Raw genomic sequence first — 113,018 nt, forward strand, 5'->3', positions numbered from 1 at the left:
GAGGTTTTTCCACGCTTTCCCCAGCACCTATTACGGCTGTATAGGTAGTTTTTCTAGAAATCAAAAACAGCCCGTAGACAGTCGGACAGCCAGGCAGGCATCAGGGCCATTGCGCTTCGTCCAAGCCTGTGAAACCGTGGAGGCCTTGAAGCGCTCCAGCGAACAGCCTCGCCATGAAACTGGTTTGCTCCCAGTCGGAACTCAACGCAGCGCTCCAATTGGTCAGCCGTGCCGTTGCGTCGCGTCCAACCCATCCAGTGCTGGCGAACGTGCTGCTGACTGCCGATGCCGGCACCGACAGGCTCAGCCTCACGGGATTTGATCTCAACCTCGGCATCCAGACATCGTTGGCTGCATCCGTGGAGACCAGCGGTGCCGTGACGCTTCCAGCTCGACTATTCGTTGAGATCGTTTCCCGTTTGTCGAGTGACTCCCCGATCACTCTCTCCACGGATGAGTCGGGTGAGCAGGTGGAACTCACCAGCCTCAGCGGCAGCTATCAAATGCGCGGCATGCCTGCCGACGATTTTCCCGATCTGCCTTTGGTGGAAAACGGCACCGCCCTCAAATTGGATCCTGCAGCGTTGGTGAAAGCGCTGCGCGGCACACTGTTCGCCAGCAGCTCTGACGAGGCCAAGCAGCTCTTGACCGGGGTACACCTGCGGTTCGATCGCACCAGCCTCGAAGCGGCCTCCACCGATGGTCACCGGTTGGCCGTGCTCAGCGTCAATGACGCCCTACAGGCTCCGCTTGAAGTGGCTGATCCAGACGCGTCTGATGACGCTGCTTTGGCCGTCACTCTTCCAGCCCGCTCCCTGCGGGAAGTGGAGCGGCTCATGGCGGGGTGGAAAGGCACCGATGCGGTGAGCCTGTTCTGTGAACGTGGCCAGGTTGTGGTCCTGGCCGCTGATCAGATGGTGACCAGCCGAACCCTGGAAGGCACCTATCCCAATTACCGACAGCTCATTCCTGAGTCGTTCACGCGCACCCTTCAGCTCGATCGTCGTGCGTTTGTGGCGTCGCTCGAGCGCATTGCTGTGCTGGCTGATCAGCACAACAACGTGGTGCGCATCGGCACTGATCCCGCCAAGGGTCTTGTGCAGATCAGTGCCGATGCGCAGGATGTCGGCAGTGGTTCTGAATCGCTTCCGGCCGACATTGATGGTGAACCGGTGCAGATCGCGTTCAACGTGCGCTATGTGCTGGACGGGCTGAAGGCCATGGATGCCGATCGCATTTGCCTGCAGTGCAATGCACCCACCACACCGGCCATTCTCTCACCTGCGGATGATGGTTCCGGACTCACCTATCTGGTGATGCCTGTTCAGATCCGGACCTGATCTTGGCGCTGCCTGATCCACTGCTGCTCAGTGATCTGCTGCGCCATCGCGTGCGCTGTGATCAGGGTCTGGACTATGGCCTCGGTGTCATGGCCTGGATGCACCCACCTGTGCATCGATTGCTGGGTTGGGTGAGTCGACCTTCGGCCCTCCGTAATTCACGGGCTGTCTGGCGTCTTGATCAGTGTCGAGGACTGGATGATCAGCAGGTGTTCGTGAAGGGATCACCGGCCGAAGCCGATCAGCTCACCCTGGAGCGGTTGCCGACCCTCTTGGATGCCGATCTTCTTGATGTCGAGGGTCAACGCATCGGCCAGGTGGCGGATTTGGCCTTTGTGCCCTCCACGGGAGAAATCCTTCATTACCTAGTGTCCCGCAGCGATCCTCGATTGCCCGGCAGCAGTCGCTGGCGGCTGACGCCTGATCGCATCGTTGATCAGCAACCCGGACTGGTGTCCACAGGCATTCGTGATCTCGACGATCTCCCCCAGGCCCGGGCCAGCGTTCGTCAAGATCTGGTGAGGCGTTCCCGTCATTGGCGGGATCAGCTTCAGCAATTGGGTGATCGTGCTGGCGCACGATTAGAGGGTTGGCTCGAGGAACCACCCTGGGATGACGAGCCAGTTCCGGCACAGGTGTTTCGCGATGACGATCCTGACCCCATGGCGAGTCCCGATCTCCCAGATCCCTTGGAAGACTGGGACGATTCCGATTGGCCTTCGCAGCAGGAACGGGTGAGAGATCGCCGCAGTGATCGCGACGAAGATCCCTGGATCTGAGCTGAGGGGTGTCAAGCCGGCCGTCGGCAACACTGGGAAGAGATGACCTGTTGACTGTGACCCAGTCTTCTTCTGTGGCAGAGACCTTCGATGTCGCCGCTGTCCTCCGTCAGGAAGGGCTCACGCAGCAGGATTACGCCGAAATTCAACATCGCTTGGGACGCGATCCCAACCGCGCTGAGTTGGGCATGTTCGGCGTGATGTGGTCAGAGCATTGCTGCTATCGCAATTCCAGGCCTCTTCTCAGCGGCTTCCCTACGGAAGGGCCTCGCATCCTGGTCGGTCCCGGTGAAAACGCCGGTGTGGTTGATCTCGGCGGCGGCCATCGCCTGGCATTCAAGATCGAGAGCCACAACCACCCCTCAGCGGTTGAACCCTTCCAAGGGGCTGCAACAGGGGTCGGCGGCATCCTGCGGGACATCTTCACCATGGGTGCTCGGCCGATTGCGCTGCTGAATGCGTTGCGCTTCGGCCCGCTGGAGGATCCCGCCAATGTGGGCCTGATGCAGGGCGTGGTGGCAGGCATTGCCCACTACGGCAATTGCGTCGGTGTTCCCACTGTGGGAGGTGAGGTGGCCTTTGACCCCTCCTACAGCGGCAACCCTCTGGTCAATGCCATGGCCCTGGGTCTGATGGAGACCGAGGACATCGTCAAATCAGGGGCTTCCGGCATTGGCAATCCCGTCGTCTATGTCGGCAGCACCACAGGCCGCGACGGCATGGGGGGAGCCAGTTTTGCCAGTGCTGAGCTCAGTTCTGCTTCACTCGACGATCGACCGGCTGTGCAGGTGGGTGATCCTTTTCTGGAAAAGGGCCTGATTGAGGCCTGTTTGGAGGCGTTTCAGAGCGGTGATGTGGTGGCTGCTCAGGACATGGGGGCAGCTGGCCTCACCTGCAGCTGTTCCGAGATGGCGGCAAAGGGTGATGTCGGGGTGGAGCTCGATCTCGACAAGGTGCCGGCGCGCGAAGAGGGGATGACGGCTTACGAGTATCTGCTCTCTGAATCCCAGGAGCGGATGCTGTTCGTGGTTCGCGCCGGCCGTGAGGAGCCTTTGATGGAGCGCTTCCGTCGCTGGGGACTTCAAGCGGCAGTGGTGGGTCGTGTGCTGGCGGAGCCTGTGGTTCGTGTGCTGCAGCACGGTGAAGTGGCGGCGGAGGTGCCGTCCCGTGCTCTGGCCGAAGACACGCCGATCAATCACCACGACCTCCTGCAGGAACCACCTGCTGACATTCAGGAGCTCTGGCGCTGGACTGAAGCGGATCTTCCCTGCCCTGCTCAGCACCACGACTGGGGTCAGGAGTTGCTGCTTCTTCTGGATGACCCCACCATTGCGAGCAAGCGCTGGGTGCATCGGCAGTACGACCAGCAGGTGTTGGCGAACACTGTCGTGTCTTCAGGTGCTGCCGATGCTGCCGTAGTGCGGCTCCGCCCTCAGCAGGGTGAAGGTTCGCTTGAGGCCTCCCAACGGGGTGTGGCGGCCACGGTTGACTGTCCCAACCGCTGGGTTGCACTTGACCCCGAGCGAGGTGCTCAGGCGGCCGTGGCTGAAGCGGCGCGCAATCTCAGCTGTGTTGGTGCCGAACCGCTGGCGGTCACCGACAACCTCAATTTCCCTTCTCCTGAAACACCCAAGGGCTATTGGCAGCTGGCCAAAGCCTGTCGGGGCATTTCCGATGCCTGCCGAGCGTTGAACACCCCCGTCACTGGTGGCAATGTCTCCCTCTACAACGAGACCAAACAGGATGACGGCAGCCTGAAGCCCATTCACCCCACCCCCGTGATCGGCATGGTGGGAGGCGTGGATGACATCACCACTGTGACCGGTTTGGGCTGGCGCAGGGCAGGAGATCCTGTGTATCTGCTGGGTGTGCCCGTGGCCGATGCTGATGCCGGCTCGCTCGGTTTGGCAGGCAGTGCCTATCAACAGCTGGCCATCGGTCGCCTCGCCGGTCGTCCGCCTGAGACGGATTTCGCTTTGGAAGCGCGCGTGGGTGCGTTGGTGCGCGATGGCATTGCGCGAGGACTGCTCGCTTCAGCCCACGACTGCAGCGACGGTGGCTTGAGCGTCGCCTTGGCTGAATCTTCGATGGCCTCCGACCATGGGATCAGCGTCGACCTTGCCGCCGGTGGTGTTCGCACGGATCGTCTTCTGTTTGCTGAAGGCGGCAGCCGCATCGTGGTGTCTGTGAAGGCGGAATGTGTCCAAGCCTGGGAGTCCCTGGTCGGTGCAGCGATGGAGCTACCAATCACGCCGATTGGTGTGGTGACCGATCAACCCAGCCTGGTCATCAAGGTGGACCAGAGACCCTGCTTGGATCTGTCCGTTCAGCAATGCCGTGATGCCCACGCTATGGCGCTTCCGCGTCGCATCGAAGCCGATGTTGAGGTCACAAAATGACCACCACTCGTTTTGCTAATCTTCCTTGCTCAGTTTCCACCGTTTCAATCATTCCCAGCGAGTCAATCAATGCTGTTGTGTTGAACTCTTCAGGGGTGTTGAGTCCGCTTAATTTTTTTAGTTAGAGGTTGTCGTTATGTGTGGAATTATCGGAATGTTCTGTTCTGATTCTGTGAATCAGCAGATCTACGACAACCTTCTATTGCTTCAGCACCGCGGGCAGGATTCTGCGGGGATTGTCACGATGGATAATCACACCTTCCATGTGCACAAGCAACGGGGAAGGGTTCGAGAAGCGTTTCGAACAAGAGATATGCGCAAGCTTCTCGGCAATGTCGGAATTGGCCACGTGCGTTATGCCACACGAGGAGCTGCAGCATCAGAAGATGAGGTGCAGCCGTTTTATGTGAATGCTCCCTATGGAATCACCTTTGTTCACAACGGCAATCTGACCAACACGTCTCAGCTTGAAGAGGATCTGTTCAAGGTGGATCGTCGCCACACCAATTCCTCCAGCGATACCGAGATGTTGGTCAATGTGCTGGCAACAGAGATTCAGTCTCGCCTCACAGGTCCTGATGTCTCGCCGGATCAGCTGTTTGATGCAGTGGCGTCGCTGCACCAGAGAGTCAAGGGTTCCTATGCATCCATCGCTCTGATTGCTGGCCGCGGCATGCTTGCCTTCCGCGACCCCTACGGAATTCGTCCGCTGATCCTGGGGCGACGCACGTCGGATCAGGGTCGCAATGAATGGATTGTTGCCAGTGAATCACTGGTGATTGAAAACAGTGGATACGAGATTGTTCGTGATGTAGAACCCGGTGAAGCCATCTTCATTGATTTTGATGCCAACTTGCATCATCGCCAGTGTGCTCTGTCGGCTCGCTTGGTTCCCTGTGCATTCGAATACGTCTATCTCGCCAGGCCTGATTCCGTCATGAATGGAATCTCCGTTTATGAAACCCGATTGCGGATGGGAGATCTTCTGGCCAAGACCATTGCTGAAGAGTTGCCTGCCGGTGACATCGATGTGGTGATGCCGATTCCTGATTCTGCCCGTCCTTCGGCCATGCAGGTGGCAAAGCAACTTGGAATTGAGTATCGCGAAGGATTCTATAAAAACCGCTATGTGGGCAGAACCTTCATCATGCCGGGGCAGGCAGAGCGTAAAAAATCAGTTCGCCAGAAACTGAATGCTTTGGGGACTGAATTTGCTGGAAAAAATGTTTTGATTGTGGATGATTCAATCGTGCGCGGTACCACGTCCAAGGAAATCGTGCAGATGGCGCGTGATGCAGGAGCGAATCAGGTGACCTTTACCTCTGCCGCACCGCCAGTTCGTTTTCCGAATGTGTATGGCATCAACATGCCTACACGAGCAGAATTGCTTGCGCACGGACGAACAACGGAAGAAATTTCTGACGTTCTTTCAGCAGACCATGTTGTTTATCAGAGCGTGGACAACCTGAAGCAGAGCATTGTTCAGGGGACAGATCTTGATCAGCTTGAAATGTCTTGTTTTGATGGGAATTACGTGACTGGTGATATTGATGAAAATTACTTGAAGTGGTTGGAAGGGAATTGCCGTTCCTGATGGATTTCAACCGTTGAAGTTGAAGAACCAACAATTGTTTAGCTGATCAGTGGCACCAAGCGGGTCAACTGCTCATCCGCTTTCAATGAAAGGTCAGTCGGTGCTTCGGTGTCAGGACTGATTGATTCGCTCAAGATGCGTCCATGACGGCTTTTGCTGGTGATCACTCCTGCAAGATCACTTGTTGCACATACCGTGATCACAGGATCCAGTTCTTTTCCATTGGCGCATAGTTGAAGGGCAATCTCGCCGAGATCTCCCCGTTTGCAGCGACGCAGCGACGCCAAGGACAATCGTGTGAGCCAACCCTTAGCTGTTCCTACAAGAATTTCGCCGCTGTTTCCGGCGGCTGTGGAATCTGCCGGCTGACTCACGGCTCCCACTAGCGTCTCTCCGGGCAACATGCGCATCGCCATCGGACCCTGCGCCAGTTTTCCCATCACGGGCAGACACTGTTCTTCCACGGGTAGGCACAGCACTCGACCGATGTCACTGATCAAGGCCACGGTGCCACCGTCTTCACAGATCACGGCCGACAGCAGTGAGACTCCATCTTTGAGTTTGACAATGGTTGCCGCACGACCGGAGAGCTCCTGCATGTCGTCCAGTGGCAGTCGCTTGAAGCGGCCGTCAGTGCTCAGCAGGCCGAGGGACAGACGCTGATTGGCTTCATCATCGTCCGCAGGTGGGAGTTGCAGGAGGCTGATTACCGAGTCGCCTTCCAGAGCAGTGGGCAGGAATCGTTCCAGCGAACCGGGCTGCTGACCGGCGAATTCCCAGCGCACCAATGCCACTCGTCCCGTGGCGGTGAGCGCCAACAAACGAGGGGCGGGGTGGATCGGCAGGATCAGCTGTGCTGGTGAGGGTTCATAACCCAGATTCACCGGCTCATTTAGATGCAGGCGGCCGAGCAGTTGTGGGCTGACGACCTTCACCTGACCATCGTTTTGAATCAGAAGTTTCGATTCAGGTGGTAGGGCATCCAAAGCCTGCTGACGCTGCAGTTCAGCATTGGGACGCTGGCTGGCGGCCCGTTCAGCGAGGAGATGGTCGCCGCCTTCCACCAGTCGCGTCCGTCGCGGCGTGGCAAAACGCTTTTTGAGCTGGCGCAGCTCCTGCACGAGGGCATCCAGCAGTTGATCGCGGTTGTCGAGGAGCAATTTCAAGCGCTGCCGTTCGGCCCGTAGATCGTCGGCCTCCTGACGCAGACTTTCCTGTTCCAGGCCTGTGAGTCGGCGCAAAGGCATGGACAGAACGGCATCAGCCTGCCGCTCACTCAGATCCAGCTGCACCATCAGGCTCGCCCGGGCGCTGGATGCATCGCGTGCTTCCTGGATCATCGCGATCACTTTCTGCAGCGATGCCAGGGCTGTGGTCAGACCCTCCACCACTTCAAGGCGATCTTCCGTTTTGCGCAGCGCGTGACTGGTGCGCCGGATCATCGTCAGTTCCCGGTAGTCCAGGAAGGTCTGGAGCATGCGCCGCAAGGACAGCTGCTTGGGCTGTCCGTCCACAAGGGCCAGCAGGATCGCGCCGAAATTGCTCTGCAGTGAGGTGCGTCGTTGCAGATCCTTCAGCACCGTGTCTGGATCGGCGTCACGCCGCAATTCGACCACGACACGCATGCCTTCACGGTCGCTTTCATCGCGGATGTCCGCGATGCCGCCGATCTTTCCGTCGTTGACCTGTTCCGCCAGTTTTTCGATCCAGCCGGCCTTGCTGAGTTGGTAAGGCAGTTCCGTGACGATCACCGCCTTGCGTTTGTGACGTCCCTTGCCTGGCTGGACTTCCTCGATGTGTGCCACACCCCGCATCGGGATGCTGCCGCGGCCTTTCAGGTAGGTGTCGCGCACACCACTGCCCAGCAGCACTTCACCACCTGTGGGGAAGTCAGGTCCGGGGATCAGGCTGAGCAGCTTCTCATCGGTGAGGTCCGGCTTGCGTACCAGGGCGATTAAGCCATCCACCACTTCGCCAAGGTTGTGGGGAGGAATGCTGGTGGCCATCCCGACGGCAATGCCTGCGCAACCGTTCAGCAGCAGAAACGGAAGCTGAGCCGGCAGGACGGTGGGTTCCTGTTGAGAACCGTCGAAGTTGGGTGCGAAATCAACGGTGTCGTTGCCGATTTCGTCCAGAAGCCCTTCGTGGGCGATCGGGGCTAGTCGCGTCTCCGTGTATCGCATCGCGGCCGGCGGATCGTCGTCCACGGAGCCGAAGTTGCCGTGACCATCGAGCAGTGGATGCCGACTGGAGAAGGTCTGCACCAGCCGCACCAGGGCGTCGTACACGGCTTGATCACCGTGGGGGTGATATTTGCCGAGCACGTCGCCGACGACTCGGGCACATTTGCGGTAGGGCCGATCTGGCGTCAGCCCCAGCTCATGCATCGCGTAGAGGATGCGCCGTTGAACCGGTTTGAGCCCATCACGGACATCCGGTAGAGCTCGACCCACGATCACGCTCATCGCGTACTCGAGGTAGGAGCGCTGCATCTCCTGATGCAGGGCGATCGGTTGAACGCGCTCCTCGGCCATCCGCTCCGGAATCAAGAAGGCAGAAGGCGCTCAGCCTACAGATCTTCTTCCTGAATCACTCAGCCGATTTGGGATCGGCATTGGCTTCAGCCCGTTCGACGGCCCCCTTCAGGTTGGGTTCCGCCAGCAGAACACCAGTGGCTAGGCGCAGTTTTTTGCCCCAGAGCTGGTTTTCCTGATGCCCCGGCAGCACGTAATTCGGGTCTTCGGCCAGGGCCTGGCGGGCCAGGTCGATCGATTCCTCATCACCGGGGGATTGTTTGTTCAATGCTGCAGCGAGAGCCAGCATCGGCTCGGCGTTGCGCTTGATCTCCAGCACGGATCTCCAGCGTCGGATCGCTTCCCCTGTGTTTCCCATCTCGAACAACACCAGCGCTTGGTTGTTCAGCGCTTCCCAGAAGCTGGGCTTGATGGTTGTGGCTTGTTCAAAGGCTTGGAGGGCCTGACGCAGCTCCGATTGCATTACACGGGCGTTACCGAGATCGAAGTAGGCGCCGGCATTTTTGGGGTCAAGACGCAAGCCCTGATCGAGCAGCGGCACGGCATCATCCGGGCGTTGATCGCGCAAGGCCAGGGAGGCCTCGGCAAACCAGAGTCCTGCGTTCTGTGGATCCAACGACTTGGCCTTGGCCAATGAGCCCGCCGCTGCCTGGAGCTGATCACTGCGAAGCTGTGCTTCCGCCAGCACGGACCAGAGGCGTTCGTCGTTGGGTTGGAGCCGAACGGCCAGTGCGGCCAGACGTGCTGCCTCCTGTGGTTGACCCAGACGTAGCAACTGAGCCGCGGTGCGGCCGATGCCAATGCCTGCACTCTCCAGCTCCTCGGTGCTGGGTGTGTACACGTACGGGACCAGGGCCCGGGCAGGAGCTGAACTCAGGGAGCCCACGGAACCGATCAGCAGTGTGATGGCCAAGTTTTGACACCAACGCTTCCCCGAACGCCCCCAAACTCCCATGGTTGTTTCACAGATCAATCAACACTAGGCGGGCTGTCTGGTTTCGCTGCTGCCGCATTGCGTCGCCACATCCAGGGTTTGATGCGACGCAGTGCAGAACCGCGCAGACGTTCATCCCAATCGTCATCCGTCCATGCCTGGATCGCTTCGGCTTGGAGATCCAGCAGCCAGGGGCGTGGTTGCACATCCGGATCGTCGCTGGAGGGGATTCCGGCTTGATTGAACGGGCAGACGTCCTGGCAGATGTCGCAGCCGGCCACCCATGGCCCTAAAGCTGTTGCCATCGTCTCGGGCAGTTCCGGCTCCCGGTTTTCGATGGTGTGAAAGGCGATGCAGCGCCGTGCATCCACCACAAAGGGTTCGGTGATGGCCTCTGTTGGGCATGCATCAATGCAGGTGCGGCAGCGACCGCAGCGCGCTGCCGCAGGTTGATCGGCCTCCAGTGCTTCCGTGGTGATCAGATGACCGATCACCATCCAGGAGCCACGATCGGCATGGATCAGGTTGCTGTGTTTCCCGATCCATCCCAGGCCCGCTTCTTCTGCCCAGGCTTTGTCCAGGAGCGGTTCTGCATCCACGCAGACACGCCAGCGGCAATCCGGACGTTGCTCCTGCAGCCAGCGCCCCACACGCCGGAGTCGCTGGTTCACCACCCGGTGGTAGTCGCGACCCCATGCGTAGCGGGCCACCGCCAGGCGATCCATGCGTCGTTCGATGGCTACGTGATAGTTCAGACCCACTGCCAGAAGGCTGTTGGCTCCATCGAGCAGCGTCTGGGCTGAGCGACGACGGGGAGCGGCCATCCAGCCCATGGCGCCTTGATGACCGGCGTCCAGCCAGCGCTGCAGAGCTTCGGTGCGCAGTTGCAATCGCGCGCTCCCCGGCAGGCGAGCGATGCCGACCGGGTCGAATCCCTCCTCTCGGGCCCGTTGTTTCAGGGCTCGGCTCAGTGCTTCACGCTCGGATGGAACATCCAAAATCTGACCCTAGAGTTGGGCGCCTTTAGGCATCGTGCCGTGTCCGCTTCCTCAACAGATTCCTCGCTGCGTCTGTCACTTCTGTTGCGCTGGTTGGGAATCACGTTGGTGCTTCTGCTGGGATTGCAGATCGGCGTGGTGCTCAGTGCAGCGGATTGGAGCGACGTCATCTACCAGCAGCTGCTGATTGAGCGGCTGGTGAGTCAGACCCCGATGGGCTTTGTCGGTCTGTTGCTGATGCTGATCAGCTCACGGTTAGACAACCCTCAAACCGCTCGGACGCCGATTCGTTGGGTGGTCTGCGCGCTGTCGGCAGTGCTGGCCCTGATGATGCTCTCCGTGATCTTCATGGGCTTGAGCGGGGGTCAGGAATTGGTGGGTGAGGCAGACCAGACCCTGGATCAGCGCCGTAGCCAGCTGGAGATGGCGCGCCAGCAGTCCGCCAATCCCGACAACGTAAAGGTGTTGGGTGAGCAACTTGCGCAGGCCGGTCAGCTCCCCGCTGATGCCACTGAAGAAGAAAAAACCGAGGCTGCGCAGGCGTTCATCGACAAGCAGCTCGCTCAGATGAGTGACCAGATCAAGCAGGCGGAGCGCCAGCGCAACCTGGCCGTGAATCAGCGACTGTTCGGTGGAACCATCAGCGCCGTGGTGTTGGCCGTGGCCCTGGTGCTGCTGGCGTTGGCCGCAGTTCTCTGACCGCTAATTGGGGACCGCTAGTTAGGTTGGTGAAACACGTTGGCTTCAGGCCCCAGGCGTTCCTTGGTTCAGTCCAACCCGAGACCTGACCTGCCGCTCAGCGCCAGGCTTCAACAAGATCTCAAGAATGATCTGATTGCGGGTCTCCTCGTGGTGATTCCGCTGGCCACCACGATCTGGCTCGCCACGATCGTCAGCAAATTTGTGCTGGCGTTCCTCACCTCGATCCCCAAGCAGTTCAATCCGTTCATCAACCTGAACCCCTGGCTTCAGGATCTGATCAATTTGGCGCTGGGGCTCACGGTTCCACTGATGGGAATTCTTCTCATCGGTCTGATGGCTCGCAACATCGTGGGCCGCTGGTTGTTGGAGTTCGGTGAGGGAACGCTCCAGCGCATCCCCCTTGCCGGTTCTGTTTACAAGACCCTCAAACAGCTGCTGGAAACTTTTCTGCGCGACAACTCGCGCCGCTTCCGGCGGGTGGTTCTGGTCGAATACCCAAGAGAGGGTCTTTACAGCGTCGGTTTCGTTACGGGTGAAGCGGGTCCATCCCTGCGCTCCGATCTGGGCGACACGTTGTTGAGTGTGTTCATTCCCACGGCCCCCAACCCGACCACAGGCTGGTACACCCTCGTTCCCGAAGGTTCGGTGCGAGAGCTCGATATCTCCGTTGAAGATGCCTTCAGAACGATCATTTCGGCAGGCATCGTCAATCCCGATGAACGCGAAGCACCGGTGAACCGCAGTTTTTCCAGCTTGATCGCCCAGTTGCGCGCCTCCGTGGCACCCTCATCGTCCTGAGTCGTCCGTTCGATACGCCTTAACCCATGCAGACCCGCACCCTCTCCCGTGAGCTCGCCTTGCTGGTGCTTGGCCAGTGCGCTGAGCGCGATCGCTCCGCTGCGGTCAACGACACCTTGGATGTGTTGTTGCAAAAGGCCCTTGACAGCCTGATGCAGCACTGGCGAGAGGTGCTCGACCACTGTGCTGGGGATCTGGAGAAAGCTCAGCAGTCCCTGCTTGACAGCGAACTTCAGGACTCTCCGAATGCGGGTGATGCTGCCCCTGTGCGCGAGCACCTGCGCGATTCACTCACCAGTGCGGAACAGGTTCTGAACGGCCTTTCCGCCAGTCTTGAGCTGCCGCGGCTGCTGGCACTGGCTGATCAGGACCGTGTGCGCGAGGAAGCCATGCGCCGCATTCATTTGGTGCTTGATTCTCGCGACACCATTGATCAGCAGTTGGATGGTGTGATGGAAGGCTGGCGTCTGAGCCGATTGCCGCGCATCGATCGCGACATTCTTCGTCTTGCGGTGGTGGATCTCGGTGCCATGAAGACTCCGGCTTCCGTGGCCTGCAGCGAGGCCGTCGAACTGGCCAATCGCTATAGCGATGAGCAAGGCCGTCGCATGATCAACGGAGTTCTGCGTCGGCTGCAGAACGCCACCGTTTAGGCGTCTCCCTGATTTCGCATGGTTTTCGACTGGTTCAACCGACGCCCCGAGGCGGCACAGCCCGCTCAGCCGGCATCCAGCCCTGAGGACACGGCACCTTCAGCGCCTGATGCTGAGTCGGTCGAGTCATCGGTCGCGGACGTGCCGAGTGCAGCTTCAGAAGGTCCTTCAGCCGAATTGGTGGAGTCGTTCGCTGCACCTGCGGCGCCTGAGTCTGTTCCAGATCCAGATCCGGAGCCGGAGCCGCCTCAGCCCTCTGGAGAGCCATCCACCGAGCCTGCCAACCCTGACGATGATCCCCTGGAGTGGGCGCGCCAGGCCTATGCGCGTCTGAAAGCTCAGAAGGAGCAAGAGCAGGCCCAGCAAGAGAGCTCGGCTTCGGTGGCGCAATCACTTTCAGCTGAACCACCTTCAGCCGAACCAGTTTCAGCGGAGCAGGTGTCAGCCCAACAGCCCAGCGTTGACACGGTTCCTGCTGAACAGCCTTCTGTTGAACCGTCTGCTGTCGAGCAGCCTTCCGTTGAACAGGCTTCCGTCGAGCAGCCTGCTGCTGAACCACCCTCTCCGGGACCGTCTCTGCTCGAGCAGGCTGCAGCCCAGCGTCAGGAACGTCAGCAGCAGCTGGAGCAGGCTCCGGCACCTGAGGTTGTTGAGCCTGCTGCCGCGGTTCCTGCACAACCTCAGACGCCGGTCGATTCATCCGATGAGCCCAGCCTGGGTGAATTCGATGACACCTTCACTTGGTCGGCTGAAGTCCTGGCGGCTCAGGGACGATCTGCGGATCAGGTCACGCTTGAAGAGATCGACTGGCTCGGTCGTCTGCGCCAGGGGCTGGAAAAAACCCGTCAGGGATTTGTCACCGGCCTCCTTGAAAACCTCGGTGATGACCCACTCACTCCTGAGGTTCTGGATGACCTGGAGTCATTGCTGCTGCGGGCTGACGCTGGTGTGAAGGCCACTGATCAGGTGCTGGAAGCCCTGCGCCGCCGCATGAATGAACAGGTGGTTGATCCCACCGAGGGCATTCGCTTCCTGAAGGAGCAGTTGCGCGATCTGCTGGATAAGCCCATCAAGGACAGCGGTGTTGAATTGCTTGCTCCGCAGCGTGAGCAGCTGAACGTCTGGCTGATGGTTGGTGTGAACGGTGTCGGCAAGACCACCACGCTTGGCAAACTCGCCAATCTTGCGGTCCGCAGTGGTTACTCCGCCATGATCGCGGCGGCTGACACCTTCCGGGCGGCAGCGGTTCAGCAGGTTCAGGTCTGGGGTGATCGCAGTGATGTGCCGGTGGTGGCGAATCCCTCCTCCAACGCTGACCCTGCAGCTGTGGTGTTTGACGCCATCGGTGCGGCCCGTTCCAAAGGGACGGATCTGGTGCTCGTTGACACGGCCGGTCGCTTGCAGACCAAGCACAACCTCATGGAGGAGCTTGAGAAGATCCGGCGTGTGGTCGACCGTCTGGCCCCCGATGCCCATGTGGAGTCCCTGCTGGTGCTGGATGCCAGCCAGGGTCAGAACGGACTCAAACAGGCGATGGCATTTGCCAAGGCGGCGGGACTCACTGGCGTTGTGATCACGAAACTGGACGGAACGGCCCGAGGCGGTGTCGCGCTGGCGGTGGCCTCGGAAGCCGGGCTGCCAATTCGTTTCATTGGTGCTGGTGAGGGAATCCGCGATTTGCGGCCCTTCAACAGCTTTGAGTTCGTGGAAGCGCTGTTGGCTGGCCGCTAAGCGCATCGGTTTTCTCAGGACAGGCTTGCTACCTTGCGGGTCCTGCCAGGGGTTGCCGTGAGCAGCAATCCATCAAGGCGCCATCCGGCTTCTCCAACTCGTCAGGGTCTGCCGTCCACCTCGGCAACCGCTTCGTTGCGTCAGTTGCTCGACAGCTTGTCGAAAGAGCAACGGTCCAATCAGGAACTGCTCGTGTCGTTGGGCTTCGCTCTGCGCAGTTTCACCAATCTCAACCGTTTTCTGGAGCTCGTTCCAGTGGTGGCAGCCCGTCTGGTGGGTGTTGAGGGGGCCCTGCTCGTACCGTTCCATGCCGATGGACGCCTTTGGAACGAACAGCTGCAGATCCTCACGACTGCCCGTTCGGAACCTGTGCTCCAGGCTTTGAACAAGCACGAACCTGGACGATCATCCGGCTTTGGTTCTGACGATGCCCTGGTGCTGGGCATGGATCGCTTGGTCCAGCGTCAGCTCGGATCGGCCGGTGTATTCGCCACGTCGCTGGTGGCCCGCGGTCGTCAGCGCGGACGTCTCTATGTGTTCAATCCCTCCGGATCATTGATCTGGACGGATGTGCATCGCCGCCATGTGCAGCTTGTGGCGGATCTTGCCGGTGTGGCGATCGAGAACGACCTGATGCTTCAGGAAGCCCGCCTGCATGAGCGTGTCGACCGGCAGCTGAGCATTGGTGCTGAGATCCAGGCTCAGCTGCTGCCGGATCACTGTCCGGTGATCGAGGGTGTGGAACTGGCGGCCCGCTGCCGTCCTGCCTTTCAGGTGGGTGGTGACTACTACGACTTCATTCCCACACGTCCCGAGTTGATCGGCCGACGTCGTGAGCGGGGGCGTTGGGCCCTGGTGATGGGCGATGTGATGGGGAAAGGGGTTCCCGCCGGTCTTTTGATGACCATGCTGCGTGGAATGTTGCGCGCTGAGGTGCTGAGTGGCTTGCCACCGGATCGGATCCTGCATGACCTCAATCAGCTGGCCCTTGAGGATCTGTCGCAGTCCCACCGTTTCGTGACGCTGTTTTATTCGGATTTCGATCCGCGCACGCGTCGATTGCGTTTCGCCAATGCTGCCCACAACCCACCGTTGATCTGGAGGTCTCAGCAACGCTCCGTGAGCCGACTCGATGCACCCGGTCTGCTGATCGGTCTTCAGCCGGAGGCGGAGTATGGCGTCGGTTCCACGGTGCTGGAACCTGGCGATGTCCTGCTCTATTACACCGATGGGGTCACCGAGGCTCCCGGCATCACAGGTGATCGTTTCGACGAGGACCGTCTGATTCGCAGCCTGGAGTCAGCATGTCGGTCTGGAACGGGATCGCAGGGGATTCTCGATCAGTTGTTCCGTCGCTTGGATCGTTTTGTCGGCCCGGATCGTCAGTTGGAGGACGACGCTTCGATGGTCGTGCTCAAGGTGCGGGAGGAGGTGATGCTGCCGTCTGTTCCCAGGACTTCGGCCTGACAAGCTGAGGGGATCTCTGTTGAGGATCGGCGATGGCGGGTGGAGTGACGGGCGGAGGCTCCGCCACCTGGAGTGATCGTTTCGAACAGGGCCTGCATCCGGCGATCGAACGATTCAATGCCTCGATCGGCTTCGACATCACCCTGCTTCAGGAGGACCTCGACGGATCGATCGCCCATGCCCGCATGCTGGCCAACTGCGGCGTGATTTCCTCGGCTGAGGCTGATCAGCTTTGCAGTGGTCTGGAGCAGATCCGTGCTGAAGCAGCAGCTGGACATTTTCAGCCAGGGCTTGAGGATGAAGACGTCCACTTTGCGGTGGAGCGCAGGCTGATCGCTCTGTTGGGTCCAGTGGGCAAGAAACTGCACACGGGTCGCAGCCGCAACGATCAGGTCGGCACCGATCTGCGCCTGTGGCTGCGCCGTCGGCTTGATGAATTGGATCCCCAGGTGCAGGCCTTTCAGACCGCCTTGCTGAAGCAGGCCAGTGACCACCGCACCACCTTGATTCCCGGTTATACCCATCTGCAACGGGCTCAGCCCGTGTGTTTGGCCCATCACCTTCTCGCTTATGTGGAGATGCTCGAGCGTGATCGCCAGCGGCTTCAGGACGTCCGCAAACGCGTCAACTGGTCACCGCTCGGAGCGGCGGCTTTGGCCGGAACGCCGGTGCCGATCGACCGGCGCAGCACGGCCGCGGCGCTTGGATTCGATGGCATCTACGCCAACAGCCTGGATGCGGTGAGTGATCGCGACTTCACGGTGGAGTTTTCTGCGGCTGCATCGCTGCTGATGGTGCATCTCAGCCGTCTGGCCGAAGAAGTGATCTTCTGGGCTTCAGAGGAATGCGGGTTCGTGCGGTTGACGGACCGCTGTGCCACCGGCAGCAGCCTGATGCCTCAGAAGAAAAACCCGGATGTGCCCGAACTGGTGCGCGGTAAATGCGGTCGTGTGTTCGGGCATCTGCAGGGGTTGCTCACGATGATCAAGGGCCTGCCTCTGGCCTACAACAAGGATTTTCAGGAAGACAAGGAGGCCCTGTTCGATGTGGTCTCCACCACCAAGCAGTGTCTGGAAGCGATGACGATCCTGATCGAGGAAGGTTTGAGCTTCCGCCCGGATCGGCTTGAGGCTGCGGTGGGCGCTGATTTCTCTAATGCCACGGATGTGGCCGACTACCTGGTGGCGCGTCAGGTGCCGTTCCGGGAGGCGTATCAGATTGTCGGTGCAGTGGTGAAGCAGTGCCTGAGTGAAGGTCTGCTTCTGCGCGACCTGACCCTTGAGCGATGGCAGCAGTTCCACCCTGCGATCGAGGCCGATCTCTATGAGGCGCTTGCCCCACGTCAGGTGGTGGCCGCTCGCACCAGTGAAGGTGGAACAGGCTTCAAGCGGGTCGAGGAACAGCTGGCTCTGTGGAGCGAACGTCTCGGCTTTGTCGCTCAGTGATCATTTCGTGATAACGGGACTACGCTTAAAAGGCCAGAGGACCAATGCTCCCTCACCGGACCTTGAACCGATGGCTTGTCTGATCCCTTGGGTCCCTTTCTCGTTAGGTCCAGCAGTCAAGTGAGCATTTTTGTCGGCAATCTGCCCTTCCGCGCCGAGCAGGAGGACGTCATCGAACTGTTCGCCGCTCACGGAGAGGTCACGAACTGTGCCCTCCCTTTGGAGCGCGACACCGGTCGCAAGCGCGGCTTTGCTTTTGTGGAAATGGTTGATGAAGCGGCTGAGGCCGCGGCTATCGACGCTCTTCAAGGGGTTGAGCTGATGGGCCGACCCTTGCGCATCAATAAGGCTGAACCCCGTGGCAGTGCACCGCGTCGTGGCGGCGGCGGCTACGGCGGTGGCGGCGGTGGTGGCGGTGGTGGCGGTGGTGACCGTCGCTCCGGAGCTCGCGGTTGGGAGGATCGCAGCTATGGCGGTGGTTCCAGTGGTGGCGGCTATGGAGGTGGCGGAGATCAGTCCGGCTCCCCCTATGGCGGCGGCGGTGGTTACAGCGCTGGAGACGATGGCCGCAGCCGTCGTCGTCGTGGCGGTGCCTCCCAGCCGGATGGCGGTGGCGGTGACTATGGCGGTTACGGCGGCGCTGAAGGCTGAGCTCGCTAGAGCTGAGCTTCAGAGCCCGGCATCGATCAGTTGCTGGGCAGCCTGTTCCAGCACGCTGAGATTGGCGCCTGGGCGCTGAGCCTTCTGGCCCAGGTCCCGACGCCAGTGACGCGCACCCGGGACACCTTCCACCAGTTGCACCAGATGGCGGCAGAGGTCCCAGAGGCGACCGCCGCGATCCAGGTGTCGTTCGGCGTGGGGCATCAGTCCCACCAGCACCTGCGATGCCTTCATGGGCCGGGGCGCCTCCCCGAAGATCAGGGCATCGATGCCCGCCCAACGCAGGGGATGGGCATAGGCCGCTCGGCCCACCATCACGCCATCACAGTGGTCGAGAGCGTTCAGACACTGTTCGGGGGTGTCGAGGCCGCCATTCAGTTCGATCAACAGCTGGGGTCGGCGTTGCTTGAGGGCGATTACCCGATCGTGCTGAAGCGGAGGGATGGTGCGGTTCTGTTTTGGATCTAGTCCTTCTAACCACGCTTTTCTGGCGTGCACGCTGAACCGTGTCGCGCCTGCCGCTGCCACTTGATCCACAAAGGCGGTCAACAGGCTGTCGCTGTCGAGATCATCAATCCCCACCCGGTGTTTCACCGTGACCGGGAGGTTGCTGGCGGTCACCATCGCTTCCACGCAGCGGGCCACCCGATCCGGTTCGGCCATCAGGCATGCGCCGAAGTTGCCGGCCTGCACCCGCGGGCTCGGGCAACCCACGTTGAGGTTGATTTCGTCGTAGCCCCAGTCCGCTGCCATACGGGTGGCTTCTGCCAACAGCACCGGATCGTCACCGCCCACCTGCAGCGCGATCGGATGTTCCTCCGCATCGAACCCCAGCAGCCGCTCGCGGCGGTTGCTGTGATGCAGGGCCTGAGCCACCACCATCTCGCTGTAAAGCAAGGCCCTGCGGCTGATCTGCCGCATGATCTGGCGGAAATGCCGGTCTGTGCAGTCCAGCATCGGCGCGACGCTGAAACGCCAGGGAGGTTCCCGATCGGCTCTGGTGAGGGAATCCATCCCTCCATGCTGCCTGGCCCTGGGACCTGATTTGTTTAGAACAGTTCCACGAACGGAACGCTTCAGGCCATGACACCCACCTTTGATCACTGGCTGCTGAGCAGACGATCGCTGCTGATGGCATCAGCGGCAGGGGTGTTCGGTGTGTTCCGCGCACCCGAGCAGGTGCTGGCAGCGTCGAAGGCTTCGGATTCAGCCTGGGACCTCTCGGATGCGCAATGGAAGCAGCGCCTGTCTCCGGAGTCGTATTCCGTGCTTCGCCGGGAAGGCACAGAGGCACCCTTCACCAGCCCCCTCAACAACGAGAAGCGCGATGGCACCTACCACTGCGCCGGTTGTGATCAGCCTTTGTTTTCGTCCAAGGCGAAATTCGACAGTGGCACCGGTTGGCCCAGCTTCTTTGAACCGCTGCCCGGGGCGATCGCCACGAAAGTAGATTTCAAACTGATCATTCCGCGCACGGAATACCACTGCAGCCGCTGCGGCGGTCACCAGGGTCATGTGTTCAATGACGGCCCCAGGCCCACAGGCAAGCGCTACTGCAACAACGGCGTCGCCCTGCGCTTCCAGCCCGTTTGATCTGATCGTCGTGGGTGGTGGTCCTGCCGGCTACATGGCAGCGATCACCGCCGCAGAGCAGGGGCTGCCTCGGGTGTTGGTTCTGGAAGGAACGCCTGAGCCGCTTCAGAAGGTGCGCATCAGTGGTGGGGGCCGCTGCAACGTCACTCACGCTTGCTGGGATCCACGCGAGCTGGCCACCCACTATCCGCGTGGCAGCCGTCCGCTGCGCGGCCCCTTCAGCCGCTTCGCCTGTGGTGATGCCATCTCCTGGTTTGAGGAGCACGGTCTCACCCTTGTGGAAGAGCCCGACGGCCGGATGTTTCCGCAGCAGAACCGTTCCGAAGCGGTGATTCAGTGCCTCCAGAACGCTGCCAGGGCAGCCGGTGTGCAGCTGCGCACGCGCGTCATGGTTCAGCAGGTGCAGTCCCAATCCGATGGAGGATTCGCGCTGGTGGGCCGCGGCCTGGAGAGCCCCTTGCGGGCGCGCCAGTTGATGCTGGCCACCGGCGGCCATCCCAGCGGTCGCAGGATCGCTGAGGCCCTGGGGCATCAGGTGGTTCCCCCGGTGCCGTCGTTGTTCAGCCTGTCGCTGCAGGCGAAACCCCTCGTGGCCTGCAGCGGCATTGCCATCGATGACGTGAGCCTCGACCTCAAGCTCGGCGATCAGCGTTTCCGCCAGACCGGGAGGGTGTTGATCACCCATCGTGGATTGAGTGGTCCCGCCACCTTGCGGCTGTCTGCTTTTGCGGCGCGGGCGCTGCATGCGAGCCACTACCAGGGTGAGCTCAAAGTGGATTGGAGTGCAGGTCTGGGCCGTCAGGGGGTGGAGCAGCGGCTGCAACAGTGGCGCCAGGAGCAGGCCAGGCGCACACTCGCGGCTGCCAAGCCCATGGAGCATCTGCCGCGTCGGTTGTGGCAGGCGTTTCTGTCGATGGCCGGTGTGGAGGCAGACCGACGTTGGGCTGATCTCCCTTTGAAAGCGGAGCGTCAGCTGCTGGAGATCCTTTGCGCCCAGCGTCTTCCCATCAAGGGCAGGGGACCGTTCGGAGAGGAGTTCGTCACTGCGGGTGGCGTGGACCTGGGTGAGGTGAACTTGGCCACGATGGAAAGCCGGCGTTGTCCCGGTCTTTATCTGGCCGGTGAACTCCTGGATGTGGATGGTGTGACCGGCGGATTCAACTTCCAGGCTTGCTGGAGCGGTGGCTGGCTGGCGGGTCAGGCCATTGCGGCCACTGTGGCGTGATGGTTCCTTACTGAATCTGATCAAACACGGTGAACATCGGCAGATACATCGCCAGAAGGATGGAGCCCACGATGCCGCCCACCACGACGATCATCGCCGGCTCGAGCATGGAAGTAAGTGCTTTCACCGATGCGGAGACTTCGTCTTCGTAGAAGTCGGCCACCTTGCTGAGCATCTGGTCCATCTCGCCGGTTTCCTCGCCGATCGAGAGCATGCTCAAAGCCATATCGGGCAGCACTTTCTGGCGTGTCAGTGCGGTGCTCAGCAGCACCCCCTCCTGGACCAGGCTGCGGGAGTCGAGAATCGCGTCGGAGATGATCGAGTTTCCGGCGGTTTCACTGGAGATCTCCAGTGACATCAGGATCGGCACCCCGGCGCGGGTCAGCGAGCTGAAGATCCGACAGAACTGAGCCGTCGCCGTTTTCATGATCAGATCCCCGAACAGGGGGACCTTCAGCATCAGCCGGTCCACAACCCTGCGGCCCTTGTGGGTGGCGTAATAGCGGCTGAACATCCACATCATCACCATCAGGGCTCCGGCAAACACCAGCGCTGCTGAGGAGCGCAGCAGCTCGCTCAGGTCGACCATCAGCTGGGTGAACAGGGGCAGCTCGGCGCCCAGGTCTTCGAAGATGCCCGCGAAGGTGGGAATCAGGAAGATCGTCATTCCCAGGAACACCAGGATGGCGATCACCAGTACCGCTACGGGATAGCCCAGAGCCCCCTTGATCTGGTTCTGCAAACGGGCGTTGTCCTCCAGCAACTTGGCCAGTCGCTTGAGCGATTCGTCGAGCACACCTCCGGCTTCCCCGGCTTCCACCATCGCCACCGTGAGCTGGTCGAACACCTTGGGCCATTGGCGCATGGCTGCGCCCATGGCGATGCCCTGGTTCACCTCAAGCCCCACAGCCGTCAGTGCCTTCTTGAACATCGGCAGCTTCTGCTGCGTGGCCATCAGATCCAGGCTGCGCACGATCGGCACGCCTGCATCCACCAGCGCCGCAAGCTTGCTGGCCCACACTGCTTTGTCCTTCACTCCTGGCGGTTTCTGGAGCGCTTCTTCCAGTGATTGCAGCAGGTTGCTTTTGGTCTGCGGCGCCTTCCCCTTGTCGTCGGGGTCACCGCCGTTGGTGTCGGTGACCAGTTGGATCTCCTGAACACGCAGACCGCTCTTGCGTAGTTGCCGGCGCGCGTCGTCAGCTGAGGCGGCGTTCAGGGTGACTGTGCGCGTTCTGCCACGGGTGGTCAGACAGCGGGCTTCGAATCGTCGGGTGCGCTGCCCTGGTGCGTCAGGTTGTTGGTGGCAGGATTCGACCTGAATTGGTTTGAACCCCCGCTTGCGCAGCTGCTGACGGATGCTGGCGCTGTCCTCCGCTTTCAGCGTGATGCTGAGGCGTTCGCCCTTTCGGTTCAGGTAAGTCGCCCGAAACTGACCCATGGTCAGAGCTCTTGGATCAGTCGTTCCAGCTCCCCGGGTTTCGAGGCCTTGGCCATGGCTTCCGCCTTGGAGATCTGCTTGCGTTTCAACAGATCCGCCAGCGCTTTCTCAAGGGTCTGCATGCCCAGTTCTCCTCCGGTCTGGATCTGGGAATACAGCTGTGCGGTCTTGCCTTCGCGGATCAGGTTGGCTGTGGCGGCGGTGTTGATCAGGATTTCCTGGGCCATCACCCGCCCGAACTGGCCCGGGGCTGGGTTGCTGCGGCGACAGAGGGTCTGCGAGAACACAGCCACCAGGCTTCCGGAGAGTTGCACGCGGATCTGGGTCTGCTGCTCGGGGGGAAACACATCCACCATGCGGTCCACGGTCTGCGCGGCCGAACTGGTGTGCAGGGTGCCGAACACCAGGTGGCCGGTTTCCGCTGCGCTGATCGCCAGTTGAATCGTTTCCAGATCCCGCATTTCACCCACCAGGATCACGTCCGGGTCCTCGCGCAACGCCGCACGGAGGGCGTTGGCGAAGCTGCGCGTGTCTTCATTCAGCTGCCGCTGATGCACCAGGCTGCGGTCGCTCTTGTACACGAACTCGATCGGATCCTCGATGGTGAGGATGTGTTCGGCGCGGCTGTGATTGATGTGATCGAGCAGCGCCGCCAGGGTGGTGGTCTTTCCCGAGCCGGTCGGTCCTGTGACCAGCACAAGGCCCCGTGGTCGTTCGCAGGTCTGCACCACCACCGGCGGCAGATTCAGCCGATCGATGCTGGGAATGCTGCTGCCGAGGGCCCGCAGACAGGCGGCATAGCTTCCCTTCTGCCGGTACACATTCACCCGGAAGCGGGCCACGCCCTTCAGTCCGTAGGCGCAGTCAAGTTCCCACGTTTGTTCGAGTGTCTTGCGCTGACTGTTGTTGAGCATGGAGAAGATCAGCCGGTTGCAGCTCTCCTCCAGCAGAGGTTCGTCCCGCATCGGACGCAGTTCGCCGCTGAAGCGGCCGTAGGGGGGCTGCCCACTGGCGATGTGCAGGTCGCTGCCGCCGGCCTCGACAAGCTCCTGCATCAGGTCTTCGATCATCAGCTCCATCGCTCCGTCCTCAATGACGTGGTGTCAGGCAGTAAGGGCATTCCAGCCAACCTTCCTGGAGTCCGCCACCACATCCACTGCAGGTGAGTGAGCTCAGGGCCCGGGCGCGCCGTTCCGATTCCAGGCCTGCGTCGGTGAGCACCATGCGCCCCACCTCCTCCAGGGTGGTGTGGCCTTCCCGCACCAGATCGAGGCTGTACCCCAGCAGGGTCTTCATGCCGCCTTCGAGAGCCAGTTGCCGCACCATGTCGGTGGTGGCGCCTTTGGCCACGGCTGCCGCAAGTTCCTCGTTCATGCGCAGCACCTCATACACCCCAACCCGGCCCTTGTATCCGCTGCCCTGGCAGTGAGGGCAGTTGTTGAACTCCCCGTCTTGGTGATTGGCCTTGAAAAAGCTCACATCGGCTTCATGGCTGGCCATCAATCCGAACCGCGCCAGTTCCTCAGGGTCCGGGCGGTAGGCGACGCGGCAGTGGGGGCAGACCCGCCGCAGCAGTCGCTGGGAGACGATCCCGATCAGGGAGGCGCTGACCATGAACGGTTCCACCCCCATCTCATCCAGACGGGCGATGGCGCTGGGGGCGTCGTTGCAATGCAGGGTGGTCAATACCAGGTGACCGGTCAGGGCTGCCTCAATGGCTGTTTTCGCTGTTTCCAGATCGCGGGTCTCTCCCACCAGCAGCACGTCCGGGTCCTGACGCATGAAGGCCCGCAGGGCCTGACTGAAATCGAACCCTTTGTCGCGATTCACCTGGCATTGGGTGATCCCGGGCAAGGTGTATTCGATCGGATCTTCAACCGTGGAGATGTTGATTCCCGGCTCGTTGCGTTCCGCCAGCAATGAATAGAGGGTGGTCGATTTACCGGATCCCGTCGGACCAGTCACCAGGATCATTCCGAACGGTTTGGACCCGAGGGCTCGCACCAGTTCCAGCGCCTCCGGGTTGCTGATCAGCTTGTCGAGACCCAGCTGGGTCGCGGAGCTGTCGAGCAGTCGCAGCACGATCTTTTCGCCGTAGCGGCTGGGCAGGCTGTTCACCCGGAAGTCCACCGTGCGGTTCTGGAAACGACGGCGGATCCGACCGTCCTGGGCGATGCGGCGTTCGGCGATGTCCAGGTCCGCCATGATTTTGAAGCGGGAGGTCACGGCCGGGATCAGCCGGCTGGGCAGGGGTTCAATGTGGCTTTGCAGCACACCGTCCTGACGGAAGCGCAGTTGCAGACCTGCTTGCTGGGGCTCCACGTGAATGTCACTGGCTCCCAGTTGAAGGGCCTGCATCAGGATTCGGTCCACCAGGTTGATTACCGGCGAACGGTCCGCATCGTTGAGGCTCGACTCCAGATCCTCCGGTCCGGCTGATTCCGCTGCTGCCTCCTCCGGGTCCTGCTCCAGAACGCCATCCACGGAGAACTCCTCCAGGTAGGAGGTGGCGGTCTCCGCCACGGTGTTCGCCGCAAGGGTGGTCTCTTCGGTGTTTGGGTCGGCTGAACGCTCGATCGGTTCGGTTGCGTCGACGGCATGCATCGGTGCAGGGGTGGCCTGGCTCGACGCGCTGTCTGGATGCGGGGAGGACTGCTGATCCAGCAATGCAGTGAGCTGTTCGCCCAGCGCGGCATGCCGTGCTGGATCGAAGCCCATCGTTTTCAGCTTCTGCAGCAGGGATGGCGCATCGGCACGGCCGAGAGTTCCCGGGATCGACTGCTGCAACAGCAATTCAAGTTCGAGACGCCGGCGATCGTCGATCACGGATCCAATTCATGGGAGGTGCGGGCTTCCCCCGCTTGTGTGAGGCCTACCTCACCTATCAACATGTCTAGACGTGAATTCGCAACCGGTCAGCATGAGTGGCGATGCTTCCACCCCCGCGCAGGATCTGTCCACGGAAGTTTCTGACGGCCAGCAACCTGGCGTGATGGCTTCTGAGTCCACGGAGGCCGCATCCGTTGATGCGGTTCCGACTCCGGAGGCTGCCGCGTCGGAGCCAGCCGCTCCCGCCGGCGACAACGAGGCCCGTCTCGAACAGCTCGAGCGCGAACATTCCACCCTGCGTGAGGAGCACGAGGTGCTGCGAGGCCAGTACGTACGCATCGCGGCGGACTTCGACAACTTCCGCAAGCGTCAGAGCCGTGACCAGGACGATCTCAAGGTGCAGCTCACCTGCAGCACCCTGAGTGAAATTCTGCCGGTTGTGGACAACTTCGAGCGTGCCCGTCAGCAGCTGAATCCCGAGGGAGAGGAAGCTCAGGCGCTGCATCGCAGCTATCAAGGTCTCTACAAACAGCTGGTAGACGTGCTCAAGCAGCTCGGGGTGGCTCCCATGCGTGTGGTGGGGCAGGACTTCGATCCAACACTCCACGAGGCGGTGCTGCGCGAACCGAGCGAGGAGCATGGCGAGGACGTGGTGATGGAAGAGCTGCAGCGTGGCTATCACCTCAACGGTCGCGTGCTGCGTCACGCCATGGTCAAAGTGTCGATGGGTCCCGGTCCCCAGTCAGGTTCAGCCACTGAAGCCCCAGCCGAGGATGCTGCCGCTGGTGAGGAGGTCGCGGGTGATGCCAACGGTTGATCCCACTCCTGCTTTTACTGTGACCTTCGGGATGACCAGCTGATGGCTGACTACTACGAGCTGCTCGGCGTCAGCAGGGATGCCGATGCTGACACCCTCAAACGCGCCTATCGGCGACTGGCCCGCCAGTACCACCCCGACATCAACAAGGAGCCCGGCGCGGAAGACCGCTTCAAGGAGATCGGTCGCGCCTACGAGGTGCTCAGTGATCCCCAGACCCGCGGTCGATATGACCAATTCGGTGAGGCGGGTCTCGGCGGTGCGGCCGGCATGCCCGACATGGGCGACATGGGTGGCTTCGCCGACATCTTTGAAACCTTCTTCAGTGGGTTCGGCGGTGCAGCAGGGGGTGGCCGCCAGCAGCGGCGCCGCGGTCCTCAGCAGGGCGACGACCTGCGCTACGACCTCACGATCGATTTCGAGCAGGCGGTGTTCGGACAGGAGCGGGAGATCCGTGTTCCTCACCTGGAAACCTGCACCACCTGCGGTGGCAGTGGTGCCAAGAGCGGCAGCGGTCCCACCACCTGCTCCACCTGTGGCGGTGTCGGTCAGGTCCGTCGTGCGACGCGCACGCCTTTCGGCAGTTTCACGCAGGTCGCCGAATGTCCCACCTGCAATGGCACTGGTCAGGTGATTGCTGATCCGTGCAATGCCTGTGGCGGTCAGGGCGTGACCCAGGTGCGCAAGAAGCTGCGCATCAATATTCCTGCCGGTGTCGACACCGGCACCCGGCTACGGGTGGCAGGCGAGGGCAATGCCGGTCTCCGGGGAGGTCCTTCCGGTGATCTCTACGTCTTCATCACGGTGAAACCGCATCCTTCGCTCAAGCGGGATGGCCTCACGGTCAACTCCGAGGTGAAGGTCAGCTATCTGCAGGCGATCCTGGGCGACACCATTGAGGTGGACACGGTGGATGGACCCACCAGCCTTGAGATTCCTGCCGGTACGCAGCCCAATGCCGTGCTCACCCTGGAAAACAAGGGCATTCCCAAGCTGGGTAATCCTGTGGCCCGGGGCAATCAGCGCATCACCGTCAATGTGAAGCTGCCCACACGGCTGAACGATGAAGAGCGCGGTCTGCTCGAGGAGCTGGCTGGTCATCACTCCGCTCGCGGTGAGCAACATCACCATCACAAGAGTGGCCTGTTCGCACGCCTGTTCGGACAGCGTTGACCATGACGGAGCGTCTCCCGGACCAACAGCTCGATCTGTGTGGGACGCCCTGTCCGCTCAATTTCATTCGCTGTCGACTCACCCTGGAGACCATGACTGCTGGCCAGGTCCTGCAGGTGGATCTGGATCCGGGTGAGCCTGAGGAGATGGTGGTTCCCGGTCTGCGCCGCGATGGTCATCAGGTGGAGGTGCAGCCCATCTCGGAGGCGAGGGTGCGGCTGATGGTGATCTGTTCTTGTGAGTGATCGCCAGCTTCAGTCGGGCATGGTGGTGGCGCTTCAGGCCAACTACCTAGAGGTGGAGCTGGATGCAGCACCTCAGGGGGTTCCCTCCCGTCTGTTGTGCACGCGCCGCACGCGGCTGAACCATCGAGGCGCAGCCGTGCACGTGGGAGATCGCGTGCGGGTGGAGGCTATCGATCGGGATCACGCCCGAGCGGTGGTGGCGGCCGTGGAGCCCCGCAGCAGCTTTCTGACCCGTCCGCCTGTGGCCAACGCAACCTGTGTGTTGGTGGCGGTGGCGGTGGAACAACCCGCCTTCGATCCTGATCAGGTCAGCCGGTTTCTGCTGACGGCCGAACAGACCGGCTTGCAGGTGCTGCTGGTGCTCACCAAGTGCGATCTGCTGGAGCCGGAGGAGCTGGATCAGCTGAAACGGCGGCTGCAGGGCTGGGGGTATGAGCCTCTGTTGGTGTCCACCCAATCGGGCATGGGCCTGGAGGCCTTGCGGGTGCAGCTGGCCTCGGCACCGATATCCGTGCTTTGCGGACCTTCCGGGGTGGGCAAGAGTTCACTACTCAATGGCCTGTTGCCTGGTCTGACCCTGAGGGTGGGTGCTGTGTCCGGCCGGCTGCAGCGCGGTCGCCACACCACTCGACATGTGGAGCTGCATGCGTTTGCCCCAGGGGCTCGGGTGGCGGATACGCCCGGGTTCAATCGTCCGGAACTGCCGGACGATGTGCGCAACCTTGAAGTGCTGTTTCCTGAGCTGAGGGCTCAGCTCGAGCAGCATCCCTGTCGCTTCCGCGACTGCCTGCACCGGGATGAACCCGGGTGCGGCGTCACACGCGACTGGGAGCGCTATCCGATGTACCGACGCGCGGTGGAGGAGTTGCTTGGACTCAGCCGCCCATCCCGGGGAGGTTGAGGTCGAGCCCACCGGTGAGCTCCTGCATCCGTTCCTTCATGGTGCCGGTGGAGCTTTCGTACGCCGCCTGAAGGGCTTCGAGAGTCGCGGCTTCCGCGGCTTCCTGGCCCTCACTCAGCAGGCTGGGGTCCAGTTTTACGCGTAGGGGCTGCTGGTTGCCGGAGAGCCAGATGCTGGCCCGACCGTCAGCGCTGCTGCCCTCGATCTCCATGGCATCCAGCTCTTCCTGCAGTTTCTGGGCGTCCTGCTGGATCTGCTGCGCCTTGCGGAAGGCTTCGGTGAGCTGTCCGAAATTGGGAAGTCCGAAACCGGCCATGGAATCGCTGAAGGAATCGGAAGGTTAGGCCGCCGACTCGAATCCCAGCCGTTTCACTTCCGGATGCAGTTCGATGCCATGGGCATCGGCAACTTCCTGCTGCACCAAGTGGATCAAACGACGGATGTCGTCAGCCTGTGCGTCACCGGTGTTCACGATGAAGTTGGCATGCACTTCCGACACCTGGGCGCCACCGATGCTTCGTCCTTTCAATCCAAGCCCTTCGATCAGTCGGCCCGCTTTCTCCGGTTCGGGGTTGCGAAACACACTGCCGCAGCTGGGCTGTTTGTAAGGCTGTGTGCTGGTGCGGTGGCTGAGGTTGCCGCTCGTGCGCCGTTGCAGTTCTGCAGGATCATGCCCCGGCTCTAGCTGGAAGTCAGCCGCAACCACCAAGCTGGTCTGCTGCTGCAGGGCGCTGTGGCGATAGGCGTAATCGAGGGCATCCCGTTCGATGCGTCGGATCGCCATGTCCTCGGCCATGAGGTCAATGACATCCACGCTGAGCAGATGCTCAGCGATGCAACCACCCTGGGCTCCGGCATTCATCACGGCTGCACCACCCACGGTGCCGGGAATGCCTACAGCCCATTCGAGGCCCTGCAGGCCCTGCTTGGCGGCGTGGCGCGCCAGTGTTGGAATCGCTTCTCCGCTCAAGGCCCGAACCTGGCCGGTTTTGGCATTCAGTTCGGAGCCCTGCAGTCGACGCAGACAGAGCGTCAGCCCTGGCAGGCCTGCATCGGCAATCAGCAGATTGGAGCCGGCTCCAATCACACGCACGGGCAAGCCAGCATCCGCTGCCCAGCGCAGCAGCGCAGAAATCTGATCCGGGTCGTTGGGTTCGGCCAACCATTGGGCCGGTCCGCCCACACGCCAGGTGGTGTAGCCCGCCAGCGGGACCTGCTCCTGCAGGACTCTGCTGCTCTGGAGTGCTTTTAGCTCGCGACTGCTGACTGACATGACGCTTGCCCTTGCGCTGAGTTGGCAGACAGCCGCGACCAGAGGCTGTTCACATCGCCGGCCCCCATGGCCAGCACCAGATCATCGGCTCGGCTGTGTTCACACACGAGCTCTGTGACCTGGTCCATCGTGCTGGCCACATAAATGATCTGGTCGGATCGGAGCTGCTGCATGCAGCGGGCCAAAGCCTCGCTGGTCACACCGTCAATCGCTGACTCGCCAGCTGAAAACACTGGGGCCAACACCACGAGGTCTGCGGTGCTGAGGGCCTGGGCGAACTCCTGCTGAAATTCCTGCGTCCGACTGAACCGGTGTGGTTGGAACACGGCCATGAGTCGTTGTGGAGCCCGTGGCAGGGGGCTGCGGCCGCTCGACACCATCAGATCCGCCATGGTGAGGGTTGCAGCTACTTCACTGGGGTGATGCGCGTAGTCGTCAACGATCAACCGCCCTTCCCAGTCGCCTCTGAAATCGAAGCGACGCCCTGGTGATTTGAGCTGGCCAAGGTGCTGAATCAGTTGCTCAAGCGGTACGCCTTCCATGCGGCAGGCAGCGATGGCTCCGACGGCATTGCTGAGGTTGTGAAGACCGGGAAGGGGGAGGGTGATCCGCCCTACCCGAACACCCTGTTCATAGAGGTCGGCAGTAGTGCGATCGCCTTCCAGGCTGATGGGTAGGGCGGCGAAGTCCACGTTGTCGCTGCGTTGCACGGACCACCAGGCGTCGGCCTGAAAGTGCTCGCTCAGGATCGGATCGTCCTGGTTGGCGAGCAGGCGGCTGCATCCGGATCCGAAGCGCCGCATGGTAACGATCAGGTCATCCAGATCCCGGTAGTGATCGGTGTGATCCAGCTCAAGATTGGTGATCACGCCCAGAGCGGCGTTGAATTTGACCAGGGATCCGTCCGATTCATCGGCTTCCGCCACCAGCAGTCGTCCTGACCCGGCATGGCCATTGGTGCCGTAGCAGGGAACGATCCCGCCGATCACAGCTGTCGGATCTTCGCCGGCGCTGTGGAGAAGGGAGGTGACCACCGTGCTTGTGGTGGTTTTGCCGTGGCTCCCGGCCACAGCAATGGAGGGTTGCTGATCGATCAGGGCAGCCAGCAGATCGGATCGGTGCCAGATCGTCAGCTTGCGTTCGCGGGCTTCGATCAGCTCAGGATTGCTGTCCGGGATGGCGCTGCTGATCACCACAAGCGGTGCTGTGATGCCGCGCTGATCCAGTTCGCGAAAATTCTCGGGAACCTGGGAACCGAAGGCCACCATGCCCAGGGCTTGCAGACCTTCCATGGCGGGGGACATTCGCCGATCGGATCCACTCACCTGATGACCGCGATCGATCAGAATCCGGGCCAGAGCAGACATGCCGATTCCGCCGGCACCCAGGAAATGCACCGACGACGGTCTGTCGAGAGGTCTGCTCAAGGAAGAAAATCGTGAAAACGCAGGATAAATCAGCTTTTCGGAGTGACCACTAAATGGCGCAGATTGTCGCGAGGGCTCGGTCGCAAGGCTCAGAAGAACTGATGAGCAGAAGAAAAACAGCGATTTCTGTATGATCGGCGGCCAAACCTTGTTGCGGTTCTGCCGCTTTTACGATGACCCTGCGCGTTGCGATCAATGGATTCGGCCGAATCGGTCGCAATGTGATGCGGGGTTGGATCAGCCGTGGCGCTGATACCGGTATCGAGATTGTTGGTGTTAACGCTACCTCCGATCCCAAGACCAGCGCTCACCTGCTCACCTACGACTCCATTCTGGGCAAGCTTGATCCCAGCGTGAAGATCGAGACCACCGACGATTCGATGATCGTCAACGGCAAGGAAGTCAAGTTCTTCTCTGACCGCAATCCTCTCAACTGCCCTTGGAAGGAGTGGGGCGTGGATCTGGTGCTCGAGTCCACCGGTGTGTTCAACACCGATGAGAAGGCCAGCATGCACATCCAGGCTGGTGCCAAAAAGGTGATCCTCACCGCCCCCGGCAAGGGACCCAAGGTCGGCACCTTCGTGGTGGGCGTGAACGAAGACCAGTACAACCACGAGGACTGGGACATCCTCAGCAACGCCAGTTGCACCACCAACTGCCTGGCTCCCCTGGTGAAGGTGATTGACCAGTCGATCGGAATCAACCGCGGTCTGATGACCACGATCCACAGCTACACCGGCGACCAGCGGATCCTCGATAACAATCACCGCGACCTGCGTCGCGCCCGTGCGGCAGCCGTGAACATGGTGCCTACCTCCACCGGCGCCGCTCAGGCTGTCGCTCTGGTGTATCCCGCTGTGAAGGGCAAGTTCACCGGTATTGCTATGCGCGTTCCCACCCCCAACGTCTCCGCCGTTGACCTGGTCTTCGAATCCTCCCGCGCTTCCTCCGTCGACGAGATCAAGTCGATCATCAAGGGAGCCGCTGACGGCGCCATGAGCAAGATCATCAAGTACGGCGATCTGCCCTTGGTGTCCAGCGACTACGCCGGCACCAACCAGTCGACCATCTTTGATGCAGACCTGACCCTGGCCATGGGCGACAACTTCTTCAAGATCGTCGCTTGGTACGACAACGAGTGGGGCTACAGCCAGCGTGTGGTCGACTTGGCCGAAGTGGTCGCCAAGAACAGGAAGTGATCTTCGCCTGAAGGTTCTTCCGATAGGCGCATCAGCCCTCCCCTCGGGGAGGGCTTTTTTGTGGCTCGGTGCTCAGCGGTTGCGGAAGTGATGGAACCCTTGGGTCTGCACGGGCTGTGTGTTCTCGCTCCAGCGGATGGCGCCGCCCTCACCCGTGATGCTGCCGATGCGTCGACTTCCGGCCTGTCGATCCAACCAGCGCTGGGCCCAGGTGGGGGGAAGGCTCAACACCAGTTCAAAGTCTTCGCCTCCTGCCAAACACCATTGATCCCAGCGTTCACCGGATGGCCAGTGTTGCGCTCGCGGCAGCCAGGCCTGCGTCAGTTCAGCGCCGCAACGACTGCTGCTGCACAGTGCTTCCACGGCCGACAGCAGCCCGTCGCTGCTGTCGGTGCCGCCGGCTCTCCAGCCCAGAGCATCGGGTTTGCAGGCCAGCAGGGTGTGGAGCGCATCGAGTCTCGGAATGGGCCGTTGATGCTTCGCGATGGCCTGTGCACGCAGTTGGGGATCGAGATCTGCAGCGTTCAGGGCGTCATCCCTCTGCAGCAGTGCCAGGCCAAGCCTGCTCAACCCATGGGCCCCGCTAGTCACGATCCAGTCTCCGGGCTGCGCTTGGCCGCGATGCAGGCGCAGCGGACCCTGACGCCCCATGGCTGTGATCGAAACCAGTCTCTGGAGGCCCGCGGAACAGTCACCCCCCAGCAACGTCCCTCCGAATTGATCCAAACCAGCTGCAATGCCGGTGTAGAGCTCCTCCACCCAGCGCCATGGGGTGGTGCCTGGAGCCACCAGGGCCACGGTGATGCCGTCGATGGCAACCGCTCCGCTGGCGGCGAGATCGGAGAGGTTTGCTGCCACCGAACGCCAGCCCACATCCGCTGCGCTTGTCGTTGCATCACTGAAATGAACACCATCCACAAGCACGTCGGTGTTCACCAACAAGGGTCTGGAGTCGGAGCTGAGAGCGGCTGTGTCATCGCTCAGCTGACCGGGCGGAGCGAAACGCGCCAGTCGCCTCAGCAATTCCGCTTCGCCCAGCTCCCCCAGGGTCACCGTCACGGCTTTCAGGCGTGCTGCTGCAGACGATCCGCGCCCTCGACCACCTTCACGCTGAGGATTTCATCATCCACGCCCAGTTCTTCGAGCACATCGAAGCCGTCAACAACGTATCCGAAGGCGGCGTTACGGCCATCCACCAGGTTGAGACCGGCGGGGGTCAGCTCCGCTTCGTAAAGGAACAGGAAGAACTGTGAGGAGCCGTCGTCGAGGGCCTGATCGGAGTGAGCCCAACCCAGGGTTCCGAGGGTGGAGAAGGGCAGCACTGGAGTGGCCTTGTAAAGCCCGACATCCTCGAAGGTCTGGTTGTAAAACGTTTCCGGCTCGCCGGGAACTCTGATCTCCAGTGGAACGTGACGTTCCTGCTTCGTTTTGGGATCGATGTAGCCGATCTCCGGACCCTCCGGATCACCGCTCTGCAGGATGTAGAAGTCTTCAGCTCGGTTGAACGGCAGTCCGTCGTAGAAGCCCTTCAGGCTCAGGTCAACGAAGGCTCCTGCGGTCAGCGGGGCGTTATAGCCGTCAAGAACGGCGGTGAGATCCCCTTGGGTGGTCTTCATCACCACAGTGGCCCGTCCGGCCAGGCGCGGCAGGTTCTCAAACTCAGCGGGGATGTCCGGCAGGCGGTCATCGATCAACATCGCTTCGAGGTCTCCGATCCGGCTGAGTGCCCTCCGGCGGGTCTCGATGAAGCCTGCCTTGTCGGAGGCGTCGACACGTTCTTGCAGCAGATCAAGGTCGCTGCTCACCGCATCGAGAACCTGTTCCGCCTGCGCCTGGTCTTCGCTAGGGAGCGCCGCGATGATCGTGTTTCGTCGGGTGTTCAGCACCGACTGGGTGCGCTTGATTCCTCGTCCCAGAGCGCTCCAGCGCTTGGCGCGCAGATCGTCACTGGTGCCTTCCAGCCGATGTTGCAGTTCGCGAAGGTCCTCCTGATCCATCGGCAGCGAATCACGCAGGATCGCCGCTGGATCTTGCACGGCATTGCCCTGAGGCAGCCCCGCCCAGGCCGGTGAGGCCCAGGCGATGCCAATCATCATCGCGAGACCGAGAAGCCACGTACTGAGGCGCTGAAACGCCATCCGAATCGCCAAGGAGAACCCCAGGTGCTGAAAGGACTTTGGCACAGCCGTATGATCCCCTGAACCGTTCGGCGGGAATGATCTCCAGCAACGACTTTCGCACTGGCACCACGATCGAGCTCGACGGTGCCGTGTGGCGCGTGGTCGAGTTCCTGCACGTGAAGCCAGGCAAGGGCTCTGCATTCGTTCGCACCAAGCTCAAGGCTGTGCAAAGCGGCAGCGTGGTGGAAAAGACGTTCCGTGCCGGTGAGATGGTCCCCCAGGCCATGCTCGAGAAAGCCACCCTCCAGCACACCTACATGGAGGGCGAGGAATACGTGTTTATGGACATGGCGTCTTTTGAGGAGACGCGTCTTACGGCGAAGCAGATCGGTGACAGCCGCAAATACCTCAAGGAAGGGATGGAGGTGAGCGTTGTCTCCTGGAATGACAAGCCCCTTGAGGTTGAACTGCCCAATTCCGTGGTTTTGGAAATCACCCAGACCGACCCGGGTGTGAAGGGTGATACGGCCACCGGTGGCACCAAGCCCGCGATCCTTGAAACCGGTGCTCAAGTGATGGTGCCCTTGTTCCTCTCGATCGGCGAGAAGATCAAGGTCGACACCCGCAACGATTCCTACCTGGGCCGGGAGAACAGCTGAGCATGCAACTCGATCACGATCAGCTTCACAAGTTGCTGGATGTTCTGGGTGAAAGCGACATCCAGGAGTTCCGTCTGGAAGGCGATGACTTTCGTCTCGAGGTCCGTCGCAACCTACCTGTGACCACCGTTGCGGCACCGGTGATGCCGGTGGCCCAGGCTGCACCCGCTCCAGCTCCTGCACTGGATGTGCAGCTGCAGGGTGAGACCGCATCAACGGCACCTCCTGCTGCCGCTGGCACCCGCTCGGATCTGGTGGATGTCACCGCACCGATGGTGGGCACCTTCTATCGCGCACCCGCTCCGGGTGAAGGTCCGTTCGTGGAGATCGGCAATCGCATCACCGCCGGTCAGACCATCTGCATTCTCGAAGCGATGAAGCTGATGAACGAGCTCGAAGCCGAGGTGTCCGGAGAAGTCGTGGAAATCCTCGTGGATAACGGCACACCTGTTGAATTTGGTCAGGTCCTGATGCGCGTCAAGCCCGGCTGAGTTCCCAGGCTGCCTGAATCGCGGCCAGCATGCTGGCCGGCCGCGCGATTCCCTGACCGGCGATGTCGAAACCGGTGCCGTGGTCTGGTGACGTTCGCAGGAATGAGAGACCCAGGGTGGTATTCACGGCCTGATCGAACGCCAGCAGTTTGACGGGGATCAATCCCTGGTCGTGGTACAGCGCCAGCAGTCCATCCGGGCTGTTGGATGCAGAAGTTTGGGTCCAGGCCTGGGCGGCACTCAGCCAGCAGGTGTCCGGTGGCACGGGTCCTAGCAGTGTCACGTTGGGATGGGCCAGCCGCCAGCGTTCCAGCAGGGGCATGAGCCAGTCCAGCTCTTCAGTTCCCAGTTGACCCTGTTCGCCTGCGTGGGGATTGAGGCCTGCCACCACCAGCCTGGGGTTGGGATTGAAGCGAAGGCAGAAGCTTGTCAGCGCATTCAATTTCGCTTCCACCAGATCAGCGGAGAGGCGCAGAGGCACCTGTTGCAGGGGAATGTGGGTGGTGGCCAGCAGCGTGTTGAGGCGCCATCCCGTCTGCGGAGACAGGGCCGTGAACAACATGGAGGCCTGTTGGCCACCGTCGAGCTCGGCGAGGCGTTCGGTCTGGCCGGGATAGCGATGCCCTGCGGCATGCCAGGCGTGCTTGGCAATCGGTGCCGTCACCAGTGCACGTCCCTGGCCCTGTTGCACCAGCTGCACCGCTCGGGTCAGCCACTGGAAACTGGCTTCGCCGCTGATGCTCCCGGCAGTGCCGGGCTCGAGTGGGCCGCCGGGGATGGGTTGATCGTCCACCTCCAAGTCATCAGGGTCAGCCACGGGTGCCCGTGTTCGTTCTCTGAGCTGCTGAGCCGTGCGTTCCAGGCTGGCTCTGCATCCCACCAGCAGTGGGCTGATGTTGGCTTGCCGTTGTGGATCCGCCAGGGCCTTGAGCGTTACTTCCATGCCGATGCCCGCTGGATCACCGAGGGCAATCACAAGGCGCTGATTAGCGTCATGGCAGTCGAAGGGTGTGGTCATGCTGCGCTGGCTGTTGATCGGATTGCTGCTCTACGGCCTGGGGACCGCGCTGCGGCAAGGCTGGCTGGAGGTGCAGTGGAGTCAGTTGCTGCACGATTCCGGACTGACGTTCATCGATCCGGACCGGCCGATGCAGTTGCATGAGTTGCCACTGTTCAACCCGCAGCGGCCGGAACCTGTTGCTCCATGAGCCGTTCCTGCTCCAGGCATTGGGCCAGTCCGCTGCGGAAATTGGGATGCACCATGGTGTAGCCGAGCTCCTTGCAGAGCAGGTCGTTGCTGACCCGTCGGTTCTCCGCCCAGAAGGAGCGCGCCATGGGGCTCATCTCGGCTTCCGCTTCGCTGTAGGGCCTGGCCTCCGGCAGCGGGCATCCCTGTAGCTCTGCGGCATGGCGTTGGAGCAGAGCACTGGGTGCCGGTTCGTGATCACAGACGTTCACAACCTTTGGATGGCGCCCCTCTGCTGAGCAGTGCATCAGGTGTAGGCAGGCCGCGGCGATGTCATCGATGTGCACCCGGCAGAACACCTGTCCGGGCTTGTCGATCGGTTGGAGTGTGCCGGCTTTAACGGCCGCGAGTGGTGATCGTCCTGGGCCGTAGATCCCCGGCAGTCGCAGAATCTGTACCGGCAGACCGCTGTTCAGCCATTCCTGTTCGCAGGCCTGGCGTCGCCTGCTGCGCTCCTGTGTCGCCTTGGGCGGATCCGTTTCGCGGACCCACTGGCCATCGGTATCTCCATAGACGCCGGTGGTGGAGAGGTAGCCGACCCAGCGCAACGGTTGTTGTTGCAGAAGCGGGCCAAGGGTGCGAAGCACCGGGTCGCTGCTCTCGCGGCCGGGCGGGATGGTGCTGAGCAGATGGGTCACCCCTGCAAGGGCAGAGGCTGGCGGCACCAGGTTGTTGGTGCTGTCGAACGCGAGAGCATTGCTGCCGGGATCAGGGTTGCGTCGGGTCGTGATCACCCGGATCCCCATCGCTCCGGCGAGGGATGCAAGACGGCGACCGCTGAAGCCGGCTCCAAGGATGCAGAGCGTTGAGCCCGCAGGCAGAGGATGGCAGCGGTTGACAAGCGGATCAGGCATGAGTACAAACGTATTAGCAATGTTCTGGCCGTGACTGGTTCCTGTCTTTCCCTGGTGTCTTCACAGCGTTCCATGCTGCCTCCCTGTGATGGCAGCCGTGTGATCAGGGCCGCCGAGCGGCAGACCATTCCTCTTGACAGGGTGTTCAAAGCCCTCGCGGCGTCAGCGCTCCTGGGTGCTGCATTTCTGCTGGCGCCTGAGCAGCCTGAGCAGCAGGCGTCGATCTGTCAGCAGCATCATTCCGTCGAAGCCTGCAGGGTCTGGTGAGCGGTAATTCGCTCAGGCCGCCTGCAGCATCCAGTCGGAGTCGTCTTGTTGGTTGAGTGACGGTTCGTTCGGGTTTGCCGGCGTACCTGATGGAGTTGATTCCGGTTGAGCCCACTGGAGAAGGCGCAGAGCGAGGCGCAGATCACCATCCATCCAGGCGCGAATGGCCATGGCGCGTCGGGGATCGTAAAAGCGTTGACGGCGATACCAATCGAACACTTCAGCGTCGGATTTGTGACCGTTGCATGACAAGCAAGCCGGAACACAATTCTCGGTGACGCTTAATCCTCCTCGAGCACGAGGAAGAATGTGATCGATGGATTCAGAAGGTTTTCCGCAATAAATACAACTTTTGCCGGTGTAAGAGTGGAGAGATTGACGCCATCGTCGGACACGCAATTTGGGGCAAAGTTCTTCGAGGAAGACCGCATCCCTGTTATGCATCCGAATGTCTCGGTTACTGAGATTCTGACGGGTTCGCCTCGATCGTCAATGTGTCCAACGCTGCATTTTTCAATCTTTTCTCGGCCGTTTCGAATGTGATTTTTAACGTCCAATGGCTTGTTTTTATCAGCCAAAGAACTAAAGTCATATTCCCTGGTTTTTTGGTACGGCTTCATTCGCTTCCAGCTGCAGTCTGGGGTTGACTCCCGCAGGACTCGTCCGCGTCACCTACCCCTTCGACGCCGTGACCCATGCACAGATGGGGCGGATCAGGCCGCGGGGAGTTTGGAAGGGGTCGAGCCGTGGCTGGGAATTTCCCCTGGCTGCTGCCGACTTGCTGCTGGAGCGCTTCGGTGGGCGCTTTTGTGTGGAGGAGGAGCTGCTGCGCTGGCTTGACTGGCACCGTCATCCGCTGCCGCCGCTTCCGCACCATCGCGTCTTGGTGGCAGGCGCCGATCTGGATCGGTCTCTGCTGGATGGACGCACGCCGTTGCCTCACCAGCGCTCGGGCGCGCGCTGGCTGTTGGCCCGGCGTGGGGCCTTGTTGGCCGATGAGATGGGACTTGGAAAAACGCTCACCGCCCTGCTGGCGGCTCGGGCGCTGATGCGTGCCGTGCCGCTGCGCCTGATGGTGATTGCACCTGTCGGTCTGCATCCGCATTGGCGTCGCGAAGCAGCAGCGCTGGATCTGGAGTTCAGCTTGCATAGCTGGGCCAAGTTGCCCGTTGAGTTGCCGGAGGCCGGCACCTTGCTGCTGGTGGATGAAGCGCATTACGCCCAATCCCTTCAGGCGCAGCGCACCCAGGCGTTCCTGCGGCTGGCGCGGCATCCCCGCCTGCGGGCGGTGTGGATGCTCACGGGCACGCCCATTCGTAACGGTCGTCCAATTCAGTTCTTTCCGCTACTGGCAGCGATGGATCACCCGATTGCGCGTGATCAGAAGGCCTTTGAAGAGATCTTCTGCCAGGGACATTGGAGTGAGCGCGGTGGTCAGCGACGCTGGCGCGCCGATGGTGCCAGTCGCTTGGAAGAGTTGCGTCGTCTCACCCGCCCCCTGGTGCTGCACCGCCGGAAGCAGTCGGTGCTCGGTCTTCCGGCGAAGACGCGGCAATTGCACCCGGTCTCATTGGCGGCGGATCAGAACCGAGGGTTGGATCACCGCTTGCGGCTGGTGGTGGAGGACTATCGCCAGCGGGTGTTGGCCGGTGAGGTGCGCTCTGATGCCGAATCCCTGGCGGTCCTCACCTCCATGCGCATGATCGCGGCGGAGTTCAAGCTGCCGGCGGCTCGCAGGCTGGTGCAGGAGTTACGCGACACAGGAGAGGCCATTGTTCTGTTCAGTTCCTTTGTGGGCCCTCTTCAGTTGCTGCAGGAGGACCTCGGTGGCGAACTGCTGACTGGGCGGCAGAAACCGGAGCAACGCCAGGACGCGGTGGATCGCTTTCAAGGTGGCGATTCGGATCTTTTGCTGGCCACCTACGGGGCTGGTGGCCTGGGATTCACGCTCCACCGGGCCCGTCACGTGGTGCTGCTCGAACGCCCCTGGACTCCTGGTGACGTAGATCAGGCGGAAGACCGATGTCACCGCATCGGCATGGATGGTGGTCTCACCAGCCACTGGTTGCAGCTGGGTCTGGCGGACCAGTTGGTGGACGCTTTGGTGGCCAGCAAGGCCAATCGGATTGAACTTCTGCTGGGACCACGTCGGATCAGCGTTGACCGTCAGCCATTGCCAGCCATGGTCGCGCGCTGTTTGCAGGATTGCTGACGGATGGTTAGCTCATGCCTTAGCAATGGGTCATGGCGTTGGCCGTCTTTGGCGATCAAGGCTGAGGCCTGCTTCACATCGTCACAGGCTTCATCATCACGGCCCATCAAGGTGTGAATGAGAGAGCGGTCGGTCAGCGGGATTGGATTGCCGGGGTGGCCCTTCACCACGGCATTGCAGTGATTGAGCGCTTCATCCAGACGCTCAAGGTCGAGCCCTTCCAAGCAGCTGGAGGCAGCCAATTCAGGATCGCTGGTTGGCTTCGCAGCATCGCCGCCTTGGCTGCAGGCCTGGATCAAAACAACCAGCCCTGCTAACAGCAGGGCTGGCATCACTCGGGCGGAGCGCCGAAGCCCAAGCCTCACTTGCAACACGGTGATCAGTAGCTGTACCGCTCAGTAGCATCCCAGCCGTCCGACGTCCCTGAGCTGCTGGCACCGACGGATGCGTTGTTGGAGCTGGAGCTGGAGCTGCTGTTCTTGTTACCTCCGAACAGGTCTCCAAGGTATTTGCCGCAGTCGGGATAGTTGCCTGGATCGGCTACTACCGCTTCTGTGATCATCACGGCGGCATGTTCCGGAGATGTTTTGAACAGCCCGCTGCTCTGTCGTTTGATTAAGGCGTAGGACGCTTCCCAGCTCACTACGTGGTTGTTGCCGTTGCTGCGCATGAAGCAATACATCTGAGCCCCTTTCTGGGCCGGACCGGCCGTGGCGGCTTCAGTAGGAGCAGCGGCCAGCAGCATCCCGGCCATGGGCAGGAGCAGGGCAAGGCGGGAGCGGAGGCTGGCCATTGATGGACAGAAGGATCGGTCTGCGCCAACGTATCGGCTCGGGTTTTTCTGTCCAGAGCTGGGTGGACTCAGGAGTTGCCAACTCCCAGTGGTGTGAGCAGTTTCACCATCAGGGGAAGCACTAGCAGAACGGTAATTAGGCGCACAGCGTGCAGTGCAGCTACGGCCGCGCCAACGCCGTAATTCGCTCCCACCAGGCTCATGCCGCTGATGCCACCTGGTGCAGCTCCCAGCAGGGTGATCAGGGGATCGACCCCTAGGAGCCGACTCGCCCACAGCCCGACCACCAGTCCCGTCATCACTAGCGTGAGTGTGATCAGAACGGCCGGTTTCCAGAGGCTTTGCAGCTGCTCCAGAGAGGCTCGCGTCAATCCGGTGCCGATCACAGTGCCGATGCCGATTTCCAGGACCGTGCGGGTGCCCGCTGGCCATTGGGCGATCTCAACGCGACCGCTCATGCTCACCAGGGCGGCCCCCAGCAGTGCGCCGGCCAGAGGAGCTGCGGGAAGGCCGGTACATAGCGCCAGCAGTCCCATGCTGACCCCGGCCAGCACGTAGATCAGCAGGGTCATTAAAGGAGGCATTGCACCCGCTTGCATCAGTGCCTTCAGTCTGAATGCAGAGCTGTCGTTGTTTGTCAACGTCTCCCTTGAGACCGAGACATGCATGTGTTGTCATCGGGCCAGCACCCTTCCCTTTCCGGATGAGTCAGTCCGTTTCCTTCCGCATCACGCGCACCGCTGAGGATGTTGCGCAGACGCTCAACGCGTTGTCTCAGCGTCTAGTGAAGCTGGAACAACGCCTGGAAAGTCTCGAGTTGGAGATGCGCCACCAGCGCAGTCAGTCGGAGTCCATGCCGGCTGATGAGCTGCAACGTCTGGATGATGTGGATCAGTTGTTGCTCGACTGCCAGGAGTTGCTGAGCAGCTCGGAGCCTCAGGGCAACAAAGAGCCTGAGAGCAGCGATGAGGCGGCCGTTGCTGAAAGCTCCGCATTTGAGTCCGGAGATGCAGACCTGCAGGAGGCTGCATAAGAGGGGTCAAAGGTGTCAAAATAAAAAGAAAGCCATCCATGGCACCAACAACCGTCTCCACATCCGGTAACTGCGGCTCTGGTCGTGGCCATCGTGGTTCGCGTTCATCCGCTTCGGTGGCATCCAGCGGGCCCAAGGGGTTTTACGAAGGAGGTCACCAGCTGGAAAAGCTTGAGTTTGCGCTCGCAGTTGCCATCACACGCGGGGACAGCAGCCGTTCCGAGCTTCTTCGTCAACAGATCGCTGAACTGGGCGGGAATGCTGAGGAGCCCGGCACCTGACGGTGGCGGTTGATTCAGCAAGCTTCATCGGATCGGGATCGATCGGATGATTGAAACACTTGCATTTGTTGAGGCATTGTTGATTTTCAAGATCGCTTGTTAATATCCCAGCGATGAATGTTGTGTCGAAGTGACGGCGTCGGTGAAGTCAGTTGTATCGCTTCCGTCATCGGATCTGGATCGGGAACAATTATTGGCTCGCGCGCGTCAATGGTTCGAGCAGGCACGCGTGCAGGCGGACGAAGGAAATATCGCGGGGTCTGCTCAAACCATTCTCAAAGCTCTTGATCAGGAGCGTCGCGCTGGCAGCGTGGGCCCACAGGTGATGCAACTGATCAAGCCTCGTCCCACGTCTTCTAACTGGGGGAATCGAAGTTAAGTTGAATTAAATTTTGATTGTTTTCAAGCGGGTGACCGGACTCGAACCGGCGACGTTCAGCTTGGGAAGCTGACATTCTACCACTGAATTACACCCGCACAGGCATGATTTTAGCTCATGCCTGTTGTTTTGCAGGGCTGAATTGCGTTACTCAGCGACTCAAAGCCTGTGAGGCTGCGCTCAAGCCTGCACCCATTGTTCCTTTATGCAGTCCAAGGGATTGCAGCACGGATTCAATCGCTGCAACGGCGGTCAGCACATCGCGATCGCATACAAATCCCAGATGACCGATGCGAAACACTTTGCCTTTGAGGTGATCTTGGCCACCGGCTAGAAGAATGTCGTAGCGCTCTTTGACGGCCTTGCGCAGCTGTTCTGCATCGATGCCGTCAGGTGCGACAGCGGTGATGGCAGGGCTGCCGTGACCTTCTGCTGCAAACAGCGGCAGTCCGATCGCTTTCATCGCAGCCAGTGAGGCGTCGCGATGGCGGGCATGGCGGGCAAAGATCGCGTCCAAGCCCTCGGCTTGCATCATCTCCAGAGCCGCATCCAGGGCGAAATAGAGATTCACCGCCGGGGTGAAGGGGTTGCTGTTCTTGGCCGCTGTTTTGCGGTAAGGGCCGAGATCCAGATAGAACTTCGGCAGATCGGAGCGTTCATAGGCCTGCCAGGCGCGCTCGCTCATGGCCACAAAGCTCAGACCCGGCGGCATCATGTAGCCCTTCTGTGAGCCGGAAGCCACCACATCCAGTCCCCAGGCATCCATTGGGACATTGGTGGCACCAAGGCTGGTGACGCAGTCCGCGATGGTGAGGGCGGTGCCGTGGGCTTTCACGTGACCACTGATCGCCTCGAGGTCATTGATCACGCCTGTGGAGGTTTCCGAGTGGGTGAGGATCACCGCCTTGATCGCCTTGGCGGTGTCCGCTTCGAGGGCTGCCCGGAAGGCCTCGGGGTCGAGGGGTTGGCCCCACTCGGCTTTCACCACTTCCACGTCAAGGCCGTAGGCACGGGCCACTTTCACCCAGCGTTCGCCGAACTTACCGTTGTCACCGCAGAGCACCTTGTCGCCGCGGCTGACGGTGTTGATGATGCCGGCTTCCATGGCGGCTGTGCCGCTGCCGGTGATCACCAGCACGTCGCTGCTGGTCTGGTGCAGCCAGCGCAGTTGCGCGGTGGTGCGCTCCACTACGGCCTGGAATTCACCGCTGCGGTGACCGATCGGGTGCCGGCCCATGGCCTTGAGAACCGTTTCGGGCACCGGGGTGGGCCCGGGGATCATCAGGGTGAGCTTGTCCTGCACGGGCTCAAGGAGTGCCAATCGTCCATCCTAAAAAACGATCCGCTCACCCCCTCATCACCGAGCCCTCTGCTGCATCTGCCACCGGGTTGACCCTGCCGGTCTGGGTCGCGGCAGCAGCGCGTGCGGCCGTGCTGGTGCTGAAGGGTGGTGCCACGCCTGCGAGCGTCGAACTGAAAATCCCAGGCGAACAGGCGTCTCGTTCTGTGCCTGTGCGCGCTGCTGCTCGTCTGGAGAGTGGGGATCAGGCCCTGGCGATCACGGTGTGTGATCCAGGCCGAGGGCTGGATCTCACCCGTGGTCTGGAGATCTGGGTGCGGGCTACTTGCACATCCGCTCCTGGACCTGGATTTCAAGTCACGGCCGGTGCCGGTGTTGGACGGCATCAACAGGACGGTGCGCTCTGCATGTCCGGGTTTGGTCGGGAGTTGCTGGACCTCAACCTCAGGGATTTGCTTACGGCTGAGTCGGCTCTGGAGCTGGAGGTGGTGCTGCCCCGTGGTCAGGAGTTGGCCCTGCGCACCAGCAACGCCGCATTCGGGGTGGTGGATGGTCTGGCGCTGATCGGGACGCAGGCTGAGGTGCAGACCAGTGCATCGCCGGATCAACTGCAGACGCTCCTGACCCAGTTGCGTGATCTGGCCTCCCAGGCTGGCTTTGCCGGACAGCTCACCCTGGTGATTGGTGAGAACGGATTGGATCTGGCCCAGCGGCTCGGCTTGTCCCAGCGGCAACCGGTGCTCAAGGCGGGGAACTGGATCGGTCCGGTGCTGGTGGCGGCGGCCGAAGCCGGTGTGCGCGAGCTGCTTCTGCTCGGCTACCACGGAAAACTGATCAAATTGGCTGGTGGGATTTTTCACACCCATCACCACTTGGCGGATGCCCGTTTCGAGGTGTTGGCTGCTTTGGCGGTGCAGCAGGGCCTGAGCACGGAACGCATCCGTCCCTTGCTGCAAGCGGTCTCGCTCGAACAGGCCTGGGAATGGCTCGCGTCGCAGGACGAAGACCAAGCCAGAGCTTTATGGATGTCGATTGCTGGGGCGGTCGAGCAGCGCAGCCAGGCCTACCTGCAGCGCTATGGCTGTCCGGCCATGGCGATTGGCGCTGCCCTGTTCAGTCGTGACCGTCAGCTGCGCTGGGCAGGTCCTGAAGGCCTGCGGATGCTGGGCCATGCGGGCCTGCATCTGGAGCCCTTGCCAGGGGATGAGGGAGAAGGCCCTTCTCTACGCTGAAGGATTGGCGATCGTGTTCAGCGATCTCCCGTTCCACGGATCACGTGCGAGATGTCTCAGGTTTCGAGTGAAGGTCAGCGTCAGCCGGCCATCGTCATCCTTGATTTCGGCTCCCAGTACTCCGAACTGATTGCGCGTCGGGTGCGCGAGACCGAGGTGTTTTCCGTGGTGCTGGGCTACAGCACATCGGCGGAAGAGCTGCGCAAGCTGGCCCCGAAAGGAATCATCCTCAGTGGTGGCCCTAGCTCGGTCTATGCCGAGGGTGCGCCCCTCTGCGATCCCGAGATCTGGTCGCTGGGCATTCCCGTTCTCGGGGTCTGCTACGGCATGCAATTGATGGTGCAGCAGCTGGGCGGGCGTGTGGTGGCGGCCACCGGTAAGGCCGAGTACGGCAAGGCACCGCTGGAGGTGGACGACCCCACCGATCTGCTCACCAACGTGGACAACGGATCCACGATGTGGATGAGTCACGGCGATTCCGTGGAGGCGCTCCCGGAGGGATTTGTGCGCCTTGCACACACGGCCAACACGCCGGAAGCAGCGGTCGCCAATCACGACCGGCGTCTTTACGGGGTGCAGTTCCATCCCGAGGTGGTCCACTCCACCTGCGGCATGGCCATGATCCGCAATTTCGTTTACCACATTTGTGGATGTGACCCTGACTGGACCACTGACGCTTTCATCGAGGAAGCGGTCCAGCAGGTGCGCAATCAGGTGGGTGACAAGCGCGTCCTGCTGGCGCTGTCCGGTGGTGTGGATTCCTCAACCCTGGCCTTTCTGCTCAAGAAGGCCATCGGGGATCAGCTCACCTGCATGTTCATCGACCAGGGCTTCATGCGTAAAGGGGAACCGGAGTTCCTTATGGAGTTCTTCGATCGCAAGTTCAACATTCACGTGGAGTACATCCACGCGCGTGAGCGCTTCCTCGAGAAGCTGAAGGACATCACGGATCCCGAGCAGAAGCGCAAGATCATCGGCACGGAATTCATCCGGGTGTTCGAAGAGGAGAGCAAGCGTCTCGGACCCTTCGATTACCTGGCCCAGGGCACGCTGTATCCCGATGTGATCGAGAGTGCCGGCACCAACGTGGATCCCAAGACGGGTGAACGGGTGGCCGTGAAGATCAAGAGCCACCACAACGTCGGCGGCCTGCCCAAGGATCTTCAGTTCAAGCTGGTGGAGCCTCTGCGCAAGCTGTTCAAGGACGAAGTGCGCAAGGTGGGACGCTCCCTGGGCCTGCCGGAAGAGATCGTGCGGCGTCATCCCTTTCCCGGCCCTGGTCTGGCCATCCGCATCCTCGGAGAGGTCACGGATGAGAAGCTCGATTGCCTGCGGGATGCGGATCTGATTGTGCGTGAGGAGGTGAAGCAGGCCGGGCTGTATCACGACATCTGGCAGGCGTTTGCCGTGCTGCTGCCCGTCCGTTCTGTGGGTGTGATGGGTGACAAGCGCACCTACGCCTGGCCGATCGTGTTGCGCTGCGTTTCCAGTGAGGACGGCATGACCGCTGACTGGTCGCGCTTGCCTTACGACCTGATGGAGACGATCTCCAATCGCATCGTCAACGAAGTGAAGGGAGTCAACCGCGTCGTCCTTGACATCACCAGCAAGCCCCCTGGCACGATCGAGTGGGAATAGGTCTCCGTGGGGGCTGGTGGGTCGCGCTCAGCGCCGATACCCTGAGCCCCCGGCCTCAAGCGTGTGACCGCTGCCCAACAGCAGGATCAGCAACTTCAGCGACGTCTGCAGCAGGACAGCATCCAGCTGGCCGGCAAGACCGTCTACATCAATCCTTTTCTCTACTGGCGTCGCTTTGACAGCAACACCGACCGCTGGCTGCGCGAGCCCGGTCAGCTGAACGAGGATCAGATCCAGCAGAACCGCAGCCGCTTCTATCCCGAACTGGATTGGGCGTTGCTCGACGTCACCGATCAGGAGATCAAGGACGGCGCCGTTGAAATGTTCCTCAAGAGCCTGGAGCTGATCGGCACCTTTCATCCTGAACTCACCTCCGGACAGCTGCTGGAGGTGGAGCGCAAGATGGCGATCACCAAGAAGCGGTCTTTTGAGCGCTGGGTTGAGAAGTCGTATAAGCGGCGTGCTCGGCTGCAGACACGTGAGAAGCGTCGTTTTGCCCGTGATCGCTTCCTACGGGGCTGGTCGGAATGGATTGCCCTCGACACCACCCATCAGGCGCTGGCACCGATGGTCGCTTTGGTGGTGATCTCCGGTGTGATCGGCTGGTCGCTCGGGTCGTCCCGTGCCAGTTGTCCGGCACTTGTGCCTCCAGCGCAGCAGACTGGAGTTCGTTGATCGTTGAGGGCCTTGCTTGATGGCCGACAGCCAACCTTTCGACTCCTTGCGCCTGACCTTGATGCAAGACGTGCTGCCGGTGGGTCTGGCCTTTGTGGATCGCGTCCGCACCGACGGTGCAGCGAAGGCGGTTGAATCCGTGGCGAAAGGCGAGGACCCGCTCGGAGATCTGCGTCAGCAGGGTGAACCAGCGGCCCGGGAGGTGCGTGAGCGGCTGGATCAGATCAGCCCCGGCCTCGGCAATCCTGTGATGACGGTGCAGGTGGAGGTGAATGAGCCTGATGTAGCGGCTGAGGTCATCGATGCAGCCAGCGAGATTCCATCGGATCGTTCCGGTGATTCGGATTTGTCCCCTGCGCAGCTTCAGGAGGTGCTGGGCCGGATTGAAGATCGCTTGAAGCGCTTGGATGCCTTGATGGCGTCGGAGAGCTGAGCGGAATGGCGCGCTCGGGCCTGTCGCGACGGGATGGTCAGCGTCAGAGCGGTCTGCGCCAGCAGCCGCTGGTGCTACTTGCCTTTGTCCTGCTGGTGAGCGCAGCGATGGTGTCTCGTTTGGTGTGGCTGCAGGTGCTGGAGGGCAAGCGTTACCGCGAGCTGGCGGATGAGAACCGCATCCGCCTGGTGCCCCGTTCCCCCACGCGTGGTCGTCTGCTCGATCGCAAGGGACGCGTGCTGGCCTCCAGCAAGTTGACCTACTCCCTGTATGTGGAGCCGCGCTTGGTGGACGATGCGTCCTGGCCGGACCTGCGGGATCGTTTGGCGCGTCTCCTCGACCTTGATGCGACCGTGCTCGATCAGCGACGCGGCAGCGGTGAAGCCCGTGATGGCTATCGCATCAATCTGGCGACCGATCTGAAGCCGGAGCAGGTGCTCCGGTTCCGGGAGCAGTCTCTGGGGCTCAAGGGCGCGCAGGTGGATGTGGACATCCTGCGGTTCTATCCCCATGGAACGCTGGCGGCCCACACCCTCGGCTACACCCAGCCGATCACCGAGAGCGAGTACGAAACGCTCGCTGAAAAGGGCTACAAGATTCGTGATCGCATCGGTCGGATCGGTGTGGAAGCGGCCTATGAAAGTCATCTCCGCGGTGCCTGGGGCGGCCAGATGCTGGAGGTGAATGCCATGGGTGAGGTGCAGCGCCATCTTGGCGATCGCCCGTCAGTGGCAGGCAAGGACCTCACCCTCACCCTGGATCTCGACCTTCAGAAGGCCGCTGAGCAGGCGCTGGCTGACAAACCTGGCGGCGCCATCGTCGCCATGGATCCCAACACGGGCGCGATCCTGGCTCTGGCCAGCAAACCCACCTTCGATCCGAACTTTTTCTCCAAGCTCGTCACCACTCAGAAGGAGTACGACGCGCTGTTCTCCAATCCCAAGAAGCCATTGCTCAGCCGGGCCATGAATGCCTATGACCCCGGCAGCACCTGGAAGGCGGTCACGGCCATGGCCGGGATGGAATCGGGCAAATTCCCCCCGGAGACGAAGCTCAACACCACCGCCTGCATCACCTACGGCGGCCATTGTTTTCCCGACCACAACGGCGCTGGTTTCGGCCGGATCGGTTATGCCGATGCCTTGCGCTTTTCCAGCAACACTTTCTTTTATCAGGTGGGTGTGGGAGCGGGGTCTCTGGCCCTGAAGAAGGCTGCGGATGCCCTGGGTTTTCAGCAAAAAACCGGCATCGAGATCGGTTGGGAGGAAAACATCGGCCTAGTTGGTGATGAGGCCTGGGCCGCCGCTGGCCGCGGCTGGGCTGAGCCCGGTTCAACGCCCTGGATTCCAGAAGACATGGCCAGTGCATCGATCGGTCAGTCGGTGGTGCAGATCACCCCACTGCAGCTGGCCCGGGCTTACTCGGTGTTTGCCAACGGTGGATGGCTCGTCACCCCTCACCTGGCGGAGCAGGGATTGGATTGGACGGAGCCACCCCGTCGCACCAAGGTGCCGATCCAGCCGGCCACGTTGAACACCATTCGTGAGGGCCTGCGCAAGGTGGTGTCTGATGGCACCGGGTTCGGCCTCAATGGCCCCGGCATTCCACCGGCTGGTGGCAAGACCGGCACAGCCGAAGACAGCACGGGCGGCCCGGACCATGCCTGGTTCGCCACTTATGCCCCCTATCCGGAAGGGCAGATCGTGATTGTGGCCTTCGCGCAGAACACACCTGGCGGTGGTTCCGTGCATGCGTTGCCGATGGCTAAGAAAGTGATGGAGGTGTGGAACCGCACTCGCACCAAGTCCTGATCAGGCAGCCACGTTCAGATCCTGCTGCTCCAGAACATCGCGGTAGTAGCCGCGCAGTTGTTCGGTGGCGCCGGCCCAGCCCCAGCGCTCGGCTTCATCGCGGGCCGCTTTGCGAAGGGCCTGCCGTTCCAGGTCATTGCCCAGCAGGCGGCGTGTGGCTTCGATCAGGCTTGCGGCACCGCCATCGGCACCGTCGGGCTCATACAGACAGCCATTGGAGCCGTCCGTGATGATGTCGGGGATGCCGCCGCGGTTGGCGCCGACCACAGGACATCCAGCCGCCATGGCTTCCAGCAGAACGAGGCCCAGGGTTTCAGTGCTGGATGGGAACAGGAACGCATCACCACTGGCATAGGCGCTCGCCAGCTCTTCACCGGCCAGATAACCGACAAACGTGGTGGCTGTGCCGGCGAAATGTTTCTCCAGCTGTTGGCGGTGCGGGCCATCGCCCACCAGCGCCAAACGGGCGTCCGGAAGGGCTTCCAGCACGGGCCGGATCCGTTCAATCTGTTTTTCGGCTGAGAGACGACCCACGTAAAGCAGCAGGGCGCCGCGGTCGTCGTGATTGCCTAGCAGTCGCTGACGCATGGTCTCGCTGCGCAACTGGGGCCGGAATAGATCGGTGTCGACCCCGCGCTGCCACAGATCAGTGTTCTGGATTCCTTTTTCACTCAGCTCCTGCACCATCGCGGTGGAGGTGCAGAGGTTGAGCAGGGCCTGATTGTGCGCTGCCTTGAGCAGTTCCCAGAGCAAGGGCTCGAGCATGCCCATGCCGTAGTGCTCCAGATACTTGGGCAGATGGGTGTGATAACTGGCGACCAGCGGGATGGATTTGGTCTTGGCCAGCCAAATCCCCCCCAGTCCGAGCACGGCTGGGTTCACCACATGGATCAGGTCGGGCTGGAACGCATCAATCGCTTCAGAAACGGCCGGCCTGGGCAGGGCCAGCTTGAGCTCGGGGTAGAGCGGCAACGGCATGGCGGGCACCCCAATCAGCCGTGCTCCCATGTACTGATCTGGACAGCCCTCAGGGCAGAACACGATCACCTCATCGCCGGCATCCACCAGATGCTTCACCGTTTTGGTGAGTCGGGTGACGATGCCGTCGACCTTCGGCAGGAAGGTTTCTGTGAAGAAGGCGATTTTCAAGGAGAAACCCCGATCAGGAATCAGGAGGCGGTGCCGATGGCCTGAGCCTGGGTTTTGGTCCAGGCGGAGGTGCAGAGGATGCGATCGCGATCGCAACGGTCGGCATAGCGGGTGGCGATTTCCACAACTTCCTTGAGTAGGCCGTCATCCAGGGTGGTGGGGTTGAGGCCGAGCTCGAGGAAGCAGCGGTTGTCAACGATCAGATCGTTTTCGACGGCTTCGTTGCGTGGGTTGGGCAGGTTGTTCACCTGAGCACCCGTGAGGGCCGCTACCTTCTTGGCCAGTTCACCCACCTGATGGCTTTCGGTCATCTGGTTGAAGATCTTCACCCGCTCACCCTGTTCGGGTGGGTTTTCCAGGGCGAGCTGCACGCAGCGAACGGAATCACGGATGTGGATGAAGGCGCGGGTCTGACCACCTGTGCCGTGAACGGTGAGGGGATACCCGATCGCGGCCTGCATCAGGAAGCGGTTGAGCACGGTGCCGTAGTCACCGTCGTAATCGAAGCGGTTGGTGAGACGGGGATCCCGACCGGTGGCATCGGTATTGGTGCCCCAGACAATGCCTTGGTGTAGGTCGGTGATTCGGACTTTGTCGTTCTTGTTGTAGTAGAGGAAGAGAAGCTGATCGAGCGTCTTGGTCATGTGATAGACGCTGCCGGGGCTGGCGGGGTGGAGAATTTCCTCCTCAAAGCGGCTGCCATCGGGCTGGGGCACTTCCACCTTGAGATAGCCCTCAGGGATGGTGGCGCCACGGTGGGAGCCGTAGCCGTACACACCCATGGTGCCGAGGTGGACCACATGGATGTCCTTGCCGGATTCCACAATCGCGGCCAGCAGGTTGTGGGTGCCGTTGACGTTGTTGTCGACGGTGTAGCGCTTGGTGGCGCTGCTCTTCATGGAGTAGGGGGCAGCCCGCTGTTCCGCGAAGTGCACCACGGAGTCGGGCTTTTCCTCGATAAGCAGGTCGAGCAGGCGTTGGTACTCGTGGGCGATGTCCATGTGCACGAAGCGCATTGGCTTACCGCCGATCTCCTCCCAGGCCTGCAGCCGCTCGCCGATGCTCGCAATCGGTGTGAGCGACTCGACTTCCAGGTCGATGTCGATCTTGCGACGGCTGAGGTTGTCGATGATCACGACCTCGTGACCCTGGTCCGCCAGATTCACGGCGCAGGGCCAGCCACAGAAGCCGTCACCACCGAGAACGAGAACTTTCACCCCAAACTCCTGCTGAAGCGTTCAAGCCGCCAATGAGGTGCAAGCTACTACAGGGTTTTCAGCTGATCGCCACGGTGACGGCCATCAGAGCCACCACCAGCACTGACCCACCGATGATCATCAGTCTGGAGCCGTTGCTGCGGCTGGTTTCCTCAGAGACCACTTCCATGCGGGGTTCCTTCGCGAAGGCGTTCAAGCGTCCGCCGTCTTCGGTTGTGACCTGCATGAGTCCTTGTCGACTGCCGAGACCTTATGAGTCCAATTGCTTACTGACAGGCTTTGTGTCGCTGGCTTCATGTCACTTCACCACTCGTTACTTCACTAGCCCGCTGGTGGGAGAGCTGGGGCTGGCCTGATCGCGGCGCGGTAACCGGCCGGATTGGAACGCCAGACGGCCCGCTTGAACGGCTTGCCCCATGGCTTCCGCCATCGCCGCGGGATCGCCCGCCAGGGCGATGGCGCTGTTCACCAGCACGGCATCGGCTCCCATCTCTAAGGCCGCTGCAGCTTCGCTGGGGACGCCGATGCCGGCATCCACCACCACAGGCACGGTGGCGTTTTCGATGATCAGGGCGATGTTCGAGGCATTGCAGAGGCCCTGGCCGGAGCCGATCGGTGAGCCCAGCGGCATCACCGTGGCGCAGCCGACATCCTCCAGTCGTTTTGCCAGCAGCGGGTCTGCATTGATGTAGGGGAGCACGGTGAATCCTTCCTTCACCAGGGTTTCGGCGGCTTCCAGGGTGCCGATCGGATCGGGCAGCAGGTGGCGGCTGTCGGGGATCACCTCCAGCTTCACGAAGGTGTTGTCTTCCTGACCCGCCAGCTTGGCAAGCTCACGTCCCAGGCGGGCCACCCGGATGGCCTCTTCCGCTGTGGCGCAGCCAGCGGTGTTGGGAAGCATCCAGATGCGAGACCAGTCAATGGCTTCCATCAGGCCTGCATGTCCCGCCGCCACCGCCTGGACCCGCCGCACAGCCACCGTGACCATCTCGCAGCCTGAGCGCTCCAGGCTCTGCTGCATGGCTTGCAGGTTGGGGTATTTGCCGGTGCCGGTGAACAGCCGACTGCTGAACGGGCGTCCACCGATCAGAAGCGGGTCGGTGCTGGACGGTGTTGAAGCCATCATGCGGAGATGCGGACTGGTGGTGAACCGGATCGGAAGTCGGACGGGCCACGCTGGAGGGCCCTACCGTGCGCCCATCATCCGTTCTCGTCATGCCCATTTCCGTGGACATGAACGCGCCGATCGAGATTCCGGCGACGTTCGAACCGTCTCTCCCTCTGGATGCGTCTGTTCTACAGAAACCGCTCGAACTTGAGGGATCGGTTCTTCGCTTTGATCCTGTGGCGCGGGCGGCCAGCCTGGCGGTGTCGATGCCCCGCCAGTGGTGCGGCAGTTACACCTCGTTCACCAGCGGCGACACGGTGGATGTGGTGTTGACGCTGGCCAGCGTGGTGCCAATGGGACAGATGCTGGATCTGCGGGGAGAGATGCAGATCGGCAGCGTCTCCACGCCGGTGCAGGGCAATTTGAATGCCACATCAGATCAACTGGATCTGCTGCCCCTGGCCAGCACACTCCCCAATGAATTGGAGGCGGGCGGAGATTTTCTTGGCCTGCAGGGCCTCTCCCTGTCGAGCTGGCAGGCTCCCCGTCTCACCAACCTGGGCGGCAGCCTCAGCCTTGAGCCCAGTTGTTCCGACTCAGAAGCCCCGGCGATCCGAGCTCTCTGGTGATCCACCACCGGATGACGTCGATGCCTTGCTGGTTTGACGTTGCAAGGTCCGCTCCAGGCGTTTCAGCCGGGTGCGGGCCGTTTTATTAGCAGGTTCCAGGGCCAACACCTTGCGGTAGAGATCGCAGGCGTCGTCCCTGTTAAGCAGGCGTTCCTGGGCGAAAGCCAGATTATTGAGCGCAACGGGATAGTCCGCCTTGGCTTGCAGCGCAGATTTGTAGTGGCGGACTGCACTGGAGAAGTCTTTCTGCGCGGCGAGAGAGAAACCCAGGGCGTTCTGCACGAGCGCCTTCGCTTCGTCAGGCTCGTTGTTCAGCCGTTTTGCGGCTTGTCGCAACGTCGCGGTGGCCTGGGGATAGAGACGCTTGCGCAATTGAACTGAAGCCAGCTCGTAGAGCTGACCTGCATCTTTTGAGGAGCCTGCATCCGCCTGCTCGAGGCGGATCAAATTCAGTTCGTCGCGGCGTACCCGCAGAAGCTGTCGCCCGGCGACGACAGCCACGATTGCCAGCAGGCCGATCAGCCCGAGCAGATAGGTCTGCGGCAGGAAGGAGTCCATGAAGGATGAGGGAAGTCCCGGGGCGGGACCCTACTCAACCCTGGGTTGCATTCACCACATTCGTGAAGCTGGCGGGATCCGCCACTGCCAACTGAGCAAGCATCTTGCGGTTCAGACGCACATCAGCTTGCTTGAGGCCGCCGATCAGACGGCTGTAGCTCACACCGTTCAGACGGGCAGCGGCGTTGATGCGTGCGATCCAGAGGCGGCGGAAGTCACGCTTGCGACGGCGACGATCGCGGTAGGCGTTGCACAGAGCCTTCATCACCCGCTGGTTGGCGGTGCGGAAGAGGGTGCCGTTGCTGCCGCGGAAGCCACGGGCTAAACGGAGGATTTTATTGCGGCGCTTACGGGCGACGTTGCCTCTTTTGACGCGTGCCATGGGGAGTTGAAGGGGGAAGTAAGAACGATCTGAGCGATTCCGTCACTGCTCAGGAGAGCAGGCCGTGATTTAGGCGTAGGGCATCATCAGAGCCACGCGATCCTCGTCCGTGCGGTCGACGACAGCTTTCGTGCCCAGGTGGCGCTTGAGCTTGGGGCTCTTGTGATCCAGCAGGTGATTGCGGAACGCGCGCCGACGCATGAACTTGCCAGTGCCGGTTGCTTTGAACCGCTTGGCGGCTGCTTTGCGGGTCTTGAGCTTGGGCATTTCTCTGGCGGCGCGTGGCACAAACGACAAACATAGAACCTCACCCTCCCTCCAGCCAAACGTCCGGTTCCGGTTCATGCTCAGGACATCTCATTCATCGATGTCGCTGCCATGGCGATGAACCGGTCCGTTCGAGCCGTGCGCAGGGTCCTTCCATGGGTAGTGCTTCCGCTCGTGGCGGCTGCGGGCTGTCGTGCCCAGGACGTTGCTGTCCCAGCAGAGCCACCGCCTGCGCCAGCCATTCCCACCCATCGCAGCGTGCCCCAGCCGCCCTCGGTTCGGAATGCCGTGCTCTGGGTGTCCCTGGATGACCATCTCGGTCGGGGTACGCAGCCCAATCGCTCCGCTGCTCCACTGACCCTCACCACGGCTGGCGCGGAACCTTTGCAATTGCAGGACTGGTCTGGGAAGCCCCTGGAAACGGCTGACACGCTGCGCTTCAGCTGGCGTCTGGTGGCGTTGGCAGAACCCCTGGAGATTGCCCGGCGGGTCGCCGGTCCCTACGCCAGTTTCGAGTCGGCGGACCGTGTTGCATCCCGCTGGCGGGATCAAGGGGTGAAGGCCCGGGTGGCTCACCCCGACGAGTGGGAAGTGTGGGTTCCGTCGGATGCTCTGGATCTCTCTGGCGTGAGCCTGCGCGATGTGCGGGAACGCCTGGTTGATGGGGTGCAACCGGTGCTGGAGGGCCCCAGCGGGGGCCGCACTCTGGACGGTCCATTGCAGGTGATCGCCCCCGATGGCCTGCGGTGGGATGGAGGTGTTCTTCGCGGTCCGTTCCGGTTGCAGGCGGACGCCTACGGCAGCTGGACGCTGCTGGAGCAGGTCCCGGTAGAGCGCTATCTCGAAGGCGTTGTTCCCCACGAAATCGGCGCTGGATCACCGCCGGCTGCTCTGCAGGCCCAGGCGGTGCTGGCGCGAACCTGGGCGCTGGCCAACAGCCACCGGTTTGGTCTCGACGGCTATCACCTGTGCAGCGACACTCAATGTCAGGTGTACAGCGATCCGCGCCAGGCCAGTGGGTCGGTGCGGGAGGCCATCCGAGCCACTTCAGGTCAGGTGTTGCAACGGGATGGTCAACCCATCCAGGCCTGGTATCACGCCACCAATGGTGGTGTGAGCGCAGGGGCCGAGGAAGCCTGGTCGATGGATCCCTTGCCCTATGTGCAGGCGCGGGCCGATGGCTCGCCAGCCTGGGTAGGTTCGATCACATTGCCCCTCCAGAGCGCCGAGGGCGTGAGGGCTCTGCTCGATCGTTGGGATGGTGCCTATGGCGCAGGTCATCCACGCTTCCGCTGGAATCGCGTCTACACCGCGGGTCAACTTGGTCGTGCCTTAGCGGCAGCGGGCCAGGGTGATGCTCTGCCAACGGCGCTGCGGGTGGCGTCCCGTGGCCCCAGCGGCCGGGTGGTGGCCCTGGAGATAGATCGAGAGGGTGGAGTGGCGCCGGTGACGCTGCGTCTGGATGCAATCCGTCGCACCCTGCGGCGGTTGCCCAGCACCTTGTTTGTGATCGAGCCGGAGGGTGCAGAGGCCTGGCGTTTCCAGGGGGGTGGCTTTGGTCACGGTGTCGGTCTGTCCCAGGCCGGTGCGATCGATCTCGCCGGTCGCGGCTGGAGTGCTGTGCGGATCCTTGAGCACTACTACCTAGGAACCAAGCTGGCACCGCTGGCACCTGCGCCTGAACCCCCCCCTGCTCAGGCCCCCTAAAGTCCCTGTACTTCGTGGGATGGGAGGGTCGTGGCCGCAGGGACTGGCAATCACCGACGCGGCAAGACGGCTTTCTTCCTGGTGGCCTGCGGCTGGGCCGGCGCTGCGCCGCATTGGATGGATCCGTCCCGCAGCCTGATTCCTGCTTTCACTCTCGCTGTTCTCTTGGGCGGCTACGGCTTGCGCACGTTGTTGCGCCGGGTGGACTCAGTCCTTGTTGGTGCTGACGGCGATGCCAAGTCGGCCAACACAACGCTGTATGGACAGTCCTGTCCCACGGTGGATGTGGTCGTAGCGGCCCGCGATGAGGAAGCGGTGGTCACCCGCCTGGTGGAGCGGCTTGCTGCGCTCCGGTATCCCGACGGGCAGCTCACCTTGTGTGTGGTGGATGACGGCAGTGAGGATCACACGCCTGAGCGCCTGAGCGAGCTACAGGCTCGTTTTCCGTCGCTCAAGGTGATCCGACGGCCTCGCAATGCAGGCGGTGGTAAGTCGGGGGCCCTCAACGCTGCTCTCGAGCAGACCCAGGGTGAATGGCTGTTGATCCTGGATGCCGATGCCCAGTTGGCGGAAGATCAGCTGGAGCGTTTGATCCCCTTTGCTACGGGAGGTGATTGGTCCGCCGTTCAGATGCGCAAGGCGGTTACCAATGCCGACAGCAACTGGCTGACCCGGGTGCAGGCCATGGAGATGGCTTTTGATGCCCAGCTGCAGCAGGGCCGCCTCTCCGGCGGCGGCGTGGCCGAGCTGCGGGGCAACGGTGAGCTTCTGCGTCGCGATCTGCTGGAGGCATGCGGCGGCTTCAACGAAGACACCGTCACCGACGATCTGGATCTGAGTTTCCGGCTGCTCCTTGAGAATGCCCGTGTGGGCATCCTCTGGGATCCGCCGGTTCTGGAGGAAGCCGTTGAATCGGTGCCGGCGCTCTGGAAGCAGCGGCAACGCTGGGCAGAGGGTGGTCTTCAGCGTTTTCTGGATTATTTGCCGGGGTTGTTCTCCGCTCGCCTGACCCTCGCCCAACGCCGCGATCTGGCCTGTTTCTTCCTTCTGCAATACGCGTTGCCCGTGGTGTCGTGGGCCGATCTGCTCACCAGTGCCTTGAGTCGCACCGCACCGCTCTACTGGCCATTGTCGATCGTGGCCTTCAGTGTGTCTGGAGTGGCCTATTGGCGGGGGTGTCGCCGTCCAAGCGAGGGGCCTGAGCTGCCACCGCCTGATCTGTTCAATTTGCTTTTGGGAATTGCTTATCTCAGTCATTGGTTCGTGGTCATTCCCTGGGTCACCTTGCGCATGGCAGTGCTGCCCAAGCGTCTGGTCTGGGCCAAGACGAGCCATCGCGGTCAGGAAGAGACGCTTGAGGTCTGAGCCAGCCTTCAACAGCACGGTTTTTGGCTGAACGCTCTTCAGTTGAACTGCCGATCAAAAGCTCTTTGATTCAGCTGCTCTTTTCCTCAGCCGTTGAGGTCAACGTCCAGCACCTGGCCGTTGAAGAAGTCGGCGAAGCGCTTCACTTTTTCATCCATCACCGACGGTTCGCTGCGTTGCTGCGCTGATGGTGGCGCTGCCGTTGCACCTGGAGCTGGTGCGGCTGGTCCGGGTAGTGAGGGTGCCTGTTGGACAGCCTGGGATGTTGGCGCTGCAGGTGTGGGTCGAGGAGGCAGCTGGGCCCCGCCTCCGCCCCCGCCGGATGCCGGTGGCGCGGTGGGTGCGGCTGTCGGAGTTGCTGCGGCTGTTTGCGCAGTTGAGGCGGGTGCTGCAGGTGTTGTGGGGGCTGGGGCTGCGGTTGCTGTGTTTGCCGGCATCGCGGCCATCGGTGCGGCGCCACTGTGGTTTTCCAGCACCAGCTGGCGCGTCCCGCCCATGGTCCGGGCGATGGCCTGTTCCAGCAGGGCCACCCGGCTTTGCACCATGCCCATCCAGTTGCCCGCCACCTGCACGACGGCGCGGTGGTTGTCGATGCGCACGAGCTGTGCCTGCTGTGAGAGCAGCATGCGAGTGGAGGGCAGCTCCAGGCCGGCCAGGATCTGCTGCCACAGTTCACCGAGATCCTCGGTGGATGGCGCCGGCGTTGTCGCTTCGACCGTCTCCGGTTCCGGCGGCGCTGGGCTTGCGGTGTTGGGAAGGCTCACTGCCGTTGTGGCGGTAGCGGCCGGGGGTGTGGGCTCGGCTGCTGGGGGCGTCGGGGCAGGGGTTGGCGCTGTGGAGGCAGCAGCAACCGCTGGTGCTGTCGTTGGAGCGGCTGTTGGTGTAGGGGCTGTTGACGCAGCAGCAGTGGCGGCAACGTTTGCGCTGGCGACGGGCGTGGTGGTGGCCGGAGCGGTTGCAGGTCGGCTGATACTGGCTGTCACCGGTTCCGCCAGCAGTCCCAGCAGCAACACTTCAAGCCACAGGCGGGGTTGCACGCTCTGGCGTAGCTGTTGCTCGCTGCCGCGCAGCTGGCCCTGCCACTGCAGCAAGCGGGTCCGCCCGATGCTCTTGGCAAGAGGCGGCAGCTGATCACGGAACTGAGGCGAGACGCTGGTGAGCTCAGGACGGTCAGGGGCAGCGGCCATCAGCACCAGATCGCGCAGGATCCCCGCCAAGCCCTGGAGCACGGATCCTGCATCCCGTCCGCGATCCAGCAACTGGCGCGTGGCCTCCAAGAGTGTCACCGGTTCGCTGGTGCTCATCGCCTTCACCAGCTCCAGCAGCTCCTGTTCAGGAACGGCTCCCAGCAGATCCCAGACGGCATTGGCTTCGATGGGGCCGGGCAGCAGGCTCAGCTGATCCAGCAGGCTTTCGGCATCACGCAGACCGCCCTGAGCCCTCTGGGCCACCACATGCAGCGCTTCGGGCTGGATGGGAATCGTTTCCTGTTCGGCAATCCAGCTCAGGTGCTGTTCCAGCGCATCCAGGGGAATTCGCCGGAAGTCGAATCGCTGGCAGCGGCTGAGGATGGTGGGGAGCACCCGTTGGGGATCGGTGGTCGCCAGCACGAACACCACCTGCGGCGGGGGTTCTTCCAGGGTTTTGAGCAGCGCATTGAATGCTGCGGTGGAGAGCATGTGGCATTCATCCACCACATACACCTTCCAGCGCGCCTGTACAGGCGCGAACCGGGAGCGTTCGATCAGGTCGCGGATGTTGTCGACGCCGGTGTTGGAGGCCGCGTCGATTTCGATCACATCCAGGGCGGTGCCCGCCGCGATCGTGGTGCAGAGCTCGCAGGTGCCGCAAGGTTCCGGGGTCGGCCCTTCACTGCTCAGGCAATTGAGCGAACGGGCCAGGATGCGCGCGCTGGAGGTTTTGCCGGTGCCGCGAGGACCGCTGAAGAGGTAGGCAGGAGCGATCCGGCCGGAGCGCAGGGCATGGCCGAGGGTGGCGGCGATCGCTTCCTGCCCCACCAGCTGATCCAGGCGTTGGGGCCGGTATTTGTGATGCAGTGGCTGATATGGCTGGCTCATGCACTGCCTGCAAGATGCTGAGGCTACCGGGGTTTGGGCTCAGCTTTTGTGCTGGATCTGGAGGAGGTGTCCTCCAGCAGGGCATTGAGCTTGGCTTCCATGTCTTCCACGGCTGCCAGTTCATCGGCGATCGTGCGGCCTGTGAGCAGGAGCTGGCGGCTGTGGCGATTGACCCGATCATCCGCTCCCTGACAGGGCATGCCCTGCATCCAGGTTTCAGCCTGTTCGAGGGTGCTTTCCAGCTTGTTCAGCAGGCGCAGACGCAACTGCTCCAATTGGTCCAGGCCGCGTTGAGCCCGTTCCCGTGAGCGCTCATCGATCAGGCCCTTGCGCAGCACCAGCCCCAGTCCTGTCAGCAGTGCCGCTGGCATCAGTTGCCCCAGTGCCAGAGCACCGAGGCTGCCGGTGTGGAGAAAGTCTTCGACCTGACCGCTGCGGTGGCGACCGGTCTTGCACCAGTTCGCGAAATGCTCGCAGTTGTTGAACAAAAGGTTGTAGTTCTGCTCGCCAATGCGGCTCATGGCCCGCCGCAAGGTCACGCTCGTTGGTGAGGCCTGCTCATGGCTCACAACGCTCAGCGCCTGGCCGCGGCTGAACTCGTCCAGGGGGCTGCGCAGGATTTCCCGGCCTTCCAGATAGTGGGCGACGGTGCCATCCCCCAGGTCAATGCCGTGATGCAGAAACAGCCCGTGCTGGCGGGGCACTTTCAGATGGTCTGCGGCGGCCATGGCCGTGTTCAGGGGCTGTCTTCAGTCTGTCGCGGCGCTGCTGGCTGTGGTCACGTCAGGCGGATTCCTGCTGACGGTCTGTGCCGGGCAGGGGCAGCACCTTGCCTCCTGTGTGTTCTTCCACCATGGCTTTGGTGATCGTGAAGGCATCGACGTTTTTGCTGGAGGGCAGCTCGTACATCAGATCGAGCATCAGCTCTTCCACGATGCCGCGCAGGGCTCGTGCTCCCGTCTTGCGACGGTGGGCCTCCTGGGCAATGGCTTCGATGGCGCCCGCTTCAAAGTCCAGCTGGACGTTGTCCATGCTCAGCAGGGTGCGGAACTGTTTCACCAGGGCATCCCGCGGTTCGGTGAGGATTGACTCCAGGGCGTGCTCGTCGAGGGGATCGAGCACGGCGCTGACGGGCATGCGGCCGATGAATTCCGGGATCAGGCCGTACTTGACCAGATCATCGGGCTCCAGGTGACGCAGCACCTGGGAGGCCTGCAGGTCGCGTGTGGCCTTGCCACGGCCGCGACTGTCGCTGGGCACGAAGCCGATGGCGTTGCGTCCCATGCGTTTCTGCACCACATCGTCGAGACCCACAAACGCTCCACCGCAGATGAACAGGATCTGGCTGGTATCGATCTGGATGCAGTCCTGGTAGGGATGCTTCCTGCCTCCCTGGGGCGGCACGTTGGCCACCGTGCCCTCGAGCATCTTCAGCAGCGCTTGCTGAACACCTTCTCCCGACACATCCCGCGTGATCGAGGGATTTTCGCTCTTGCGGGCGATCTTGTCGATTTCATCGATGTAAATGATGCCGCGTTGGGCCAGATCCACATCCATGTCGGCCTTCTGCAGCAGTCGCAGCAGGATGTTCTCCACGTCCTCACCCACGTAGCCCGCTTCGGTGAGGGTGGTGGCATCGGCCACGGCGAAGGGCACATCGAGCATCTCCGCCAGGGTTTGGGCCAGCAGGGTCTTGCCGCAGCCGGTGGGGCCGATCAGCAAAATGTTGCTCTTGTGCAGGCGTGTGGCAGTTTCTTCGGTCTCGCCGTTGCCATCGCCCTGCCAGGCCAGGCGTTTGTAGTGGTTGTAGACCGCCACAGACATCACCTTCTTGGCAGCGTCCTGGCCGACCACCTGTTGATCCAGGAATCCCTTGATGTCGTGAGGTTTGGGGATCGAGGCCAGGGTTGGAGCAGGCTTGCTGCTCTTCTTGGCCTGGGTTGCGGTCCCTTTGCGGGCGGGCTCAGCCCCCTGGCGCGCGCTGCCTTGGGCGTCGATCAACTCCTCATCCAGGATCTCGTTGCAGAGATCGATGCACTCATCGCAGATGTACACGCCCGGGCCGGCGATCAGTTTGCGAACCTGCTCCTGGGACTTGCCGCAGAAGGAGCACTTCAGATGGGCGTCGAACTTGGCCATCAGGCGCTTCGCAGATCAGTCGGAACAAGGAACCAGATCAATGGATCCCGGCTTGAATACTGAGCATCGCGACGAAAAGGGCTGATGTCAGCCCCCCGTAACGATTTCTCCGTCTCCGAAACTGTCCACCACCCGATCGATCAGTCCGTACTCCACGGCCTGGGCCGGCGACATGAAGTTGTCCCGGTCGGTGTCTTCAGCGATTTTGTCCAGGGGCTGGCCTGTGTGTTCGGCCATCAGGCCGTTGAGGGTCTCCTTGAGGAACAGGATCTCCTTGGCCTGAATTTCGATGTCCACGGCTTGCCCCTGGGCTCCACCGAGGGGTTGGTGGATCATGATTCGGGCATTGGGCAAGGCCAGGCGCTTGCCTTTGGCGCCGCCCGACAGCAGAAAGGCGCCCATGGACGCCGCGAGGCCGTAACAGATGGTCACCACGTCAGGGGCCACCTGCTGCATGGTGTCGTAGATCGCCAAGCCGGCAGTTACAGAGCCGCCGGGCGAGTTGATGTACACCTGGATGTCTTTTTCGGGATCCTCGGCTTCGAGGAACAGCATCTGGGCCACCAGCGCATCGGCAACCGCGTCATCCACACCGGTGCCAAGAAAGATGATCCGTTCCCGCAGCAAGCGTGAATAGATATCGAAGGCCCGGTCGCCGCGGCCGGACTGCTCCACCACCGTCGGAACCCCAGGAGAGGCCTGGGGATGCAGGGAGACAGGCTGAATGCCCCGCCAGCGGTTCTGAATTGGATGGTGACTACGGGCGTTGATCACGCTGCGGCTGACGGGCTTAGTGAAAGCAATCTATGGGTGCCGATCAAGCATCGGCGTCCGCAGCGTCACTCTTTTCGGTTTTGTCCTTGGCGGATGCGGCCTTCTTGGAGGTTGCTTTCTTGGCAGTGGTTTTCTTAGCTGCAGTCTTCTTGTCCGCAGGCTTGGCCTCGTCGTCAGCCGCTACAGGCGCTTTTTCGGTGATGGTGCTGTTGTCTTCCAGCCAACCCAGAAGCTTGTCCTGCAGCAGGTCATCCAACACCGCCTGACGCAGACGCTCGGGATCGATGTCCCGTTCGCCGGACAGCTGTTGCTTCACCTCGGCCAACTTGGCATCCACATCGGCATCGTCCACCACCAGCTTCTCGCTGTCGGCCAGGGCCGTGAGGGCCAGGCTGCGGCGTAGGCGTTCCTCAGCCTCGGGACGAGAGGACTCCATCAGGTTGCGAACCAGTTCAGGCGTGAACAGGGACTTCACATCCATGCCCTGTTGCGCGAACTGACCGGCGGTCTGTTCCACCAAGTTGCGCACTTCCTGCTGGATCAGGCTTTCAGGCAGTTCCACCTCCAGTTGCTCCACCAGGGCGCCCAGCAAGGCGTCGTGGCGGTTGCTGCGGGAGCGGCGTTCGGCGTCATCCTTCAGACGCTTTTCCAGATCGCTGCGCAGGTCGGCCAGAGATTCCTGCTCACTGGCCTGCTTGGCGAAGGCATCATCCAGGGCGGGCAGTTCGCGGGTTTTGAGATCCTTGAGCTCGATCTCGAAGTTGGCCTTGCGGCCGCGTGCGTCTTCCTTGGGGTAGTCGTCGGGGAAGTTGCACTCCACGGTCTTGCTGTCGCCGACAGCCATGCCAACCACGCCTTCGATGAAGCCGGGGATCATGCGGCCGTGCTCCAGATCCACATCCATCGAATCCGCACTGCCGCCTTCGATCTCACTGCCGTCATCGCTGTAAGTGCCCTTGAAGCCCACCACGGCGATGTCGCCTTTCTCAGCCTTGCGGCCCTCCACCGGAACCACGGTGGCCAGTTGACGTCTGGATTGCTCCAGCATCTCGTCGACGCGAGCCGGGTCGTAGCTGACGCTTTCGGCTTCAGCCTTCAGCCCTTTGGTGCTCTTCAGCTTTGGTGTGGGAGCCACATCCGTTTCTAGGGTCAGGGTGAGGCCTTCACCCGGCTTGAAGCTCTCCAGCAATTCCTCGAAGCCACCTCTGAGCTCGGGCTGGCCCAGGGCTTCGATGGTTTCCTGCTCAAGGGCATCACGCCAGATGCTGTCCACCAGGGTTTCCAGTGCGTTAGCGCGGATTCGAAGCGCACCCAGTTGCTGCACGAGCACGGTGCGGGGCACCTTGCCTTTGCGGAAGCCGGGGAGGTTCACGCTGCGGCTCAGCCGATTGATCGCTTCCTCGTAGCTGGCCTGACACCGTTCGGCAGGAACGGCGACCTCCACAGCCAGGCGGCTGCCGGGACGGGAGGAGGTGGAGACCTTCAGGCTGGCGGCACTCATCAGGGGGACGCAGGTACAAGCAGCCCAATACCTTAATTAAGTGCCTGACCGTGGCCTTCCACGTAAGCTGAGGCCAAGTTTCAGCTGTGCCCCTGCCTCGAAGTTTTCAGGGTTGTCACAGCCGGTGGTTGATCCACCCCATATCTGTTGTTGAGTTCCGTTCGCTTGTCCACCGCGTCTTCTTCTTCTGTTTCACTGCCGAATCGACCCCTCACGGTGGCTGTGCTCGGCGCCAGCGGTGCCGTAGGCCAGGAGTTGCTGCAGCTGCTTGAGGAACGCCGCTTTCCGGTCGGTGAACTGCGCTTGCTGGCTTCGGCGCGCTCGGCAGGCCAGACCTGCCAATGGAATGGTCAGACCCTCATCGTGCAGGAAGTGACGGCTTCCGCTTTTGAGGGCGTGGATCTTGTGCTGGCGTCTGCCGGTGGATCCGTGTCCAAGCAGTGGCGCGAGGCGATCGTGGCCGCCGGCGCTGTGATGGTGGACAACTCCAGTGCGTTCCGCATGGAAGACGGGGTTCCTCTGGTGGTGCCCGAGGTCAACCCGGATGCGGCGTTTGCGCACAACGGTGTGATCGCCAATCCGAACTGCACCACGATCCTGCTCACCCTGGCGCTCGCTCCCCTGGCGGCCCGGCGTCCGATGCAACGGGTGGTGGTGAGCACCTATCAATCGGCCAGTGGTGCCGGAGCCCGGGCGATGGACGAGCTCAAGGACCTCTCCCGTGCGGTGTTGGATGGAGAGGCGCCAAAAAGTGAGGTGTTGCCCCATTCCCTGGCGTTCAACCTCTTTCTCCATAACTCGCCGCTTCAGTCCAACAGCTATTGCGAAGAGGAAATGAAGATGGTGAATGAAACCCGCAAGATCATGGGTTTGCCGGATCTGCGTTTCACCGCCACCTGCGTGCGCGTGCCGGTGCTGCGCGCCCACTCGGAAGCGGTGAATGTGGAGTTCGCGGAGTCCTTCCCCGTGCAGGAAGCCCGCGAGTTGCTCGCGGCTGCCCCAGGCGTCGAGCTTCTGGAGGATCCAGTCAATAACCGGTTCCCCATGCCCACGGATGTCACGGGACGTGACCCAGTGGTCGTGGGCCGGATTCGCCAGGACATCAGCGAAGACAAGGCGCTTGAGTTCTGGCTTTGTGGCGATCAGATCCGCAAGGGTGCGGCCCTGAATGCCATCCAGATCGCTGAATTGCTGTTGCCCGTCGCCTGATTCATATGAGCATCGCTGCAGAGTTATCCCCCACTCCCTTCGGTCGTCTGCTGACGGCGATGGTCACCCCTTTCGATGCTCAGGGTGCGGTGGATCTGGCTTTGGCGGGTCGTCTGGCCCGTCACCTGGTGGAGGAGGGATCCGATGGCCTGGTGGTGTGCGGCACCACGGGCGAATCCCCCACGCTTAGCTGGCAGGAGCAGGTGCAATTGCTGGAAGCGGTGCGTGAGGCGGTTGGCCCCGATGTGCATGTGTTGGCCGGCACCGGCAGCAACTCCACCAACGAGGCGGTGGAAGCCACGCGCGAGGCGGCGGCCGCTGGTGCTGACGGTGCCTTGGTGGTGGTGCCGTACTACAACAAGCCGCCGCAGGACGGCTTGGAGGCCCATTTCCGGGCCATCGCCAAGGCGGCTCCTGAGCTGCCGCTGATGCTTTACAACATCCCCGGGCGGACTGGTTGCAGTATGACGCCGGCGACGGTGTCCCGCTTGATGGATTGCACCAATGTTGTGAGTTTCAAAGCGGCCAGCGGCACCACCGATGAGGTGTCTCAATTGCGATTGGCCTGCGGCCAACGCCTGGCGATCTACAGCGGCGATGACGGCCTGACGCTGCCGATGCTGTCGGTTGGTGCCGTCGGCGTCGTGAGCGTGGCCAGCCACGTGGTGGGCCGCCCGATGCGCAGCATGATCGAAGCCCATTTCAAGGGTGAGAACGCCGTCGCTCTTGCGCATCACGAGCGTCTGCTGCCCCTGTTCAAGGCCCTGTTTGCCACCACCAACCCGATTCCGGTGAAAGCCGCGCTTGAACTGAGCGGCTGGCCGGTGGGTGTTCCCCGTCTTCCTCTGATTCCCTTGGAACCCGCCATGCGCGTTGCCCTCTCCGACACCCTCGCTGCCCTGCGTCAGACCTGACGCCACGGCTGCTGAGAGCGCTGACATGCGCCGACCTGATCGATTTCCCTTTCACCTCCAAGCGACCCCATGACCGTGACTAACGCCAAAACCCAGCAACCCACCCTGCGGGTGATCCCCCTTGGAGGTCTGCACGAGATCGGCAAGAACACCTGTGTGTTCGAGTACGGCGACGACCTGATGCTGGTGGATGCCGGCCTGGCCTTCCCCAGCGATGGCATGCACGGCGTGAACGTAGTGCTGCCCGACACCAGCTTCCTGCGCGAGAACCAGAAGCGCATCCGCGGCATGATCGTGACCCATGGTCACGAAGACCACATCGGTGGCATTGCCCACCACCTCAAGCACTTCAACATTCCAGTGATCTACGGGCCCCGGCTGGCCCTCTCGATGCTCACCGGAAAGATGGATGAGGCCGGTGTCACCGATCGCACCACCCTGCAGACCGTCGGACCCCGTGACGTGGTCAAGGTGGGTCAGCATTTCTCAGTGGAGTTCATCCGCAACACTCACTCGATGGCCGACAGCTTCTCGCTGGCCATCAGCACCCCAGTGGGCACGGTGATCTTCACGGGTGACTTCAAGTTCGATCACACGCCGGTGGATGGCGAGCACTTCGACCTGGCCCGTCTGGCCCATCACGGCGACAAAGGGGTGCTCTGCCTGTTCAGTGACTCGACCAACGCTGAGGTTCCTGGCTTCTGCCCCCCCGAGCGCTCGGTGTTCCCCAACCTCGATCGCCACATCGCGGAAGCCGAAGGACGGGTGATCGTCACCACTTTCGCCAGCTCGATCCACCGGGTGTCGATGATTCTGGAGCTGGCGCTTAAGAACGGCCGCAAGGTGGGCCTGCTGGGTCGCTCCATGCTCAACGTGATCGCCAAAGCGCGCGAGCTCGGCTACATGCGTGCGCCCGACGAGCTGTTCGTGCCGATTAAGCAGATCAACCACGTGCCCGATCGTGAGACCTTGCTGCTGATGACCGGCAGTCAGGGTGAGCCGTTGGCGGCTCTGAGTCGCATCTCCCGTGGGGAACACCCGCAGGTGAGGGTGAAGAGCTCTGACACGATTATTTTCTCGGCCAGCCCGATCCCTGGAAACACCATCTCCGTGGTGAACACCATCGACAAGCTCATGATGCTGGGGGCCAAAGTGGTTTACGGCAAGGGCGAAGGCATTCACGTGTCAGGCCACGGCTTCCAGGAAGACCAGAAGCTGATGCTGGCGCTGACTCGTCCCAAGTTCTTCGTGCCGGTGCACGGTGAGCACCGCATGCTGGTGCGTCACGCCCGCACCGGTCATTCCATGGGTGTCCCGGAAGACAACACCCTGATCATCGACAACGGTGATGTGGTGGAGCTCACCGAGGATTCGATTCGCAAGACTGACCCTGTGAAGGCCGGCATCGAGCTGCTCGATCAGTCCCGCAACGGCATCGTCGATGCCCGCGTACTCAAGGAACGTCAGCAGCTGGCAGAAGACGGAATCGTCACGATCTTGGCGGCCATCAGCACCGACGGCGCCATGGTGGCCCCTCCGCGCGTCAATCTTCGCGGCGTGGTTACCACTGCCGATGCGCGCAAGATGTCGCTCTGGACCGAGCGGGAAATCAAGTGGGTGTTGGAGAACCGCTGGAAGCAGCTCACGCGCAACACCGGTGGCAAGGCACCGGATGTGGACTGGATGGGCGTGCAGCGTGAGGTGGAAGTGGGCCTTGGCCGACGCATGCGCCGCGAGTTGCAGGTGGAGCCCCTGATCCTCTGTCTGGTGCAACCGGCCCCTGCCGGGACTCCTGTTTACAAGGGTCGTGCCGATTCCGAACCCGATGATCGACCGGCACCGCGCGGCCGTGGCGGACGCCAGGGTGGAGGTCGTCATGGTGGGGGTGGTCATGGAGGTGGCCATGGCGGTGGCCGCAACCGGGATGCCGGTCGCAACCGTGAGGCCACTCCAGCGCGGGTGATCACCACAACTCCTGGAGCGGGAGCGGCAGCAGCCGCCGCTGCGGCTGCTGCCAAGGCGGCTCCTGCACCGGCTGCTGCCGCGACCTCCACACCAGCCAGGGAACCTGTGCCTGCCGCCGCCAGCGCTGCTTCGACGGCCACCGTCGATCAAGACATGCCGGCCGGCCGCACCCGCCGTCGTCGTTCAGCTGCGGCTTAAGCGAGCCCGCAGCCACGACCAACGACTGCTGTCTTTGCCCCTGTCTGAGCTGAGCTCTGACAGGGGTTTTTGTTGGGCTGGAAGGGTCACCTGAAGTCGGCCCTGCTCCAGCCGTTGCAGGATGGAGGGGGGGACAACAAGTTCTGGATTTGGTGCTGGTTCTGGCTCTGGTTCGGGGATGACCTCCGCTTCGATCACGTCGTCCGGTTCAGGATCGGCTTGAACCTCGATCGTGGAGCTTGGCTTTGCGTCAGCTACGTCTTCGGCAACCGCATCCATCTCTTCCTCCTTGGCCATCTCTTCGTCGATGGCAACCGGAGCCGTGGCGACGGGGCCATCCAGCCAGGGTGTGGCGGAGGCTTGGCTTGCGTCGTTTTGGGAGCCAAGACCACTGGTGAATCCACCGGCGCTGGGCTGGGCTAGGAACGGGTCCTGGATCAGCGACGATGCCGCTGGTGCCGGAGCTGGAGCCACCACATCAGCGGCATCTCCCTGTCGTTCCTGGATTCGCTCCAGGCCCTGCTCAGCCAGATCTTTCAGGGTGTCCTGAGGATTGCTGGCGAGCACCAATTCAAAAAAGCCACAGGCCTGCTCCGGTTCATTCAGGCCGTAGAGGTGAACGTTGCCGGCCAGCAAGGCCACGAAGGCGCGCCAGGCCAGCAGCGCATCCTGCTCGGCGTTGTTTGCCGCCATCCCATCCAGCTGGCTGAGCAGGTCAACCGTGATGGATTGGGCTGTGCGGAAGTCACCAGCGCCATAGGCCTGTTCAGCGGTGAGGTAGTGCGTCTGGAAATCGCCGTCCACGCTGGTTCAGCCCTGTTCACCCAGTTGTACCCAGTTCCGGCACCAATGGATCCGCCGGCCGCCGGCCAGATGGCGTTCGCCTGGGGGCTGGCCCGTGGCGATGGCAGCACTGAGCTCCTCCAGCTGCCGCGCTGTTAGGGACCCCACGCCTTGGCTTTGCAGCCAGTGCCGTAGCAGTGTTCGCCGCACGGCTGCGGGTTGCTGCTGCAAATCCAGCCGTTGCAATTGCCCTGCCTTGGATTGCAGCTGATGGAGGCTGAGCTCCACCAGGGCGACCTGAGTGTCCTGCACTTGGGACATTCGCTCACTCAAGTCCGCCATGCGTTGACTGCAGCCAGGGTGCAGGTCTTCCAACACCGGCAGCACCTCCCGGCGGATGCGGTTGCGGTCAAAGCGAGGGTCGCTGTTGCTGGGATCCAGCCACACCGGCAGTTGCAGGTCGCGGCAGATGCTTGCGGTGTCGTCGCGGCTGAAGCCGAGCAGCGGACGACTCAGTTGGATGCCATCACCGGCGTCGGCGCTGAGGGGGCGCTGGCGCCTGAGGCTGCCCAGGCCAGCCAGATCCGTGCCGCGGCTGAGTTGGAGCAGTAGCGTTTCGGCCCGGTCGCTGGCGGTGTGACCAGTCACCACCGTGATGGAGGCGTTGCCATTCGTCTGCCGTTGCCGGCACAGCCGTGTCAGTTCGGCGTAACGCCAGTCGCGGGCTTTGGCTTCGCTGCTGGTGATGCTGGCATCGGCGCGGCTGAGGCTGAGCTCCAGCTGTTGGTCTTGGCACCACTGCTGCAGCTCGCGGGCGATTTGGGCTGATCCCTCATGCCAGCCATGGTCGCCGTGCCACAGCTGCAGCGTCCACTGGTGCTGGCGGCGGAGATCACGCAGCAGTCCCAGCAGCGCCATCGAGTCCTGGCCGCCTGAGACAGCCAGCACGAGGGTGCTGCCCTTGGGCAGCCACTGCGGATCCTGCAGCAGCTGGCGGTGCAGCCGGTCGTGCCAGTTCAGCCACGGCGTGCCGGCTGTCATTGCGCTGCATCAACACCGCCTTGATCCTGCCCGCTCATGCGGTGGGAGGATGGACTCATCTGATATCAGCTGGATGTCCCGCCTTTCTCTGCTGCCCGCCGCCCTTCGCCGCAGCCTGGAACAGCGTTCCGCCCTCAAGGTGATCGCCGGCCTGATGAACTTCGAGGCTGACTCGGTCGCTCGCGTGGCGCGCGCCGCTGGCATGGGCGGTGCCGACCTGATCGATGTGGCCTGTGATCCCGCGCTGGTCAAGCTGGCCATCGAGGCCTCCGGTGGTGTGCCGGTGTGTGTGTCGTCGGTGGAGCCCGAGCAGTTCCCTGCCGCTGTTGCCGCCGGTGCCGTGATGGTGGAAATCGGCAACTTCGACGCCTTCTATCCCCAGGGCCGCATCTTCGGTGCTGAGGAAGTGCTGGAGCTCACTCGCCAGACCAGGGCACTGCTGCCTGAGGTGGTGCTGAGCGTCACCGTGCCCCACGTGCTGCCCATGGATCAGCAGCAGCAGCTGGCCGTGGATCTGGTGGCCGCCGGTGCCGACCTGATCCAGACCGAGGGCGGCACCAGCGCCAAGCCCTTCAGCCCCGGCAGCCTCGGCTTGATTGAGAAAGCGGCTCCCACCCTGGCGGCAGCCCACAGCATCAGTGCTGCGCTGCAACAGGCCGGTGAAAGTGCACCGGTACTTTGCGCGTCGGGTCTGTCTGCGGTGACTTTGCCGATGGCGATTGCAGCTGGTGCTTCCGGTGTGGGCGTTGGTTCCGCTGTGAACCGTCTCGACGATGAGCTGGCGATGGTGGCCGTGGTGCGCGGATTGCGTGAAGCACTGAGCAGCGCTGTGGTCAGCCGGGTCTGAACTCTCGTCAAGGCCATTGGTTCATGGTCCCCCTGGTGCCTTTTGGTTCCGGGGGGCTTTTCGTTGTCATCCCCACAGCGTTGACCTGCCTTAGCGGCGCAACACCATCAGCTGCTGTGGGTCGGCATCACGGAAGCCCAGTTGGCGGTAAAAGCCAGCACTGTTGGTGGTCATCAGATACACCCGCTCCACACCAACAACGGCGGGTGCATGCAGCAATTCCTCCAGCACACGCCGGCCGAGGCCATGGCCCTGGAGATCACCGGCGACCACGATGTCCCACAGCACGGCACGACTGAAGCCGTCGGAGGTGGCGCGCCCGAAGCCCACCAGTCGTTTGCCGCGCCACAGGCTCACCACGGCATCACTGCCCGAGAGCAAGCGCCGCAGTTGCCCAAAGCTGCGTCCCCGGGCCCAGAAGGCGTGGCGATCAAACAGACGCTGCAACTTGAGCAGCGCCCGCGTGGGGCAGAGATCCGGACCGATGCCGAACCAGCGCAGGCCTGGGGCGCCAGGTGCATGGTGAACCAGCCGGATCGGAGTCACGGGTTGCACCGCCAGAGGGTTTCATCTTGCCCGCTGGTGGTGGCCTTGCCGACGGCTGGTTCCTCGGTTGTTGGTCACGACGCTCACAGCCGATCCCCGTAACCTGAACAACCCTCAATAGGGCTTCACCAGGCAAGGACCATGCCCGCCTACGACCTCTCCGCGCCTTACAGCCCCAAAGGGGATCAGCCGACCGCGATCAAGCAACTCGTGGAGGGGGTGAATGGCGGGCAGCGCTATCAGACGCTTCTGGGCGCTACCGGCACGGGCAAGACCTTCACGATGGCCAATGTGATCGCCCAGACCGGTCGTCCGGCACTGGTGCTCGCTCACAACAAGACGCTGGCCGCGCAGCTCTGCAATGAGCTGAGGGAATTTTTCCCTCACAACGCCGTTGAATACTTCATCTCTTACTACGACTACTACCAACCGGAGGCCTACGTTCCGGTCAGCGACACCTACATCGCCAAGACAGCGTCGATTAACGAAGAGATCGACATGTTGCGCCACTCAGCGACGCGCTCGCTGTTTGAACGTCGCGATGTGATCGTCGTCGCGTCGATCAGCTGCATCTACGGCCTGGGCATTCCCAGCGAATACCTCAAGGCTGCGGTGGAGTTCCGCGTTGGGGAATCGCTCGACCTGCGCGGATCCCTGCGGGAGCTGGTGAACAATCAGTACAGCCGCAACGATCTCGACATCACCCGCGGTCGCTTCCGCGTGAAGGGAGATGTGCTCGAGATCGGCCCTGCCTACGAAGACCGTCTGGTGCGGGTGGAGTTGTTCGGCGATGAGGTGGAGGCGATCCGCTACGTCGACCCCACCACCGGAGAAATTCTCCAGAGCCTCGACAACATCAACATCTACCCGGCGAAGCACTTCGTGACCCCGAAGGATCGCCTGGATTCAGCGGTGAAGGACATCCGCGTGGAGCTCAGGGATCAGCTGGAGTTCCTGAACACGGAAGGCAAGCTCTTGGAGGCGCAGCGACTTGAGCAGCGCACAACCTACGACCTGGAGATGCTCCAGCAGGTGGGCTACTGCAATGGCGTGGAGAACTACGCCCGCCATCTGGCCGGCCGTGAGCCCGGCTCAGCACCCGAATGCCTGATCGACTATTTCCCCGACGACTGGCTGCTGATCGTGGATGAGAGCCACGTCACCTGTTCGCAGTTGCAGGCGATGTACAACGGCGACCAAGCGCGCAAGAAGGTGCTGATTGACCATGGGTTCCGCCTGCCTAGTGCTGCGGACAACCGTCCGCTCAAGGGCGAGGAGTTCTGGACCAAGGCGCGTCAGACGGTGTTTGTCAGTGCCACCCCCGGCAACTGGGAGATGGAGGTGAGTGACGGCCAGGTGGCCCAGCAGGTGATCCGGCCCACGGGCGTGCTGGACCCGATCGTCGAAGTGCGGCCCACCACTGGCCAGGTGGATGACCTGCTCGGCGAGATCCGCGACCGGGCCAAGAAGCAGCAGCGGGTGCTGGTGACCACGCTGACCAAGCGGATGGCGGAAGACCTCACGGATTACCTGGCGGAGAACGAGGTGCGGGTGCGTTACCTGCACTCGGAAATCCATTCGATCGAGCGCATCGAGATCATCCAGGACCTGCGTCTTGGCGAGTACGACGTGCTGGTGGGTGTGAACCTGCTGCGGGAAGGTCTGGATCTACCGGAGGTGAGCTTGGTGGCGATCCTCGATGCCGACAAGGAGGGTTTTCTGCGGGCCGAGCGTTCACTGATCCAGACCATTGGACGCGCCGCGCGCCACGTGGAAGGTGTGGCGCTGCTCTACGCCGACAACATGACCGAATCGATGGCCAAGGCAATCGAGGAGACCGAACGACGCCGCAAGATCCAGCAGACCTACAACGAGAAGCACGGCATCGTGCCCACCGCGGCGGGCAAGAAAGCCAGCAATTCGATTCTGTCGTTTCTGGAGCTTTCGCGAAAACTCAAGACCGATGGGCCGGATGCCGACCTGGTGGAGGTGGCCGGCAAGGCCGTGAAGGCTCTTGAAGACGATGCCGATGGCATGGCTCTGGATGCGTTGCCCGAACTGATCGACCAGCTCGAAGCCAAGATGAAAGATGCGGCCAAGAAGCTCGATTTCGAGGAAGCAGCCAACCTGCGCGATCGCATCAAGAAGCTGCGTCAGAAGCTGGTGGGCAACGCCTGAGGCTCAAAGGCTCAGACAGTCAGGGGTGATTCGGTGCCCTGGGCTTCATGTCGGGTGCTGCCGCCGAGTTGGAAGCCGGCATGCACGGCCTGCAGGGCGGCGATGCCGTCCGCTTCCGCCACCACGCAGCTGGTGCGGATTTCGCTGGTGGCGATCATTTCGATGTTCACGCCGGCATCCGCCAGGTAGCGGAACATCCGTCCCGCGGTTCCAGCGGTGGCGGGCATGCCGGCACCCACCGCACTCACCCGTGCGATGGCTGGGCCGTCCTCCAGCAGGGCCCCGGGCCACTGCGCCAGCAGGGCGCTGAGGGCGCGATCGGCCGCGGCACGGTCCTCACGCTTGAGTGTGAAGCTGATGTCGCGGCTGCCGTCCTCGTGCTGGCGTTCCGACTGCACGATGGCGTCGAGGCTGATGCCGGCATCAGCAAGGGCATTGCAAAGGGCCCCGGCGGTCCCCGGGATGTCGGGCACGCGGCGCACGCTCACCTGGGCCTGGTCGCGGTCCAGCGCCACACCGCGCACTTCTGGCTCACCGTCGCCGCTGGCGGGGGGGTTGAGGTTGATCTGACCCGCTTCCAGCTCGAAGGCTTCCTGGGTGGCTTGCAGGGCTTTGCTGCCCACGTCGGCTGCCACCACACAGCTCACCTTCACTTCGCTGGTGGCGATCAGGCGCAGGTTGATGCCGGCGCGCGAGAGGGTCTGGAACAGACCGGCGGCGATGCCGGGGCGGCCCATGATGCCGGCCCCGCTGATGCTCAGCTTGCTCATGCCCGGTTGGGCCACCAGCTCGCCGCCGAGGCTCTGGATCAGGGTTTCGCAGATGCTGCGCGCTTTCTCCAGATCGGCTTCCGCCACCGTGAAGGTGATGTCGTTGCTGTTGCCCTCTTGGGTGGACTGGATGATCAGATCCACGTTCACGTCCCCTGCGGAGAGGCTTTCGAACAGCTGGGCCGCCACGCCCGGTTGATCCGAAACATGGGAGAGGGCCAGCACGGCCTGATGCTCCACCAGTTCGGCCCCGTCGATGGGTCGGCCCAGTTCCAGACCCTCGCGGCCGATCGGACGGGCGCTGCGGCTGGTGAGCGTGGTGCCCGGTTCATCACTCCAGCTGGAGCGCACCACCATGGTGACCCCGTAGTTACGGGCGATCTCCACCGCCCGGGGGTGCAGCACTGCCGCACCGAGGCTGGCCAGCTCAAGCATTTCGTCGCAGCTCACCTGCTGCATCAGCTGCGCGTCCTCCACCTTGCGTGGGTCGGTGGTGAGCACGCCGGGCACATCGGTGTAGATCTCGCAGGCGTCAGCACCCAGTGCGGCGGCCAGGGCCACGGCGGAGGTGTCGGAGCCACCGCGGCCAAGCGTGGTGATTTCCGCGGTGCCGCCACTGCTCTGACTGGTGCCCTGGAACCCGGCGACCACGACCACGCGGCCTTCCGCGAGCCGACTGCGCAGCCGGTCGGTGCGCACATCGAGGATGCGCGCCTTGCCGTGGGCCGATTCGGTGACGATGCCCACCTGCGGGCCGGTCATGGAAATCGCCGGCACACCCAGCTCATGCAGGGCCATCGACAGCAAGGCGATCGACACCTGCTCACCGGTGGCCAGCAGCATGTCCATTTCCCGCTGGGGCGGGTTGCTGCTGATGGCGTTGGCCTTGGCCGTCAGTTCATCGGTGGTGTGCCCCATGGCCGACACCACGATCACCAGCTCGTGCCCTTCTTCCTTGCAGGCGGCAATGCGCCGGGCCACGGCCTGGATGCGCTCCACGCTGCCGACGGAGGTGCCGCCGAACTTCTGCACCAGCAGGGCCATCCACGCCGCCTCATGTCGCTGGCGATTGTCTCACTGAGCGTTCTGATTGATCTCAGCAAGCTGTTGATCCGAGCAGCCCATTCATCCCAACAGCCCGTCGCGGAAGGCATCGCCCGGTTGTGCCCCCCGCTTGAGGGCTGCTTCCACATCGAGCAGCCGCCCCAGCAGGTTGAGGCAGCGCTGGGGTGAGCGGCCTTGAAGCTGCTTGCGCATCACATAGATGCGCTTGGGGTTGCCGATGCCAGCGGCCTTGGCAATCACCGCCACATCCCGTTCTCCCTGCTGTTCGAGCAGCAGCACCCACAGCCAACCCCGGATCTGACCGGTGAGGGTGGCCACCACCCGCAGGGCCGGTTCGCCCACATCGATCAGGGCATCGAGTAGGGCGATGGCCTGGCCAGGATCGCCGGCGAGCAGGGCGTCACCCACCTGCAGGGCGTTGGTGCTGAGGCCACTGATCAGCGTCTCCACGGCCTTGGCGCTGATTCTGGCTTCGCCGTTGCTCTCGGCATGCAGGGCCAGCTTCTGCAGCTCCATCGTCAGCCTGGCGCTGTCGCTGCCGATGGCATCGATCAGCGCATCAACTGCAGCGGGTTCGAGTTTCAGGTTGAGTTCATGGGCGGTGCGTTCCACCAGTTGGCGCTGACCGGCGCCATCCCACACGGCTGGCAGCTTGAAGCTGCGTTCGCTGGCGGCGCCCGCTTTGACCCGTTTCATCAGCGCCTTGGTGGTGCGCAGCCGGCCATCGGGCTTGGCGGGATTGCAGAGCAGCAGATGAGTGCTGTCTGGGATGCCGTCGAGAGCGCCTTCAAAGCGTTCCGCCAGTTCGCTGGGGCAGGCATTGCAAAACGGCGAGCGCTGCAACAGCACCACGCGCGCCCCTCCGCCGAAGGGTGGAGTGATTGCCTCTTCCAGCGCCTGGCGTGCCTGAGCGGATTCGCTGCCGTCGAGGCGGCTCACATTGACGCTGGCCCAGCAGGGATCGACGTCCTTGTCGATCACGGTCTGGATGGCGCGTTCCAGCGCGGCGGAATCGTCGCCCCACAGCAGCTGGATTGGCATCGCGGCGGGTCGTCGGAGAATGCCGAAGTCTGCCCTGATTGGCAGTCGCCGTGACAGGAGCACCTTTGGCTGATCACCCGATCTTCACCGAGAGCATTCGCCGCATCCGTGCTCTGCTCGGTGAGACGGGGCTGGATCCCCTGCAGCAGCAGGTGCTGGAGCGGCTGGTGCACAGCAGTGGCGACCCCGGTCTGGCGCCGGTATTGCGTTTCAGTCCAGGCGCATGCGAACAAGGGCTGGAGGCCCTGCGTCAGGGGGCCCTGGTACTCACGGACACGGCAATGGCCGCGGCGGCGGTGTCGCCGATGGCCCGGCGCACGCTTGGCACCTCCGTGCGCTGTTTGCTGGATTGGGCCCCGCCGCAGTCACCCGAGGGGTCCACGCGTTCAGCGGCGGCGATGCAGCGCTGCTGGCCGGAGCTCACCACCGCGGCCCAGACGGCGGGTCAGCCGATGCCGCTGGTGTTGGTGGGCAGTGCGCCGACGGCCCTGGAACAGCTGTTGGATCAGGTGGATGCCGGGGCCCCTAGGCCTGCGCTGGTGATCGGCATGCCGGTGGGATTCGTGGGGGTGCCGGAAAGCAAGCGACGGCTGGCGTCGACGTCGCTGGATCAGATCCGTCTGGAGGGCACCCGCGGCGGCGCTGGCTTGGTGGCAGCAGCGGTGAATGCCTTGCTTCGGGCTTCGGAGGGATCTTGTTGAGCGATCTCAGCAGTTGCTCAGCCTTTGGTCATCGTTCGGTCATTGGTGACCTGGCGCATTCGCTTAGCTTCAAAAAATTACTAAGAGGTCGCCGTTCACCATGTGTGTCCTCTGTGAGCGTGCACAGGCGCAAGCTTTCCAGGCCGGTGAGATCGATGACGGCCGTGTGTTGAAGGGTCTGTCCATCGCTCCTGCTGTTCTGATCGATGAAGGCAGTGCAGCACTGACCCGTCAGTTCACCGCAACGGATGGTGTTCTGGATTTTTACCTGCATACGCCCGGGGGACCGGTTGTCATTGACGGTGGTGGCTTTGGCCTGCAAGTGATTCAGTCGCTGCCGATTTCCCTCGAGGACCAGGCGTTCTTCCGATCGACGGTCGCGAGGTTGGATGCCATTCTCGACCTTGATTTTCGTGAGTCAGCTACGGCGATTGGCGCCGATGTCGATCTCTTCTATGACACGCAGATTGATCTCGGTGAGGCTGGATCAGGGACCACCGTGGGTTTGGCGACAACCTCGGGATTCGGTGGTTGGGAACTCTTCATCAATGAGCCTGAGCTGGCCAATGACGAGAACTTTCGCCGCTATGTGTTGCTGCATGAGTTCGGTCATGCCTTGGGACTGGAGCATCCGTTCGAGGCTGCGGATGGAGACACGGTGAATGGCAGTACCAATCCATGGACCAGTGCCTTTCCAGAAGAAACGGTGATGGCCTACCGGCTTCCTCTGAGTGGCGTGTGGCCTGAATTCTTCACTGACAACGACCTCCAAGCCCTGGTGCAGATCTGGGGAGCTGAACCGCTCGCCCCTGGTGTGATGCCTGACATTCCCCTCCAGACCACGGCATTTTTTGAGGCTGGCCCCGATGCATTGACGGGTGCGTCGTCGGCGGATGTTTTGCGTGGAGGGTTGGCGAATGATCGGCTGCTGGGAGGCGTTGGAGATGACCGCCTTTCTGGTGGTGATGGTGATGACCTGATCCAGGGTGGCGAGGGCGCTGACTGGCTCAATGGCGGTGCTGGAAATGATCAGTTGTGGGGTGATGGTGGGGCTGATCGTTTCCGTTTGTCGGCGGGCTTTGATGTGATCGGGGGATTTGATGCCGCTGCAGGCGATCGTTTGGAGCTGTCCAGTGATGTGTCGTATCGCGTCGCGCAGGGTGTCCAGGGTGTGGAGATCTCGACGGCCTTCGGCGCCACGACCCTCTTGGGCGTAAGCCTTGCTTCATTGGATTCCAGTGTGATCAATCTTGTGTGATTGGACCGGCTGAATGGGTGTGGCGTCCTTGGATGCAGCCATGACGGAACAGTTGTTGCGCGAGTGGCCGCCTGGGTATGGCGGGGTTGAGAGAGTCGCTCATGAATTAGCGGTGGTCTGGGGCGGCACCGTTTGGAGCCTGGACGCTCAGGGCCTGTCTGGCCAGGCCCACGACGCGTTGCCCGTGGCGTATCCACGTCGACGCTTGGCCTGCACTCCGCCAGTGGCGCGTCTGCGGCTTCCATGGCCATCGCGGGCGTTGTGGCAGCTGCTGAATTCCAAGCAGCCGCTGCATGGTCACTTGCCCTCACCGGGTGTGCTGGCGGTGTTGCTGTTGGCGCGCTTGTTCAACCGACGCCGACGCGTCACAGCGCATTGGCACTGTTTTGTGGAATCTGGGGATGGCTGGACCGGCCGTCTGCATGCGCTTTATCAGCAGTTGGCCCTGCAAACGGTGCCTTGGCTCTCGGGGGTGGTGACCACCTCTCCTGTGCTGCGCGATGCCTTGATCAGCGGTGGTTGTCAGCCTCAGCGCGTGATGGTGCTGCCTTGCTGTCTCAGTCACGAGCAGGAAGCAGTGGGTCTGGCCATGCCGCGTCAGGCCGTTCCTGAAGGCAGTCCTTTCAAGGTTGTGTTCATCGGTCGCCTGGACAGTTACAAACGCTTGGATTGGTTGATTGAAGCGTTGGCAGGGGTGCGTGGTCCCTGGCAGCTTTTGGTGGTGGGTGATGGTCCCCGCCGGGCTGCGTTTGAGCTGTTGTGCCAGCAACGCATCGGCGCACGCAGCAGCGAGCAGGTGAGCTTCTTGGGACGACTGTCGGAAGAGGCCAAGCAGGCCTGTCTGGCCACGGCCGATGTGCTCGTCCTCCCCTCCGATCGCAGCACCGAAGCGTTTGGCATCGTGCAGCTGGAGGCCATGGCTGCGGGGATTCCTGCTTTGGCCTTTCAGCGTCGGCGCTCAGGCATGGGTTGGGTGGGGCAATTGCCTGGCTTCACCTGGTCGCAGCAACCTGAAGAACTGCGTGAGGTGTTGCAGGCGCTGGCGGATCAGCCGGCGTGGCGGGTTCAGTTGGGGCAGCAAGCCCGCTTGCGCTACCGGCAGCTCTTTGCCCGTGCGGTGTGGCTAAGCACACTCCAGGGGTTGTTCCAGCCAGCACGCTGATGCTGGCTGGCGGTGCATCAGGCGGCTAAGCGGTCCAGCACTTGCTGGGCTCTTTGCACCACAGGGGTGGGCACACCAGCGAGGCGGGCGGCTTCGATGCCGTAGCTGCGGCTGGCACCACCGGGGGCGACGCGATGTAGAAACAGCAGATCATCCCCGGTTTCTTCCACCAGCACCTGGAAATTGGCCACGTTGCTGCGCTGGTCCGCCAGGGCATTGAGCTCGTGGTAGTGGGTGGCAAACACCGTGCGGGCCTGCAGATCTCCGGCCAGGTGCTCGCTCACCGCCCAGGCAATGGAGAGGCCATCGAAGGTGGCGGTGCCGCGTCCGATTTCATCCAGCAGCACCAGCGAGCGATCGCTGGCGTGATGCAGGATGTTGGCGGTTTCGGCCATTTCCACCATGAAGGTGGATTGGCCCGCGGCCAGATCATCCACAGCCCCCACCCGGGTGAAGATGCGATCGGCAATGCCGATGCGGGCTGAGGCGGCCGGCACCCAACCGCCCACCTGCGCCAGCAGCTGAATCAGGCCGATTTGGCGCAGATAGCAGCTCTTGCCACTGGCATTGGGGCCGGTGAGCACCATCAGATCCGTGCCTGCTCCCAGCTGCACGTCGTTGGGGGTGAAACGTTCGTCGGCCAGCAGCTGCTCCACCACCGGGTGCCGGCCGCCCTCCACGGCGAGGGTGCGGCTATCGGTGATCAGCGGTGCGCACCAGCCGCCGGTGGCCGCCACCTCCGCGAGGCTGCAGAGGGCATCCAAACCGGCCACGGCGCGGGCAGCACGCCGGATGGATTCGGCTTGCAGGCCCACCGCTTCTCGGAGCTGGCAATAAAGCTCGTATTCCCGCTGCGCGGCCCTGGCCTTGAGCTGGAAGATGGTTCCTTCTCGTGCCTTGAGATCGGGCGTGATGAAACGCTCCTCGTTGGCCAGGGTCTGGCGCCGGATCCAGTGGTCGGGAACGGCGGTGGATTTGGCTTTGCTGACGGCGAGGAAATAGCCAAAGGTGCGGTGATACTGAAGCCGCAGGTTGGTGTTTCCACTTAGCTGCCGTTCCTGCTGTTCTTGCTGGGCAAGCCAGTGGTCTTGATCGTCGAGCTGGTTGCGCAGGCCATCGAGCAGAGGGTCGACGCCGTCATGGATCAGGCCGCCCTCGCTGAGGCTGAGGGGTGGGCTGTCGAGCAGCTGGTGGCGGATCGTCTGGGCCAGCGTCTGCAGCGCAGGATCCGGTTCGAGCAGTTGCTGCAGCCAGTCGGGGCCATCGCTGAGTTGTCCGTTGATCCGTCCAGCGAGTTGGGGCAGGCGTTCCAGGCCATCGGCGATGGCCACCAGATCGCGGGCACCGGCTTGGCCCGCTCCGGCTCTGCCGGCCAGGCGTTCGAGATCGCCCATGGGCCGCAGCAGGCGCCTGAGTGATTGGCGCAGAGGCCTGGCGGAGACCAGGGTGCTGACACTGGTCTGGCGCTGCTGGATGGAATCGGTCTGCACCAGCGGGGCTTCAAGCCACCGGCGTAGGCAGCGGCCGCCCATGGCCGTCAGCGTCTGGTCGATGGCCCAGAGCAGCGACCCTTGGAATTGGTTGTCGCGCTGGGTGCAGGTCAGTTCCAGATTGCGGCGCGTCTGGGCATCAAGCACCAGGGCATCGCCCTTGAAGCGCAACTGGGGCCGCTCGAGTGGCGGCGCATGGAGGTCGTCGTCTTCTAGGGGCCGGGTGTCTTGTAGGTAGGCGAGCAGACCTCCAGCGGCGCGTAGGGCCAGGGGATGATCCTGCAGTCCGAGTCCGTCGAGGGTGCTCAGCCGGTAGTGGTTCAGCAACGCCTGCTCGGCTTCCGGCCGGCTGAAGGGCGTGCTCGCCATGGCCGTGAGCTGCAAGCGCTCGGGGCACCAGGCAGGACGGCCCGTGTTGTTGCTTGGCGCAGTGAGTTCAGGCCCTGGGCCCCAGACCAGTTCGGCGGGATCCAGTCGTGCCAACTCCTGATGCAAATCGCCGCTGTTCTCCTGCTGCAGCAACACCAATTCGCCAGTGCTTACATCCGCACGGGCGAGCCCCCAGCGCAAAGGCTGCTGGCCCTTTGCCGGTTCGACCACCAGTGCTGCAAGCCAGTTGTTGCGGCGGGCGCTGAGCATGCCCTCCTCCAGCACGGTGCCCGGTGTGAGCACGCGAGTGATGTCGCGTTTGAGCAAGGTGCCCTTGGCACTGCCTTTGGCAGGTGCTGTTTCCAGTTGGTCGCAGAGAGCAACACTGCGGCCTTTGCGAATCAGTTCAGCGCAATAGCGCTCGGCGGCGTGATGCGGGATGCCCGCCATCGGCACCCGGCCAATGCTTTTGCCGCCCTCTTTGCCGGTGAGCGTCAGCTCTAGCAACCGGGACAGTTCAATCGCATCTTCAAAGAAGCACTCGAAGAAATCGCCCAGGCGATAGAGCAGCACCCGTTCGGGATGGCTCGCCTTGAGTTCCACGTAGTGGCGCAGCATCGGTGTGAGCTGTGCCGGGTCTACCAGGCTGTGATGGCTCCAGGCGGGGAGGTCATCGTCATCGCTTTGGCCGGAGGCCGGGCCTGCGTCTTCAGCAGCTGCCGGCGCTGTGGTGCTGGTATCAGCGGCTGGCTCGGCACTCGCGCGCTGCCGAGGCCGGGCGCGGGCGTCTTCGGTCAGCGCGTTGTCGTCGAGGCTGGTGTCACTCGCTGCCGCCGGCTCTGAGCTCGCCTTTTGGGGTGCGGTTTCGGGTTCACCGAACAGATTTCCCTGCAGGGCCAGGTCCATTTGAGGCACTCAGGAGTCCAGCGGGGAGGTGATCGTAAGGGGCTTTGCCATCGCCTTCACCACAAGCTGTGAAGGTTGCTGAGGCCCGTTGCCGCGCAGAAGCGGTCAACGTGTGAGAATCTCACGATCCGACCTGGCGTCGACTGATTCCATGCAGATCCTCAACACCCTCACCGTTCTGGCCCTGGTGGTGATGTCGTTTGCCCTGATTGTGGCTGTACCTGTGCTGTACGCCTCCAATGAAGACAGTGGCCGCTCCAACCGCTTGATCCTGCTTGGCGGCATCGCCTGGGTGGGACTCGTGCTGCTCAACTGGGGCGTCAGCTTCTTCGTGGTCTGATACCGAGCGGGTCGGCATTTGAACTGAATCGTCGCGGTGGCTCCCACTGAAGTGGGAGCATGTGATCAGTTTTCGGCAACGGCATGGCCACCTTCGAAGGTCGCTTCACGGATGCGCAATCCCTCCGCATCGGTGTGGTGGTGGCCCGTTTCAATGATCTGGTTACCAGCAAGTTGCTGAGCGGCTGCCTGGATTGCCTCACGCGTCATGGCGTTGATGCTTCTGCCACCAGCGCTCAGCTGGATGTGGCCTGGGTACCTGGCTCCTTCGAGCTTCCTTTGGTGTCGCAAACCATGGCCCGCAGTGGTCGGTACGACGTGCTGATCACCCTTGGGGCTGTGATTCGCGGCGACACTCCGCATTTCGATGTGGTGGTGGCGGAAGCCAGTAAGGGGGTGGCCGCCGTGTCCCGCGACACGGCGGTGCCCGTCATTTTTGGGGTGCTGACCACCGACACCATGCAGCAGGCCCTGGAGCGTGCCGGCATCAAGAACAACTTGGGTTGGAGCTATGGCCTGGAAGCACTGGAGATGGGTTCATTGATGAAGGCGTTGAGCTGATTGCCTGAGGGCACCCCGGTGGTGCATACTCATCTGGTCGTGAGGGAGACAACCTCACAACCGACTTGCGGATGTAGCTCAGTGGTAGAGCATCTCCTTGCCAAGGAGAGGGTCGAGAGTTCGAATCTCTTCATCCGCTTTTGACGATCAATTTCCATTTCCGGAAATTAGATCTCCCCAAGTGGTTCGTTAGCTGATTTCTAAATGTCGATGTTCTCAAATCATGAGATCATTTTTTAGTGATCTGACAATTACTCAGTTCGATGAGCTTGAGAAGTTTTTAAATTGTTTGACACGAACGAAAGACCAATAGAAGGCGGATTTGCCGAAACAATCAGAGTTCAAGCACTGGTGTTCCGCGCTGATGCTGCGGGCATCCGGCAAAGAATCCTGGATTCCAGCTGGTTCCAAGCATCAGCTCAGTAAGCTTGCTCTCACTGCGCTGATCGGTTTCCATGCTCAAGCTGTTGCTGGGTGACCCCAATGCCCGCAAGCTGAAGCGCTATCAGCCGATCGTTTCAGACATCAATCTGCTCGAAGAGGAGATCGCACCGCTCAGCGATGACGACCTGCGCCGGCGCACCGCAGAGTTCCGTCAGCGTCTCGAGAATGCGGGAACGCTCGACCAGCAGCGCCCAGTGTTGGATGAGCTGTTGCCGGAAGCGTTCGCGGTGGTGCGCGAAGCAGGCAAACGCGTCCTAGGCATGCGCCATTTCGACGTGCAGCTGATCGGCGGCATGGTGCTGCATGAAGGCCAGATCGCTGAGATGAAGACCGGCGAAGGCAAGACCCTGGTGGCCACGCTGCCCAGTTATCTCAATGCCCTCACAGGCCGCGGCGTCCACGTGGTGACCGTGAACGACTATCTGGCCCGCCGCGATGCGGAGTGGATGGGTCAGGTGCACCGTTTCCTGGGCTTGTCCGTTGGCTTGATCCAGCAGGACATGGCACCGGCAGAGCGGCGCAGCAATTACGGCTGCGATATCACCTACGCCACCAACTCAGAGCTGGGGTTTGATTATCTGCGCGACAACATGGCCGCCGACATCAGTGAGGTGGTGCAGCGGGAGTTCCAGTTCTGCGTGATTGACGAGGTCGATTCGATCCTGATTGATGAGGCCCGCACCCCTCTGATCATTTCCGGCCAGGTGGAACGGCCTCAGGAGAAATATCAGAAAGCGGCGGAGGTGGCTTCCTACCTCACCCGGGCTGAAGAAATGGGCAAGGACGGCATCGATCCCGAAGGCGATTACGAGGTAGATGAGAAGCAGCGCAGCTGCACGCTCACTGATGAAGGCTTCGCCAAGGCCGAGCAGATGATCGGCGTCAGTGACCTCTACGACCCACAGGACCCTTGGGCTCACTACATCACCAATGCCCTCAAGGCCAAGGATTTGTTCACCCGGGATGTGAACTACATCGTCCGCGATGGCGAAGCGGTGATCGTCGATGAATTCACCGGCCGGGTGATGCCGGGTCGCCGTTGGAGTGATGGCCAGCACCAGGCGATTGAAGCCAAGGAGCAGCTGCCGATCCAGCCGGAGACGCAGACCCTGGCCTCCATCACCTACCAGAACTTCTTCCTGCTTTATCCGCGGTTGGCCGGCATGACCGGCACGGCCAAGACCGAGGAAACCGAATTCGAAAAGACCTACAAGCTCGAAACCGCGATCGTGCCCACCAACCGGGTGCGTGCCCGCCAGGACTGGGTGGATCAGGTGTACAAAACCGAAGACGCCAAATGGCGCGCGGTGGCTAAGGAAACCGCCGAAATCCACCAGCAGGGTCGGCCGGTGCTGGTGGGCACCACCAGCGTGGAGAAGAGTGAACTGCTCAGTGCTTTGTTGGCGGAGCAGAACATCCCCCACAACCTGCTGAATGCCAAGCCGGAAAACGTGGAGCGGGAGGCCGAGATCGTGGCCCAGGCGGGTCGATCCGGTGCCGTCACCATCGCCACCAATATGGCCGGCCGCGGCACCGACATCATTCTCGGTGGCAACAGCGATTACATGGCCCGGCTGAAGCTACGGGAAGTGCTTCTGTCACGTTTGGTGCGTCCGGAGGAGGGCCATCGTCCGCCGGTGCCTCTCCAGCGCAGTGCGGATGCGGCCAGTGGATTTGCTGCCAAGGCGGCCCCCTCAACCGGACCTCACGGCAATGCCCCCAGCGAGGCCCGCGCCATCGGCAATCTCTACCCCTGCCAGCTCACCGATGAGACAGATCAGGCATTGGCCGACCTGGCTCGCGATCTAGTGAAGGCCTGGGGGGATCGGGCTCTCACAGTGATTGAGCTGGAAGATCGCATCGCCACCGCTGCGGAGAAGGCCCCCACCGATGACCCGCAGATCGCTGCGTTGCGCACGGCGATCGCGCGGGTGAAGGGCGAATACGACGTGGTGGTGAAGCAGGAAGACGAAAGGGTGCGTGAGGCCGGCGGCCTGCACGTGATTGGCACTGAGCGTCATGAATCCCGCCGGGTCGACAATCAGCTGCGCGGTCGTGCTGGCCGTCAGGGCGACCCGGGCTCCACACGCTTTTTCCTGTCGCTGGGCGACAACCTGCTGCGCATTTTCGGCGGTGATCGTGTGGCCGGACTGATGAATGCCTTCCGGGTGGAGGAAGACATGCCGATTGAATCCGGCATGCTCACCCGCTCCTTGGAGGGGGCCCAGAAGAAGGTGGAAACGTACTACTACGACATCCGCAAGCAGGTGTTCGAGTACGACGAGGTGATGAACAACCAGCGCAAGGCGGTGTATTCCGAACGTCGCCGGGTACTGGATGGACGCGAGCTCAAGAAGCAAGTGGTGGGCTACGGCGAACGCACCATGAATGAAATCGTGGAGGCCTATGTGAATCCCGATCTGCCGCCGGAAGAGTGGGATGTGGCGCAATTGGTGAGCAAGGTGCAGGAGTTTGTGTATCTCCTGGAGGACCTCAAAGCTGAACAGCTTCAGGGTCTGTCCATGGAGGAGCTCAAGGCATTTCTGCAGGAGCAGTTGCGCAATGCCTATGACCTCAAGGAGGGCCAGATTGAGCAGCAGCGGCCTGGCCTAATGCGCGAGGCGGAACGCTTTTTCATCCTTCAGCAGATCGACACGCTCTGGCGTGAACACTTGCAGGCCATGGATGCCTTACGCGAGTCGGTTGGCCTTCGTGGTTATGGCCAAAAAGATCCGTTGATCGAATACAAAAATGAGGGCTACGACATGTTCCTCGACATGATGACCAACATGCGCCGCAATGTGATCTATTCGATGTTCATGTTCCAGCCGGCACCACCTGAAGCGCAGAGGAGCACAGTTGCTTGACGATTTGCATGGACCTAAATCCCCTAATTACAAGCTGAGCTGAATGCCAGATCATCGCTCGCTGCTGCTGCGTGCGCTGCTCCTGGATGGCTTGGGGCAGTTGATGCTTCTGGGTCTGTTCGTTGTTCTGCCTGATTTCACCGGATTGCCCACGGCTGAGCTTGGCTTGAACGCCCAGCTGGGCTGGGTGTTGTTCGTTGTGTTGGCGTATCCAGCGCTGGGGTGGTTGTTCGGCAGTTTTACAGTGTTGCGCTGGCGCCGCTTGCCCTTGTTGGTGCTGCTTCAGCGTCTGCTGCTGACCGCTTTTGCAACCTTAATGTTGGTGGCTATCGCCCGTTGGTTGATCAACCCAGCTGTTGATGTCTGGCTGGTGCACCGTCGTGTTCAGATCGTCTGGATTGCAGGGATTACGGCCTGGGCTCTGTTGGTGCGGGTTGGTTTGCGGCGTGGTGTGTTCTTGCAGGAATCACCGCGCTTCCTGTTGCTGGCCCAACCCGATGAAGTTGATCCGATCATGCGGGCCTGGAAGCGTGTGCCAGGGCGTCAGAACTTGAGATTGATTCAGCCGAAGGTGTTGTTGGAGCGTATGCAGCACTCTCAAGAACCTTTGCTTGTCGCGATCACACCGGCATCGCGCCAGACCTTAGAGCTCGCTCCGTTAATGCAGCGCTTGGAGAGCCGTGATCCTCGCCAGCTCAGGGTTCTGTCGTTAATCCGTTTATTCGAACAGGAGCAGGAACGATTTCCCCCCGCTCTCATGCCGGACGATGCACTTGCTTACGACGATCTTCCTTGGGCAGCCACATTCAGCGTGCAAGCTCAGCTCAAACGTTTGGCTGATGTGTTGGTATCTATGTCGTTGTTGCTGGTTACTGCTCCCTTCGTCGTGTTGGCAGCATTATTGATTTGGCTTGAAGATCAAGGACCGATTTTTTATATCCAGCAACGCAGTGGTTGGTTGGGTGAACCTTTTAATGTTCTGAAATTGCGCACGATGACGGTGCAACCCAGCGATGCTCCGGCGACGTGGACGACTGTTGGGGATCACAGAATCACATGGGTGGGTATTTGGTTGAGACGCTTCCGGATTGATGAATTGCCCCAACTCTTTAATGTGCTCAAAGGTGAGATGAGTTTGATTGGTCCCAGGCCAGAACGTCCAGAACTGGAGCGCAATTTAGAACTGGAAATCGCCCATTACCGCAAGCGCCACTGGATGCGTCCGGGGTTAAGCGGCTGGGCTCAGGTTTGTGCACCTTACGCCAGCAGTGTCGAAGATTCTGATCTCAAGTTGTCGTACGATCTTTACTATCTAAGGCATTTCAGCGCTTGGCTGGATTTGGTGATTCTCTTTCGTACGATTAAAACGATTTTGAAAGCCCAGGGTCGCTAATTAGACGTAAAAAGCCGATTGGCCTTATGCTTTAAGCGATTGATTGGATTGATTTTGGTCAAATTACCGTATATTTTTTCTTCCCAGGCAGTCCAGGCAGGATTGTTCTCGTAAATTCTGTTTAGATCACGCTTCCCAAAAAAATCTTCGATTTTGCGGCTATATTGATTGGTATTTTGATTTGGAAATCGTAGTGGTATGGTTCCCTTTGGTAAAAGAGGTAAGACGTAGCGATTGCTGTCTTCTTCGAGATGTTCTAGGCGTACCGTGTGTGTGCATGATGTTGCGTTGAAATAGTGAATCCAATAATCAGCTGCTACCCAGGTGCCACCGAGTCGGAGTGAGTAGAACAAGCCACTTCTAACTGGTTCAAACGGAATCTCGAGACCCATTTTTTTAGTCTTGTGATGCCAGTCGCTGAGCAACCATCTTGCAAGTCGACGTGTTGTAATAATGCTTTTCTTGCTTGACAGTACATTAATACTTTTAAAGCGAGTTTGAATTGATTCATGCTTAGCATCAACATCGTCTGGATCAATATTAATACATGGAAACTTCAGTTCTCTGAACAGTCTGGCAGTGCTTGTCCCGCCGGTTTTTGGTAGATGAAGCCATATGAAATCGTTCCCAGTAATCATAGAATTTTTGGTCAAAAAAAAGCCCCCCACTTTGGAGGGCTTTCAGATTATTAGAGTGTAGTAGGTGTGAATCAGACGAAGCTAGAAGCAGTCAGATTAGCTGCACCACCATCAATCACAAGCCAGCTATCGCTTCCGAGTGCGCCCGCTCCAGTGCCAGTAGTTGCAGCTGCGTCGCCAACGAAAACAATTGCGTCATCACCTGTTGCAGCGATGGTGAAGGTTCCATCAACCAGGTAAGTGCCAAAGGCAAAGTAGGTGATGTTGGCAGCAAAGGAGCCGCTAGCGGCTGCAACAGTAGTTGCATTGGCTGAGGCTGCATTGCCAGTATCGAGCAGGTTGCCCGCACCGAAATCTTTAATGATTTCTTTCTTAGAAACTGTAATTGTTTCTCCAGCTTTGAAATCGCCGATCACGACTTCATTGCCGCCTGAATCTGCAGTTAAGCCAGACTCATCTTTGTCAACCTTGAAACGGTTGACACCAGCACCACCTTCATAAGTGTCGAGACCATCACCACCGATCAAAGTGTCTTTGCCACCACCACCGATGAGAGTGGCATTGCCAGCGCCATCAGTGATTTTGTCTGCTCCGGCGTCACCATACATTGCAACACCGGTACTAGTGCTGTTGGTGATTGTGTCATCCTCAGAACCGCCACGCAGGGTGGTATCTGCACTGATGGCAGTAGCGATTTTGATAATGTCGTTGCCTTTTTGGCCATTGATGAAGTTACCGGCTCCATCAAGAGTGGTCACGTTAAAGAAATCACTTTCGCTGCCGCCAACCAGAGTGTTAGAGGCACCGCCGAGATCGGTAACGGTGAAAGTGTCAGCTCCTTGTCCGCCAGCGAAGCGACTCTTGGTTGTTAGCGCACCATTAGTAAGGGTGAAGGTATCAGCTCCTCCTTGACCGCCAACGGTGATCCCAGAGTCTGCAGTGCTGTCGTTAAGCGTGAATGTGTCAGCTGCATCACCAAGAGTGATATTCAGCTTCTTTTTCAGGGTGTCGCCACTGAGAGTGACACTGTCAATGCCACCACCCATGCCGACCGCAGCAGAGGTAATAACACCTTGAAGGGTCAAAGTGTCAGCTCCTTGGAAAGAGTTGACTTGAATGACTCCAGCAGTGGAATTGGAGGTGGAATCTGAGCCGGATGTTCCGACCAAGGTTGCGCCGTCGGCGTCAGTTGTAGTTGTGTAAGCCAAGGCCTTTGCAAAGAGAAGGGCTACTTGAAAACTTTATAAGTAGATGTACTGCGGCGCAAGTGATTTGGACAGTTGGTTGAGTGGATTGTCCTGACTCGCTGACGCTGATGGTTCAAATTTCTCGTAGTGAATCCAGCTTGTCTTGGAACGTGCCAAGCAGCAGCTGCAGGTAGCTGACCTTCCTTAATTTAATGTTGGAAGTGAGGCTCATGCCCACTTGCAATGGAAGCTGTTTGCCGCCCTTGAGAGCAAGTTGTTGGCTATCCAGTTGAATCAGAGCTGGATATCGGTACTCGGGCCGGTTCTCCTGTTGGCTTGGTGGCAGTGCATCGGATCCAATGTTCTTCACTTCGCCTTCAAGAACTCCGAAATCAGTGGCAGGGAATGAATCAATGCTCAGATCCGCAGGCATGCCAACTTTTACAAAACCAATCTGATTGCTTGGGATTTCAACTTTGGCCTGGAGTGTGTCGTAGGGCACGATCTTCATGACGGTCTCCGTGCCCTGGGCGACATAGCCTTCGCCTCTGGGCTTGAGGTCAAATACGATTCCGTCCACGGGTGATCGCAGGGCTTGATAGCGCAGATTGACCGATGCTTCTGTTAAACGAGCTTGTAATTCTTCTAGCTCAGCTTTCAATTGCTGAATCTGTTGTTTCTGCGAGGAGGTTTGGCGCAACCGTTCAACGCGGGCTTGCTTTAATTTGCCCTCTGTCTCAGCAACGATGTTGAGGCGCTCAAGGTATTGCAGTTCTGAAGTTGCGCCTTGTCGGTTGAGTAGCTCATAGCGTCTCAGCACTTCTTCTTGAAGTTCGAGGTTGCGCTCGAGCATTTTAATTTCTTCGTCACTCAGGAGCTGATATTGTCTCAGTTCGATTTCCTTCAGCTTGAGTTGGTTGGTTTTCAGTGTCTGGCTTTCCCTCAGTGACTTAAGTCGCTGTTGGGTGGTTTCGGCATCCAGTTGCATCAACACTTGACCGGCTTTGACCTCTTCGCCGTCTTCCACCAGGATTTCTGAGGCGATTCCTCCCACTGGCATCTGGATCTCTTGAACTGAGCCGAGGGGTTCCAATTTTCCGCTGACGGTCACCACTTCGTCGGTCGTGGCCAGCGCGAGCCAACTGATGGCAAATCCCGCTGTGCCCATCAAGCCCCAAGTGGTGGCGCGCATCCAGCGCGGCGATTGTTGTATCGCTTCTCCCTCGGTGTCGCGCTCTTTGAAGAATCCTTCAGCAAAATCTTGCGCTGATTTGATCGGGGTGGCGAAGCGTTTCGGCGTCATGTTGTTTTTTTCAGCTGGAGACGTCACCGGTTCTGAATGCCTTGGTTGTTGCTGGTGGGATGCACTGGACTTCATGTCAGCCGGCCTCCTGTTGGCGCAGCAAGGCGTAATAGCGCCCTTGCAGGGCAACGAGTTCGTCGTGGCTGCCCACTTCCACGATGGCGCCCTGATGCATCATCACGATCTTGTCGGCATTGCGCACTGTGGAAAGACGGTGGGTCACGAAAAAGACGGTGCAGCCGCTCAGTGATTCGCGAAGGTTTTGGCAAACCCGCCGTTCGGTGTCGTAGTCGAGTGCACTGGTGGCTTCATCCATCACCAGCAACTTGGGGTTGGCCAGCAACGTGCGTGCAATGGCCAGGCGTTGACGTTGACCACCGGAGAGGCTGGCGCCGCGCTCCCCCAGTTCGGTGCTGTAACCCGATGACAATCCCATGATGAATTCATGGGCGCAGGCAATTTGCGCAGCTGTGGCAATCTCCTCTCCGCTGGCGTTGGGGTCGGTGAGGGCGATGTTGTCGCTCACACTGCCGGAGAACAGCAGTGGATCCTGGGGCACGATGCCGATTTGGCGTCGCAGGGAATACAGCTCCACTTTGTCGATGTCGTAGCCGTCGATCAGAATCCGGCCCTCTTCCGGTGAGTAGAGCCGGGGTAGCAATTTCATCAGGGTGCTCTTTCCGCTGCCGCTCTGACCCACCACACCCACGAAGGTGCCAGCGGGGATCTCGAGGTTGATGTTTTTCAGCACCTGAGGTTTGCCGGCCCCGAAGCGGAACTGCAGATCTTCAAAGTTCACCTGGCCATGCAGGGGCGGCAGAGGGATCTTGCCTTTGTCCAGTTCAGTGGATTCCTCAGGCGTGTCCACGATGTCGGCCAAGCGTTCGAAGCTCACGCGCAGCTCTTGGATGCGTTGCCAGATCGTGGACAACCGCAGCAACGGCTGGGTGACATAGCCACTGATGATGCGGAAGGCGATCAGCTGGCCAAGGGTGAGCTGACCATCCAGCACCAAGCTGGCGCCCACCCAAAGCACCATCAGCTGGGACAGCTTTTGCAGCACTTGCCCGGTCTGATTGAGAGCGGTGCCGGTGATGGTTTTTTCATAACTACGGTCGATGTATTTGGCGTAGCGCTCCTGCCACTTCCAGCGGCTCACCATCTCCACGTTTTGAGCCTTAACCGTTTGGATGCCTGTGAGCACCTCTACCAAGTGCGACTGGGTGCGGGCATTTTCTTCAGCGGCTTGGCGGAACTGCCTGCGGAACAGTGGTGCACCCACCAGGGTGATCCCTACTTGGATCGGCACCACGATCAAGGCGATCAAGGTGAGCAACCAGCTGTAGAACGCCATCACAGCGATGTAAATCACCGAGAAAGCGGCGTCGATCACGGTGGTGAGCGCTTCACCTGTGAGGAAGTTGCGGATCTTCTCTAGTTCGGCCACCCGTGTGCCCAACTCACCAACGGGTCGACGGTCGAAGTAGCCAACCGGCAGTCGCAGCAGATGATCGATCACCTCAGCGCCAAGGCGCATGTCGATGCGGTTGGTGGTGTCAGCGAACATGAACGTGCGCAGGCTTCCCAGCAACCCTTCAAAAATGGTCACGGCCACCAGGGCGATACCCAGAACTTGCAGTGTGTCTAGGCTGCGCTGAGCGATCACTTTGTCGATGATCACCTGGATCAGCAGTGGATTGGCCAGAGTGAATAGCTGCACCACAAAGGATGAGCCGAGCACCATCAGCAAGGTGGAGCGGTAGCGCTGGAGCGCCGGCAGGAACCACGCGAAGTTGAACTTGGCGTCTGGCGTGGCGCTGGTGCGGTCCACCAAAATCACCTCGAAACCATCGGGCGCCGTTTCGGCGATTGTTGTGGGGCTGAGCTCCAGCCAGCCGAGCCTGGGATGCGCCATCAGCAGGCCGTTGGCATCGCTGCGCACCACGACCCCGAAGCCGTCAGCCCAGCTCATCAAGCAGGGCACATTCATGCGGGTGCAGAGCGCAGGGGCAACTTTTGCGCCCGAGGCGTGCAGTCCCATGCCCGCAACCAGCTGACCCATCATCGGCAGGCTCGGTTCTTTGCCGCGTCCGAGCGTTTCCCGGATGGTTTTTTCCAGGGAATCGCGCCGGAACGGCAAGCCCATGATTTGGGCCAGCATCCGGAAACAGGCCATGCTTTCCCTGAGCGGGCCCTCTGCACTAATTAAGGCAACGGAATCCCGGGGGTCCTTCCCGGTGAGATCGAGGCTGGAGCGACTGTGAAGCTGAACAGCGGGGGAGGTCTCACCCGTTTCAGACGGGGTGTTGTTGTTGTCTTGATCAGCCTGCGGCTGATCTCTCCCCGCCACGATCTGCTCCACCATCAACCGTGGCAGCGTCAGCAGCCTGAGGTTGAAACGTCCTTGACTGATCGGCAGTGCATCGGATTGCTCAATGCAACTGTTGAGGGGCGCTGCTGTATTGGCACTGGCGACAAACATCTGCTGATCGGCGTCGATGTCTGCAGCGGCATCGCTGGACCCAGCTAGGGCGTTTGCATTCGGCAACACTTCCCTCAGGACATCCAGAATTCCGTAGGGCGATCGCTCGCTTTGATCAAGCAATGTTTGCAGCAGTGAGGCGAGCTCGGCTGGAAAAACGGTGCTGTTGCACCACACACGGAAGCTGGATTCTTTGGCGTAGATCTCGGCGATCAGCGCATCAGGCAGGGCCAGTGCTTCAAGATCCGTGGAGGCGCTGACTTCTTCGCAGCCCTCCGCTCTTAATAAGGACGGCAGGCCGACCAGGTTGCCGGGACCAAGCAGTGCGAGGGTGTTGAGTTGATTGTTGTGCTGACCGAGCAAGCGCGCTTTGCCGCTCACAATCAGCAGAACACGTTCCGGAACAAGGCTGGTGCTGCTTAAGGCTTGACCGATACCGAAGCGCACGATCTGACTGCGGGCGCTGAGAGTCTCAAACGTTTCTTCGGAGCATCCCTGAAACGCTGGAATCTGCCGCAGCACATCGATCTTGCCGGAAACGGTCATGCAGGCGGGGTTCCGCTACGCGATCAAAGTCGAGCCAGCTTACAGAGCATTTCTTCTTGGATCCACTCCTGGAACAATTCGGTCGTCATTTGCTCAGCGGTGGCCGCGTCGAAGCGAGCGGCTTCGTAACGCTCCAGTCGTGCCACCAGCCACCATTGCTCAATGTTGAAGGGCTCCAGCAGTTGTCCCGGTTGGCTGGTGCGTAGCCGTTCGCTTAGAGCGGGGTGGGCCTGTCGCATCGGCACCGGCCCCACGATTCCTTTGGTTTTGGCTTCTGGGCCCTGGCTGTATTGCGCCGCCAGATCCGCGAAGTTGGCTTCCTGGCCGGCAATGCGTAGATAGAGCTCGCGAGCTAGGAAACCATCCTTCACCCGCAGCAAGCTGTACACCACCTGGTCGAGTTGTTCTTTGCGGGCCAGAAAGCGCGCCTCGGCTTTGTGTTGGAAATGCTCCTGGCTGTAGAGGCGGACGCGCAGGGGCAACTCCAATTGCCAGTGCAAATCCTCAGCGCTCAGGCCGATGGCCTGGAGGTGCTGGTCCAGGGCAACATCATCCTGGATGTTCTGCTTTTGGAGGTAAGCGCTCCAGAGTTCCGCACATTGCTCAGGAGGCAGAGCAACCGATTGCACCGCCGTTGCTGTCACCTCAGCACGCACCCATGCCTTCAGCAGATTGTGCCGGCTCAGCAGAGCCTTTGTTTCCGGAGTGAGATCGTGAAAGGAGGGAGTGCTCATCCGAGTGGGAAACCGGGCTGCAATCTATGGCTCCAGGTCGTTGGCAGCAGCGTTCTCACACACGCTGAGTTCCGGCGCGCTGCTGGAGAGATCCACCAGTCCGAAACCGAAGTTGGTTGTGCGGGGCATCAGAACCCGCAGTGCGCATCCATCGATGATGCGGTGTAGATAGATTTTTTCTGGGCAGTTCCACGCGCCTGCGTTGACGAAATAGAGCCCCGGCTGGAGGCTGCCTTCAAAGCGAAAGCGGCAGCTAAAGCGCGTGCCCGCTTTAAGAGGCGCGAGGCTTTGGCCTAGCTCCGGGAAGCGTTGGCCGGTGATCAACTGGCCGGCTTTGTCGGTGATGCTGCAAGCCAGCTCCAGATTCTCCACCGCTTCATCAGCGTTGTAGTGAAGGATCACGCTGAAGCCTTCACCTTGGTGAAGCACGTTGCAGCGTTGGCCTGCGGCATCCAGGGTCTGCATGGTCTCGATCCTGAGGCCTCGGCTGGGATAGGCCATTCGGCTTTCCGGTTTCAGGTTCGGGTCGTAACCGCTGCTCTCGCCACTGGTGGAGGGTGCAGCGTTCGCTTCGCGTTCGGGATCCGGTTGATCGGCATTGGCTTCCAGTTGCACAAACAGTTTCTGGGCTTGGCTGCGCCAGTCCGCGTCACCGGTGTTGATCAGCCGTTGATAGATGGTGGTGATGCTTTTGGGCCGGCCAAGAAATTCCAGCTGGCCTTTGTGCAGCAGCATGGCCTGATCGCAGTGCTGCAGGATCTGGCCGCAGTTGTGGGTCACCAACAGGATGGAGGTGCCATTGGCCTTGAGCGCCTCCAGGTGTTTGAAGCATTTGCGTTGGAAGAATTCATCGCCGACGGCCAGCGCTTCATCCACCACCAGCACATCCGGCTGAATGTTGGCTTGCACCGCAAAGGCCAGCCGCAGCGCCATGCCACTGGAGTAGGTCTTCACCGGTTGGTGAACGAAGTCACCGATGTCCGCGAAGGCAAGGATGGCGTCCAGGTTGGCGTCCGTCTCGTCTTGGCTTAGGCCCAGCAGTGCCGCGTTGAGATAGATGTTTTCGAGGCCGGTGAACTCCGGGTTGAACCCGCTGCCCAGTTCCAGCAGTGCCGCCACGCGCCCTTCGATCGTCACGGTGCCACTGGTGGGCGTGAGTGTGCCGCAGAGCAGTTGCAGCAGCGTGCTCTTGCCGGAGCCGTTGCGGCCCACCACACCCATGGTTTGCCCCGCTTCCAAGGCGAAGCTCACATCCTTGAGGGCCCAGAAGGGTTCAAAGAAGTTGCGCTTTCCTCGCCACAAGCCCTGAGCGAGGCGAGCGCGCGGTGAAGAAAACACGCGGTAGCACTTGCTGAGCTGCTGGGCTTGGATCGTGATCGGGTCAGCCATGGTTCAGATCTCCGCTCACATCACATCTGCAAAGCCGCGGCGTGCTTTCTGGAAGAGCCGGAAGCACACTTCACACAGCACAACGCTGAGGGGCAAGCCCAGGCCGAGATAGAGCGGTGATGGTCCTTGACCGCTCACCATCACGGCCCGTGTTTGCTCGATCACCAGCACCAGCGGGTTCAAGCTCAGCACGGGCTGCCAGCGTTCGGGTAGGGCCGACACCGGATAAAAAATCGCGCTTAAGAACATCAACACACTCAAGCCCACATTCACCAGCTGAGGCAGGTCGCGTAGGTAGACGCCCAATGCTGAGAGCAACCAGCACAGCCCCAGGCATCCCAGCAGCAAGGGCAACCACACCACCGGCAGCCAAAGCGCAGTGAGCGGAATGGATCCTTGCGCAATTAGTTCGAACAGCCCCAGCACCACCAGACTGGTGCAGGCGTGAAACGCGGCCGCTGCCACAGCCACGGCACTGAGCAGTTCGAGCGGGAAGATCACCTTGGTGACGTAGCTCGGTTGGCTTAGCACCAGGGTGGGCGCCTTGCCGATGCATTCCGCAAACAGGCTGTAAACGATCAAGCCGGCGAACAGATTGATGGCAAAGCCGATCGGCCCTGCGTCCTGCAGGTCGGGCCAGCGTGCTTTGAATACCGTGGAGAACACAAACGTGTACACCGCCAGCATCAGCAGCGGGTTGAGCAGGGTCCATCCCCAGCCCAGCAACGATCCCCGGTAGCGGGAGGCGACTTCGCGTTCGGTCAGACGCCAAAGGATGGTGGGATTGCGGGTGAGGGCGCCGAAGGCCTGGAGTGATCGCTGCATGGGAGCCCTCATCCGGCCTGGTGGGGAAACGTGTTCAGGTAGCTGCGGAAGGAGGGATGACCATGTTCCACCTGTAGGAACCGCCAATGCTTCAAGCTGGGCTTCATCACCGGATAGCGGTGCAGCACGGTGAGGGTGGCGGCGGTTTCCAGCGGTCCCACAAAGCCTTCTCGCGGCAGCGGTTGCTGACTGAGCTCCTCGGCTTGTTGGGCGCTCAATACGAAACACCCGGAATGGGGGTTAGCGGTGAGATCGAAGTGCACGGCCTCTTGCCCTGCGTAGAGCCCTTGGGCGGCATTGGCTTGCGGCTGCATGAAGCGGCCAATGAACTGGGGTGACAGGGGACCATCGACGAGCAATTGATGAATGCCCGCCTGATGCACGGGTTCGTAGCGGTGGGGCATCAATGAAAAACGATGCTCGGTTTTCTCCAGAAACCAGCGTTGCTTGTCGAAGAACGCGGGATCGTGGATGACCAAATCGTCTTCCAGATACATCAGCAGGTCGGCACCGGCACGGTTGGCGATCAGGTGATCACGGCAGGCCAGGGGCAGCTCCCGGGGGTTATCGGGTTGCAGACGAACCACCTCGATCCGCGGGCCGAAGAGGTCCAACACCTGGGTCAGTTGGTGTTCGCCATCCGTGCACACACTGATCTGCAGCTCGAGTGGCGGCAGATCGGCTGGAGCGTGGTCGATCCGTTTGTGCTGGATGTTGAGAACGGTGATCTCCGCTTGTCGCTGCAGCCCCAGAAGACTGTGCAAACAACGGTTGAGGGCGAGAGCGCGCTGAAATTGCCCACCGGCACGCAGTGAGCCATAACCCTGGGGGTTGGCGGCGGGATGCGCTTCCTCCCGGGCGTAGTGGGGAATGCAAATGTGAACGCGCATGACTCGTGGGAAGGGCTGGATCCGCGTTCCTGCGCGCCAGAGTACCCGTCTTGCCTTGTGTTGAGCTCACGCAATCCCATGCGACCATCGCCGCAGTGCCGAGTGGATGGGTGCAGCAGCGCAAGGGAATCATTCTCGCTGGGGGCAGTGGCACGCGCCTGCATCCCATCACGCTCGCCGTCAGCAAACAGCTGCTGCCGGTGTTCGATAAACCGATGATCTATTACCCGCTCAGCACCCTGATGCTGGCTGGGATCCGTGAGGTCTTGATCATCACCACGCCCCACGATCGGGCGGCCTTTGAACGCTTGCTGGGTGACGGCAGTGCCTGGGGGATGGAGATCAGCTATGCCATTCAGCCCAGTCCAGATGGCTTGGCCCAGGCCTTTTTGATCGGGGCTGATTTCTTGGCCGGAGCCCCGGCAGCCCTGGTGCTGGGGGACAACCTCTTCCATGGCGGTGAGCTCGTGCCGCAACTGCTGCAGAGCGCTGGTCGGGACGATGGCGCCACGGTGTTCGCCTATCCGGTGCGTGATCCGGAGCGCTACGGGGTGGTGGAGTTCGCTCCCGATGGCCGGGTGATCAGCATTGAGGAAAAGCCCGCTCAGCCGAAATCGCGTTATGCGGTCACCGGTCTGTACTTCTACGACGCGTCTGTAGTGGAGCGGGCTCGGCGGGTGGTGCCGTCGGGGCGCGGTGAGCTGGAGATCACCGATCTCAACCGTCAGTATCTGGAGGAAGGTCTGTTGCAGGTGCAACTGATGGGCCGTGGCATGGCCTGGCTCGACACCGGCACCTGTGATTCCCTCCAGGAGGCCGGCAGCTACATCCGCACCCTGGAACACCGGCAAAGTCTCAAGGTGGGCTGCCCGGAGGAGGTGGCCTGGCGCAAGGGTTGGATTGGTGACCAGCAACTCCAGGAGCTGGCCGCACCCTTGCGCAAGAGTGGTTACGGCGACTATCTGCTCCAATTAATGGAGCATCCCGATGCAGGCTGAACGGCTCAAGACAAACTCCGGTGCAACGCTCTGCGGTCCTCTGCTGATCACCCCCAAGGTGTTTGGTGACGATCGCGGCTTCTTTTTCGAGAGTTGGAACCAGGCTGCTTTCGCCGCTGCGCTGGAGGAAGACGGCCAGCCGGTGCCTGTCTTCGTGCAGGACAATCACTCTCGCTCCAGCCGTGGCGTGCTGCGGGGCCTGCATTACCAATTGCCGCCCCACCCCCAAGGCAAGCTCGTGCGCTGCGTGTTAGGCGAGATTTTTGATGTGGCCGTGGATCTGCGCCGCAGTTCAGCCACCTTTGGCCAGTGGGTCGGTGCCCATCTCACTGCTGAGAACCATCAGCAGCTCTGGGTGCCTGCCGGTTTCGGCCATGGCTTTCTCACCCTGAGTGCCCATGCTGAGGTGCTCTACAAGACCACCGATTTCTGGAGCCGCGAGTGCGAGCAAGCGGTGCGCTGGGATGATCCCGATCTGGCGATTGCTTGGCCTGCTCTGGACGGTGCCGAGGCTGGTGCCATGCCGCTTCTGTCTGCCAAAGATGCAGACGCTCCCTTGCTGAAGAACCAGTCATGCGTGTTCTGATTACCGGCGCGGCCGGTCAGTTGGGTCAGGAGCTGCAGCGTCAGTGCCCGCCTTCGGTGCAGCTGCTGGCCATGGCTCGCGAGCAACTTGATCTCGCCGACTCCGCTGCTTGCCGCGCGGCCGTTGAGACGCATCGGCCCGACTGGGTGATCAGCGCCGGGGCTTACACCGCGGTGGATCGCGCGGAAGCAGAGCCGGAGCTGGCCCATCGGGTGAATGCTGAAGCGCCCGGCGCCTTCGCGGCGGCGCTCGCCCAGACCGGGGGCTCGCTGTTGCAAGTGAGCACGGATTTTGTGTTCAACGGGGCTCAAGGAACGCCCTACCGCCCTGATCAACCTGTTGACCCCCTGGGCGTGTACGGCTGCACCAAAGCCGCTGGCGAGCAGGCTGCTGCCGAAGCACTGCCGGCTGATCGGCTCTGCATCCTGCGCACCAGTTGGGTGTATGGGCCGGTGGGTAAAAACTTCCTGCTGACCATGCTGAAGTTGCATGCCATCAAGGCTGCGGCAGGTGAGCCCCTGCGGGTTGTGGCCGATCAGGTGGGCTGTCCGACGAGCACCAGCACCCTGGCCGAGGCCTGCTGGGCCGTTGTTGCACAAGGGGCTTCTGGCATCCATCACTGCAGCGACGCTGGTGCGGCCAGTTGGTTCGACTTTGCTGTGGCGATTGGGGAGATCGCTCAGGCATCAGGGCGCCTGAGCCAAGTAGCCGTGGTGGAGCCGATCACCACCGCCGACTACCCCACGCCGGCAAGCCGTCCTGGCTACTCCTTGCTCGATTGCAGCCTTACTCGATCAGCGTTGGGATTGTCTGCACGCCACTGGCGTCAGGCCCTCGCTGCCGTGATCGATCAACTCCCCTGACGTCACTGGCCGATCGCTCTTGAGGCCACCAGATCAATCAGGTTGAGCTGGCGCGGCAGGCAGCGCTCCAAGCTGTAGTGCTCCACGGCATCGCGATGGGCTTGCGTGCCCAATTTTTGGGCCAGTTGGCGATCGTTCAGCAGCCGATCCACTTGATCGGCGATGGCTTGCGGACTGAAGAAATCCACCAATAAGCCGTTGTGTTCGTCCTCCATCACCTCCATCACGGGCGCAGTGGCGGACCCCACGATGGGGCAACCGATGCTCATCGCTTCCAGCAGGCTCCAGCTGAGCACGAAGGGGTAGGTGAGATACACATGCGCTTTGCTGAGCTGCAGCAAGGTCAGAAAGCGGTCGTAGTCGATGCGGCCGACGAAATGCACTCGTGAAGGGTCGTAGTGGCCGTCGATCTCTGCCAAAAAACGATCACACCACTCGCCATCGTCACAGGCTTTGCCGTAGCTGATCCCTTCCCTTTCTCCAACAATCACAATCCTGGCCTCAGGTTGAAGCTCCTGAATCCTCGGAATGGCGCGGATGAAGGAGTGACAACCGCGATAGGGCTCGATATGGCGGTTCACAAAGGTGATCAGGTTGTCAGCGCTCGTGAGTGTCAGCTCGTCGTCGATTTTAAAAGCGAGTTTTTTGAGGTTTTTGGCTGGCTTGGCCCGGATGGAGATGCCGTCGTGAATCACAGAAAAGCGATGGTGAAACCGTTCTGGATAGGAGCTTTTCTGGAAGGCCGTTGGACTGATATTCCAGGTGGCGTGATCAAGATTCAGCAGCGTATTGGCGTTCTTGAAATGAATCCGTCCGGAGTTCTGCCAGTCGCTGTCATCGGGTTGGAGTTCGCGATCGAAAGCGCAATCAAATCCATTCACGTTGTAGCAAAACTCCTGATACATCAAAATGGGTGCATCAGGCCAGATGAAGGGTAAGAAGAGCAATTCTCCCCAGCCGGGATGGCCACAGATGATGTCAGGCGTGAAGCCTTTTTGTTTCAATTGTTGGCAGAGTTCTGCGCAGGCTTCAGCGCGTATTGCTTTCGTTTCGGCGTCGACAATTAGAGGATGGGTGTCGTTGCCATTTCCTCTTTTGGGTTGATAAATGCAATGGTGATAACCCTTTGTTTTGGGGATGCTGCTTTCACGCATTCCCACGGAAACAATCGTGTTGCCAGGCTGCTTGAGCAGTTGCTGGCAGATATGAACATATTGACCTGGAAAGGCTTGGTGAACGAACAGAATATTCATGCGTTGGCGTCGAAGCGGCAGGGCTCAGTCCGTGTCTTGTTCGGATGAAGATCGAGCTCAGCAGACGTGTGCCGAGCTGGACGAGCCTGGTCAAACATGGGCCATTCTTATAGGAGGATCGCCACTCAGGCACAAGCTCGATAGCTGGATGAAGGCGCGCTCGTCACTGCTTTGGATCAGCCTGAGCCTTGACGTTGTGGGGTTGGTGCTCGCAGCTCTGCTGGCGACGCACTTGCTGCATCACAACCCTGCCCTGGTGCTCAGCATCGATGGCTTGACCTTCGGGCTAGGGTTTCTCTTGCTGGCATGGTTTTTTGGCGGGTACTCCTTCCTGCGCTGGCCCTGGATGCCATTTCGGCAGCTGTTGCAGCGATGGTTGCTGGTGGTGGGCAGTGCCCTGCTCCTTGCGGTCCTGGCGGGTTGGCTGCTCAATGTCCCCGTCACGGCGGTGTGGTTCCACCGCAGCACGCTGCTGATCCTGGGCCTGGCGCTTGGTTGCTGGGGGGTGTTGATGCGCTGCTGGCTGCATCCGTTGGCACGGCGTCAAGCCGCCTTGGCCTTGGCGCAATCCCCGGTGGCGCAACGGCTTTCCAGGGCTGACCTGCCCGTGGCGCAAGCGTCGGCCAAGGCCCAGCGCCAATTGCTGCTGCTGTTGGTGGCGTATCACCCGTCCCCTCTGGAGGTGGAGCAACTGCAGGCTTGCCTGGCAAAGCTGCCGCCTGAGGTGGGCTATGCCGTGGTGGTGAACGACCATCAGCCGGGCGAGCCAGTGGATCAGCTGGCGGCCGCAGCCGACCTGTTCCTCGCCAATGCCGACAACCCTGGTTACGGCCGTGCCGTGAACCGGTTGGTGGTGAGCCTGGGGCAGTTGCCGCCTTACATCGGGGTGCTGAACACGGATCTTTCCTGGGAGCCCGGCAGTTTTGAGCAGTTGCTGGCCTGGTTGCAACAGCATCCGCAGGTGAGCCTGGCTGTTCCGCAGATCCTCGATGAGCAGGGCACCCCTCAGAAGCTGTGCAAACACCACCCCACGGTGCTGGGACTGTTCAGCCGACGCTTCCTGCCCAATGGGCTCAAACCCGGTTGGCTGAGGCGCTACGACCGCTGGTATGTGATGGCGGATCAGAACTACGAGGAGGTGTTTGAAGCGCCCTACTTGAGCGGTTGCTGCATGCTGATCCGCAGCGAGGCATTCCGCCGCGCCGGCGGTTTCGATGAGCGTTACTTCCTCTATTTGGAAGATGCCGACCTCACCCGCAGCTTGGCCCGTGAGGGCCGTTGCGTGCACCTGCCGGTGGCGAGCGTGGTGCACGGTTGGGGCCGTGGCAACTACCGCAACCTTGGCCTGATGGCCGTAAACCTGACCAGTGCTTGGCACTACTTCCGCAAGTGGGGCTGGGCGCTCTGGTGATTGAGGTTGTTCTCCCCACTTACAACGGTGCTGCTTATCTCAAAGAGCAGGTGGACTCAATCCATCGGCAGACGCTTCGGCCCCAGCGCTTGCTGGTGCGTGATGACGGCTCCTCCGATGGCACCCAGGCTCTGCTTGCGGAGCTCCAGCAGCACTACGGCTCCTGGCTGCATCAGCTTCCTGCAGAGGAGAACCTCGGTTGCAGTGCCAATGTGAGTCGCTTGCTGGAGGCCAGCCGAGCGCCCTACGTCGCGCTTGCCGATCAAGACGACATCTGGCTGCCTGAGAAGTTGGCAGAGTCGCTTGCGTTGCTTCAGCGGCTTGAGCAGCATCACGGCGTTCACCGGCCACTGCTGGTGCATAGCGATCTGGAGCTGATGGCGGCCGATGGTTGTCCTTTGGGCAGCACTTATATGCAGCATCAGCGTCTGGATCCCGGCTGCACGGCTCCAGAGGCTCTTGCGCTCACCAACGTGGTGACCGGTTGTACGGTTTTGGTCAACCGCGCTCTGCTGGATCAGGCGCTGCCCATACCCCCGGAAGCTCTGATGCACGACTGGTGGCTGGCCCTCGTAGCCAGTCGTTTCGGCGCGATCGGCTGGCTGCCGCAGCCGACGATGCTGTATCGCCAGCACGGCGGCAACGTGCTGGGTGCCCAGGGTTTGGGGCTGGCTTACTGGATGACACGGCTCCGGAATCTCTTGGTTGATCCCGCCGCTGGTGGCCATACCCGCGCGGCGTTGCAACAGGCGGCGTGTTTTGAGCAGCGTTACGGACAGGCTTTGTCGCCACTCCCTGCGCTGATGCAGGTGACGCGCCGCCGCCGTTGGCTGGCGTTGTGCCGTCTCCCTGCGCATCAACGTCCTTGGAAACATGGGCCATTGCGGACGCTGGGGTTATACGGTCTGCTGGCTTGGATGCCCCGATGAAAGTCCGATCCCTGATCCGTCGTTTGCGCACCTCCGCTCAGGTGCTGCGTGGGGATCCAGGGGTTGTTCTGCGTTTGCCGCGCTTTGTTTGGCGGACCCTCAAGGAAGGGCCACGCGCCAGCCTGGATCGGTTGCGGCGCCTCAGCGATCCGCTGCGTTTCTCGGTGGATTACGAGGCTTGGCTCGCCGAATTTGGCACCACGGCGTTGGAGAAGGAGGCCATGCAGGCCTGGGCCAAGGCGTTGCCTGAACCGGCTCAGATCGCTGTGCTGATGCCTGTGTTCAACCCCAAGCCCGAGTGGTTGCAGGCGGCGATCGCTTCGGTTCAAGCGCAGCTTTACCCCCATTGGCAGCTCTGCATCGCTGATGACTGCTCCACGGATCCCCGCATCCGCCCGCTGCTGGAAGCGGCGATGGCGGCTGATCCCCGCATCCAGGTGGTGTTCAGGGAGCGCAATGGGCACATCTGCGCAAGTTCCAACAGCGCTTTGCAGGTGGTGCGAGCTCCCTGGCTGGCCTTGCTGGATCACGATGATCTGCTGCCCGACGATGCATTGATCTGGGTGGCGCAGGCCATTCAGTCCCATCCGGAAGCGCGGCTGTTTTACTCCGATGAAGACAAGATCAGTCCGGATGAGACGCGGTTCGACCCCTACTTCAAGGGGGACTGGAATCCCCTGCTGATGCAGGCGCAGAACACGTTTTCCCATCTCGGCGTCTACAACACCGCATTGGTGCGGTCTGTGGGTGGCTTCCGAGAGGGGTTTGAAGGTTCACAAGACCACGACTTGGTGTTGCGTTGCAGTGAGCGGTTGCGCCGTGATCAGATCGTGCATATTCCGCGGGTGCTTTACCACTGGCGCGTGCATCCCGAAAGCACGGCAGGGGGTGCTCAGGCCAAGCCGTACACGGTGCAAGCCGCGGAGCGTGCCATTACAGAACATCTTCAGCGTCAGCAGCTGCCCTTGCAGGCCGTGGGCTGGACTCCGCTTGGATTCAGGGCCGAGCTGGCCCTGCCTGAGCCCGCCCCGCGGGTCAGCGTGATCATCCCCACGCGCAATGGCTTGAAGGTGCTCGAGCCTTGTCTCAACAGTTTGCTTCGCATCACCCGCTACCCCGATTTTGAAGTGCTGGTGGTGGACAATGGATCGGATGATCCAGCCACGCTGCGCTTCCTGGAAGGGTTGGAGCAGCAGGGCAAGATCTGCGTGCTGCGTGATCCCAGCCCGTTCAACTACTCAGCGCTCAACAACAAAGCCGTGGAGCAAGCCACGGGCACGTTGGTCTGTCTGCTCAACAACGACATTGAGGTGATTGAGCCTGACTGGCTCGAAGCCCTGGTGGTTCAGGCGTTGAGACCCGGCGTGGGTGCGGTCGGTGCACGTCTGCTCTACCCCAATCGAACCCTGCAACACGCGGGTGTGTTGCTTGGTGTGGGGGGTGTCGCCAACCATGCTCACCTCGGCTGGCCTGGCGAGCATCCGGGCTATTTCTCGAGAGCGCAGTTGAACCAGGAGATGGCGGCTGTGACGGGCGCTTGCCTCGTGGTGCGCAAGGAGCACTACTTGAAGGTGGGGGGTCTTGATGCCACGCATCTCAAGGTGGCGTTCAACGATGTCGACTTCTGCTTGAAGCTTCGGGAGATCGGTCTCCACAACGTTTATGTGGGTGCCGCCAAGCTCATCCATCACGAGTCGGTGAGTCGTGGCCAGGATTTGAGTCCTGAGAAAGCCGCTCGCTTTGCATCAGAAGTGGCTTGGATGCAGCAGCGCTGGGGTGAGCAGCTCAAGCACGACCCCGCCTACAACCCCAATCTTTGTCTCGATAATCCCCATTTCCGGCTCTCCTGGCCGCCACGTTTGGAGCGCTGGCCTGTACCGGCGCAAGAGAGTGCGCAGGCTTAGCCCTTGGATGGCGGCCAGATCGCTTGGTCATGGCATTGCGGCAAATCGAGCCAGGGATGCCGGGCCTGCAACAAGCGACTGAGGCGGCGTTCCTGTTTGGTGGTGCTCTCCGCACGCATGGAGCTGCTGTGGCTGGTGTACGTCGCCAGCACCTGGGGGCAGAGCACCCCGTGCCAACCGGCATCGATCAACGAGCACCAGAAGTCGAAGTCTTCCCAGCCACCTGGGATGTGGGTGTAGCCGCCGATGGCCTCCCAGGCCTCACGCCGCACCAGGGCCATGGCATCGATGTAGTTCCCGCCTCGTAAAAGCTGTTGCTGCCATGGGGTGTCACTCACCAACACCCGTGGATCATCACTCCCTTGTTCCGCTTGGACTCGCACCAGACTGTGCACCACCGCGCAATTGGCTGCGCTGTGCCGCGCGAGCTGGCCGCACTGTTGCAGGGCCAGGGGTTCCAGCTGATTGTCGGCATCCAGCACAAAGCACCAGGGGCTTGTGGCCAATCGAAAAGCAGTGTTCCTTGCAGCGGCCAGTCCACCATTGCTGTTGTGCTGCAACAGCAAGCAGCGTCCGAGTTGCGGATGGTGTTCTTGCATCCATGTCCGCACAACGGCGGCGCTGTCGTCGCTTGAGGCATCGTCCACCACGATCAGCTCGGTGGAGCCGGCTTCGCTCTGGGCCAGCACACTGTTGAGGGCATCCAGGATGCGAGCCCCGTAGTTGTAGAGGCTGATGCAGACGCTCAGGCCTCTGCTGCGCTGCCTCTTGTCCTGATCGAACAGCACACGGACGCTTGGCGCAGGGGTTTGGCAAGGCTCTGCTGGCGGGCAGCCTTGGCGGTACCAGTGCAGTTCTTGCTGCAGCTCACGGCCGCTGATCGCTGCGTTCAGGATCAGGATCGGGGCTTTTTGCGCAGCACCGGTTTGGCGCAGGACCTGCCAGCCCTGCATCTGTTGCTCCTCAGGTGTGATCTGCTGGCGCACCAGTTCGAGCCCGTTGCTCAGGCAACCTTGCAGCCACTGAGCTAGCAGGTGAGCGCTCCGGGAATCGCCCTGCGTCAGCCCATTGAACCCGGGGATGCCGAGCAGGGGTGGATGCAGCTCTTGGCTGAGTGCGGGGCTTTCAGTGCCAAGGCAGAGGGTTGTTCCAAGGCATCGGAGCTGCTCGGGTGCTGCGAGCCCCAGCGTCTCAGCGCAGGCATCCCAATTGCCGTTCATGGGAGTGAGATAGCCGTTGGTGGTTTGGTGGGGGTGCAGCCAGGAGGCGTTCACGCCGAACTGACGCAGCAGCCTCACCCGATCGCGATCGGGATCCCAGACCCGCTCCAGTTGCGCGAGTGCCAGCAGTTCCTCAGCACCCAGCTGGCCGCTGCAGACATCCATCAGGTTGAGGGCGACCAGGCTTTCTGTTGCACGGCCAAAGGGCAGGACCAGGATCTCTCCATCTGACGCCCTCTCGATCGGGCAGTGTTGAATCCAGGCATGCACTGGCCACTGATTCAGGTCGCCGCCGCGCACCTGGAGTGTGATCGCGGACTCCGATGAACTCCAGGGTTCTGCCGCCGGGGTGGATCCGGCGAGCAGAGCGATGCGCTCCAACTCCAAGCTGCGGAACCCCTGTGTTTCCCAGAAATGCAGCTGGTGCTCCGCTGCCGGCCCTTGGCTGCCGCAGCTCAGTTCAGCCAAAGCGCCCCAGGGATGCTCGGCCACCCGGTTCACAGCTGGCTTGCCCAGCCATTGCTTCACGCGTTGTTTGATTCGGCTGCGCCGGCGGGGCAGCGGGGCCGGGGCAGGCAGCTCAGGTTGTCGGTTCAGCCACTGCTCCAGCGCTTGCCGCACGGGGCGTTGCCGTTCAACCGGCTGGAGTGCCAGCTGGTTCAGGCGTTGATACATTGCCTGAACCGGTCGGAACAGGGGGGTGGGCAGATCGTGCAGGCGACTGCGGCGGTGCTCTGGTTTGACAGCCTTTAGTGCCTGACGCTGCTGGTCTTGTGAGGCCTCTGGGGCCAGGTTGTTCACCTGCTTGAGAGCCGTGTCTGGGGTGAACCAGTGGCTGTAGCTCACCACTTGAAGCGGCAGGTCAGCGCCGTCGCGCAGCACCTGGGCGTTGTGGTGCCACCACAGGCGCTGGGCACGCCATCCATCCATGCCGGTGACGGCTTGATCCCGCCGCACCAAGGAAACCATCACTTCCGCGGGATCGCGCACCGCTAACAGCAGTTGCAGAGGGATCTTCAGCGTCAGGCAGGCTTGCTTCCAGAGCGGCAGCAGCAGGCTGCTGCGGGGATCCTTGATCGCCCAGGGACCCTGCTGCCGCTCGGCTTCGACCTGCAACAGCGCGATCAGATCCTTCAGGGCCTGCTGCCCAGGCTCGCTGGTCAGCCAGTTCTGGGGGAGGCGATGCATTCCCCGCGGGGAGGGCCACCAGCGCTCGAGATCAATCAGCAGCTGCTCTTGCAGGGCGGTGATGTCGGCGCGTTCGAAATAGCCCTCTGGATTGTGGGTGTCACCGGCAATTAACGGACCCGGCATGGCGATTCCACAGGCCGGCAACAGCGATCCCAGCAGCGAGGTGCCGCTGCGATGCATGCCAACAATCAGGGTGAGCGGTGGTCGCTGGCTCATGGGGTCGTCAGCTGTTTGGCAATGGCTGCGGCCCATTGACTGGTGCTGAGGGGGCCGGGATGGTTGTCAAACGGTTCGAGGTTGTCGCGGGTCCAGAGAGAGCTCTTGCCTCGGAGATCCAAGACGGCAACGCCGCGTTGGCGGTAATGGCTGATCACGGCACTGTCGTCAGCCCCTTGCAGCCACAACACCACAGGTGTGGCCTGCAAAGCCTTCACGTCCTGCAGGATCGCATCGATCAATGCGGTGGTGACCTGAATCTGGACGTTGCCGTCAGGATCCGGGCCTGGATGGTCTTGGAACAGCGGAACCTGCGAGATGCTGAGCGTTCCATTCACAAGCTCAGCACGGGGGTGGCTGTAAGCCTTGGCTAGCTCAGGTTGGCGTTGAAGCTGTTGTTGAAAGGTGCCGCAGCGTGGGTTGAAGGTTTTCAGGCGTGAGGGAGCCGCCACATTGCGTTTGAGGTAGTAATCGGCATGGCCAAGCAGCACATGGCCGCCCTGGAGTTGTTGGCGCAGCGCTGCAGGAATCAGACTTGGCGTGTCGATGGAATCGCGCAACATCAGCCACTGGTGCACGGTGCCGAATCCACCCCCGGCGTAATTGGCAACGGGTTGATTGGGCAACAGGCTTTGCAGTTGCCACGCCAAGGAGGCGTTGTCGGAGAGGCCCGCACCAAACACGAAGCTGTCGCCGAGCAGCAACACAGCGGGCTCGGAGCGGTTGTGCAGGGTCGGTGGGTAGCTCAGCCGTTCGCCTTGGGGGCCCGTGGTCAACGACCACTGGTAGCGGTTCACCGCTCCCTGGATGCCTTGGCGCTCAATGGTGTGTGGCAGCTGAATGGTGGCCGTGTGGCTGCTGTTCGGCTTGTACCAATAGCCAAGGGTGGGATCCGGGCGGTACGGCGAGTTGGGCTCCCAGGTGGTTTTGCGATCACAGCCTTTGACTGACTCATCCGCCTTGGGTCGGTTGGAGTCTTTGAAGCGCCGCGCCAGTCGCACCAGGGCCAGTGGTTCTCCTTCCCGTTGGGCCATCAGAGCTGCTGTCACCTCGGCCAAGGCGAGCAAGCCCGCTAACACCAGCAGGTTGATGACCAGCAGTTTGCGCATCAGAGCTGGCTCAAAACAAGCTGTAGATGAAGGGTGCGACCACGGTGCCTTGCGTGAACACCAGCAGGGCGCCCATGAGCACCAGCGTGATGATCAAAGGGGCGAGCCAATACTTCTGGCGCACCTTCATGAATGCCCAGAGATCAGAGAGGAGATCAATCAGGTCACGCATGGGCAGGAGCGACCGGCATCAGAACGGACGCTCGAGATTAACTGTCTTGTCGGCGCAGCTTTCGCGGTAGCTGTCGAGCTCTGGCTTGAAGGATCGGCGCAAGGGGTCATGCCCAAGCAAGCGCATGGCGATCGCGATCGGCTGCAGCACAACCAGATAAATCAAGCCGAGAATCAGATGGCTGTTGATCCAGCCCAGGCCATGGCCCAAGAGCATCCACAGCCCATAGGGCCGTTGCAGTTGCTTGGGCGCAATCAGCCCCATGGCAATGCAGAGACTGCCGAGCACGATCGGCCAAGTGGGTGAGGCTGTGTTGTGCAGCCATGGCCAGATCAGGCTGAAGACCAAGGGCAGAAACAACCCGAGCGTGAGCCCGAAATTGCGCAACTGCTGCTCGCTGGCTTTGGGAATCGTGGGTAGCGACATCATGGTTAATCCAGCTCGAATTCCTGCATCCAGGTTTGGTCGGATTCCGATGATTTGGGTTGTTCGTGTTTCAGCAGGATTTGGTTTTCCAGCACCAACGCATCCATTTCGGTGCGCATGAAACAGCGGTAAGCATCTTGCGGTGTGCAAACAATCGGTTCGCCGCGCACATTGAAGCTGGTGTTCACAAGCGTGGGACAGCCCGTGCGGGAATGGAAGGCCGATAGCAGGCCATGAAACCTGGGGTTAGTGGCAGCATGAACGGTTTGCACCCGTGCTGAATAGTCCACGTGGGTGACGGCAGGCAGCGATGAGCGCGGCACATTCAGCTTGTCGATGCCAAAAAGCTGATTTTGCTCGTCAGTCATCGGAATACAGAGCTCTTTTTTTATAGGCGCCACAATCAACATGTAGGGGCTGTCTTGATCAAGTTCGAACTGATCACTCACATGCTCTGCCATCACCGAGGGTGCGAAAGGTCGGAAGCTTTCGCGGTATTTGATTTTCAGGTTCATCACGCTTTGCATCGCTTGACTGCGTGGATCTCCAAGGATGGATCGGGCTCCAAGCGACCGTGGCCCAAATTCCATGCGTCCATTCAGCCAGCCCACCACCTTGCCTTGGTCAAGAAGCTCGGCAACCGTGTTGAACAGCTGCTCGTCATGTTCGGTGTGGAAAGGGATGTCCTGTTCTTGCAGATAGTTGCAAATGTCTTGGTTGCTGAAGGCTGGACCTAAATAAGTGCCCTGCATGGTGTCGCCCGCAGGTAAAGAGCGCGGCTGGTTGAAGTGCTGATGCCAGGTGATCAGTGCGGCGCCAAGGGCTGATCCGGCATCGCCGCTGGCGGGTTGGATCCAAATCTTGTCGAATGGACCCTCGCGTAGCAGCCTGCCGTTAGCAACACAATTCAATGCGACGCCACCCGCAAGGCATAAGTGTTTTGCGCCAGTTTCTTTGTGCAAGCTGCGCGCAAGGGCAAGCACGATTCTTTCGGTGACGACCTGGATGGATGCGGCCAGGTCCATGTGAAACGGCTCGAGATCACTTTCAGGATCACGCGGCGGTTGGCCAAACAACGCATGGAAGCGTTGGCTTGTCATTCGAAATCCACGATGGAACTTGAAAAATTCAAGATTGAGCCTGAAGGTTCCATCGGGTTTGACGTCGATTAAATGGTTGTAAATCATGTCAACATATTTGGGTTCGCCATAGGGGGCAAGTCCCATTAATTTGTATTCTCCTGAGTTCACCTTGAATCCGCAATAAAAGGTGAAAGCTGAATACAGAAGCCCCAGTGAATGTGGGAAAGAAAGTTCCCAGTGGGGCTTCAATTCATGCCCTGTGCCGATCCAGGCTGATGTGGTCGCCCATTCCCCAACGCCATCCATGCAGAGCACGGCTGCAGACTCAAAGGGACTTGGAAAAAATGCGGCTGCGGCGTGAGAGAGATGGTGCTCCGAGAACAGCAGAGGAGGAATCGTTGATCCAGCGCCAGCAATCGTCTGCAAGTTCTTTTGGATCGTGCGCTTCAGAAAGAGCTTTTCTTTCAGCCACGTCTGCATCGCGGCCACGAACGACCGTCCTCCCCGAGGGGAAGCACCGATGTAGGTCTCGAGCAGACGCTCAAACGTGAGCAGTGGTTTCTCGTAGTAGGTGACGGCATCCAGGTCGCTGATGTTCAGCCCCGCTTGATCGAGGCAGAAGCGAATGGCACGGCTTGGGAAGCTTGGATCGTGCTTGCGTCGACTGAAACGTTCTTCCTGCGCTGCGCTGACCACGCGGCCGTCGATCAGCAGTGCTGCGGCGCTGTCGTGGTAGTAGGCAGAGATCCCCAGGATGGCCGTCATGACAATCGTTTCAGGAGCACCTTGGTTGCGGAAGATTAACGCTCTCTTCTGTTCCCTAGGAATTTCAGGATTGTCCGTTCGTTGAAGTTCTGGGCTTTTGCGGGTCGCGTTGGCTTCAGCGTTCGGTGTGGCTTCGGCCATTGATTCAGGGGAAAGCCGCACGAATCATCCCGCTTTAGCCCGGTACTCTTTTGATGGTCTTTTCGTGTGGAGTGCTGGCTGCCATTGCAATGACAGATCCAGGCCCCATCCCTCCTGCACCGGTCGCACTCCATCTGGAAGGGGTGCGTCTGGATATTCCGGTTTTCACTAACGAGACCCGCAGTCTCAAAGCGTCGTTGATCCGCTCAGTGACAGGGGGATCGCTTCGGCGCCAACGGGGTGGAGCGGTTGTGACGGC

104 protein-coding genes and 2 tRNA genes (1 of these 106 running past the window's edge) are annotated in these 113,018 nt (G+C 61.3%); 54 read left to right on the top strand and 52 right to left on the bottom strand.

Annotated elements, in window-relative coordinates:
- Positions 1–173: 173 nt before the first annotated feature.
- From dnaN to purF, 4 genes are all read left to right on the top strand, one after another.
- Positions 174–1,340 (top strand): DNA polymerase III subunit beta, encoded by a 1,167-nt coding sequence (gene dnaN, locus SynNOUM97013_RS00005; protein ID WP_186480254.1) that lies wholly within the window; start codon positions 174–176, stop codon positions 1,338–1,340.
- A 2-nt stretch (positions 1,341–1,342) separates the two neighbouring features.
- Complete coding sequence (locus tag SynNOUM97013_RS00010) at positions 1,343–2,119, top strand: RNA methyltransferase (protein ID WP_186480255.1); 777 nt, start codon at positions 1,343–1,345, stop codon at positions 2,117–2,119.
- A gap of 56 nt (positions 2,120–2,175) precedes the next feature.
- A complete protein-coding gene (gene purL / locus SynNOUM97013_RS00015) occupies positions 2,176–4,518 on the top strand; it encodes a phosphoribosylformylglycinamidine synthase subunit PurL (RefSeq protein WP_186480256.1) in 2,343 nt (780 codons plus the stop codon).
- Between the two features lie 136 nt (positions 4,519–4,654).
- The gene (gene purF / locus SynNOUM97013_RS00020) at positions 4,655–6,112 is read left to right on the top strand and encodes an amidophosphoribosyltransferase (RefSeq protein ID WP_186480257.1); all 1,458 of its coding nucleotides are present in this window, start codon (positions 4,655–4,657) and stop codon (positions 6,110–6,112) included.
- A 38-nt stretch (positions 6,113–6,150) separates the two neighbouring features.
- On the opposite strand, the gene SynNOUM97013_RS00025 is transcribed toward purF, so the two are convergent.
- The 3 genes from SynNOUM97013_RS00025 to queG are packed head-to-tail and all read right to left on the bottom strand — an operon-like array spanning position 6,151 to position 10,578.
- A complete protein-coding gene (locus tag SynNOUM97013_RS00025) occupies positions 6,151–8,646 on the bottom strand; it encodes a DNA topoisomerase (ATP-hydrolyzing) subunit A (RefSeq protein ID WP_186480258.1) in 2,496 nt (831 codons plus the stop codon).
- 55 nt (positions 8,647–8,701) lie between these two features.
- Positions 8,702–9,601, bottom strand: coding sequence for a tetratricopeptide repeat protein (locus SynNOUM97013_RS00030; RefSeq protein WP_186480259.1), 900 nt, complete (start codon positions 9,599–9,601; stop codon positions 8,702–8,704).
- 14 nt (positions 9,602–9,615) lie between these two features.
- The gene (queG, locus tag SynNOUM97013_RS00035; protein ID WP_186480260.1) at positions 9,616–10,578 is read right to left on the bottom strand and encodes a tRNA epoxyqueuosine(34) reductase QueG; all 963 of its coding nucleotides are present in this window, start codon (positions 10,576–10,578) and stop codon (positions 9,616–9,618) included.
- A 39-nt stretch (positions 10,579–10,617) separates the two neighbouring features.
- Between queG and SynNOUM97013_RS00040 the strand changes: the two genes are divergently transcribed.
- From SynNOUM97013_RS00040 to SynNOUM97013_RS00070, 7 genes are all read left to right on the top strand, one after another.
- A complete protein-coding gene (locus SynNOUM97013_RS00040; protein WP_186480261.1) occupies positions 10,618–11,277 on the top strand; it encodes an HpsJ family protein in 660 nt (219 codons plus the stop codon).
- A 63-nt stretch (positions 11,278–11,340) separates the two neighbouring features.
- Positions 11,341–12,078, top strand: a complete 738-nt coding sequence (locus SynNOUM97013_RS00045) for a DUF502 domain-containing protein (protein WP_186469755.1) — start codon at positions 11,341–11,343, stop codon at positions 12,076–12,078.
- Between the two features lie 26 nt (positions 12,079–12,104).
- Positions 12,105–12,731 carry a transcription antitermination factor NusB gene (gene nusB / locus SynNOUM97013_RS00050; protein ID WP_186480262.1) on the top strand — a complete coding sequence of 209 codons (627 nt, stop codon included), beginning with the start codon at positions 12,105–12,107 and terminating at the stop codon, positions 12,729–12,731.
- 18 nt (positions 12,732–12,749) lie between these two features.
- A complete protein-coding gene (gene ftsY, locus SynNOUM97013_RS00055) occupies positions 12,750–14,462 on the top strand; it encodes a signal recognition particle-docking protein FtsY (protein ID WP_186480263.1) in 1,713 nt (570 codons plus the stop codon).
- Positions 14,463–14,519: 57 nt separating this feature from the next.
- On the top strand, positions 14,520–15,929 hold the full coding sequence (locus tag SynNOUM97013_RS00060; protein WP_186480264.1) for a GAF domain-containing SpoIIE family protein phosphatase: 1,410 nt from the start codon (positions 14,520–14,522) through the stop codon (positions 15,927–15,929).
- Between the two features lie 32 nt (positions 15,930–15,961).
- Positions 15,962–17,374 (top strand): argininosuccinate lyase, encoded by a 1,413-nt coding sequence (gene argH / locus SynNOUM97013_RS00065; RefSeq protein ID WP_186480265.1) that lies wholly within the window; start codon positions 15,962–15,964, stop codon positions 17,372–17,374.
- 120 nt (positions 17,375–17,494) lie between these two features.
- Positions 17,495–18,025, top strand: coding sequence for an RNA-binding protein (locus SynNOUM97013_RS00070; RefSeq protein ID WP_186480266.1), 531 nt, complete (start codon positions 17,495–17,497; stop codon positions 18,023–18,025).
- An 18-nt stretch (positions 18,026–18,043) separates the two neighbouring features.
- On the opposite strand, the gene dusA is transcribed toward SynNOUM97013_RS00070, so the two are convergent.
- On the bottom strand, positions 18,044–19,048 hold the full coding sequence (gene dusA, locus SynNOUM97013_RS00075; RefSeq protein WP_186480267.1) for a tRNA dihydrouridine(20/20a) synthase DusA: 1,005 nt from the start codon (positions 19,046–19,048) through the stop codon (positions 18,044–18,046).
- Positions 19,049–19,117: 69 nt separating this feature from the next.
- Here dusA and msrB point away from each other — a divergent pair, with 69 nt between their 5' ends.
- A complete protein-coding gene (msrB, locus tag SynNOUM97013_RS00080; RefSeq protein WP_186480268.1) occupies positions 19,118–19,627 on the top strand; it encodes a peptide-methionine (R)-S-oxide reductase MsrB in 510 nt (169 codons plus the stop codon).
- A gap of 34 nt (positions 19,628–19,661) precedes the next feature.
- Positions 19,662–20,852: an NAD(P)/FAD-dependent oxidoreductase gene (locus SynNOUM97013_RS00085; protein WP_370586482.1), complete on the top strand. Its 1,191-nt coding sequence runs from the start codon at positions 19,662–19,664 to the stop codon at positions 20,850–20,852.
- A 7-nt stretch (positions 20,853–20,859) separates the two neighbouring features.
- On the opposite strand, the gene SynNOUM97013_RS00090 is transcribed toward SynNOUM97013_RS00085, so the two are convergent.
- The 3 genes from SynNOUM97013_RS00090 to SynNOUM97013_RS00100 are packed head-to-tail and all read right to left on the bottom strand — an operon-like array spanning position 20,860 to position 25,116.
- Positions 20,860–22,290, bottom strand: coding sequence for a type II secretion system F family protein (locus SynNOUM97013_RS00090; protein ID WP_255442841.1), 1,431 nt, complete (start codon positions 22,288–22,290; stop codon positions 20,860–20,862).
- Positions 22,291–22,292: 2 nt separating this feature from the next.
- On the bottom strand, positions 22,293–23,369 hold the full coding sequence (locus SynNOUM97013_RS00095; RefSeq protein WP_186480270.1) for a type IV pilus twitching motility protein PilT: 1,077 nt from the start codon (positions 23,367–23,369) through the stop codon (positions 22,293–22,295).
- Between the two features lie 10 nt (positions 23,370–23,379).
- Positions 23,380–25,116, bottom strand: coding sequence for a GspE/PulE family protein (locus SynNOUM97013_RS00100; protein ID WP_186480271.1), 1,737 nt, complete (start codon positions 25,114–25,116; stop codon positions 23,380–23,382).
- A gap of 94 nt (positions 25,117–25,210) precedes the next feature.
- On the opposite strand from SynNOUM97013_RS00100, the gene grpE reads away from it, so the two are divergent.
- Genes grpE through rsgA form a run of 4 tightly spaced genes read left to right on the top strand, consistent with a single transcriptional unit; the run spans position 25,211 to position 28,255 of the window.
- Complete coding sequence (gene grpE, locus SynNOUM97013_RS00105) at positions 25,211–25,936, top strand: nucleotide exchange factor GrpE (protein ID WP_186481314.1); 726 nt, start codon at positions 25,211–25,213, stop codon at positions 25,934–25,936.
- Between the two features lie 42 nt (positions 25,937–25,978).
- Positions 25,979–27,109, top strand: a complete 1,131-nt coding sequence (dnaJ, locus tag SynNOUM97013_RS00110) for a molecular chaperone DnaJ (protein WP_186480272.1) — start codon at positions 25,979–25,981, stop codon at positions 27,107–27,109.
- Positions 27,110–27,111: 2 nt separating this feature from the next.
- On the top strand, positions 27,112–27,354 hold the full coding sequence (locus SynNOUM97013_RS00115; RefSeq protein ID WP_186480273.1) for a sulfurtransferase TusA family protein: 243 nt from the start codon (positions 27,112–27,114) through the stop codon (positions 27,352–27,354).
- Between the two features lie 19 nt (positions 27,355–27,373).
- Positions 27,374–28,255, top strand: a complete 882-nt coding sequence (gene rsgA / locus SynNOUM97013_RS00120; RefSeq protein ID WP_186481315.1) for a ribosome small subunit-dependent GTPase A — start codon at positions 27,374–27,376, stop codon at positions 28,253–28,255.
- Here rsgA and SynNOUM97013_RS00125 read toward each other — a convergent pair.
- From SynNOUM97013_RS00125 to murC, 3 genes are read right to left on the bottom strand one after another with little or no spacing between them, the layout of a single operon-like run.
- Positions 28,230–28,571: a YbaB/EbfC family nucleoid-associated protein gene (locus SynNOUM97013_RS00125; protein WP_186480274.1), complete on the bottom strand. Its 342-nt coding sequence runs from the start codon at positions 28,569–28,571 to the stop codon at positions 28,230–28,232. The genes rsgA and SynNOUM97013_RS00125 overlap by 26 nt on opposite strands.
- A 24-nt stretch (positions 28,572–28,595) precedes the next feature.
- A complete protein-coding gene (gene murB, locus SynNOUM97013_RS00130; protein WP_186480275.1) occupies positions 28,596–29,528 on the bottom strand; it encodes a UDP-N-acetylmuramate dehydrogenase in 933 nt (310 codons plus the stop codon).
- On the bottom strand, positions 29,504–30,955 hold the full coding sequence (gene murC / locus SynNOUM97013_RS00135) for a UDP-N-acetylmuramate--L-alanine ligase (RefSeq protein ID WP_186480276.1): 1,452 nt from the start codon (positions 30,953–30,955) through the stop codon (positions 29,504–29,506). The genes murB and murC overlap by 25 nt, the downstream gene beginning before the upstream one ends.
- 173 nt (positions 30,956–31,128) lie before the next feature.
- Between murC and gap the strand changes: the two genes are divergently transcribed.
- Positions 31,129–32,154, top strand: coding sequence for a type I glyceraldehyde-3-phosphate dehydrogenase (gene gap / locus SynNOUM97013_RS00140; RefSeq protein WP_186480277.1), 1,026 nt, complete (start codon positions 31,129–31,131; stop codon positions 32,152–32,154).
- 72 nt (positions 32,155–32,226) lie between these two features.
- On the opposite strand, the gene thiL is transcribed toward gap, so the two are convergent.
- Both thiL and SynNOUM97013_RS00150 read right to left on the bottom strand, forming a co-directional pair.
- A complete protein-coding gene (thiL, locus tag SynNOUM97013_RS00145; protein ID WP_186480278.1) occupies positions 32,227–33,213 on the bottom strand; it encodes a thiamine-phosphate kinase in 987 nt (328 codons plus the stop codon).
- A 5-nt stretch (positions 33,214–33,218) separates the two neighbouring features.
- Complete coding sequence (locus SynNOUM97013_RS00150) at positions 33,219–34,292, bottom strand: peptidylprolyl isomerase (protein ID WP_186480279.1); 1,074 nt, start codon at positions 34,290–34,292, stop codon at positions 33,219–33,221.
- Positions 34,293–34,369: 77 nt separating this feature from the next.
- Here SynNOUM97013_RS00150 and efp point away from each other — a divergent pair, with 77 nt between their 5' ends.
- Both efp and accB read left to right on the top strand, forming a co-directional pair.
- The gene (efp, locus tag SynNOUM97013_RS00155) at positions 34,370–34,933 is read left to right on the top strand and encodes an elongation factor P (protein WP_186480280.1); all 564 of its coding nucleotides are present in this window, start codon (positions 34,370–34,372) and stop codon (positions 34,931–34,933) included.
- 2 nt (positions 34,934–34,935) lie between these two features.
- Positions 34,936–35,424 carry an acetyl-CoA carboxylase biotin carboxyl carrier protein gene (gene accB, locus SynNOUM97013_RS00160; RefSeq protein WP_186480281.1) on the top strand — a complete coding sequence of 163 codons (489 nt, stop codon included), beginning with the start codon at positions 34,936–34,938 and terminating at the stop codon, positions 35,422–35,424.
- Here accB and pdxA read toward each other — a convergent pair.
- Positions 35,411–36,442, bottom strand: coding sequence for a 4-hydroxythreonine-4-phosphate dehydrogenase PdxA (gene pdxA, locus SynNOUM97013_RS00165; protein WP_186480282.1), 1,032 nt, complete (start codon positions 36,440–36,442; stop codon positions 35,411–35,413). The genes accB and pdxA overlap by 14 nt on opposite strands.
- Here pdxA and SynNOUM97013_RS00170 point away from each other — a divergent pair.
- Positions 36,441–36,632, top strand: a complete 192-nt coding sequence (locus tag SynNOUM97013_RS00170; RefSeq protein WP_186480283.1) for a 4-hydroxythreonine-4-phosphate dehydrogenase — start codon at positions 36,441–36,443, stop codon at positions 36,630–36,632. The genes pdxA and SynNOUM97013_RS00170 overlap by 2 nt on opposite strands.
- On the opposite strand, the gene SynNOUM97013_RS00175 is transcribed toward SynNOUM97013_RS00170, so the two are convergent.
- On the bottom strand, positions 36,598–37,524 hold the full coding sequence (locus SynNOUM97013_RS00175) for an SDR family oxidoreductase (protein ID WP_186480284.1): 927 nt from the start codon (positions 37,522–37,524) through the stop codon (positions 36,598–36,600). The two genes, SynNOUM97013_RS00170 and SynNOUM97013_RS00175, sit on opposite strands and share 35 nt — an antisense overlap.
- 30 nt (positions 37,525–37,554) lie before the next feature.
- Between SynNOUM97013_RS00175 and SynNOUM97013_RS00180 the strand changes: the two genes are divergently transcribed.
- Complete coding sequence (locus tag SynNOUM97013_RS00180) at positions 37,555–37,791, top strand: serine protease inhibitor (RefSeq protein ID WP_255442842.1); 237 nt, start codon at positions 37,555–37,557, stop codon at positions 37,789–37,791.
- A gap of 12 nt (positions 37,792–37,803) precedes the next feature.
- Here the strand turns inward: SynNOUM97013_RS00180 and SynNOUM97013_RS00185 are convergent, their stop codons facing one another.
- Positions 37,804–38,235 carry an HNH endonuclease gene (locus SynNOUM97013_RS00185; protein ID WP_186480285.1) on the bottom strand — a complete coding sequence of 144 codons (432 nt, stop codon included), beginning with the start codon at positions 38,233–38,235 and terminating at the stop codon, positions 37,804–37,806.
- 259 nt (positions 38,236–38,494) lie between these two features.
- On the opposite strand from SynNOUM97013_RS00185, the gene SynNOUM97013_RS00190 reads away from it, so the two are divergent.
- On the top strand, positions 38,495–40,003 hold the full coding sequence (locus SynNOUM97013_RS00190; protein WP_186481317.1) for a DEAD/DEAH box helicase: 1,509 nt from the start codon (positions 38,495–38,497) through the stop codon (positions 40,001–40,003).
- Here the strand turns inward: SynNOUM97013_RS00190 and SynNOUM97013_RS00195 are convergent.
- The 3 genes from SynNOUM97013_RS00195 to SynNOUM97013_RS00205 all read right to left on the bottom strand — a co-directional run bounded on the left by SynNOUM97013_RS00195 (position 39,958) and on the right by SynNOUM97013_RS00205 (position 41,380).
- Positions 39,958–40,335, bottom strand: a complete 378-nt coding sequence (locus tag SynNOUM97013_RS00195) for a hypothetical protein (RefSeq protein ID WP_186481318.1) — start codon at positions 40,333–40,335, stop codon at positions 39,958–39,960. The genes SynNOUM97013_RS00190 and SynNOUM97013_RS00195 overlap by 46 nt on opposite strands.
- Positions 40,336–40,382: 47 nt before the next feature.
- A complete protein-coding gene (locus tag SynNOUM97013_RS00200) occupies positions 40,383–40,796 on the bottom strand; it encodes a DUF6554 family protein (RefSeq protein ID WP_186480286.1) in 414 nt (137 codons plus the stop codon).
- A 68-nt stretch (positions 40,797–40,864) separates the two neighbouring features.
- Positions 40,865–41,380: an AbrB family transcriptional regulator gene (locus tag SynNOUM97013_RS00205; RefSeq protein WP_186480287.1), complete on the bottom strand. Its 516-nt coding sequence runs from the start codon at positions 41,378–41,380 to the stop codon at positions 40,865–40,867.
- Positions 41,381–41,499: 119 nt separating this feature from the next.
- Here SynNOUM97013_RS00205 and SynNOUM97013_RS00210 point away from each other — a divergent pair, with 119 nt between their 5' ends.
- Entirely contained in the window at positions 41,500–41,829 is a 330-nt protein-coding gene (locus tag SynNOUM97013_RS00210) for a chemotaxis protein (RefSeq protein ID WP_186480288.1), read from the top strand.
- Positions 41,830–41,867: 38 nt separating this feature from the next.
- On the top strand, positions 41,868–42,110 hold the full coding sequence (locus SynNOUM97013_RS00215) for a hypothetical protein (protein WP_186481673.1): 243 nt from the start codon (positions 41,868–41,870) through the stop codon (positions 42,108–42,110).
- Positions 42,111–42,515: 405 nt separating this feature from the next.
- Here SynNOUM97013_RS00215 and SynNOUM97013_RS00225 read toward each other — a convergent pair.
- A tRNA-Gly gene (locus SynNOUM97013_RS00225) sits at positions 42,516–42,587 on the bottom strand.
- A gap of 53 nt (positions 42,588–42,640) precedes the next feature.
- Positions 42,641–43,792, bottom strand: a complete 1,152-nt coding sequence (locus SynNOUM97013_RS00230) for an alanine--glyoxylate aminotransferase family protein (protein WP_186481320.1) — start codon at positions 43,790–43,792, stop codon at positions 42,641–42,643.
- A gap of 53 nt (positions 43,793–43,845) precedes the next feature.
- On the opposite strand from SynNOUM97013_RS00230, the gene cbiD reads away from it, so the two are divergent.
- The 5 genes from cbiD (at position 43,846) to mrdA (ending at position 49,578) form a co-directional block, all read left to right on the top strand.
- Positions 43,846–45,021 carry a cobalt-precorrin-5B (C(1))-methyltransferase CbiD gene (gene cbiD / locus SynNOUM97013_RS00235; RefSeq protein WP_186481321.1) on the top strand — a complete coding sequence of 392 codons (1,176 nt, stop codon included), beginning with the start codon at positions 43,846–43,848 and terminating at the stop codon, positions 45,019–45,021.
- A gap of 51 nt (positions 45,022–45,072) precedes the next feature.
- On the top strand, positions 45,073–46,659 hold the full coding sequence (guaA, locus tag SynNOUM97013_RS00240) for a glutamine-hydrolyzing GMP synthase (protein ID WP_186480289.1): 1,587 nt from the start codon (positions 45,073–45,075) through the stop codon (positions 46,657–46,659).
- Between the two features lie 63 nt (positions 46,660–46,722).
- Positions 46,723–47,334, top strand: a complete 612-nt coding sequence (locus tag SynNOUM97013_RS00245) for a hypothetical protein (RefSeq protein WP_186480290.1) — start codon at positions 46,723–46,725, stop codon at positions 47,332–47,334.
- Between the two features lie 19 nt (positions 47,335–47,353).
- The gene (locus SynNOUM97013_RS00250) at positions 47,354–47,767 is read left to right on the top strand and encodes a hypothetical protein (RefSeq protein WP_186480291.1); all 414 of its coding nucleotides are present in this window, start codon (positions 47,354–47,356) and stop codon (positions 47,765–47,767) included.
- 5 nt (positions 47,768–47,772) lie between these two features.
- A complete protein-coding gene (gene mrdA, locus SynNOUM97013_RS00255) occupies positions 47,773–49,578 on the top strand; it encodes a penicillin-binding protein 2 (protein WP_186480292.1) in 1,806 nt (601 codons plus the stop codon).
- On the opposite strand, the gene SynNOUM97013_RS00260 is transcribed toward mrdA, so the two are convergent.
- From SynNOUM97013_RS00260 to SynNOUM97013_RS00275, 4 genes are all read right to left on the bottom strand, one after another.
- Positions 49,579–50,727 (bottom strand): glycosyltransferase family 1 protein, encoded by a 1,149-nt coding sequence (locus SynNOUM97013_RS00260; RefSeq protein WP_186480293.1) that lies wholly within the window; start codon positions 50,725–50,727, stop codon positions 49,579–49,581.
- Positions 50,728–50,747: 20 nt separating this feature from the next.
- Positions 50,748–51,944 carry an NAD-dependent epimerase/dehydratase family protein gene (locus SynNOUM97013_RS00265; RefSeq protein ID WP_186480294.1) on the bottom strand — a complete coding sequence of 399 codons (1,197 nt, stop codon included), beginning with the start codon at positions 51,942–51,944 and terminating at the stop codon, positions 50,748–50,750.
- A 58-nt stretch (positions 51,945–52,002) separates the two neighbouring features.
- Positions 52,003–52,170: a photosystem II assembly protein Psb34 gene (psb34, locus tag SynNOUM97013_RS00270; protein WP_186480295.1), complete on the bottom strand. Its 168-nt coding sequence runs from the start codon at positions 52,168–52,170 to the stop codon at positions 52,003–52,005.
- An 87-nt stretch (positions 52,171–52,257) separates the two neighbouring features.
- Complete coding sequence (locus SynNOUM97013_RS00275) at positions 52,258–53,067, bottom strand: thiazole synthase (protein WP_186480296.1); 810 nt, start codon at positions 53,065–53,067, stop codon at positions 52,258–52,260.
- A gap of 92 nt (positions 53,068–53,159) precedes the next feature.
- Between SynNOUM97013_RS00275 and SynNOUM97013_RS00280 the strand changes: the two genes are divergently transcribed.
- On the top strand, positions 53,160–53,681 hold the full coding sequence (locus SynNOUM97013_RS00280; RefSeq protein WP_186480297.1) for a hypothetical protein: 522 nt from the start codon (positions 53,160–53,162) through the stop codon (positions 53,679–53,681).
- Here SynNOUM97013_RS00280 and SynNOUM97013_RS00285 read toward each other — a convergent pair.
- From SynNOUM97013_RS00285 to rpmI, 3 genes are all read right to left on the bottom strand, one after another.
- A complete protein-coding gene (locus SynNOUM97013_RS00285; RefSeq protein ID WP_186480298.1) occupies positions 53,649–54,239 on the bottom strand; it encodes a hypothetical protein in 591 nt (196 codons plus the stop codon). The genes SynNOUM97013_RS00280 and SynNOUM97013_RS00285 overlap by 33 nt on opposite strands.
- 34 nt (positions 54,240–54,273) lie before the next feature.
- Positions 54,274–54,621, bottom strand: a complete 348-nt coding sequence (rplT, locus tag SynNOUM97013_RS00290; protein ID WP_186469790.1) for a 50S ribosomal protein L20 — start codon at positions 54,619–54,621, stop codon at positions 54,274–54,276.
- Between the two features lie 69 nt (positions 54,622–54,690).
- Complete coding sequence (gene rpmI, locus SynNOUM97013_RS00295; protein ID WP_186470911.1) at positions 54,691–54,888, bottom strand: 50S ribosomal protein L35; 198 nt, start codon at positions 54,886–54,888, stop codon at positions 54,691–54,693.
- Between the two features lie 117 nt (positions 54,889–55,005).
- Here rpmI and SynNOUM97013_RS00300 point away from each other — a divergent pair, with 117 nt between their 5' ends.
- On the top strand, positions 55,006–56,595 hold the full coding sequence (locus SynNOUM97013_RS00300) for a SpoIID/LytB domain-containing protein (protein ID WP_186481322.1): 1,590 nt from the start codon (positions 55,006–55,008) through the stop codon (positions 56,593–56,595).
- Positions 56,596–56,625: 30 nt separating this feature from the next.
- Positions 56,626–57,960, top strand: coding sequence for a glycosyltransferase family 2 protein (locus tag SynNOUM97013_RS00305; RefSeq protein ID WP_186480299.1), 1,335 nt, complete (start codon positions 56,626–56,628; stop codon positions 57,958–57,960).
- 86 nt (positions 57,961–58,046) lie between these two features.
- On the opposite strand, the gene SynNOUM97013_RS00310 is transcribed toward SynNOUM97013_RS00305, so the two are convergent.
- The 5 genes from SynNOUM97013_RS00310 to tig all read right to left on the bottom strand — a co-directional run bounded on the left by SynNOUM97013_RS00310 (position 58,047) and on the right by tig (position 64,452).
- Positions 58,047–60,038 carry a DNA polymerase III subunit gamma/tau gene (locus tag SynNOUM97013_RS00310; RefSeq protein WP_186480300.1) on the bottom strand — a complete coding sequence of 664 codons (1,992 nt, stop codon included), beginning with the start codon at positions 60,036–60,038 and terminating at the stop codon, positions 58,047–58,049.
- Between the two features lie 23 nt (positions 60,039–60,061).
- Positions 60,062–60,766: a lecithin retinol acyltransferase family protein gene (locus SynNOUM97013_RS00315; RefSeq protein WP_186480301.1), complete on the bottom strand. Its 705-nt coding sequence runs from the start codon at positions 60,764–60,766 to the stop codon at positions 60,062–60,064.
- Between the two features lie 55 nt (positions 60,767–60,821).
- Positions 60,822–62,177, bottom strand: coding sequence for an ATP-dependent protease ATP-binding subunit ClpX (gene clpX / locus SynNOUM97013_RS00320; RefSeq protein WP_186480302.1), 1,356 nt, complete (start codon positions 62,175–62,177; stop codon positions 60,822–60,824).
- Positions 62,178–62,264: 87 nt separating this feature from the next.
- The gene (gene clpP, locus SynNOUM97013_RS00325; protein ID WP_186480303.1) at positions 62,265–62,951 is read right to left on the bottom strand and encodes an ATP-dependent Clp endopeptidase proteolytic subunit ClpP; all 687 of its coding nucleotides are present in this window, start codon (positions 62,949–62,951) and stop codon (positions 62,265–62,267) included.
- 43 nt (positions 62,952–62,994) lie between these two features.
- Positions 62,995–64,452 (bottom strand): trigger factor, encoded by a 1,458-nt coding sequence (gene tig, locus SynNOUM97013_RS00330; RefSeq protein WP_186480304.1) that lies wholly within the window; start codon positions 64,450–64,452, stop codon positions 62,995–62,997.
- A 222-nt stretch (positions 64,453–64,674) separates the two neighbouring features.
- Between tig and SynNOUM97013_RS00335 the strand changes: the two genes are divergently transcribed.
- The 3 genes from SynNOUM97013_RS00335 (at position 64,675) to SynNOUM97013_RS00345 (ending at position 68,738) form a co-directional block, all read left to right on the top strand.
- Positions 64,675–65,661 (top strand): aspartate-semialdehyde dehydrogenase, encoded by a 987-nt coding sequence (locus tag SynNOUM97013_RS00335; RefSeq protein WP_186481323.1) that lies wholly within the window; start codon positions 64,675–64,677, stop codon positions 65,659–65,661.
- A gap of 5 nt (positions 65,662–65,666) precedes the next feature.
- Positions 65,667–66,575, top strand: coding sequence for a 4-hydroxy-tetrahydrodipicolinate synthase (dapA, locus tag SynNOUM97013_RS00340; RefSeq protein ID WP_186480305.1), 909 nt, complete (start codon positions 65,667–65,669; stop codon positions 66,573–66,575).
- A 69-nt stretch (positions 66,576–66,644) separates the two neighbouring features.
- A complete protein-coding gene (locus SynNOUM97013_RS00345) occupies positions 66,645–68,738 on the top strand; it encodes a ribonuclease J (RefSeq protein ID WP_186480306.1) in 2,094 nt (697 codons plus the stop codon).
- On the opposite strand, the gene SynNOUM97013_RS00350 is transcribed toward SynNOUM97013_RS00345, so the two are convergent.
- Both SynNOUM97013_RS00350 and tilS read right to left on the bottom strand, forming a co-directional pair.
- The gene (locus SynNOUM97013_RS00350; RefSeq protein ID WP_186480307.1) at positions 68,724–69,542 is read right to left on the bottom strand and encodes a hypothetical protein; all 819 of its coding nucleotides are present in this window, start codon (positions 69,540–69,542) and stop codon (positions 68,724–68,726) included. The two genes, SynNOUM97013_RS00345 and SynNOUM97013_RS00350, sit on opposite strands and share 15 nt — an antisense overlap.
- 6 nt (positions 69,543–69,548) lie before the next feature.
- On the bottom strand, positions 69,549–70,562 hold the full coding sequence (gene tilS / locus SynNOUM97013_RS00355) for a tRNA lysidine(34) synthetase TilS (RefSeq protein ID WP_186480308.1): 1,014 nt from the start codon (positions 70,560–70,562) through the stop codon (positions 69,549–69,551).
- Positions 70,563–70,635: 73 nt separating this feature from the next.
- Between tilS and SynNOUM97013_RS00360 the strand changes: the two genes are divergently transcribed.
- A complete protein-coding gene (locus SynNOUM97013_RS00360) occupies positions 70,636–71,409 on the top strand; it encodes a DUF561 domain-containing protein (RefSeq protein WP_186480309.1) in 774 nt (257 codons plus the stop codon).
- Between the two features lie 90 nt (positions 71,410–71,499).
- Here the strand turns inward: SynNOUM97013_RS00360 and SynNOUM97013_RS00365 are convergent, their stop codons facing one another.
- On the bottom strand, positions 71,500–71,955 hold the full coding sequence (locus SynNOUM97013_RS00365) for a GNAT family N-acetyltransferase (RefSeq protein ID WP_186480310.1): 456 nt from the start codon (positions 71,953–71,955) through the stop codon (positions 71,500–71,502).
- Between the two features lie 141 nt (positions 71,956–72,096).
- Here SynNOUM97013_RS00365 and uvrB point away from each other — a divergent pair, with 141 nt between their 5' ends.
- Positions 72,097–74,133 carry an excinuclease ABC subunit UvrB gene (uvrB, locus tag SynNOUM97013_RS00370; RefSeq protein ID WP_186480311.1) on the top strand — a complete coding sequence of 679 codons (2,037 nt, stop codon included), beginning with the start codon at positions 72,097–72,099 and terminating at the stop codon, positions 74,131–74,133.
- 11 nt (positions 74,134–74,144) lie between these two features.
- Here the strand turns inward: uvrB and SynNOUM97013_RS00375 are convergent, their stop codons facing one another.
- Both SynNOUM97013_RS00375 and holA read right to left on the bottom strand, forming a co-directional pair.
- The gene (locus tag SynNOUM97013_RS00375; RefSeq protein WP_186480312.1) at positions 74,145–75,947 is read right to left on the bottom strand and encodes an aspartate kinase; all 1,803 of its coding nucleotides are present in this window, start codon (positions 75,945–75,947) and stop codon (positions 74,145–74,147) included.
- Positions 75,948–76,028: 81 nt separating this feature from the next.
- Entirely contained in the window at positions 76,029–77,009 is a 981-nt protein-coding gene (holA, locus tag SynNOUM97013_RS00380; RefSeq protein ID WP_186480313.1) for a DNA polymerase III subunit delta, read from the bottom strand.
- 50 nt (positions 77,010–77,059) lie between these two features.
- On the opposite strand from holA, the gene SynNOUM97013_RS00385 reads away from it, so the two are divergent.
- The 3 genes from SynNOUM97013_RS00385 (at position 77,060) to SynNOUM97013_RS00395 (ending at position 80,130) form a co-directional block, all read left to right on the top strand.
- Positions 77,060–77,710: a precorrin-8X methylmutase gene (locus SynNOUM97013_RS00385; protein WP_255442844.1), complete on the top strand. Its 651-nt coding sequence runs from the start codon at positions 77,060–77,062 to the stop codon at positions 77,708–77,710.
- Between the two features lie 100 nt (positions 77,711–77,810).
- A complete protein-coding gene (locus tag SynNOUM97013_RS13610) occupies positions 77,811–78,968 on the top strand; it encodes a hypothetical protein (RefSeq protein WP_222929827.1) in 1,158 nt (385 codons plus the stop codon).
- A 13-nt stretch (positions 78,969–78,981) separates the two neighbouring features.
- Complete coding sequence (locus tag SynNOUM97013_RS00395) at positions 78,982–80,130, top strand: glycosyltransferase family 4 protein (protein WP_186480314.1); 1,149 nt, start codon at positions 78,982–78,984, stop codon at positions 80,128–80,130.
- A 17-nt stretch (positions 80,131–80,147) separates the two neighbouring features.
- Here the strand turns inward: SynNOUM97013_RS00395 and mutS are convergent, their stop codons facing one another.
- Complete coding sequence (mutS, locus tag SynNOUM97013_RS00400; RefSeq protein ID WP_186480315.1) at positions 80,148–82,895, bottom strand: DNA mismatch repair protein MutS; 2,748 nt, start codon at positions 82,893–82,895, stop codon at positions 80,148–80,150.
- A 151-nt stretch (positions 82,896–83,046) separates the two neighbouring features.
- On the opposite strand from mutS, the gene psbZ reads away from it, so the two are divergent.
- From psbZ to SynNOUM97013_RS00425, 5 genes are all read left to right on the top strand, one after another.
- On the top strand, positions 83,047–83,235 hold the full coding sequence (gene psbZ / locus SynNOUM97013_RS00405; RefSeq protein WP_186480316.1) for a photosystem II reaction center protein PsbZ: 189 nt from the start codon (positions 83,047–83,049) through the stop codon (positions 83,233–83,235).
- A gap of 83 nt (positions 83,236–83,318) precedes the next feature.
- A complete protein-coding gene (gene ribH / locus SynNOUM97013_RS00410) occupies positions 83,319–83,795 on the top strand; it encodes a 6,7-dimethyl-8-ribityllumazine synthase (RefSeq protein WP_186480317.1) in 477 nt (158 codons plus the stop codon).
- A gap of 67 nt (positions 83,796–83,862) precedes the next feature.
- Positions 83,863–83,934 (top strand) — tRNA-Gly (locus tag SynNOUM97013_RS00415).
- 316 nt (positions 83,935–84,250) lie between these two features.
- Positions 84,251–87,106, top strand: a complete 2,856-nt coding sequence (gene secA / locus SynNOUM97013_RS00420; RefSeq protein WP_186480318.1) for a preprotein translocase subunit SecA — start codon at positions 84,251–84,253, stop codon at positions 87,104–87,106.
- Positions 87,107–87,380: 274 nt separating this feature from the next.
- The gene (locus tag SynNOUM97013_RS00425) at positions 87,381–88,499 is read left to right on the top strand and encodes a sugar transferase (protein WP_370586483.1); all 1,119 of its coding nucleotides are present in this window, start codon (positions 87,381–87,383) and stop codon (positions 88,497–88,499) included.
- Here SynNOUM97013_RS00425 and SynNOUM97013_RS00430 read toward each other — a convergent pair.
- From SynNOUM97013_RS00430 to SynNOUM97013_RS00465, 8 genes are all read right to left on the bottom strand, one after another.
- Entirely contained in the window at positions 88,496–89,137 is a 642-nt protein-coding gene (locus SynNOUM97013_RS00430; protein ID WP_186480320.1) for a hypothetical protein, read from the bottom strand. The genes SynNOUM97013_RS00425 and SynNOUM97013_RS00430 overlap by 4 nt on opposite strands.
- 71 nt (positions 89,138–89,208) lie before the next feature.
- The gene (locus tag SynNOUM97013_RS00435; protein ID WP_222929828.1) at positions 89,209–90,306 is read right to left on the bottom strand and encodes a calcium-binding protein; all 1,098 of its coding nucleotides are present in this window, start codon (positions 90,304–90,306) and stop codon (positions 89,209–89,211) included.
- A 151-nt stretch (positions 90,307–90,457) separates the two neighbouring features.
- A complete protein-coding gene (locus tag SynNOUM97013_RS00440; protein WP_255442845.1) occupies positions 90,458–91,702 on the bottom strand; it encodes an HlyD family secretion protein in 1,245 nt (414 codons plus the stop codon).
- Between the two features lies 1 nt (position 91,703).
- Positions 91,704–94,655, bottom strand: a complete 2,952-nt coding sequence (locus SynNOUM97013_RS00445) for a peptidase domain-containing ABC transporter (RefSeq protein ID WP_186480322.1) — start codon at positions 94,653–94,655, stop codon at positions 91,704–91,706.
- Between the two features lie 23 nt (positions 94,656–94,678).
- Positions 94,679–95,389 carry a peptidylprolyl isomerase gene (locus tag SynNOUM97013_RS00450; RefSeq protein WP_186480323.1) on the bottom strand — a complete coding sequence of 237 codons (711 nt, stop codon included), beginning with the start codon at positions 95,387–95,389 and terminating at the stop codon, positions 94,679–94,681.
- A 24-nt stretch (positions 95,390–95,413) separates the two neighbouring features.
- Positions 95,414–96,778 carry an ABC transporter ATP-binding protein gene (locus tag SynNOUM97013_RS00455; protein WP_186480324.1) on the bottom strand — a complete coding sequence of 455 codons (1,365 nt, stop codon included), beginning with the start codon at positions 96,776–96,778 and terminating at the stop codon, positions 95,414–95,416.
- A 15-nt stretch (positions 96,779–96,793) separates the two neighbouring features.
- Positions 96,794–97,603 (bottom strand): ABC transporter permease, encoded by an 810-nt coding sequence (locus tag SynNOUM97013_RS00460; RefSeq protein WP_186480325.1) that lies wholly within the window; start codon positions 97,601–97,603, stop codon positions 96,794–96,796.
- An 8-nt stretch (positions 97,604–97,611) separates the two neighbouring features.
- On the bottom strand, positions 97,612–98,493 hold the full coding sequence (locus SynNOUM97013_RS00465; RefSeq protein WP_186480326.1) for a hypothetical protein: 882 nt from the start codon (positions 98,491–98,493) through the stop codon (positions 97,612–97,614).
- 95 nt (positions 98,494–98,588) lie between these two features.
- Between SynNOUM97013_RS00465 and rfbA the strand changes: the two genes are divergently transcribed.
- The 3 genes from rfbA to rfbD are packed head-to-tail and all read left to right on the top strand — an operon-like array spanning position 98,589 to position 100,940.
- Positions 98,589–99,491 carry a glucose-1-phosphate thymidylyltransferase RfbA gene (gene rfbA, locus SynNOUM97013_RS00470; RefSeq protein ID WP_370586484.1) on the top strand — a complete coding sequence of 301 codons (903 nt, stop codon included), beginning with the start codon at positions 98,589–98,591 and terminating at the stop codon, positions 99,489–99,491.
- Complete coding sequence (gene rfbC / locus SynNOUM97013_RS00475) at positions 99,481–100,077, top strand: dTDP-4-dehydrorhamnose 3,5-epimerase (protein ID WP_186480328.1); 597 nt, start codon at positions 99,481–99,483, stop codon at positions 100,075–100,077. The genes rfbA and rfbC overlap by 11 nt, the downstream gene beginning before the upstream one ends.
- Positions 100,065–100,940, top strand: coding sequence for a dTDP-4-dehydrorhamnose reductase (gene rfbD, locus SynNOUM97013_RS00480; RefSeq protein ID WP_186480329.1), 876 nt, complete (start codon positions 100,065–100,067; stop codon positions 100,938–100,940). Before rfbC ends, rfbD begins: the two co-directional genes overlap by 13 nt.
- A 2-nt stretch (positions 100,941–100,942) precedes the next feature.
- On the opposite strand, the gene SynNOUM97013_RS00485 is transcribed toward rfbD, so the two are convergent.
- Positions 100,943–102,094, bottom strand: a complete 1,152-nt coding sequence (locus SynNOUM97013_RS00485; protein WP_255443113.1) for a glycosyltransferase — start codon at positions 102,092–102,094, stop codon at positions 100,943–100,945.
- Between SynNOUM97013_RS00485 and SynNOUM97013_RS13670 the strand changes: the two genes are divergently transcribed.
- The 4 genes from SynNOUM97013_RS13670 (at position 102,011) to SynNOUM97013_RS00500 (ending at position 106,437) form a co-directional block, all read left to right on the top strand.
- A complete protein-coding gene (locus tag SynNOUM97013_RS13670; RefSeq protein WP_255443116.1) occupies positions 102,011–102,241 on the top strand; it encodes a hypothetical protein in 231 nt (76 codons plus the stop codon). The two genes, SynNOUM97013_RS00485 and SynNOUM97013_RS13670, sit on opposite strands and share 84 nt — an antisense overlap.
- Positions 102,242–102,341: 100 nt before the next feature.
- Positions 102,342–103,604, top strand: a complete 1,263-nt coding sequence (locus tag SynNOUM97013_RS00490; protein ID WP_255442846.1) for a glycosyltransferase family 2 protein — start codon at positions 102,342–102,344, stop codon at positions 103,602–103,604.
- Complete coding sequence (locus SynNOUM97013_RS00495; protein ID WP_186480331.1) at positions 103,565–104,533, top strand: glycosyltransferase family 2 protein; 969 nt, start codon at positions 103,565–103,567, stop codon at positions 104,531–104,533. Before SynNOUM97013_RS00490 ends, SynNOUM97013_RS00495 begins: the two co-directional genes overlap by 40 nt.
- Positions 104,530–106,437 carry a glycosyltransferase family 2 protein gene (locus tag SynNOUM97013_RS00500; protein WP_186480332.1) on the top strand — a complete coding sequence of 636 codons (1,908 nt, stop codon included), beginning with the start codon at positions 104,530–104,532 and terminating at the stop codon, positions 106,435–106,437. Before SynNOUM97013_RS00495 ends, SynNOUM97013_RS00500 begins: the two co-directional genes overlap by 4 nt.
- Here SynNOUM97013_RS00500 and SynNOUM97013_RS00505 read toward each other — a convergent pair.
- From SynNOUM97013_RS00505 to SynNOUM97013_RS00525, 5 genes are read right to left on the bottom strand one after another with little or no spacing between them, the layout of a single operon-like run.
- Positions 106,434–109,064, bottom strand: a complete 2,631-nt coding sequence (locus tag SynNOUM97013_RS00505) for a glycosyltransferase (RefSeq protein ID WP_186480333.1) — start codon at positions 109,062–109,064, stop codon at positions 106,434–106,436. The genes SynNOUM97013_RS00500 and SynNOUM97013_RS00505 overlap by 4 nt on opposite strands.
- Positions 109,061–110,173: a hypothetical protein gene (locus SynNOUM97013_RS00510; protein ID WP_186480334.1), complete on the bottom strand. Its 1,113-nt coding sequence runs from the start codon at positions 110,171–110,173 to the stop codon at positions 109,061–109,063. The genes SynNOUM97013_RS00505 and SynNOUM97013_RS00510 overlap by 4 nt, the downstream gene beginning before the upstream one ends.
- Before the next feature lie 10 nt (positions 110,174–110,183).
- Positions 110,184–110,345, bottom strand: coding sequence for a DUF5989 family protein (locus SynNOUM97013_RS00515; protein WP_186480335.1), 162 nt, complete (start codon positions 110,343–110,345; stop codon positions 110,184–110,186).
- Between the two features lie 18 nt (positions 110,346–110,363).
- Positions 110,364–110,771, bottom strand: a complete 408-nt coding sequence (locus tag SynNOUM97013_RS00520; RefSeq protein ID WP_255442847.1) for an SxtJ family membrane protein — start codon at positions 110,769–110,771, stop codon at positions 110,364–110,366.
- A gap of 5 nt (positions 110,772–110,776) precedes the next feature.
- On the bottom strand, positions 110,777–112,618 hold the full coding sequence (locus SynNOUM97013_RS00525; protein WP_186480336.1) for a carbamoyltransferase: 1,842 nt from the start codon (positions 112,616–112,618) through the stop codon (positions 110,777–110,779).
- 194 nt (positions 112,619–112,812) lie between these two features.
- Here SynNOUM97013_RS00525 and SynNOUM97013_RS00530 point away from each other — a divergent pair, with 194 nt between their 5' ends.
- On the top strand, positions 112,813–113,018 hold the beginning of the coding sequence (locus SynNOUM97013_RS00530) for an ABC transporter ATP-binding protein (protein WP_255442848.1). 601 nt of this gene lie beyond the right edge of the window; the window shows 206 of its 807 coding nt (coding positions 1–206); its start codon is at positions 112,813–112,815; its stop codon lies beyond the right edge, outside the window.

The organism is Synechococcus sp. NOUM97013 (assembly GCF_014279815.1).
Lineage (GTDB): Bacteria > Cyanobacteriota > Cyanobacteriia > PCC-6307 > Cyanobiaceae > Synechococcus_C.

Coding starts and splice junctions, on each gene's coding strand:
- SynNOUM97013_RS00285 (WP_186480298.1), bottom strand. CDS start 54,239: ATGGACTCCTTCCTGCCGCAGACCTATCTGCTCGGGCTGATCGGCCTG.
- dapA (WP_186480305.1), top strand. CDS start 65,667: ATGAGCATCGCTGCAGAGTTATCCCCCACTCCCTTCGGTCGTCTGCTG.
- SynNOUM97013_RS00115 (WP_186480273.1), top strand. CDS start 27,112: ATGACGGAGCGTCTCCCGGACCAACAGCTCGATCTGTGTGGGACGCCC.
- SynNOUM97013_RS00190 (WP_186481317.1), top strand. CDS start 38,495: ATGGGGCGGATCAGGCCGCGGGGAGTTTGGAAGGGGTCGAGCCGTGGC.
- msrB (WP_186480268.1), top strand. CDS start 19,118: ATGACACCCACCTTTGATCACTGGCTGCTGAGCAGACGATCGCTGCTG.
- SynNOUM97013_RS00345 (WP_186480306.1), top strand. CDS start 66,645: ATGACCGTGACTAACGCCAAAACCCAGCAACCCACCCTGCGGGTGATC.
- SynNOUM97013_RS00185 (WP_186480285.1), bottom strand. CDS start 38,235: ATGCATAACAGGGATGCGGTCTTCCTCGAAGAACTTTGCCCCAAATTG.
- SynNOUM97013_RS00275 (WP_186480296.1), bottom strand. CDS start 53,067: ATGGCTTCAACACCGTCCAGCACCGACCCGCTTCTGATCGGTGGACGC.
- dnaJ (WP_186480272.1), top strand. CDS start 25,979: ATGGCTGACTACTACGAGCTGCTCGGCGTCAGCAGGGATGCCGATGCT.
- SynNOUM97013_RS00175 (WP_186480284.1), bottom strand. CDS start 37,524: ATGCCTGATCCGCTTGTCAACCGCTGCCATCCTCTGCCTGCGGGCTCA.
- guaA (WP_186480289.1), top strand. CDS start 45,073: ATGTCTCAGGTTTCGAGTGAAGGTCAGCGTCAGCCGGCCATCGTCATC.
- SynNOUM97013_RS00460 (WP_186480325.1), bottom strand. CDS start 97,603: ATGCAGCGATCACTCCAGGCCTTCGGCGCCCTCACCCGCAATCCCACC.
- efp (WP_186480280.1), top strand. CDS start 34,370: ATGATCTCCAGCAACGACTTTCGCACTGGCACCACGATCGAGCTCGAC.
- ribH (WP_186480317.1), top strand. CDS start 83,319: ATGGCCACCTTCGAAGGTCGCTTCACGGATGCGCAATCCCTCCGCATC.
- SynNOUM97013_RS00360 (WP_186480309.1), top strand. CDS start 70,636: ATGTCCCGCCTTTCTCTGCTGCCCGCCGCCCTTCGCCGCAGCCTGGAA.
- SynNOUM97013_RS00150 (WP_186480279.1), bottom strand. CDS start 34,292: ATGGCGTTTCAGCGCCTCAGTACGTGGCTTCTCGGTCTCGCGATGATG.
- SynNOUM97013_RS00030 (WP_186480259.1), bottom strand. CDS start 9,601: ATGGGAGTTTGGGGGCGTTCGGGGAAGCGTTGGTGTCAAAACTTGGCC.
- SynNOUM97013_RS00195 (WP_186481318.1), bottom strand. CDS start 40,335: ATGCCAGCCCTGCTGTTAGCAGGGCTGGTTGTTTTGATCCAGGCCTGC.
- SynNOUM97013_RS00440 (WP_255442845.1), bottom strand. CDS start 91,702: ATGAAGTCCAGTGCATCCCACCAGCAACAACCAAGGCATTCAGAACCG.
- SynNOUM97013_RS00520 (WP_255442847.1), bottom strand. CDS start 110,771: ATGTCGCTACCCACGATTCCCAAAGCCAGCGAGCAGCAGTTGCGCAAT.
- argH (WP_186480265.1), top strand. CDS start 15,962: ATGGCGGGTGGAGTGACGGGCGGAGGCTCCGCCACCTGGAGTGATCGT.
- SynNOUM97013_RS00465 (WP_186480326.1), bottom strand. CDS start 98,493: ATGCGCGTTCACATTTGCATTCCCCACTACGCCCGGGAGGAAGCGCAT.
- SynNOUM97013_RS00210 (WP_186480288.1), top strand. CDS start 41,500: ATGAGTCAGTCCGTTTCCTTCCGCATCACGCGCACCGCTGAGGATGTT.
- SynNOUM97013_RS00375 (WP_186480312.1), bottom strand. CDS start 75,947: ATGGCCCTGCTGGTGCAGAAGTTCGGCGGCACCTCCGTCGGCAGCGTG.
- rsgA (WP_186481315.1), top strand. CDS start 27,374: ATGGTGGTGGCGCTTCAGGCCAACTACCTAGAGGTGGAGCTGGATGCA.
- SynNOUM97013_RS00215 (WP_186481673.1), top strand. CDS start 41,868: ATGGCACCAACAACCGTCTCCACATCCGGTAACTGCGGCTCTGGTCGT.
- SynNOUM97013_RS00430 (WP_186480320.1), bottom strand. CDS start 89,137: ATGATTACTGGGAACGATTTCATATGGCTTCATCTACCAAAAACCGGC.
- gap (WP_186480277.1), top strand. CDS start 31,129: ATGACCCTGCGCGTTGCGATCAATGGATTCGGCCGAATCGGTCGCAAT.
- SynNOUM97013_RS00170 (WP_186480283.1), top strand. CDS start 36,441: ATGCTGCGCTGGCTGTTGATCGGATTGCTGCTCTACGGCCTGGGGACC.
- SynNOUM97013_RS00310 (WP_186480300.1), bottom strand. CDS start 60,038: ATGAGCCAGCCATATCAGCCACTGCATCACAAATACCGGCCCCAACGC.
- mutS (WP_186480315.1), bottom strand. CDS start 82,895: ATGGACCTGGCCCTGCAGGGAAATCTGTTCGGTGAACCCGAAACCGCA.
- SynNOUM97013_RS00510 (WP_186480334.1), bottom strand. CDS start 110,173: ATGCGCAAACTGCTGGTCATCAACCTGCTGGTGTTAGCGGGCTTGCTC.
- SynNOUM97013_RS00125 (WP_186480274.1), bottom strand. CDS start 28,571: ATGGCCGGTTTCGGACTTCCCAATTTCGGACAGCTCACCGAAGCCTTC.
- SynNOUM97013_RS00455 (WP_186480324.1), bottom strand. CDS start 96,778: ATGGCTGACCCGATCACGATCCAAGCCCAGCAGCTCAGCAAGTGCTAC.
- rplT (WP_186469790.1), bottom strand. CDS start 54,621: ATGGCACGCGTCAAAAGAGGCAACGTCGCCCGTAAGCGCCGCAATAAA.
- SynNOUM97013_RS00025 (WP_186480258.1), bottom strand. CDS start 8,646: ATGGCCGAGGAGCGCGTTCAACCGATCGCCCTGCATCAGGAGATGCAG.
- mrdA (WP_186480292.1), top strand. CDS start 47,773: ATGGCGCGCTCGGGCCTGTCGCGACGGGATGGTCAGCGTCAGAGCGGT.
- uvrB (WP_186480311.1), top strand. CDS start 72,097: ATGCCCGCCTACGACCTCTCCGCGCCTTACAGCCCCAAAGGGGATCAG.
- SynNOUM97013_RS00280 (WP_186480297.1), top strand. CDS start 53,160: ATGCCCATTTCCGTGGACATGAACGCGCCGATCGAGATTCCGGCGACG.
- SynNOUM97013_RS00450 (WP_186480323.1), bottom strand. CDS start 95,389: ATGAGCACTCCCTCCTTTCACGATCTCACTCCGGAAACAAAGGCTCTG.
- purF (WP_186480257.1), top strand. CDS start 4,655: ATGTGTGGAATTATCGGAATGTTCTGTTCTGATTCTGTGAATCAGCAG.
- SynNOUM97013_RS00085 (WP_370586482.1), top strand. CDS start 19,662: ATGGCAGCGATCACCGCCGCAGAGCAGGGGCTGCCTCGGGTGTTGGTT.
- holA (WP_186480313.1), bottom strand. CDS start 77,009: ATGCCAATCCAGCTGCTGTGGGGCGACGATTCCGCCGCGCTGGAACGC.
- SynNOUM97013_RS00525 (WP_186480336.1), bottom strand. CDS start 112,618: ATGACGGCCATCCTGGGGATCTCTGCCTACTACCACGACAGCGCCGCA.
- SynNOUM97013_RS00500 (WP_186480332.1), top strand. CDS start 104,530: ATGAAAGTCCGATCCCTGATCCGTCGTTTGCGCACCTCCGCTCAGGTG.
- SynNOUM97013_RS13670 (WP_255443116.1), top strand. CDS start 102,011: ATGGGTGTCGTTGCCATTTCCTCTTTTGGGTTGATAAATGCAATGGTG.
- dusA (WP_186480267.1), bottom strand. CDS start 19,048: ATGGATTCCCTCACCAGAGCCGATCGGGAACCTCCCTGGCGTTTCAGC.
- SynNOUM97013_RS00515 (WP_186480335.1), bottom strand. CDS start 110,345: ATGCGTGACCTGATTGATCTCCTCTCTGATCTCTGGGCATTCATGAAG.
- SynNOUM97013_RS00490 (WP_255442846.1), top strand. CDS start 102,342: ATGAAGGCGCGCTCGTCACTGCTTTGGATCAGCCTGAGCCTTGACGTT.
- tilS (WP_186480308.1), bottom strand. CDS start 70,562: ATGACAGCCGGCACGCCGTGGCTGAACTGGCACGACCGGCTGCACCGC.
- pdxA (WP_186480282.1), bottom strand. CDS start 36,442: ATGACCACACCCTTCGACTGCCATGACGCTAATCAGCGCCTTGTGATT.
- SynNOUM97013_RS00200 (WP_186480286.1), bottom strand. CDS start 40,796: ATGGCCAGCCTCCGCTCCCGCCTTGCCCTGCTCCTGCCCATGGCCGGG.
- clpX (WP_186480302.1), bottom strand. CDS start 62,177: ATGGCCAAGTTCGACGCCCATCTGAAGTGCTCCTTCTGCGGCAAGTCC.
- rfbD (WP_186480329.1), top strand. CDS start 100,065: ATGCGTGTTCTGATTACCGGCGCGGCCGGTCAGTTGGGTCAGGAGCTG.
- SynNOUM97013_RS00205 (WP_186480287.1), bottom strand. CDS start 41,380: ATGCCTCCTTTAATGACCCTGCTGATCTACGTGCTGGCCGGGGTCAGC.
- rpmI (WP_186470911.1), bottom strand. CDS start 54,888: ATGCCCAAGCTCAAGACCCGCAAAGCAGCCGCCAAGCGGTTCAAAGCA.
- SynNOUM97013_RS00315 (WP_186480301.1), bottom strand. CDS start 60,766: ATGGCCGCCGCAGACCATCTGAAAGTGCCCCGCCAGCACGGGCTGTTT.
- accB (WP_186480281.1), top strand. CDS start 34,936: ATGCAACTCGATCACGATCAGCTTCACAAGTTGCTGGATGTTCTGGGT.
- SynNOUM97013_RS00300 (WP_186481322.1), top strand. CDS start 55,006: ATGAACCGGTCCGTTCGAGCCGTGCGCAGGGTCCTTCCATGGGTAGTG.
- SynNOUM97013_RS00485 (WP_255443113.1), bottom strand. CDS start 102,094: ATGCGTGAAAGCAGCATCCCCAAAACAAAGGGTTATCACCATTGCATT.
- SynNOUM97013_RS00395 (WP_186480314.1), top strand. CDS start 78,982: ATGGGTGTGGCGTCCTTGGATGCAGCCATGACGGAACAGTTGTTGCGC.
- SynNOUM97013_RS00445 (WP_186480322.1), bottom strand. CDS start 94,655: ATGACCGTTTCCGGCAAGATCGATGTGCTGCGGCAGATTCCAGCGTTT.
- nusB (WP_186480262.1), top strand. CDS start 12,105: ATGCAGACCCGCACCCTCTCCCGTGAGCTCGCCTTGCTGGTGCTTGGC.
- grpE (WP_186481314.1), top strand. CDS start 25,211: ATGAGTGGCGATGCTTCCACCCCCGCGCAGGATCTGTCCACGGAAGTT.
- SynNOUM97013_RS13610 (WP_222929827.1), top strand. CDS start 77,811: ATGTGTGTCCTCTGTGAGCGTGCACAGGCGCAAGCTTTCCAGGCCGGT.
- psbZ (WP_186480316.1), top strand. CDS start 83,047: ATGCAGATCCTCAACACCCTCACCGTTCTGGCCCTGGTGGTGATGTCG.
- tig (WP_186480304.1), bottom strand. CDS start 64,452: ATGAGTGCCGCCAGCCTGAAGGTCTCCACCTCCTCCCGTCCCGGCAGC.
- SynNOUM97013_RS00505 (WP_186480333.1), bottom strand. CDS start 109,064: ATGAGCCAGCGACCACCGCTCACCCTGATTGTTGGCATGCATCGCAGC.
- secA (WP_186480318.1), top strand. CDS start 84,251: ATGCTCAAGCTGTTGCTGGGTGACCCCAATGCCCGCAAGCTGAAGCGC.
- SynNOUM97013_RS00095 (WP_186480270.1), bottom strand. CDS start 23,369: ATGGAGCTGATGATCGAAGACCTGATGCAGGAGCTTGTCGAGGCCGGC.
- SynNOUM97013_RS00090 (WP_255442841.1), bottom strand. CDS start 22,290: ATGGGTCAGTTTCGGGCGACTTACCTGAACCGAAAGGGCGAACGCCTC.
- rfbC (WP_186480328.1), top strand. CDS start 99,481: ATGCAGGCTGAACGGCTCAAGACAAACTCCGGTGCAACGCTCTGCGGT.
- psb34 (WP_186480295.1), bottom strand. CDS start 52,170: ATGCAGGTCACAACCGAAGACGGCGGACGCTTGAACGCCTTCGCGAAG.
- dnaN (WP_186480254.1), top strand. CDS start 174: ATGAAACTGGTTTGCTCCCAGTCGGAACTCAACGCAGCGCTCCAATTG.
- murB (WP_186480275.1), bottom strand. CDS start 29,528: ATGTCAGTCAGCAGTCGCGAGCTAAAAGCACTCCAGAGCAGCAGAGTC.
- ftsY (WP_186480263.1), top strand. CDS start 12,750: ATGGTTTTCGACTGGTTCAACCGACGCCCCGAGGCGGCACAGCCCGCT.
- SynNOUM97013_RS00250 (WP_186480291.1), top strand. CDS start 47,354: ATGGCCGACAGCCAACCTTTCGACTCCTTGCGCCTGACCTTGATGCAA.